This window comes from Shewanella algidipiscicola (assembly GCF_003605125.1).
GTDB classification, from domain to species: domain Bacteria; phylum Pseudomonadota; class Gammaproteobacteria; order Enterobacterales; family Shewanellaceae; genus Shewanella; species Shewanella algidipiscicola.
This window is the reverse complement of the sequence record NZ_QPQT01000019.1, coordinates 1-89,464: the sequence shown is the minus strand read 5'-3', so window position 1 is coordinate 89,464 and position 89,464 is coordinate 1. Positions and strand designations below refer to the sequence as shown.

Annotated in this window: 68 protein-coding genes and 1 other RNA gene; 32 read left to right on the top strand and 37 right to left on the bottom strand. The window is 45.1% G+C overall.

From position 1 onward, the window contains the following. Positions 1–248: 248 nt before the first annotated feature. Positions 249–429, bottom strand: a non-coding RNA gene (gene ssrS, locus DVO77_RS17525) — 6S RNA. Positions 430–482: 53 nt separating this feature from the next. Beyond that, positions 483–791: a cell division protein ZapA gene (locus DVO77_RS17520; protein WP_110457403.1), complete on the bottom strand. Its 309-nt coding sequence runs from the start codon at positions 789–791 to the stop codon at positions 483–485. A gap of 333 nt (positions 792–1,124) precedes the next feature. On the opposite strand from DVO77_RS17520, the gene DVO77_RS17515 reads away from it, so the two are divergent. The 6 genes from DVO77_RS17515 (at position 1,125) to gcvP (ending at position 9,259) form a co-directional block, all read left to right on the top strand. Then, the gene (locus tag DVO77_RS17515) at positions 1,125–1,697 is read left to right on the top strand and encodes a UPF0149 family protein (RefSeq protein ID WP_110457404.1); all 573 of its coding nucleotides are present in this window, start codon (positions 1,125–1,127) and stop codon (positions 1,695–1,697) included. Between the two features lie 62 nt (positions 1,698–1,759). Then, the gene (ubiH, locus tag DVO77_RS17510; RefSeq protein ID WP_119979213.1) at positions 1,760–2,992 is read left to right on the top strand and encodes a 2-octaprenyl-6-methoxyphenyl hydroxylase; all 1,233 of its coding nucleotides are present in this window, start codon (positions 1,760–1,762) and stop codon (positions 2,990–2,992) included. A 20-nt stretch (positions 2,993–3,012) separates the two neighbouring features. Then, positions 3,013–4,221: an FAD-dependent monooxygenase gene (locus tag DVO77_RS17505; RefSeq protein ID WP_119979212.1), complete on the top strand. Its 1,209-nt coding sequence runs from the start codon at positions 3,013–3,015 to the stop codon at positions 4,219–4,221. Positions 4,222–4,686: 465 nt separating this feature from the next. After that, positions 4,687–5,781 (top strand): glycine cleavage system aminomethyltransferase GcvT, encoded by a 1,095-nt coding sequence (gene gcvT, locus DVO77_RS17500; protein WP_119979211.1) that lies wholly within the window; start codon positions 4,687–4,689, stop codon positions 5,779–5,781. Between the two features lie 69 nt (positions 5,782–5,850). Continuing rightward, on the top strand, positions 5,851–6,240 hold the full coding sequence (gene gcvH, locus DVO77_RS17495; protein WP_110457408.1) for a glycine cleavage system protein GcvH: 390 nt from the start codon (positions 5,851–5,853) through the stop codon (positions 6,238–6,240). A 130-nt stretch (positions 6,241–6,370) separates the two neighbouring features. After that, positions 6,371–9,259 (top strand): aminomethyl-transferring glycine dehydrogenase, encoded by a 2,889-nt coding sequence (gene gcvP / locus DVO77_RS17490; RefSeq protein ID WP_119979210.1) that lies wholly within the window; start codon positions 6,371–6,373, stop codon positions 9,257–9,259. A gap of 135 nt (positions 9,260–9,394) precedes the next feature. On the opposite strand, the gene DVO77_RS17485 is transcribed toward gcvP, so the two are convergent. From DVO77_RS17485 to DVO77_RS17455, 7 genes are all read right to left on the bottom strand, one after another. Further along, positions 9,395–12,589, bottom strand: a complete 3,195-nt coding sequence (locus DVO77_RS17485; RefSeq protein WP_119979209.1) for a DEAD/DEAH box helicase — start codon at positions 12,587–12,589, stop codon at positions 9,395–9,397. After that, on the bottom strand, positions 12,589–13,437 hold the full coding sequence (locus tag DVO77_RS17480; RefSeq protein WP_119979208.1) for a hypothetical protein: 849 nt from the start codon (positions 13,435–13,437) through the stop codon (positions 12,589–12,591). The genes DVO77_RS17485 and DVO77_RS17480 overlap by 1 nt, the downstream gene beginning before the upstream one ends. Before the next feature lie 117 nt (positions 13,438–13,554). Beyond that, positions 13,555–15,750: a DEAD/DEAH box helicase gene (locus DVO77_RS17475; protein WP_119979207.1), complete on the bottom strand. Its 2,196-nt coding sequence runs from the start codon at positions 15,748–15,750 to the stop codon at positions 13,555–13,557. Next, positions 15,747–17,054, bottom strand: coding sequence for an ATP-binding protein (locus DVO77_RS17470; protein WP_119979206.1), 1,308 nt, complete (start codon positions 17,052–17,054; stop codon positions 15,747–15,749). The genes DVO77_RS17475 and DVO77_RS17470 overlap by 4 nt, the downstream gene beginning before the upstream one ends. A 3-nt stretch (positions 17,055–17,057) precedes the next feature. Continuing rightward, complete coding sequence (locus DVO77_RS17465) at positions 17,058–19,373, bottom strand: tellurite resistance TerB family protein (RefSeq protein ID WP_119979205.1); 2,316 nt, start codon at positions 19,371–19,373, stop codon at positions 17,058–17,060. Positions 19,374–19,577: 204 nt separating this feature from the next. After that, the gene (locus DVO77_RS17460) at positions 19,578–22,034 is read right to left on the bottom strand and encodes a hypothetical protein (protein ID WP_119979204.1); all 2,457 of its coding nucleotides are present in this window, start codon (positions 22,032–22,034) and stop codon (positions 19,578–19,580) included. Positions 22,035–22,037: 3 nt separating this feature from the next. Further along, the gene (locus DVO77_RS17455) at positions 22,038–25,994 is read right to left on the bottom strand and encodes a hypothetical protein (protein WP_119979203.1); all 3,957 of its coding nucleotides are present in this window, start codon (positions 25,992–25,994) and stop codon (positions 22,038–22,040) included. A 688-nt stretch (positions 25,995–26,682) separates the two neighbouring features. On the opposite strand from DVO77_RS17455, the gene DVO77_RS17450 reads away from it, so the two are divergent. The 4 genes from DVO77_RS17450 to DVO77_RS17435 all read left to right on the top strand — a co-directional run bounded on the left by DVO77_RS17450 (position 26,683) and on the right by DVO77_RS17435 (position 30,570). Beyond that, on the top strand, positions 26,683–27,456 hold the full coding sequence (locus DVO77_RS17450) for a 5'-methylthioadenosine/S-adenosylhomocysteine nucleosidase (RefSeq protein ID WP_119979202.1): 774 nt from the start codon (positions 26,683–26,685) through the stop codon (positions 27,454–27,456). Between the two features lie 123 nt (positions 27,457–27,579). Continuing rightward, positions 27,580–28,848, top strand: a complete 1,269-nt coding sequence (locus DVO77_RS17445) for a NupC/NupG family nucleoside CNT transporter (RefSeq protein ID WP_119979201.1) — start codon at positions 27,580–27,582, stop codon at positions 28,846–28,848. 356 nt (positions 28,849–29,204) lie between these two features. Further along, positions 29,205–29,669 carry a hypothetical protein gene (locus tag DVO77_RS17440; protein ID WP_119979200.1) on the top strand — a complete coding sequence of 155 codons (465 nt, stop codon included), beginning with the start codon at positions 29,205–29,207 and terminating at the stop codon, positions 29,667–29,669. A gap of 205 nt (positions 29,670–29,874) precedes the next feature. Then, positions 29,875–30,570, top strand: a complete 696-nt coding sequence (locus DVO77_RS17435; protein ID WP_119979199.1) for a sce7726 family protein — start codon at positions 29,875–29,877, stop codon at positions 30,568–30,570. Between the two features lie 21 nt (positions 30,571–30,591). Here the strand turns inward: DVO77_RS17435 and DVO77_RS17430 are convergent, their stop codons facing one another. From DVO77_RS17430 to DVO77_RS17400, 7 genes are all read right to left on the bottom strand, one after another. After that, positions 30,592–31,713, bottom strand: coding sequence for a beta family protein (locus tag DVO77_RS17430; protein WP_119979198.1), 1,122 nt, complete (start codon positions 31,711–31,713; stop codon positions 30,592–30,594). A gap of 7 nt (positions 31,714–31,720) precedes the next feature. After that, positions 31,721–32,218: an ImmA/IrrE family metallo-endopeptidase gene (locus DVO77_RS17425; protein WP_119979197.1), complete on the bottom strand. Its 498-nt coding sequence runs from the start codon at positions 32,216–32,218 to the stop codon at positions 31,721–31,723. A gap of 19 nt (positions 32,219–32,237) precedes the next feature. Next, on the bottom strand, positions 32,238–32,939 hold the full coding sequence (locus DVO77_RS17420; protein WP_119979196.1) for a hypothetical protein: 702 nt from the start codon (positions 32,937–32,939) through the stop codon (positions 32,238–32,240). Positions 32,940–33,390: 451 nt separating this feature from the next. Continuing rightward, positions 33,391–33,951: a DUF2726 domain-containing protein gene (locus tag DVO77_RS17415; RefSeq protein ID WP_119979195.1), complete on the bottom strand. Its 561-nt coding sequence runs from the start codon at positions 33,949–33,951 to the stop codon at positions 33,391–33,393. A gap of 111 nt (positions 33,952–34,062) precedes the next feature. Then, the gene (locus tag DVO77_RS17410; protein ID WP_119979194.1) at positions 34,063–34,518 is read right to left on the bottom strand and encodes a dCMP deaminase family protein; all 456 of its coding nucleotides are present in this window, start codon (positions 34,516–34,518) and stop codon (positions 34,063–34,065) included. Between the two features lie 300 nt (positions 34,519–34,818). Further along, positions 34,819–35,871, bottom strand: a complete 1,053-nt coding sequence (locus DVO77_RS17405; RefSeq protein ID WP_373317415.1) for a substrate-binding domain-containing protein — start codon at positions 35,869–35,871, stop codon at positions 34,819–34,821. 146 nt (positions 35,872–36,017) lie between these two features. Then, the gene (locus DVO77_RS17400; protein WP_119979214.1) at positions 36,018–36,407 is read right to left on the bottom strand and encodes a helix-turn-helix domain-containing protein; all 390 of its coding nucleotides are present in this window, start codon (positions 36,405–36,407) and stop codon (positions 36,018–36,020) included. An 89-nt stretch (positions 36,408–36,496) separates the two neighbouring features. Here DVO77_RS17400 and DVO77_RS17395 point away from each other — a divergent pair, with 89 nt between their 5' ends. Both DVO77_RS17395 and DVO77_RS17390 read left to right on the top strand, forming a co-directional pair. Then, entirely contained in the window at positions 36,497–36,988 is a 492-nt protein-coding gene (locus DVO77_RS17395; protein ID WP_119979192.1) for a DUF2938 family protein, read from the top strand. 659 nt (positions 36,989–37,647) lie between these two features. After that, positions 37,648–39,231, top strand: coding sequence for a methyl-accepting chemotaxis protein (locus DVO77_RS17390; protein ID WP_119979191.1), 1,584 nt, complete (start codon positions 37,648–37,650; stop codon positions 39,229–39,231). A 233-nt stretch (positions 39,232–39,464) separates the two neighbouring features. Here the strand turns inward: DVO77_RS17390 and DVO77_RS17385 are convergent, their stop codons facing one another. Both DVO77_RS17385 and DVO77_RS17380 read right to left on the bottom strand, forming a co-directional pair. After that, positions 39,465–39,728 carry a DUF3297 family protein gene (locus DVO77_RS17385; RefSeq protein WP_119979190.1) on the bottom strand — a complete coding sequence of 88 codons (264 nt, stop codon included), beginning with the start codon at positions 39,726–39,728 and terminating at the stop codon, positions 39,465–39,467. A 151-nt stretch (positions 39,729–39,879) separates the two neighbouring features. Further along, positions 39,880–40,542, bottom strand: coding sequence for a glutathione S-transferase (locus DVO77_RS17380; protein ID WP_119979189.1), 663 nt, complete (start codon positions 40,540–40,542; stop codon positions 39,880–39,882). Positions 40,543–40,669: 127 nt separating this feature from the next. Here DVO77_RS17380 and DVO77_RS17375 point away from each other — a divergent pair, with 127 nt between their 5' ends. From DVO77_RS17375 to DVO77_RS17325, 11 genes are all read left to right on the top strand, one after another. Further along, positions 40,670–42,964 (top strand): peptidase U32 family protein, encoded by a 2,295-nt coding sequence (locus DVO77_RS17375; protein WP_119979188.1) that lies wholly within the window; start codon positions 40,670–40,672, stop codon positions 42,962–42,964. Positions 42,965–43,041: 77 nt separating this feature from the next. Then, positions 43,042–43,431: a ribosome recycling factor family protein gene (locus tag DVO77_RS17370; protein WP_119979187.1), complete on the top strand. Its 390-nt coding sequence runs from the start codon at positions 43,042–43,044 to the stop codon at positions 43,429–43,431. A gap of 186 nt (positions 43,432–43,617) precedes the next feature. Further along, positions 43,618–44,856, top strand: a complete 1,239-nt coding sequence (locus DVO77_RS17365) for a cation:proton antiporter (RefSeq protein WP_110457435.1) — start codon at positions 43,618–43,620, stop codon at positions 44,854–44,856. Positions 44,857–45,183: 327 nt separating this feature from the next. Beyond that, on the top strand, positions 45,184–46,281 hold the full coding sequence (locus DVO77_RS17360) for an alkene reductase (RefSeq protein ID WP_119979186.1): 1,098 nt from the start codon (positions 45,184–45,186) through the stop codon (positions 46,279–46,281). A gap of 209 nt (positions 46,282–46,490) precedes the next feature. After that, on the top strand, positions 46,491–47,363 hold the full coding sequence (locus DVO77_RS17355; RefSeq protein WP_119979185.1) for a DMT family transporter: 873 nt from the start codon (positions 46,491–46,493) through the stop codon (positions 47,361–47,363). Positions 47,364–47,379: 16 nt separating this feature from the next. Then, positions 47,380–47,568, top strand: a complete 189-nt coding sequence (locus tag DVO77_RS17350; protein ID WP_119979184.1) for a hypothetical protein — start codon at positions 47,380–47,382, stop codon at positions 47,566–47,568. A gap of 153 nt (positions 47,569–47,721) precedes the next feature. Continuing rightward, positions 47,722–49,908, top strand: coding sequence for an OsmC domain/YcaO domain-containing protein (locus DVO77_RS17345; protein WP_119979183.1), 2,187 nt, complete (start codon positions 47,722–47,724; stop codon positions 49,906–49,908). Between the two features lie 384 nt (positions 49,909–50,292). Continuing rightward, on the top strand, positions 50,293–51,669 hold the full coding sequence (locus tag DVO77_RS17340; RefSeq protein WP_249038206.1) for a COG3014 family protein: 1,377 nt from the start codon (positions 50,293–50,295) through the stop codon (positions 51,667–51,669). Positions 51,670–51,679: 10 nt separating this feature from the next. Then, a complete protein-coding gene (gene lpoB / locus DVO77_RS17335) occupies positions 51,680–52,279 on the top strand; it encodes a penicillin-binding protein activator LpoB (RefSeq protein WP_119979181.1) in 600 nt (199 codons plus the stop codon). A 23-nt stretch (positions 52,280–52,302) separates the two neighbouring features. Continuing rightward, complete coding sequence (locus DVO77_RS17330) at positions 52,303–53,709, top strand: DUF6844 domain-containing protein (RefSeq protein ID WP_119979180.1); 1,407 nt, start codon at positions 52,303–52,305, stop codon at positions 53,707–53,709. A 1-nt stretch (position 53,710) separates the two neighbouring features. Beyond that, positions 53,711–54,835 carry a hypothetical protein gene (locus DVO77_RS17325; RefSeq protein WP_119979179.1) on the top strand — a complete coding sequence of 375 codons (1,125 nt, stop codon included), beginning with the start codon at positions 53,711–53,713 and terminating at the stop codon, positions 54,833–54,835. A 425-nt stretch (positions 54,836–55,260) separates the two neighbouring features. On the opposite strand, the gene yghU is transcribed toward DVO77_RS17325, so the two are convergent. After that, positions 55,261–56,118, bottom strand: a complete 858-nt coding sequence (yghU, locus tag DVO77_RS17320) for a glutathione-dependent disulfide-bond oxidoreductase (RefSeq protein ID WP_119979178.1) — start codon at positions 56,116–56,118, stop codon at positions 55,261–55,263. A gap of 309 nt (positions 56,119–56,427) precedes the next feature. On the opposite strand from yghU, the gene DVO77_RS17315 reads away from it, so the two are divergent. Beyond that, on the top strand, positions 56,428–56,676 hold the full coding sequence (locus DVO77_RS17315) for a hypothetical protein (protein ID WP_110457441.1): 249 nt from the start codon (positions 56,428–56,430) through the stop codon (positions 56,674–56,676). 47 nt (positions 56,677–56,723) lie between these two features. On the opposite strand, the gene DVO77_RS17310 is transcribed toward DVO77_RS17315, so the two are convergent. From DVO77_RS17310 to DVO77_RS17295, 4 genes are read right to left on the bottom strand one after another with little or no spacing between them, the layout of a single operon-like run. Next, entirely contained in the window at positions 56,724–57,818 is a 1,095-nt protein-coding gene (locus DVO77_RS17310; RefSeq protein ID WP_119979177.1) for a 5-(carboxyamino)imidazole ribonucleotide synthase, read from the bottom strand. Beyond that, positions 57,818–58,300 carry a 5-(carboxyamino)imidazole ribonucleotide mutase gene (purE, locus tag DVO77_RS17305; RefSeq protein ID WP_110457443.1) on the bottom strand — a complete coding sequence of 161 codons (483 nt, stop codon included), beginning with the start codon at positions 58,298–58,300 and terminating at the stop codon, positions 57,818–57,820. Before purE ends, DVO77_RS17310 begins: the two co-directional genes overlap by 1 nt. Positions 58,301–58,309: 9 nt before the next feature. Next, positions 58,310–59,242, bottom strand: a complete 933-nt coding sequence (locus DVO77_RS17300) for a sodium-dependent bicarbonate transport family permease (protein ID WP_110457444.1) — start codon at positions 59,240–59,242, stop codon at positions 58,310–58,312. Between the two features lies 1 nt (position 59,243). Beyond that, entirely contained in the window at positions 59,244–59,504 is a 261-nt protein-coding gene (locus tag DVO77_RS17295; protein ID WP_110457445.1) for a hypothetical protein, read from the bottom strand. A 134-nt stretch (positions 59,505–59,638) separates the two neighbouring features. Between DVO77_RS17295 and DVO77_RS17290 the strand changes: the two genes are divergently transcribed. After that, a complete protein-coding gene (locus tag DVO77_RS17290) occupies positions 59,639–60,583 on the top strand; it encodes a LysR family transcriptional regulator (RefSeq protein WP_119979176.1) in 945 nt (314 codons plus the stop codon). A 4-nt stretch (positions 60,584–60,587) separates the two neighbouring features. On the opposite strand, the gene DVO77_RS17285 is transcribed toward DVO77_RS17290, so the two are convergent. The 8 genes from DVO77_RS17285 to DVO77_RS17250 all read right to left on the bottom strand — a co-directional run bounded on the left by DVO77_RS17285 (position 60,588) and on the right by DVO77_RS17250 (position 72,399). Then, positions 60,588–60,911 (bottom strand): DUF1840 domain-containing protein, encoded by a 324-nt coding sequence (locus DVO77_RS17285; protein WP_110457447.1) that lies wholly within the window; start codon positions 60,909–60,911, stop codon positions 60,588–60,590. A gap of 183 nt (positions 60,912–61,094) precedes the next feature. Further along, positions 61,095–63,041 carry a TRAP transporter permease gene (locus DVO77_RS17280; protein WP_119979175.1) on the bottom strand — a complete coding sequence of 649 codons (1,947 nt, stop codon included), beginning with the start codon at positions 63,039–63,041 and terminating at the stop codon, positions 61,095–61,097. Between the two features lie 378 nt (positions 63,042–63,419). Continuing rightward, the gene (locus DVO77_RS17275; RefSeq protein ID WP_119979174.1) at positions 63,420–64,361 is read right to left on the bottom strand and encodes a TAXI family TRAP transporter solute-binding subunit; all 942 of its coding nucleotides are present in this window, start codon (positions 64,359–64,361) and stop codon (positions 63,420–63,422) included. Positions 64,362–64,833: 472 nt separating this feature from the next. After that, the gene (locus tag DVO77_RS17270; protein ID WP_119979173.1) at positions 64,834–66,903 is read right to left on the bottom strand and encodes a M13 family metallopeptidase; all 2,070 of its coding nucleotides are present in this window, start codon (positions 66,901–66,903) and stop codon (positions 64,834–64,836) included. Between the two features lie 149 nt (positions 66,904–67,052). After that, positions 67,053–68,792 (bottom strand): sensor domain-containing diguanylate cyclase, encoded by a 1,740-nt coding sequence (locus DVO77_RS17265; protein ID WP_119979172.1) that lies wholly within the window; start codon positions 68,790–68,792, stop codon positions 67,053–67,055. A gap of 478 nt (positions 68,793–69,270) precedes the next feature. Continuing rightward, a complete protein-coding gene (locus tag DVO77_RS17260) occupies positions 69,271–70,338 on the bottom strand; it encodes a PepSY-associated TM helix domain-containing protein (RefSeq protein WP_119979171.1) in 1,068 nt (355 codons plus the stop codon). A 348-nt stretch (positions 70,339–70,686) separates the two neighbouring features. Continuing rightward, the gene (locus tag DVO77_RS17255) at positions 70,687–71,136 is read right to left on the bottom strand and encodes a hypothetical protein (protein WP_119979170.1); all 450 of its coding nucleotides are present in this window, start codon (positions 71,134–71,136) and stop codon (positions 70,687–70,689) included. 858 nt (positions 71,137–71,994) lie between these two features. Next, on the bottom strand, positions 71,995–72,399 hold the full coding sequence (locus DVO77_RS17250) for a GreA/GreB family elongation factor (protein WP_119979169.1): 405 nt from the start codon (positions 72,397–72,399) through the stop codon (positions 71,995–71,997). A gap of 2,074 nt (positions 72,400–74,473) precedes the next feature. Between DVO77_RS17250 and DVO77_RS17245 the strand changes: the two genes are divergently transcribed. The 3 genes from DVO77_RS17245 to DVO77_RS17235 all read left to right on the top strand — a co-directional run bounded on the left by DVO77_RS17245 (position 74,474) and on the right by DVO77_RS17235 (position 77,311). Further along, on the top strand, positions 74,474–75,676 hold the full coding sequence (locus DVO77_RS17245; protein ID WP_162924217.1) for a GGDEF domain-containing protein: 1,203 nt from the start codon (positions 74,474–74,476) through the stop codon (positions 75,674–75,676). Between the two features lie 100 nt (positions 75,677–75,776). Further along, positions 75,777–76,457 carry an energy-coupling factor ABC transporter permease gene (locus tag DVO77_RS17240; protein WP_110457539.1) on the top strand — a complete coding sequence of 227 codons (681 nt, stop codon included), beginning with the start codon at positions 75,777–75,779 and terminating at the stop codon, positions 76,455–76,457. Positions 76,458–76,813: 356 nt separating this feature from the next. Continuing rightward, positions 76,814–77,311, top strand: a complete 498-nt coding sequence (locus DVO77_RS17235; RefSeq protein WP_119979167.1) for a VF530 family protein — start codon at positions 76,814–76,816, stop codon at positions 77,309–77,311. Positions 77,312–77,395: 84 nt separating this feature from the next. On the opposite strand, the gene DVO77_RS17230 is transcribed toward DVO77_RS17235, so the two are convergent. The 6 genes from DVO77_RS17230 to DVO77_RS19085 all read right to left on the bottom strand — a co-directional run bounded on the left by DVO77_RS17230 (position 77,396) and on the right by DVO77_RS19085 (position 83,745). Continuing rightward, the gene (locus tag DVO77_RS17230) at positions 77,396–78,286 is read right to left on the bottom strand and encodes a dienelactone hydrolase family protein (protein ID WP_119979166.1); all 891 of its coding nucleotides are present in this window, start codon (positions 78,284–78,286) and stop codon (positions 77,396–77,398) included. Between the two features lie 464 nt (positions 78,287–78,750). Continuing rightward, a complete protein-coding gene (gene proC, locus DVO77_RS17225; protein ID WP_249038205.1) occupies positions 78,751–79,563 on the bottom strand; it encodes a pyrroline-5-carboxylate reductase in 813 nt (270 codons plus the stop codon). Between the two features lie 143 nt (positions 79,564–79,706). Then, complete coding sequence (locus tag DVO77_RS17220) at positions 79,707–80,954, bottom strand: glutamate-5-semialdehyde dehydrogenase (RefSeq protein WP_119979164.1); 1,248 nt, start codon at positions 80,952–80,954, stop codon at positions 79,707–79,709. A gap of 2 nt (positions 80,955–80,956) precedes the next feature. Next, the gene (gene proB, locus DVO77_RS17215) at positions 80,957–82,054 is read right to left on the bottom strand and encodes a glutamate 5-kinase (protein WP_119979163.1); all 1,098 of its coding nucleotides are present in this window, start codon (positions 82,052–82,054) and stop codon (positions 80,957–80,959) included. A gap of 14 nt (positions 82,055–82,068) precedes the next feature. Next, positions 82,069–83,565: a sodium/proline symporter PutP gene (gene putP, locus DVO77_RS17210; RefSeq protein WP_119979162.1), complete on the bottom strand. Its 1,497-nt coding sequence runs from the start codon at positions 83,563–83,565 to the stop codon at positions 82,069–82,071. Positions 83,566–83,568: 3 nt separating this feature from the next. Further along, on the bottom strand, positions 83,569–83,745 hold the full coding sequence (locus tag DVO77_RS19085; RefSeq protein ID WP_162924216.1) for a hypothetical protein: 177 nt from the start codon (positions 83,743–83,745) through the stop codon (positions 83,569–83,571). A 484-nt stretch (positions 83,746–84,229) separates the two neighbouring features. Here DVO77_RS19085 and DVO77_RS17205 point away from each other — a divergent pair, with 484 nt between their 5' ends. The 4 genes from DVO77_RS17205 (at position 84,230) to DVO77_RS17185 (ending at position 89,258) form a co-directional block, all read left to right on the top strand. Next, complete coding sequence (locus DVO77_RS17205; protein WP_119979161.1) at positions 84,230–84,826, top strand: SCO family protein; 597 nt, start codon at positions 84,230–84,232, stop codon at positions 84,824–84,826. Between the two features lie 14 nt (positions 84,827–84,840). Beyond that, positions 84,841–86,343 (top strand): methyl-accepting chemotaxis protein, encoded by a 1,503-nt coding sequence (locus DVO77_RS17200; protein ID WP_119979160.1) that lies wholly within the window; start codon positions 84,841–84,843, stop codon positions 86,341–86,343. Between the two features lie 620 nt (positions 86,344–86,963). Next, entirely contained in the window at positions 86,964–88,229 is a 1,266-nt protein-coding gene (locus DVO77_RS17190) for a hypothetical protein (protein ID WP_373317409.1), read from the top strand. Between the two features lie 144 nt (positions 88,230–88,373). Then, positions 88,374–89,258 carry a mechanosensitive ion channel family protein gene (locus tag DVO77_RS17185; protein ID WP_110457461.1) on the top strand — a complete coding sequence of 295 codons (885 nt, stop codon included), beginning with the start codon at positions 88,374–88,376 and terminating at the stop codon, positions 89,256–89,258. Positions 89,259–89,464: the final 206 nt, after the last annotated feature.

The following is an 89,464-nucleotide window of genomic DNA, read 5'->3' as shown; positions in this document are numbered from 1 at the left end:
GGAGTTGTTACCTGTGTAGCCCTTGAACCCATAAGCGTTTCAAGATGGGTAATTTGCTGGTGTAAAAAAGCCACCGCAGGTTAAGGCGATGGCTTAATTATTTAAATTGCTCCCCAAGGCGTTGTTACCTGTGTAGCCCTTGAACCCATAAGCGTTTCAAGGTGGGTAATTTGCTGAGTGCCTTAGTTTGTGATGCAACAGGTGTAAAAAAGCCACCGCAGGTTAAGGCGATGGCTTAATTATTTAAATTGCTCCCCAAGGTGCCGTTACCGGTGTAGCCCTTGAACCGTAGGTTCAAGGCGGGTAAATGATTAACTCCTAAGGCTTCTCGGTTCGAGCCGAGCTTGCGCAATGTCATTAAAACATTCACCCTGAGTTTGTAAATATCGGCACAGGGACATAACCGACTCACGCACACCACAGGGAGCAAAAACGTTGTATCGATACTCAGTGAGTATCAGCTAATTAATGCATTAACTAGCTTAGTCTTCTTTAGTTGAGCGCTCAACTAGCGCACTTTCTAAGGTCGACTGTAGCAGACCAATTTTATCATCCATCTGCTTTATATAATCTTGATTTTTCTTCTGTTCTTCTAACAGTTCATAGCCGATATTCAATGCGGCCATGATGGCAATCTCTTCCCGACTCAAATTGTTGGTGCGGGTACGAAGGGTGCTTAACTGTTTTTCCAGTTTTGCCGCTACATGACGCAAAGCATCTTCTTGACCTATAGGGCAAGCGATGGAGTAGGTCCGGCCTAATAAGCTAATCTCTATAGCATGGCTACTCATTTGCTGATGTAGATCCTTTTATCGTGTTGTTGAGCGGACTATATCGGTCTGTATCTTAAAGTGCAATAACACTTGGGTGCTAATAACACTTTGTTAGATTAAATGTTGTTTAGATAACCAATCACAGGCGCCTTGTGCGATAAATGGTGCTAAATCGCGTCGTTTATGGTGAAAATCTCGCCAACAGGCCTTAGCCATTATGTCGTTTTTTTCACCATCAATAAGCAAGCTAGTTGGGCTTAATGCGTGGCATCTAGGTCACGTTTTTAATCTTGGTCGATGTGGTCAATTCTGCTAGCATGTGTACAGATAAAATATGATTGGAAATTAGTTATGGCAACGCCTCCCTCTTTAAGTATCGATAGTCTATTAGCCGAGCTCAATGGCGCTGAAATTGCTCAACATCCGGTAGAAGTTCATGGTTCGCTAGTGGGGCTTATTTGTGGCGGAGTGGGGCAAGCGAAAAGCGAATGGTTAAAGTCACTATTAGAGTTAATTAATGATGGCCAATTACCTCCGCCATCGCTGACTCAACTGCTCGAAGAGCTCTACCAAGATACTGTGGCGCGGATCACCGATGCCGACTTTGGTTTTACGCCAATGGCTCCCGAAGAGGAAGAGCCGCTTAATAAGCGGGTTGAAGCACTCTCGTTATGGGTACAAAGCTTCTTAACGGGGTTGGCGATTGTGCAGCCTAAACTCAATCGCGCCTCTAAAGATGTCAAAGAGGTGATCAATGATCTGGCCGAAATCGCCCTGGTAGAATTTGACGTGGCCGACGATGATGAGTCTGAGGCGGCCTACATAGAGCTGATGGAGTTTTCGCGCATGGCGGCACTGCTGTGCTACGCCGAATTTGGCCCACAGCCGAGTGAGATCACAGATCAAGACCCTAAAATTCATTAAGATTGCCAACAGCAAAAGTCACGGCAGGTGCCGCTAAGTATCTGCCTAAATAGAGAAACTGAATGACCGCGTCTCAGACCACAGTTGATTTTGATATCGCCATTGTTGGCGGCGCCATGGCCGGTGCCACGTTAGCCTTAGGGCTAGCCAAACTGGCGCAGGAGCTCAAGCGTCCGTTAAAGGTCGCTTTGATTGAAGCCAGCCGTCCAGGTGGTCAGCATCCCGGTTTTGACGCCCGCTCAATCGCCATAGCGCAAGGCTCTATTTTTGAGCTGACCCGATTAGGCATCTGGCCTAAATTGGCCCATTTGGGCACCCCAATCGGCAACATTCACGTGTCCGATCGTGGTCATTTCGGCATGACCACCCTCAATGCTAGCGACTTTCACTTGCCTTACTTAGGGCAGGTGGTCGAGCTAGAGCGTGTAGGCGCCGCGTTATTTGAACTCTTAGAGAAACAGCAGATTAGCCTGTATTGCCCGGCTAAATTAGTCAGCATTCGCGCCAATATCGACGCCAATTATTTGCTGCTTGATGATGGTCGCGAACTCAGCGCTAAGCTGGTGGTGGCTGCCGATGGGCTTAACTCGGTCGTCAGGCGTGATTTTGCCTTACCCCTTGAGCAAGTGGATTTCGAGCAGGTGGCGGTAGTGGCGAATATCGGCATCGACAAGCCCCATGGACAATGGGCTTATGAGCGCTTTACCGATTCAGGCCCATTAGCCTTGCTGCCTATGACCAATGTTGATGGTCAGGCTCGCATGTCTTTGGTGTGGGCACTGTCGCCCGCCATGGCACAGCAGATGTTAACTTGTTCAAAATCGACCTTCTTAGCCAGTCTACAGCAGGCCTTTGGCTATCGAGCGGGGCAGTTTATCGAGGTTGGAGAGCGCCACGCTTATCCGCTTAAGTTGTCGTCGATGCCGCGACCTATCTATCAGCGCACCCTATTTATTGGTAACGCCGCCCAAACCTTACACCCCATTGCCGGTCAAGGCTTTAACCTTGGGTTGCGTGATTTAGTCTGCGTTATCGACGCGGTGCGCGGCGCGCTATTAGCTGGGGACGATCTTGGCGGCGCCAAGCTGACCCATCATTATTTGGCCCAGCGCAGTCAAGATAGGGCATCGACCATTAACAATGTCGAGTTTTTGGTACGCGGCTTCTCCAATCAACACTGGCCGCTAGTGGCCGGACGTAATATCGGGCTGCGCCTCTTGTCGTGGTGCCCGCCGCTAAAAACGCCCATTGCCCGCCAAGCCATGGGATGGAAATCCCCTATAACTTCAGCCTAGTAGCGATAAAGGATACCCCTATGTTCAGCACTCAAACCTATGATGTAGCCATTGTTGGCGGTGGTATGGTAGGACTGGCAACTGCCATCGGTTTAGCGATGGAGTCGCTGCGGGTGGTGGTTATCGATGCCGGTGAAACCCAAGCCGTGTCGGGTGAGGCGCGTATGCGCGTCAGTGCGATTAACAAGGCCAGTCAAAGTTTACTCACTCACCTTGGTGCTTGGGCCTATGTCGATGAGGCGCGCATGGGGCCATACCAAAAAATGGCGGTGTGGGACAAAGACGGCCTAGGTAAAATTGCTTTCGACGCCCACAGTATCAGCGAGCAAACCTTAGGCTGCATCATTGAAAATGACAACATCAGCCACGCACTGGCAAGCCGTGCGGCCGAGCTTGATGAGATAACCCATCTTGAAAATCGCCGCCTCGACAAAATTGCCTTTGGCGAGCGCGAAGCATGGCTCACCTTAGACAATGGTGACAACCTGTCGGCGGCCCTCGTGATCGGTGCCGATGGGGCCAATTCTTGGGTGCGTGAACAGTGCAAAATCCCGATGACCTTCTGGGATTATGGCCACCACGCCATCGTCGCCACGGTGCGCAGCGAACTGCCTCACAATGACACCGCACGGCAGGTGTTTTTACAAGATGGTCCATTGGCCTTTTTACCCCTGTTTGAAGCTAACCTCTGCTCTATCGTCTGGTCGGTGCCGCCGACAAAGGCCCAAGCCTTACTCGACGGCGATGCGGTGCAGTTTGAGCGTAGCCTTACCGCCGCTTTCGACGGCAAGCTAGGCATGTGCAAGCTCGAAAGTGAGCCACAGGCTTTTCCACTGCGCATGCGTTATGCGCGCCACTTTGCCCGCCACCGCTTATTGCTGGCAGGCGACGCGGCCCATACCATACATCCATTGGCGGGGCAGGGGGTTAACCTTGGGTTTCTTGATGCCGCGGCCATTATCGAAACCCTGAGTGAACTGAGACGTACGGGTAAAGATTTGGGCGACTATGCCAATTTGCGCGCCCTTGAACGTTGGCGTAAAGCCGATGCGCTGGAGATGATTGCCGCAATGGAAGGCTTTAAGCGCCTCTTCGATGGGGCGAACCCAGTGAAACAGGCGCTGCGAGATTTAGGGCTTAATTTGGTTGATAACTTTTCTCCTGTGAAAACACTGTTTATGCAACAGGCGATGGGCAATAAAAGCTGTCTACCAACCCTGTGTAAATAAGCATCGCTGAAAATAAATTAGATTTACTTTTTGTTTAAATACAGTGCCTTATTGTGTTTTTATGGTGTTGTTTTTTGATGCTGTAAAAAAGCTACAATTAACGCATAAGAAAAAGTAATGCTAAATGGGGTCGGATTAGAAAAATCTCTTATATACAAAACTGTGACGCAAGGTATAATTTCGCCGCATTTTGATACCATTGACCCGTCTTAGCAGGCGACACAGTCGATGCATCATATTCGACGCAATTGATGCAAAAATTCATCTTTGCAATCACATCCTGACCCAACGTACCCTACGTTCAGGTGTGTCTATAAATAAAGCACACCTAGGTGTCGCATAGCTAAAACCACAGGTGGAAACGGGATCTTATCCGAGCCTCTCGGTGAGTCCAGTTATCAATGTATTTCAGCCATGTTGTCGCCGTCAGGTAAGACCCGAAAAGGGCATAAAGAAGAGATAATAATGGCTAATAAAACTGTACTCTTTAACAAGCACTTGGAATCTAATGCCAAGATGGTCGACTTCCACGGTTGGGAAATGCCGATTAACTACGGCTCTCAAATCGAAGAGCACCATGCTGTACGTCAAGACGCAGGTATGTTTGACGTCTCTCATATGACAGTGGTTGACGTAACCGGCACTCAAGCCTGTGAATTTCTGCGTAAACTGTTGGCAAACGACGTTGCCAAACTCACCGTACCGGGTAAAGCGCTTTACTGCGGTATGCTAGACCACAATGCTGGCCTGATCGACGACCTCATCACCTATTATCTCGACGACACCCATTACCGTATTGTGGTTAACTCTGCGACCCGTGAAAAAGACCTCGCTTGGATTGCTGAGCAAGTGAAGGGCTTTGATGTCACCATTACCGAACGTCCAGAGTTGGCGATGATTGCCGTGCAAGGCCCTAACGCCAAGGCGAAAGCTGCCAGCGTGTTTACTGCCGAGCAAAACGCCGCCGTTGAGGGGATGAAACCTTTCTTTGGGGTGCAGTCGGGGTCACTGTTTATTGCTACCACAGGTTACACTGGTGAAGCGGGCTACGAGATCATTGTGCCACAAGAGGAAGCGGGTGCATTGTGGCAAGCGCTACTGGATAACGGCGTTAAGCCATGTGGCTTAGGCGCGCGTGATACCCTGCGTTTAGAAGCGGGTATGAACTTATATGGCCTAGACATGGACGAAAGCGTTAACCCGCTCGAAGCCAACATGGCATGGACTATTGCCTGGGAGCCAAGTGATCGTGACTTTATTGGCCGCGAAGCATTAAGTGCCATCAAAGCGGCGGGTACCCATAAGCAAGTGGGCCTAGTGATGGAAGCCAAAGGGGTGATTCGCCCGGGGATGGCCGTGTTCTTTACCGACGCGAACGGCGAAGAGCAGCAAGGGGTTATCACAAGCGGTACATTCTCTCCGACCTTAGGCTATTCTATTGCCATGGCACGCTTGCCCAATTCTGTTGGCGATGTCGCAGAAGTAGAGATGCGTAAAAAGCGCGTGCCTGTTAAAGTCATAGCCCCTGGCTTTGTGCGTAACGGTAAACAAGTATTCTAATTTTTTAGCTTAACTTACACATTGTCTGATTAGTCAAAATTGAGTATTACGGAAAAAGGATTAAAAATAATGAGCAATATTCCAGCTGAACTAAAGTACGCTTCTTCACACGAATGGATCCGCAAAGAAGCAGACGGTTCTTACACTGTCGGCATCAGTGAGCACGCCCAAGAGCTGCTAGGTGACATGGTATTTGTTGAGCTACCAGAAGTGGGTGACACAGTCACCGCCGGTGAAGACTGCGCCGTGGCCGAGTCGGTTAAAGCCGCCTCTGATATCTACGCGCCAATTTCTGGCGAAGTGATTGCCGTTAACGAATCATTAGAAGATTCTCCAGAGCTCGTTAACAGCGACGCATACGGCGACGGTTGGTTCTTCCGCGTGATGCCATCTGACGAGTCTGAAGTTGACAGCCTACTTGATGCCGAAGGGTATCAAGAAGTTATCGACGAAGAGTAAGCGTCGAGCCCCTAAAGCCCCATGCCTAAACGACATGGGGTTTTTCGTTATACCGCCCTACATTAAAAATGAGACCGGTAACACCGCCCCCTACAGGCAGGATACTGGCAAATATGGAACTAGGTTTATCATGACCACAGAAACTCTCACTCAGTTAGAGCAGCACGAACTCTTTATCCGTCGCCACATCGGACCGGACAGCGCAGAACAGCAAGAGATGTTGAACTTCGTTGGTGCAGAATCTTTAGAAGATTTAACACAGCAGATCGTACCTGAGTCGATTCGTCTAGGCCGCGACCTTGCTGTTAGCCCAGCATGTGGCGAAGCCGAAGGTATGGCCGCTATTCGCGCCATTGCCGATAAAAACAAGGTGTTTAAAAGCTACATAGGTATGGGTTACCACGGCACGCTAGTGCCAAGTGTTATCCAGCGTAATGTGTTTGAAAACCCAGGTTGGTACACCGCGTACACTCCATATCAGCCAGAGATCGCTCAAGGTCGTCTAGAAGCCATCTTAAACTTCCAGCAGGTGTCGATGGACCTAACCGGTCTTGATTTAGCCTCAGCTTCATTGCTGGACGAAGCCACCGCCGCAGCCGAAGCCATGGCGCTGGCGAAACGTGTATCTAAGGCCAAGAAAGCCAATATCTTCTTTGTTGCTGATGATGTGTTTCCGCAAACCCTCGATGTGGTGAAAACCCGCGCCGAGTGTTTTGGCTTTGAAATTGTCACCGGCCCTGCCGAAGATGCCGTTAACTACGATCTGTTTGGCGCACTATTCCAATACACTAACCGTCACGGTCAAATTCGCGATTTCACTGCGCTTTTTGCTGCACTAAAAGAGAAAAAAGCGGTCGTGACCGTCGCCGCCGACATCATGTCGCTAGTGATGCTTAAATCACCAGGAACCATGGGTGCCGATGTGGTTTTTGGTAGCGCCCAGCGTTTTGGCGTGCCCATGGGCTTTGGCGGCCCACACGCCGCATTCTTCGTCTCGCGTGACGAGCACAAGCGGTCACTGCCGGGTCGTATTATTGGGGTGTCGCAAGATGCACGCGGTAACCGCGCGCTGCGTATGGCGATGCAAACCCGTGAGCAACATATTCGCCGCGAAAAAGCCAACTCAAACATCTGTACAGCACAGGTACTCTTGGCCAACATGGCTTCGTTCTACGCCGTATACCATGGCCCACAAGGGCTAAAAACGATTGCACAGCGTATCAACCGCTTAACTGATATCTTAGCCGCAGGCCTTAAAGCCAAAGGCGTCGAGCTGGTTAACAACACTTGGTTCGATACCCTGTCATTTAAGGTCGCCGACAGCGCCGCTGTGATAGCGCGTTCGGTCGCGGCAGAGCTTAACTTGCGTGTCGATAGTGATGGCATTCTTGGGGTCAGCATCTCTGAGCCTACCACTCGTGCCGATATCGCTCAGCTATTTGATGTGATTTTAGGTGAAGGTCATGGCTTAGACGTTGCTGCAATGGATGCCGACATCGTCGCCAATGGCAATAGTTCAATACCAGCTGAGTTGGTGCGCACCGACGCTATCTTGACTCATCCAACTTTTAATCGCTACCACAGCGAAACCGAGATGATGCGTTATATCAAGCGTCTCGAAAACAAAGACTTAGCCCTAAACCACTCGATGATCTCGCTAGGCTCATGCACCATGAAGCTAAACGCCGCCACCGAGATGATGCCAGTCAGTTGGGCCGAGTTTGGCAATATGCACCCATTCTGCCCACAAGACCAAGCTCAAGGTTATGACGAGTTGCTCGAGCAGTTGTCTGCATGGCTTGTTGATATCACAGGTTATGACGCCGTTTGCCTACAGCCTAACTCAGGCGCGCAGGGCGAATACGCGGGTCTATTAGCCATTAAGAAGTACCATGAATCCCGCGGCGATGCGCACCGAAATATCTGTCTTATCCCACAATCGGCTCACGGTACTAACCCAGCTTCAGCCCAGCTTGCCGGCATGAAAGTGGTGGTGACCGCGTGCGATAAGGCGGGTAACGTCGACATGGAAGACTTGAAAGCCAAAGCCGCCGAAGTGGCCGATAACCTTTCTTGCATCATGATCACCTACCCATCGACCCACGGTGTGTATGAAGAGACAGTGCGCGAGATCTGCGACGTCATTCACAGCCATGGCGGCCAAGTCTACCTAGACGGAGCTAACATGAACGCGCAAGTGGGCTTAACGACTCCTGGCTTCATCGGCGCCGATGTATCGCACCTTAACCTACATAAAACCTTCGCGATCCCACATGGCGGCGGCGGACCCGGTATGGGCCCTATTGGTGTTAAGGCTCACCTTGCGCCTTTTGTTGCGGGTCACACAGTGGTTAAACATGGCCGCGAATCAGACAACAACGGCGCAGTATCGGCTGCACCATACGGTAGCGCCAGCATTTTGCCTATCACTTGGATGTACATTAAGTTATTGGGTTTCCAAGGCTTAAGACAATCGACTCAAGTGGCACTGCTTAACGCTAACTACATGATGAAGAAGCTATCTGCCCATTATCCTGTACTGTACACAGGCCGTAATGACCGCGTGGCTCACGAATGCATCATAGATCTGCGTCCGCTTAAAGAAGCTTCTGGCGTGACCGAAATGGATATCGCTAAGCGTCTAAACGACTATGGTTTCCACGCGCCAACCATGAGCTTCCCGGTTGCAGGCACCTTAATGATTGAGCCAACGGAATCTGAGTCTAAAGTCGAGCTAGACAGATTCATCGATGCGATGATCTCAATTCGCGGCGAAATCGCTCGAGTCGAAGCTGGCGAGTGGCCAGTGGACAACAACCCACTGCACAATGCGCCGCATACCATGGCTGACATCATGGATAGCGAGTTTGACTCACGTCCTTATAGCCGTGAACTGGCGGTATTCCCAAGTGCTGCAGTTAAGGCGAACAAGTTCTGGCCAACGGTTAACCGTATCGACGATGTTTACGGCGACCGTAATCTAATGTGTTCTTGTGCACCGATTGACGATTACAAATAAAATGGCTACTTGTGATAACGACAATTGAAGTTGGAAACCACGTAATCGAAGTTGGAAACTGCAATTGAAGTTGGAAACTAACTAAGTATAGAAGGCGAACCAGAAATGGTTCGCCTTTTTTCTTATTCCTTAGATTTACTCTTTTTCTTGATTGAAGGCTTGATGGACCCCAACTCGAGATAAAATCCCTGAATTTGAAAAAGAGAATGCTAGTTTTTCAGGATAGTCATAACCCAAACGGATTGCTGTACTCAGAGCTTCAACGACTTCTGAGGATAGACCCTTTTGGCTGTCGTAAGGATTAATTTCAGTTACAATCCGTGTCACCAAGCCCATAATAAAGGAAAGGCCTCTCGGTAGAACAGTGCCGACAAGCTCCCTTGCTCTTGGGCAGGATTTTGCAGTTGCATTAACTGAATCAGGATTCCCCCCCAATGCAATCTCCACATCCTTTAGTGGCAAACCATCTAACCACGCATATATTCCCATAGATAACTCATCCAGAATTTCATCTGTGATAATGCTATTTTTATTCCGACCTGTTGAACCTAGAATTGAAGACTTTACATCAAATAGTAATAGTTCTTGAGCTTCACCATCAGCTTTTAGCCAAGCGAGTAGCCAAGTAACCCAATCACTAATCGACGTAGGTAAAGCACCTATATTTTGTGTAATCGCAGCCCTTAAACGTGAAAGTACAAGTGGTGGTAATCCGCTCTGAGAGGTCAATATTGATAGAGACTTGTCAATTCCATCACTATTTTGCTGGTTAACAAGATGTTCCAACTCAATTAGTTGAGCATCAAATCTCTGCTCTTCATTTCTCCCTCTTGAACGAAATGCTGCAAATGAAGAGTTAAGATTAAATAATGAGATTTCACCGTTTTCAGCGTCACTTAGTGTTGCTAGGCGATTAACAAGGTACATTACGTCACGATTTACAGTATTTCCAACAGATATCTCATCTAAGATGCTTGAAATTGGGTCCGATATTTCTACGCACCTATCGTCTTCAGGAATTAACGACTGCAATTTAACTACGACATCTTCGTTTAAACTTTCATCTTTTGGAAAGCAGAGAATTGGTTCTGGTATTAGCAATACGATTCCATTTGCAAGATGCCCAGCTCTACCAGCTCGTGCCGCAGCGTTCAATAATTCATGGGCCTCTAAAAGTTGTCGACTATCGTTCTCAGCACGCGTATCCCCCGCCAAAATGGCCATTTGAGCTGGCAAATTAAGACCTTGAGCTAATGTTGGAGTAGCAACAATTACCATTGCCCCATCTGCACGTTTGTACATGCGTTCAGACAAATCCCTTTCGATTCTCAGCATGGATGCATTATGTGGGACTGCGGCGCTTCCTTTTGTAAGCAATGAGTGCTTCAGCCCCCCAAGCTCTAACGCTAGAGCATCCCACCTGTGATCTTCATCTTCTGTTGAAGCAATGTTTCCTCCAAGAGCATCCGTGATACTTTTTGCTGTCGATATAGCGTGGGATTTTTGATTAACGAAGACAATTGTTTTAAGGCGACAACTTGCGCTGATTGAGGCTAATGTCGAAGCAACACTGTTTACATTAGGAGTGATAGATAATTTATTTGGATAAAGTTTTCCTTTAAGTAAAATTTTTTCCTGTGTCAGTCTTGTAAATGTACAAATTGCATTATTATTTTCTATGTCCAGCCAGTTATGTTGCAATCCCCATATCGCATAGGGATGGAGCTCCAACTCTCTAGATGATGCTACCCTAAGGTTTTTGGCTCGGTTTCCGGCTTCTTTATCAAGACGCCTTTGGACTCTAAGAGCATTTGTCGTTATCGTTTTAACTTCATCTTCTTCATAAATTACTATTCCTCTTGCCTGTCTGCTGGGCTTCCAAAGAAGATCAATACTTATACAGTTTCGGCCTGTTAACTGTTCCACCCAATTAGAAAACTCCTCACCGTTTTGCACCATCGCAGATAGAAATAGAGTATCTGCATCTGGGGCAACTCTATTAAATGCCAGCAAACAAAGCATACTATCGAGCGACCTACGTATCTTTCCTGATTGCGGGCTGAGCAAATGACATTCATCAAATACCAATAAGCCAACATCATCAAAGGATTCGGGGGAGAAGGAAAGCATTGCTAAACATCTTTCAGGTGTCATTACCTCAATTTCCGGAAGAACGGCACCAACCTGGAAGAGAAGATCAAAATCACTTGATACAGTAGAACCTAAAATATCTTGAGGGAACATCTCTTGTAGGTCGATAGTAAGTTGTTCAACAAGTGCGTGAGTTGGGGCAAGAAAAATTACTTTTTTCCCCTGCGATAAAGCACTCGCGATTTTTAATGAGGAAATAGTTGTTTTTCCGGCCCCTGTTGGTAACACCATGACAGCAGACGTTCCATTGTGATGGAAACCATCTGCTAAGGCTTTCCTGTGATTAGGCCAGATAAAAGGAAATTTTTTGGCTCGGAAGGCTATCCAATTTTGCCAAAATTCAGACCCAGCTCCTTGCGGTGGCTCCAGCTTAGTGAGCGCAGATTCATATATACCGTCATGTGCTGCCGTGAGTAGTGATGCTAGATGGGCAATACCTGGAAATGTGAATTCAACTCCGGAAGTTAGAACTTCTCTATTGATTGAAACGGCAAGGGATTTAACTTGCTCAAAACACTCCCTAGGAGATCTATTTTGAATTTCGTCTACATCAATTCTTAAGATTACTTTTGATAAATTTTCTATGCCGACGACTAAAGAGTGAGCCAATGCAATAAAAGCAGAAAATTCAAAATTACTATCCTGTGGTAACACAAAGCCGGGCCGATCATTACCTCTCTTAATAATCTCTGTTAGGCGTCCGGTCGCTAAATCAACTATATGCCAAACTAATTCGGTAATAAGCGGATGCTGTCCTTCCTTTTCGATTTTTATTTTAGACGCTGCTTCAAGGGCATCTGCATATTGCTCCGCAGCAAGAAATAGAAGGACAGCTGCAATTTCAGGTGCTAAACGATCCCTGCTGACATTTGCCTTCTCAAAGACTGCCGCCTCTAGTAGTTCCTCTCTTCTTGCAATTAATAGTTGAGCACTTGCAGCAACAAATGCAGAAGATCGTCTAATAGATGGATCTTGGTTGATAGAAACAACTAGTTCATAGGTGTCCGCAATGCGATCTAATGTCCAACCATCTTCTTGACTTGACTGTTCTTCTCCACCGAGCCTCATGGAGACAATCTGTGCATAGTGACTGGTCAAAAGCTGCGGTAGGTCCTCTGGGTCTAAATCAGGAAACTCGGGAGCCGCTCGAAGGAGTGTTGCTGTTTCTGGATCAAACATTAATCTTGCTCCACATCTAGTTGCTCTATATAAGCAATAATTTTCGTTGCCAACTTATCAAACCAATCCCTTAACTCCCCATCTATAATTAGACTCGCACCGATGCGTTGCTCCTGTGTTATATCCTTTATTTTGTCATACCCTTTGAACAATGCCTTCTGCGCTGTATCCGAATCGAAAAGTTTGGTTAACGCAAAACCTGCGCGATATCTCCTGGCCGAGTTATCAAGAACTTTACGAACCATAGACATGGCTTGCAAATTGCCAACTCCACTCAGCTGGATGAGTGTTGTTGCAGCAGCAATAAGCTCTGCATTTCTCGTATTTTCATGCCGATCTAGAAAGCCTGGGATAACATTCTCTCTGAAGAATTTTCTTGGAGTTTCGGTACATTTGTCCTCAAATATCGTTGAGTTGTAAATTTCATTACCATCTTCATTGAGTTCTATCATGAGCCCATCCAAGCCTTGGGATGTAGAGCTCGTGTGAGGGTCTTTTAGATAGCATTTTTCTCCAGAGACTTGCTTCGCAGCTATCCAAGAAATGATTTCAAAAATTAGGCCGTCTCTTTGAATTCTCGGATAGCCAGTGCGTGGTGTTTGTTTTTTCTCTTGGACTGTAAATTTTATTTTTGCTTCATTTTTAAGCTCATTGTCAGTAAATGCTGGAGCTGCTGGCAAAAGCTCATCAATAATATGGGCGGCTTGCGCTGCTTGTCCCATAACGATTATAGCGATAAGGCGAGCCAGCTGTTCTTCATTTTCTACTTTCCATTTTGACCCTATACAATCATCATCAATCGGAAAGTCTGTAATATTTAGAGCTGTGAGGTTTTCTTCAAGCGCCATTAGTACTTTCCTTATAACTTTCTAATATCATTTGGTTTAATTTCTCCTTGAAAAGGCGCGAGACTAAAACTTGCTTCGCTCATAGTTGAAATGGAAGACATTTGGTCTTGTAGCAAATCACGTTACCTTATATTTTAACCAATTCTGTGAATTGCCAATTTCAAATGCTCTGGCTCCATACCCTATGGATAGAATACTTTCCGGCAAGAACTCATCGAACTTCTCGATACGTTTTTCCTGTATTTGTTGTGCTAGTTCTGTTTCTGTTGGGAGTTCCGTTGAAGCAAGTTTGAGCAATATTGAGCGAACACTTTCTAATGACGCTTTTTCTACTTCTATGACTCCTGCATATGCGCCAGCTTCAACCCCATGTTGGATTAGCAAGGCGACAATTGTATTTACCACTTTGTCGCCAAGCCATGGGAATATATAAGTAGTATTGCCAACCTGGAGCAGTGGTTCTCTAGAGAGCTTTGCATCTTCGAAATATCGTACGCTCTCACCAAACAGTTCTCGTGCAGCTGAATCAGCGAAGTCGACTTTCTGATCCCCCACAGAAATTCTGTAGTCACCGTCTTTTAATATTTGAAACATCTCTTGCCGGACAACATCATGTATGTTCAAGCCAGCACCACCAAATTTTGGCGGCTTGCCACCTTTTGCATGTACCACATAAATAACTTTCTTTTCGCTATCTATGTCGTTTACTTTCCAACGTTTTCCACCGAAAACAATATGCTGACCTTCCAATACCAATGAATCTACAGGCAGCGTTCCGAGTGATTTTGTTCCACATACAATCCGAAACTCTTCAGGCGTTTTGAAAACAGCATAGAACGAGTAATGGCTTGTCAGCTTTTCTCCCAAAAGGCCAAGCACCAATTCACCACTTCCTAACTGAGTTATGAGTTCTGTTTTGCCCATGTGGACAAGTAGTGCTTTAAAGTTTTCAACATTAACGTTTTGAAAAGGGCCATCTTTACAGAGCAAACTAAATAATTGCTCTGCTCTAATTCCTCCCCATTGTGCAGTGACCGCAAGTACTTGATGAAGGAGTGTTGAGAAGTGATAAAGTGATGTATCAGCTGGTTCATACCATTTACTGCCGATAAGAAGTCTGATCATGGCCAGAGACTGAATAAGCTCCAGTCTCAGCTTGTCGATGACGCTAGAGTCTTTTGTCAATTCAGCTTCAGCGATGAGCATTCGCAATATTGAGGCTCCACCGCGTCTTCCTGAGCGTCCCATTCTTTGCCGTAAACTTGAAATAGAGTGGGGGGCTGTTACTTGAATTACTGAGTTTACCTTGCCGATATCAATGCCTAGTTCAAGAGTCATTGTGCAAATCGCTGTGGTTGGATAATGCTCCTGTTGTAATCGCTTTTCTAAGCTTTCTCGAAGATCTTTAGATAGCGAGCCATGGTGAGGAAAAAACTCATTCGGTACAATTTTTTCTTCACAGAAGTCAGATAATGTAGCCGCAATACTTTCTGTGCGGCTTCTACTATTTGCAAACACAAGGTGATTTCCGCCTCGACAAAATTTAAATAAATCTTGGCAGATCGTATATTCGGCATCATTGGAAGACTCAGCTTTTAAGTTAGCAGGGTTTACATACCCCTTTATCTGAACCTTCAGGGTGGAAGTCGAATGTGTATCTTTGATGATCTTGCAAGGTAAAGAGCGATTAGGGCGAAGCGATAGAGGTACTTTTTCTAACTCACCAAGCGTAGCACTCAAAGCTACTCTCGGGATTGGTGTTTCTAGTCTTCCGAGAAGGTGTTCAAGTCTATGAAGTAAAGAGAGTAAGTGATGGCCGCGCTCAGAACCAATAAAGGCATGAAACTCATCAATAACGATATATTTCAAATTAGAGAATGCAGCTTTGATCCAGCCAGAGTCTCTGATGAGTAATGACTCCAATGACTCAGGTGTTATTAACACGACACCAGACGGTGATGCTTTTAATTTCTTCTTTCGGCTCTGTGAGCTATCACCATGCCAGGGAGTAACCGGTATTTCTAACAGATCAGACAGACTTTCTAAGCGCCTATCTTGGTCATTTATAAGGGCTTTTAGAGGGCTAACGTAAAGGATCCCTACACCCGTTTCTTGAGGTGCTATAGCGCTGAGTGCAGGCAAGAAAAATGCCTCTGTCTTTCCTGCTGCGGTTGAAGCGCTGATCAGCACATCTGTCTTTTCAGACAATATAGGTTCAATAGCAAGGCATTGTATTTCCCGTAAGCCAGTCCAGCCTTGTTTGAATATCCAGCGTTGAATCCGATTGTCTAATTTTTCATGTTCATCAATCATAGTTTGAAGTCAGCAAACCCATCTTCATTGTCCTCTGTTTCGAGTTCAACATCGGAAGGCTTATCTTCATTAATTGCTACTGATGAGATTAGACTATGCCATGCAATTTGCGGGTTTTGGTCGATTACAGCGAGCATGTCTAAAAATGCTTTAATGGTGTTACGTGGCGTTCTAAAATACGCATCCCCTATAGTTTGGCTGCAATGCTGTAAGAACGCTTTGAGAGATTCGTCTGGAACCAAGTACTTCGCTTCGTCACCTTCAGCATAAACATGGCGCAAGTTTTTAAGCAAAATATACAATTCTTCAGGGGTTAAGCTAGCGAGGTGTAGCGCTGGTGACGAATAATCAATCACGCCCGCTTGTTTAGCAAAGCTGTTATCTGCCAATCTAGATTGTAGTGCTTCATAGCTATACAACCCTTTACGTGGATCTAGCAAAAACTCAGGGGTTCCGCCTAGAAGGAATCCCAAATGTTCAGCGCTTCCTTGTAAACAATCGTTTAGAATTCGGAGTATTTGTTCATAGTTAGAAGTTCTCGCTGTTGTGTTGTTCAACTTATACAGATTTACCATTTCGTCTAAGTTAACTAGAAGCCCTTGGTAGCCAGCTTGTCTGACAAATAAACTCATTAATTTCAGCGCATCATAAAAAGATGTATCTGAAATAATTGTTCGAATCCCTAGGTCATTTCGGGCATCGGTTTTAGTTGAATACTCTGCTCGTAACCATTTTATGGCGTTAGCTTTTAATATCTCATCATCTTTCTCATGACCTATCCAATAAGCCTCAATAACTTTAGCAAAATCATAACCGCCAACGAGTTCAGAAAGTGATGCTAATTTTTCATGGATAATTGAATTTATACTTTTTCCTGAAGTATCAGCTTCTCTCATTGCTTCTGTAATGAACTTTTCAACTACACTGGTTAAAGCATTACCATCAGGTTTGTTGCGAGTAGCCATGTTGCGCATTAGCTCAGAGTAAAGGTTCCTGGCTTGACCTGCCGATGCATGAATACGTCTATCAGGAGATAAGTCTGCATTGACGGTTACAAGCTTATTCTCTAGAGCAATAGCACGTACAACACTTAAAAAGAATGTTTTACCAGAACCATAATCGCCGATAATGAGCCTGAAAGCTGAACCTCCATCTGAGATCCGATCAATGTCTTGGATCAGAGCTTTTAATTCATTTACTCGACCAACTTGGATATGCTGGATTCCAATCTTAGGAGTCACACCTGACTTCAGAGATTGGATAATTGCATCCCTTTCTTTAGCTCGTATTCTTTTTGCAACCATTGTTTATCCCTTCAATTCTTCTACGATTTCTAGATCGACGTAGATATCACCATCGTCATCTAGAACTGGCGCATCGACTTTGTCATAAGCCCAGTCATTAATGGTTTCTAATGCGCCATCAACCATTATGTTTAGTTTGCTGCACAGTTCATGAACTTCTTTACGTGGCCACGACTCTTTTGCTATCAAAGTTTCAAAAAGTTCTTTGTAAGGGCTATCTAAGCCTTCTTCATTGACATCAGCGGTGGGGCTAACTTCCAGTTCAGCTTCTTCATCAACAGCAAATATACTCTCCAGCATACTCTTTGCATCGTTGGTGTCACTTTCATGCATAGCCAGAATACCTTCATCCAACTGAAAGGTACTTTTATCAATTGAAGCGTCTTTAGATGTGGCTGAGATAGGTTGTTTGCTGGAGGCAAACGCATGAATGTCACTTGTAACGAGTGATTTATCTAAGCCTAACGAGGTATATAACTTTTCAATTTGCTTAATTTCAGAAGCATCGATTTTTCCATCAGCAAGGGCGATGGAAAGCATGAATCTTTTCAAGAATTCCACCTGTGGAACGCCGAGTTTTTCAATCCTGGCTTTCAAGCCGGTATTATTTACAGGGGCATTTAGACGCCAAGTTAAATATGCATTTAACGAGTTCTTTTCAGAAGGTGAGAGTTTGTCATCGTGGTTTATCAACGTTTGTAAGGCGAGTTTCTCATGCTGATCTACAGTACCGTCTATCGTTGCGACCATTGCCCCTAACCTAATTGCTAAACTTACTTGGTTGAATGCAGAGCTTGGCTCAAAAAACTCTCCATGGCCCGGTGAGAAGAGCACAATGTTGTCATCGATTTTCAGTTTTGCATGATGAAAACGTTGGTCTGGCGCAATACCTATTTCAGCCTTAGCAGCCAAGTTAGCGACTAGTTCATTTTCTTTTTTGTTAAACGCCTTAGGGAGAGGTGTACCTGTATGAGTCCAGAAATCCTTGACTGTGGTTAGTCCTTCATTTGAACTAATTATCTGATTTGCCCAAGACTTAAATGTTTCTATGACTGGTGAATTTGCTTCGTTTGCTAGTTCTTTAGGTAATAACATTAACGCTGCAATATCACTCCTTGAGGTATCAGCTTTTCCTAAGTAACGGCTATAGCTGTTCAACTCTTCCGTACATTGTTCGGCAATTGGAATGAGCTTTTTAATTGGGCCTTTGAGAATACTTGGATCTGGTAAGTCACCCAACTCCAAATCAACCCCATGCACACCATTACTTGCCGCATGGTATGAAAGTCGCAGTTTAGTTTTATTGGGTTTTACGGAAATTCCTTCGCCAAACTTGTCAGAAAATCTAATTTGGAAAAGCTGGCTAAACTCTTCTTCACATCTACGGGCGGGGGTTTTTAGGGAATACTCGAATGTATTTTTTAGCCACTCTAAAGCTAAGGGAGCTGTTACAGGGTTTCCATTGGCTATAGTTGTTGCAAGGTTAACTTTAAATGACAATGCATTATTAGTTTCAGGTATATCTGCCAGTCTATCTTCAAGTAAGGTGGGTCTTTGCAGTGCCATTAGTTCGAGGAAATTAGCAGAGTATCCTCTGAACGAACGATTCGCGTTGAAAACGCTATTGAGACGCAACACTTCTTCAAATATTGCTATGTACTCTTCATCAGTTATTTGATTATTGGATTTGTTTTCAATGACTCTTCTCTCAAACCCGTAGAAATAGATGAAGACATAACCAATAGGTGTATTGGGGTTTGAGCGATCAGAGGCGAGCCAATCTAGGTAAGCACCTCTACAGCCTTTAGATAAAGATGCGTAAGTCGGCCAGTACCCTAAGGATTCATCAGTGTATATTTCTGAATCTACCGAGGGACTTGAAGCTGGGCGTTTATCATCCACTAGAGATGGCTCTATACCGTACCCATCTAGTGAATTCATTACTCCACCAAAGTAGAAAAAGCCTTTTGTTAACTGTCTTCCATTAACAGAAAGTTGTTCATCTTCACTTATCCATCGACCTTTTTGTTTGTTCGTTGTTTTTTCTGGCTCTCGGCCAAAGCTTGTATGAATAGTAAAAGTAGCAAAGTCATCATCATCATCGTCTAAATAAGTATGGTTAGATTTACTGGATACACTTATGCTGGAAGATCTTACAGCAATACTGGGGGATGAGGTTCTATTTTCAGGGACTTTTGCTTTTTCAGAAAAAGGTTTCGGAGTTCTTTTTGGGGAAGGTTTGTGTGCAGAAGGTTTACTGTTACCTTTAAATAATCTATAGATCAAATAAATTACAAATAACCCAATAATAAATTCCATTTTATTTCCTCTTTTTTCAAGGCTCTAAATTAGGTAATTTGTTCCTTGATTTTTATAACTTTTATATCAAATTCAAATTACTTAAGCAAAGTTTGAATGAAGCTTTACTCATAAAATGTTCTGCTAAATAACCCATTTCATTGGCTATTTAGATCTTTACCGACAGATACCGCTACAACTGTGGGTATCTGTCAGATTTTACTTTCATGTTACTAATCCTAACCCTAAAGCTTCTTCCTTGCCGTTTTGGCAATCTCTCCACCGTCTAACAAGTAGTGCCACACAAGGGTTACCAGCAAGTTGATTGGAGCGAACCCAGTCAACATCAATTAATGAGGCAAGTAGCTCAGTATTCATTTCTCCTTGGAGTGCGTGCCATTGGCGAATACTTGGTTGTCTAGTTAGTTGTAATTTAGGCGGCGCTAAGCTTCCTACAATGTAATAGCCTTGCTCAGGGTCATGCCATAACCTTTGAATGCCAGGAATGTTTCTTAACCAGGCTCGAATGTCTTGCAATGGAATACCAAATACTCTTGAGGCAACTTTGGCCCAAGAACCGCTGAGGCTTGAACTTACAATTTTTTTGGGCATTTCACCATCAGTTAACTTATTGTTCATCACACCTAACAGTGCTTTAAATGCATGTTGCTTTAGTTCTTTGTATTCAATTGATGATCGGTTTTCCTGCCATAAAGTACCTAGTGCCTCATGCCAGCATGTTTTAATATCATCAAGCTGTGCAAGTAAGGTATTTGCACTTTTCTCTGATAGCTCACCTTCTTCCTTCAATTCATTAATATGCTCTTCTAACATATCTCTTTCAGGTAACGGCCACTGTTTTAATGGCAAAGAGATATTCTGTGATTGGAGTTCTTGCAGTGTTTCTTCAAGGTGGTTCGGAAGCATATGAGGCGTATCGTACTTGGGGTCTTGGTAGTAGATAGAAACAGATTCCGCTTTATGTATAACAATGGTCTGCCTGCGAGCAAACCTAGCATACTTTTCTGCATCACTACCAAAACCTTGCATTACCACCTGTGGTTGGTAGCTGTATGGCCATTCTCTACTTAACAATGCAAACAGCTGCTTTACAGAGGTATTAAATTTACCCAATACTAAATCACAATTTTTCTCATGCTCCACTATGGTTGGATTAAAGGGGGTGAGAACTGGTCTGTCATTTAGAACTGTAAACAGGTAACCGTCGGTTATAACAACAAGCTCTTCAGTTAGAACGTCACGCTCTTCAGGAAGCATTGAGCTTAATTTGACCTGATCATCATGTAGCAAATGCTTGATACTTAATTCTTTGATGACAATTTCTAAATTGCGTTTCAGTGCCTCCATCCTGCTGTCTGTCTCAAACATAGATGGAGCATAGTTATAGTATTCGTCTTCAGGTACTAAGTATGTTTCATCACTATCTTCGTCGCTAATTTCATTAATAAGCTTGGCTTCGATGGAGTCACCGTCTAAGTCATATGGGTTTACATTGATGTGCTGGCAAGCGGCCTTAGTGCGAAGTTTAGTTGTGAGAGGGTAATGGTCTTCAATAACACCAGGATATTGATCTAAAAGAACTAAAATTGAATCAGACTTACTGAACTCAAGGCTATCAATATCTTGAGGGTCACAATTAGGTAAAAGATGAAGTTGCGTGTTAATACTTTTTTCAGATAGCGCTTGATTAAGTGGTAACAACATTTGCTCAGCCGATATGTTCTTTGAGAACCGTAGGTCGAGCACAAGAACTTTTTCTAGCAATGCTACACTAGGCATTGTATTTCGAGTTTTTGGACCTTGCTTATATTTAGTCTTGAGAGGTAATGGTCTGAGGTTTAAGATTTTAGGTTTTAGGTTAAAACCATATTCTTGGGCTTTATCAATCAATTCATCTTGAATAGGTTTAAGCAAGCATGGCCAGCTGCCCTTGAAGGCATCTGCATTAGAAAGATCAATAAATGCGCGTTGCTTTCGTTTGTTCTTATTTTTACGTATTTCTGAATACACAGGCCCGGAAGGTTTTTCACCTTTTTTAGGTATCCAGCGCACTAAAACGTTGTTCTTATCATATACCCACATAGAGTTGCGGTGTTCTGCGTTGGCTTTTGCGCTGTCTAATACACGAAGTGGTACATTCTCATGAAAGAGAACTACTTCGGTCGTATTCCTATCCCTGCGTTGTTGAGTTCTACAATCTAAACTGATTGCATTGACGCCTGTACTTTTTTTAGTGTTCCAAGTATCTATTTTAAGAAGAGGCCTACCTAATGTATGACTTCCTTTGCAATGAGTCCCAAATGCAGATACTTTGCGCATTATCAAACGTATCCAGATGGGGTTCATTTCAGCGGAGTATTGGACTTTCTCGGGGCGAATTTTTATGCCGTCTTTATTGAGAATAGCCGGTGGCTTAGTGGTTTCAGAATCCACAGCTACAAACAAGCCAAATTGCCCTTTGTAGCTGCGCATCAAATATGGGTAGTAGCGATTAGAAAGCTCTGTGTCTAAGTGTTCTTGCCACTCCTTCCATCGATATGATTTGTTCAATGGATAATGGTAAACCACTAGTTTCTTAGCTTTTTCAGCGTCGATTTCACTGTCTAAGTAAATTGTGTGAGAAAGGGGCAATTCTCTTACTATTTGATTGTTATTGCTCACCTTTTAGTCCTCTTTCTTGTTTTGTTGTTCAGAAACCAAATCCACAAAGTGGTTGAAGCCAGTGGTTACAGTATCTTTCGCATCATGACCTATGCAGCCATTAAGTACGATAATGTCCGCCTCTATAACAGACACTTGCTTTAATTGTTCGTTAAATCCTACAAGTGAAGCATCATGCTCAGTACAGACAAAGTTGAGTATGGCTAGTTTGGTTTCGAAGCCTTCCGCATTTCGAATTGCTTGTAGTTTACTAATTAATCCAAGTGGAGCTTTGTCAGGTTGAGCACCATTTATTAGCCATTCTTGGTATTGCTCATCAGTTTTATCGAGGCTGTCACTTCCCCAAAATTTTGCATCTACTCTAAAATCAGTTTTTGAGACTGTAAAATCATAAAGCTCAAGTACACTTTGGTGATTTAAGGTTGTGTGAGTGGACACGTTTTGCGAATGCAATAAAGCTCGTATTGCCTCTTCACCCAACCTCCCTTGTAAAATTCTTTGAGTGATGCGAGGGTGGAGGACATATGTCTCCTCTAATTCACAAGCTATAGGATACATTGAGGTCCTGTAGCCCTTTTTGTTGAACCAATCTATGATGGCGCTGTGTGACTGAATGTAGCTGTATAGTCTGTCTGGACGATAGGGGATACGGTTCTTACCTGGCTCACTGAAAAACTGCCATGTTTCAGGATCGTACCAGATCTCTGAGAATGAACTGCTGTGAGTTGGTTTTTCAATACAAGCCCAATCTTTTAATGGTGTATGAATGCCATAAACAAAGCTTTTTGGGTTCCAAGCATAATCTAGTTGCAGCACGGCACGCCCCAACTGTGTCCAAAGTTTGGCTATGTCGTCCGTAATTTCTGGATACTCGCGTGACTTTCGAATTGCTGGAATTAGCTTGTCATCAATAATACTGACAGCGTTTTCACCAGTCTGACTCGGCGTAAACATTGAACTGAAAAAATCGTTAGAAGATTCATCATCAATGGAAGTTAGCTTATCGAGAAGTTTTTGGTTTAAGTCACTTAATATTTGTCTATGGTTGGTATAAGAAGGCAAGGCTGTAAATTTAATTAGGTCTTGAGCCAGCTGATGCGAAACGTATATTTCAACGTCACCAATATGATCCCAAACTCGTTCCAAACGACCAACTTGTTGCTGTATGTCTGCCGCCGTGTTTTTTATGTAGTCCGAGCCCTTTTTATAAACAGAATTATTTAGCTGAGATATTTGGTAACCAGTTCCATCCATTACTGCTGAAATATATTTCCTATGCTCCTTTCTAGAAATTTCACCGTACCTGCGAAGTTTATCTAAATTTCGCATTTGATAACCCGCATGTGCCATTTTGTCTAAATTTTCATCGCTGTTATCCTGCGGTGAAAAATAGTAGTGACGAGACTCAAGTATGTATACACATGTAAGGTCCATACTTTTATCATTGGTCAGTTTAAAGTCTAAGTTGATGCCGTTGGTTGCTGAAGCCGTTTGGGTAATAATTAGAACAGGATATTCTGCATCAAATGCAGCTTGGTAAGCTTCTTTAAATCCAGGACGTTTTTGGCATTCAGCGTTTAGTAGGCAGATAGTGATGTCTTGTTCATTTACGCTAATTGGAATGAAAACATCTTTGAATAGAGCCAATAGCTTGTTTTGGTTGAATTCTTTGACAACTTTTTCGTTTGTACATAGCCACTGAATGCTGTTGCGGCTAGCTTTTGCTTCATCTTCTATTAACCATTTGCGAAAATATTTCGTTGAATTTACATAAGCGAGCTGGCCCTTATGCTTTTCTTTCGTGCCAGCTACTGCAATTACATTGATAAGTTTTAATAGTGTGCTTTCTCTATGTTCCTTTGCGCTGGTGGAAATACTGCTATCGGAGTCCTGAAAAAATTCGGGAACTAAATTAGAAAGAACGTCGATTTTCTCCTGTTGGGATAACTGGTCGTCAAAACCAGAAACAGCTACTTCTAGGTCGGTTTGTCGTAATGTTGCCTTTTTATCACTCAGGAAGGCGATCATATTATTTTGACGTTGTATATCAGCGTCTGATTGGCAGTAAGGTATAGGTCTTTTACTCCAGTCTTTTGGTTTATCTTTGAACTCATATCCTAAGTAGCTTTTCTGGATATCAGGCGTTCGGCATTCTGCAATGTAACGCAATGCAGAGTTGAGCCAACGAATATCGAAATGACCAAGGGCTCTTTCAATATACGATGTTGCAGATAAGCCAAATACTAAATTTCGACTGGCTAATGAAAGTAATAATCCTTCGGGAGTTGTCGGTAAGAAAGCTCTTCGGATCTGAATACGCAAGCGGTCTAGATCATTTTTTTGATCATTTTGCTTCAGTTGCCAATTAGTAAGTCCAAATATGTTTGCATGAGTATTGGGTAGGATATTGCTCTTTCGAAGACTGTTAAGCTCTGGCAAACTAGTTTGTGGTAAAGAGAACAATGACATGCTTGGTAAAGCGCTGCTGTAGTGAGAAGGGCGATAGTCATTAGCTGCGTCAAACAGTAAACTACTCAATTCTCTTAATAAATCTTGTTCCTCACCATCTGAAGAAGAAAAGTCTGACAGCATTAAACTAAACTGGCGTATATATTTTTCCATTAGTCGAAGGAATTTATCTATATCGATTTCGTCAGATGTCAGTTTGTCGCCGTAATGCCTTTCTTTTACTGCGAATCCATGAGAGGCTTGAGCCATCGAAAGTTGGCTGCTAGTGACCAGGTGGTCAGCTCGAAATAAATATTGAGACTTAAATGACTTTCCTTCTAGATGGTCCTCTGCTGGTATAACTAGAGCCCTGTCTTCTTTCAAATTAATGTTGTTTTCTTTCAATTCATCTTCGAGATCATCTAATAATTTGGTAAGCCTTTCTCTGATCTCGGGAACTCTGCCATCTTCGTCAAATAGCATCCTTTTAAGTAATCTTCGACCACCATCAAGTAGCTGCCCTAAGCATTCAGGCGGCTCATGTACCAGTTGAGACTGGGCAAGTAATTGCTGAAGTACATCAGATTGATAATCAAATTCATCAACAAATATAACGTGGTCTTTTAGGTCGTTACTCGATATACGTACTTTTTGTACGCCATCGTAAAAGGAAGAAAATAGTTTCTGTGTTGTCATGATTAACAGGTGTTGCTTATCATCATGCCATGCAATGCCTGGAAATATTCGGCGAACCCAGTCGTTACTTCTAAAGGCATGGAGTTTACTCTTCACTACCTCTGCTAATTTAGCGTCATCACCATATTTTTCTTTTACCTTCTTAGCTTCATTCTCAAGAAGTTTCATGTTTTTCAACAGCATAAATTCAAGTTGTGCACAAGAACGTTGTAAATCTTTTTTCATCAGGCGCGAATATTTACCTAACGGAGCTGAAGACTGAAAGCTGTTTTTCTCCAATATATTTGCTTCACGCATTATTTTACGGGCGGTTTTCTGTATGGCTGAATATCCCCATTTGTCATGGGGTAACAACCCCTTGTCATTCAAGGTTATCAAAGTATTTTGAGGATCTGGTAAATCTTGTGATTTGACATCTACTTCATGAGGAAGAGGCTTTCTTAGTAGGGCTGAGATGATGTTTTCATCCTGAGCGTAGATAATGCTTGCCGTAAGGGCGGATCCAGTAGAATCCTTGCTCTTTATGACATTAGCGTAAACGTCATGAAGAATATTCCATCTATGGGTGACAAAAATGGACTGGTGCTTTGTTGAACTTATTTGTTCGAGTGCGGGTGGTAGCCCATCGTCATTACCATGTCGGTATAGGGCACTGCTTTTGCCGCCTCCGGTAGGACCTTGTAGCATGCAGAAACCTGCGATACCGCGTCTACCTGTTTTACGAGATTTTGGGGATTGTGATCCTAAACGGAGCGCTTGGGAGAGAGTATCTTCAATAATCGCATTATAGGAACGCGCAGACACACTAGTTGTCATATTACACCTCATTCATTTCGGGTTATCGAGGGTGATTAAAAAACACTTATTAGGTGTTGTAGCAAATTGTAGTTGGCTGAAATTGCACCAACAGTGCCTAAATTACATCCAATATATCTGTTCAGCAAGTTAAAAACCTAAAAATTTTTAAAAAAGTCTTAAATTTTTTCACTTTTTTGATCCGAAAAAAGCTTCCACATTGAATCGCCACTACTTTACTAGACTATTTTTAGCCTCATTAAAATGGTGACGTTTTGATGTTTATCAACGGCGCACCTAGCTAGGCAGTAGCACTCAGTATTTGGCGCGAAAAACTCCCATATTATGAAATGAAAATCCAGAACCTATCACCAATAAGTTATCGTGATCGTGGGCCTTGGTAAGCCATTACTTTTCTTTATTGGTATTTTGTAGGATTAATTTAATACTTGGCGCCATGCATTAGATGTTATAGCGAACACTGTGTTTTGTCATTGTTGGTTTGTAAAATTAGCTTTAGCTTAATATTAAATCGATGATAATTAAATTCCTTATAAAACAAGAGTTGATATTTCGACGGTTACATTCAGTAACGCTAATTAACTATTTTTATAAAAATTCCAATAACAAGTTGCTCACACTTTGTTTCGTTGCTCCCTCTGTTAAGCATTGATAATATCCGCGCACTTTCAGCTTTGAATACATTTATATGACAAATCATGATTATACTTCCTCCCAACGTCCTATTTTGGTTCAAGGGGCGATGGACGTAGAAATTGAAACGTTGGTTGAAGCTCTCGATCAAGTGACAGTAAAAACGTTTGGGTCATGGACTTTCTGGCAAGGTCAAATTAATGGTCAATCGGTAGTGGTTTCTCGAACCGAAATCGGTTTAGCTAATGCTGCGGCGGCGACAACTTTGGCTATGGAGCATTATCAGCCAAGGCTCATCATCAACCAAGGCACAGCCGGTGGGCATGATCCTAAGTTATTTCGTGGCGATATAGTGGTTGGCATCAGTAGTTTTAACATGGGCTCTTACAAGACTGAGTACACAGAGAAAGGTCAGGGGATGCACCCAGCCAACTGGCAAAACTTTGATATGACAATGTATTTGCGCGAAAACGGCCAAGTAGTTAAACACAATCACTTTAAGGCGGACTCAGCCTTGGTTGAGCTGGCAATGTCCTTGGCTCACACCTATGACAAGGGGCAAGTGGTCACAGGTGTGATTGGTACGGGTGATGAGTGGAACCGAGAGGTAGACCGGATAAACTGGTTCCATCAACATTTTAATACGTCCATTGAAGAGATGGAGACGTCAGCAGCCGCTATGGTTGCCGAAGCCTATAAAGTCCCATTTGTCAGTATTCGTGTATTGTCTAACACCGATCAGCATGGTCAAGATTTTGAGCCTCAAACGGCCGTTGATTGCCAATGTTTTGTGCTAAATATAATTAACGCATTAAATAAATCAAATTAGCAGGCTAATTAATGTGCTATTTCAAACTGAGTTAGCACTGAGCATGTTTATAACTATTTATTTGTGGACTTTATTTGATAATAAAGTCCAGTTTTGTTTGTTTATAATTTCCGGATTAAATTAATGCAAATCTTAGTTAGTATTTTAGGCATTGTTTCACTATTGCTTGTGGCATATATTGCCTCTGAAAACCGTAAAAAAATTAATTATCGAACAGTCGGTGTAGCGTTTTTGCTGCAATTAACCTTGGGTGCATTTGTTATGTACTCATCTGTTGGTCAGTCTGTAATTTTAAATATGGCGGAGGCTGTCTCGAATGTTATTGGTTATAGTAATGAGGGCATGTCATTTATTTTCGGCGGCCTAGTCAGTGATAAAATGTATGAACTGTTTGGTTCAGGTGGTTTTGTCATTGCCTTTAGGGTACTGCCAATCATGGTGTTTTTCTCAGCGATTTCAGCTGTTCTCTATTATTTAGGGGTAATGCAGTTAGTCGTTAAATGGGTCGGAGGCGCGCTACAAAAGCTGCTAAACACCAGCAAAGCTGAATCAATGTCGGCCGGAGCTAACATCTTTTTGGGGGTAACCGAGGCGCCACTCTTAATTAAGCCTTATATTCCTCAAATGACCCGTTCTGAACTGTTTGCCGTTATGTGCGGCGGACTCGCCTCGATTGCCGGTACCATGCTGGCTGGCTATGCCCAGCTAGGTATTAAGATGGAATACCTATTGGCGGCCTCTTTTATGGCAGCTCCTGGTGGCCTACTATTTGCCAAGTTGCTGATCCCACAAACAGAAAACGTTACCGATAACGAGCTTGAGGTTACTGAAGAAGATAAGCCTCGTAATGTCATAGATGCCGCGACCTCGGGCACCATGAGTGGCTTGTCATTAGCCTTGGCGGTAGGGGCTATGCTGTTCTCATTCGTCAGTTTGGTCGCCTTGATGAACGGTATGATTGGTGGCATAGGTGGCTGGTTTGGCATTGAATCTTTAAGCCTGCAAATGATCTTAGGCTATTTGTTTGCTCCTGTTGCGTGGTTAATGGGGATACCTTGGAACGAAGCCATATTAGCGGGTTCTTTTATTGGCCAAAAAATTGTGATCAACGAATTTTTTGCTTATATCAATTTGGCTCCCTACCTGACCGGTGACACATTAGTTGCAGCTACCGGACAACCAATGTCTGAGCGCACACAAGTGATCTTGTCATTTGCGCTGTGCGGTTTTGCCAATTTTGGCACTATCGCCATCGCCATAGCAGGGATTGGTAGTCTGGTGCCTGAGCGTCGCTCTGAAATTGTCAGTCTCGGCTTAAAGGCGCTGGTCGCGGGTATTCTGTCAAATCTAATGGCTGCCACCATCGCCGGGTTATTTATGTCTCTGGTATAAGCTTCTTAGGTGCAGTAAACCCTATTTAACCTTATGACGTAGCGCCCAGCAGTCAGGTTAGTCGCAACGAACAACAACCCAGCTTAGGCTGGGTTGTTTTTTATGGACTAATTTAATGCTGCTTAGTGAACATAAAAAGCCAAAAATATGGCTGCCCTGCCTTTTTGGGTCTGTTTTTGATAGCAGCGCAGCGCGGTAATGAATCTGCCAGCTTATGCTTGGTCGGGGTTGCATCTAGGATGGTTAGCCAGCAAAATCGACGCTTATCGCCAGCGTGACCCAAGGCTAACCGCCTCTGGAAAAGTAAAATTAGCGCTAACAACAAAGGCAAAAAAGGTAAAAGGGCAAATATAAATATGCAGCAAGGATTTCCCATTACGGTAGCGGCCGACGGCCAATTTTCCAGTTCGCTTAATCCCTTGTTGACCCAGCTGGAGATGTGGTTAAATTTTCAGGCGCTAAAAGCGGATTGGTACAGTAATGAAGCGTTCATCTTGTCTTTTAACTTTACCTTGGTTCGATCGCTAGCAGAGAAAGCCGAGCATCTGACAAGCGCACAGGCGGATACACAAGCGGGCATACAGGCAGAGAGTGAAAAGGGTGAAGCAAGCCCAGCAGTCGATCTTGAAAAGCGTTGGAGAGTCGAATTGGGTTATGCCTACCAGTATGACAGCAGCAAGCTAACGACCACGGCTTTTATTGCCGTCGATGATTTGGCGCGGGGCGGCGTTGGTATCGAGCAGGGAATAAAGGCGAGACTAGTTGCAGTGGCTAATGCGGTTGCACATCAGTATGGCCTCATTGCTTTAATTGCTGCTTAGACTTGATAATACTGCCTCAGTTCGAAATTTTCGCATTGCTCGAAATAAGGAGTTTGACTGGAGTCAACTCCGCGGCTAAAACCCCAAACTTCATTGTCTTATCATCGTCAGTGACGCAATTATCGTGGGGAGGGACGTCATTTGATTTTGGCTTGTGATATAGTGCGGCTAGAGTAAGTTACTTGAAAAGAAGTTTGTTTGCCCTATGGGATTAGAGATTGATATCAAATCACTAGTGTTAAACTATTTGGTTGAAAAAAAAATAGTTGGCTTTGCTGATCTTGTTATTAATGAGTTTACTTTCGGCGGCTTTTCTCGCCGAGTGGACTTAGCATTTATAAAAAACAATGAGATGTATGGCATTGAAATAAAAAGTGAATTTGATTCGCTAACTCGTTTGGATGGTCAAGTTAAAGAATATTTAAAGGTATTCGATAAAGTAATTGTAGTCGTGGCGACCAAGCATGTATTTAATGCTATTAAGCTTTTACCAACGTCCGTCGCACTGTGGGAGTTTAATGGTGCTGAGTTGAAAGTTGTTCGTCGAGGTAAAAAGGTAAGAATCACCGACAAATCGACTTTCATAGATTTGATGAGAGTTGCTGATTTAGTAAAACTTTCTAACTTATTTGGTTTGCATTGTGAGACGAAAAATAGGCAGGAGTTGTCACGTGTTGTTGCAGGTTTGCCAACGAACAAGCTAAGAATCGCTGCTTTCGATGCTCTTTTTCGTCGTTACTCAGACGGAGTTAGACTGTTTTTCAACAATGTGGAGAACCGAAGAGTTGAGAACAAAGATTTGATCATATTGTCTCAAAGTCGAAAAGAATCAGCGAATAGAGAGCTATCAGATATTTTAGATGACCTAAATAAAAACTTACTTGAACTCTCTCTAAGCTAAGGTACTCTTATGGTTAGTTTATTAGTCTTCCCAATCTTCTTCTGTATTGAGCAAACTTAAATCACTTGTGTAATGTATTTGTTGATATAAGTGAATATTGATTCTAACTGCAGTCGATCTGTTTGGTGAAGTAATACAGTATTTGTCTTTGAGTTCTACAGTCTTTTCGATCATTTGGACCCCCCATACACGTAGAGATGAATCCCAATAATCACTATTAACAATTTCATTAGCTGCTTGCTTGTATAGAGCGTGCTTTTCTCCTTCACTAACGTTATCTGAATCTTCAAATTCTTTTCTAACATAGCGCCAATCATTCTTTAGAGGGTAGTCGATTCTTGGTGGGGGAAGTCCACCTCCTCCATTCGTTTTATTCGCTCTAGCGCTGCCACGATCCGAGTAAATTACTCTAATATCGCCACATTGTTCGCATACCGCGGTATGTAATTGTCGTTCATAAATTGGAAGTTCACCTCTGTATGAACCACTAAAGCTAGAAGGAAATGAGGAAGCCGACGTTGAAAATATTGCGCTAGGTAAAAGCGAACTTAGTTTGGATACTAATAACCCATATTGTTGACTTTGGAGGACATCACTTCGTTTGATATCTTCAAAATCTAAGATTATGAAGATTTTATTGTACTGACTAATCATCAAAGATTTAATTATGGTATTTATTTTCTCAGTACTATCTTTTTTGATTTTTATCCGTACAACGATCCCTCTACCTAATGAATATAAGGATGCAATTTGTTTGCCTATTTCTTGTAATTCATGAGTTTGCAGTGTAGGAATTGCGTTGTTAAGGTTTTCAATATATTTAACCCAATTCTCATATCCGTTTTTCGGTTCAAGCAATTTATGTACTTCTTTAAATACTTCCCTTTGAGAGTCTGGATTCGCAAGGTATTTTTTATTGTTGAAAACAAAATCGTAATCGATATCAGCAATCCATAGGCGGTTACCGATTGATTTTTCTATTCTAGATATTGTGTTTTTAAGGGTTTTAGAGCCAAGCCACCCTTTTAAGGGAAATATCGGTAATAACAGATCCTTATCCTTGTTTGGGAGCTGTTCAAGAGCGCTCATTTCTGCAGTGCTCAGAGCCAGTATTGGTGAATACTTGTAGTGTTTATCTATCATTTGCCCCTCACTCTAGACCTAGTCTTATTTTTAATGCAGTCTTTGACACTTCGAGGTTAGCTGCAATTGTTTCATATAGTTGTTCACCTTTCATTTCTGTGGAGTACTTTCCTATCAGGTCACGAACTATTTCTATAGGCATCAATATGTCAGCAGCTAGTGAATCAGCTTCTCGTTCTATTTCATTAGATAAGTGGGAGCGGTATAGCGGAGTGTCTTGAATACCATCTTTCAATAAGTGTCGATGAAGTAGGAAATGGGCGATTTCATGAGCGATAGTGTAGCGCTGACGGGCCTTGACGTCATGGCTATTAACTCGAATCGTGACAATACCATTTTCTTCTTTAATTTCACCAGCCAAATTTCCATGCAAAGTCGCTTTCTTAACAACGATACCAAAGTGTTTTGCTAATTTTCCTACAGCGATAGGAGAACTTGTATGATAAGAGGAAATCACTTTTTGTTGTTGTTCAGTGAGTGTTTTCCATTCAGTTGAGTTTGTCATGCACTTTACCTTTAAAATTTCAAAGAAGCTTTCTATCAATGTCTAACTGCTCAATACTCTGTTCATCAATGTCTAACTCATCAAGTAGTTCTTTGGCCCTTTTTTGTTCAGGATCATTTGAGTCTTTCCTTAAAATAATGTCAATTGCATCTTGCAAAGGTTCTCGTAACTTCCCGTCATTAATAAGTTTTTCCAATTCATTCTTTACAATACTGTGAATCATCTCTGTAGTTGTTTTTTCTGCTACTAACTTTGCTTCTGTTGCAGCACTGCACTTTGTTAGGTCTTTTATTTCTTTATATCCCCAAAAGGCGAAGCCTGCCAGCGCCAAACCTACGATGGTTAGTAGAACTGCCACGCACGTTATCGCTATAGCTGCCCAATCGGCATAAGTGAAGTAGTCATCTTTATTAGCAATGGTATTTAGCGAGTATTCAATTGACTGAATTTTGTCTACTAATTTAGCGATCTCATTGCTTGGTAAATTATTTGACAGTTTTTGAATTGACTTTTGTTGTGCATTTAAAGTAATACGAATACTCTCAATATCGCTTTTATATGTAGATGTTATAAGTGATTCTTTAGGTGATGGCTCAGTTACGCTATTACTTTCGTTGAGGTCTTTAGCGAAAGCTGAGACTGATAATAATGTGGCAAGTACCAAAATAGGTGTTAGCGTGATTATTTTGAGTGAATTCAGTTTTGCAAAAGTTATAGACAATGTAGAGCCTCTGTTCCTAGATAAGCAAGTGCATCAATGTGGTTAGGCAAACTTTTTAATCCTAGAAAAACTCTGCCAACTACCAGTTGTTTGAAATGTTTTAACGAGATCTAAAGGGGAGGGCATTGAGTCGTTGTTTGCTGGCGGCTTGTATTGATAAGCGCTGGGCGGTGTGACTCTTGAGCTAATGCTTCTTCCTTGATTCTTGTTGCTATACACAACTCGCATTCCGTTTGTTTTATCGACAATAACCTAATTTTATTGTGGATTCCATTACTTGTGTCAAATTTTTTGCTAAGGATTACTCATTAAAAAGAATGGCTTGTATCGCTTATCTCTCTTTGCTCTTTCTTGTGAGTTTGCCTGTTATCTAAAATGTCAGCCTTTTAAAGGCTATCTCCGGTAATCCCCCCTAATTCAACTCCGAAGTGTTGGCATCAATTGATGAATACTAACTTTCTCGGCTAGCGGTTATAAATGGGATCGCTTCTACTTCGGGTTGTGGACTTATTGTCTGAATTCGGGATCGAATGACTGTGCGAACCGTTTCAATGTGATAACTGCGTTTAGCGTCGAATCGAAGGAGAGGAAGGTCAGCGGTTTGGCAGGCGTCTTCGACCAGTTGGTCACGTTGTTGTGTTTTGGTTTGCCTGTGGCTTTTGTCATCGAGTTCTATGGCTGCGACCACGGCTAGGGTTTGTTTGTCGCACAGCACGTAGTCGAAGTGTTTGCTGCTGATTTTATTAAAAGCAATTTGCCAATGTTTGCGGGTCATGCCCTTTTCTGGCGTAAGCACATCGGCGATGCGAACCTTGCCAAGTATTCGATATTGCTCACCTACAGCTTGGTCGAGTATGCCAAGGAAGGAGCGTTCTGCTGGAGTGAATAAGACTTTTTGTTTGCGGTAGTGGTAGCTGGCATCCTTTGAAGGCTTGAGTAGTAGACTCAGCAACCGGAGAAGGAAGATCGCGACCAGTGCAATGATTAATGGGTATAGGTTACTTAGCGTCATAAAACTTCCTTGTGCTTTAAGTCCCAGGCTTGGCAACTAAAGTGAGCCAGTGCAAACGCGATATCGATTTACGCTGCCTCACATCGTATTTGTCTTACTTTTACTTTTATCTCACATCGCTGTCTGGTTTGCTGAATCTACCTGCATCCAATCGACTTGAACGCCGGCTTGCTCAAACATCTCTTGGCTGACTTTAATTTTGTCGCCCCAGCGCGACAGAAAGTCATCGCTGGGCTGTGGGCTATGCACGGCGCGCAGTCCGGTTTGGATGATTTTGGCGGCGCAGTTAGGGCAGGGGAAGTGGGTCACCCAGATCTCGCAGCTACTTAAATCGCGCTTGGCGTGGAGAATGGCGTTCTCTTCGGCGTGCAAGGTTTTAAGCAGTTTCATCTCGCGGTTATCGGTTTCGGCGCTATCAGATATGCCGTGGGGGTAGCCGTTAAAACCTAAAGAGACGATGCGATTGTTTTCGGTGATCACTGCGCCCACTTGGGTGGAGGGATCTTTACTCCAAGATGCTACGAGCTCGGCCATCTGTAAAAAACGTATCGCCCATTTTGTCATCATCGAGTTGGAGCTCCTATTTTATAGTGCTGAATGCATTAATTTATCTAGGCGCTATTCTCTATGGCGAACAGCGATAAATCAACCACCATTTAGCGCCTTAATAGCATAACCGAGTCAATAGCGAGTGGCTTTGGGTCTTGCGACTGCGACGCATTATTTGAGCTCGGTAAGCGTTATCCTGCTACCTAAACCAGTTATCTAAACAGAAAGGCTTTGAGCTAACCATTTGCTGTGGTCAGAATGAAAAAAGCGACCTGTTGGGGTCGATTTAAACTTATTGGTAGGTGGCCTGCTACGCTGCTAATTGGCCATAGCTTCCATCGGCTGGAGCTTAGCGCACGTATCATAGTTTTGCTGGGTGCAAAACCTCATTGGGGTGTAAATCATTTTGTCATATTGTTGTTTTGTGACAATTTTATGGAGAGTCAATATCGCTTTTCGTCCCATTTCATAGGGGCTTTGACCAATATTTATATGAGCCAGCTGCTCTTGTAACATGGTTAACTGGCGGGGGGCTGCGTCGGTCATAATAATGATCACCTCTTTGTTATCAATTTTATCTTTGAAGGGGGTGATCATGCTGCGATAAAGGTCGACATTATTTTGCGGCCAGCCTCCAACTGCAATAAAGGAATCGGCTTTTATTGGCTTACCTTTCATAACCGACTCCATCTGTTTAACGGCCTGTGTTAGCTGGTCAAAATTCGAAAATGGCTCGCGCACCTCAGTCCATCCACGATCGTTTTTAAGTAATAGCCCAGGAGCTGCGTCATAGCTTTTGCCCGATAGTGCCGAACGTATGCCCATAATTCTCTGATTTAAATTGGGCGAGTCTGGTCGTCCCGTTTGAATTACCAGAGTTCCACCATTGGGACGAAGTTTTTTTAACTCTTCACCTAGCGCCTTACCTAATTCAAAATTGTCGGTTCCTATGTAAGCTAAACGCAAGCTGTGATAGTTGTTTTGGGGGGAGATATCAAAATCAGAGTCATAGGTGATAATAGGGATGCCCGCTTTTTTCGCTTTTTTTAGGCTATTTTCTGCGAGAAATTTTGATTGCGTCACCGCTACCGCAATACCGTCTACCCCCTCATCGATCAGCTGTTCTATGATGCGATCTTGCATTCTTACATTGGCGACTTTTGGTCCTCGATATATGCATTCCACCCCCGCTATTTGAGCTGCAGCCTCTTTACAGCCATTGCCACTTTGATCAAAAAAAGTGCTGTAAAACTTGGGAACAACAGCAAACCTTAAGTCTTTTCCGCTCGCTGAAAATATGGGTAAGAGGGTCAATACGATAAATATTACAAGTGCTCTTGCCACACTTTCTCCTAGAACGAATAAAAACATGAATTAAACTTTAGCATTACATGTAACTCCAAATGTAACAAAGTCATTCGGTTAAAGATAGATGTCATGGCATTTGATGGACACGGTGTGAGCAATATTCTCGTTATGGCAATCATAGTCAATCGCTACACTGTTTACCCTAGGGCCTAAGGCGAACAAGGCTTAACGGATTTCATGAGTTGTTGAAATGACGGGCATTGTAAGTGATCCGATTGTGGACAGCTTGCCACGTGGTTAAGGCTGTCCCGTATTGCTTGTAATCGCTTAATTTGAACATCAATCTCTGATGCTTTTTGAGCCAGTAAATAGCGGTCTATGGATAGTTCATCAGACTCATTAAACATCGTCATTATTTCGTTTAATGATAATCCCGCCATACGCGCAAGTGAGATGAGATTCAGCTTGTTTATGATTTTTTTGGCGTATTGACGCCTAAGCCCTTTTCGACCATTTGGCTGAATTAAGCCTATTTTTTCATAATATCTCAGTGCCGATGGGGCTAATCCAGATAGGCGCGATACCTCTGCAATATCCATAAAATTTACCCTTGACTTAAAGCCGACTTCAAGTTGTAACATGCCAGCACTATATCAATTTTGCTAAAGAACACAAAGGGGGGTAAGGGATGGATGTTGGGGTTTGGTTACAAGTCATTTTAGTGGGGATCGTGGCCACTGTGGTTATGGATATATGGTCTTGGCTACAAAGGAATGTGCTGCGCATTCCCTCTCTTGACTATGGACTCATAGGGCGTTGGGTGCTCTCTATGTTTAGGGGGAAGTGGGTGCATCGACCTATCATGGTGACGCCAGCAATTAAGGGGGAAACTTGGTTAGGCTGGTTCTTGCATTACTTGATAGGTGTGGTTTTTTCTGTAGCTCATCTGTTGGTCTTTGGCATTGCTTGGCTAGCCGATCCAACGTTACTCCCGGCTTTGTTAACTGCGCTTGCAACGCTAGTGTTGCCATTTTTTGTTATTCAGCCATGCCTTGGATTTGGCATGGCAGCAAGTAAAACTCCTGCACCATGGAAAGCTCGATGGTTGAGTTTATTGACTCATAGTGTTTATGGAGTCGGGTTGTTTATTGCGGCGCAATGCTTGAGATACTACCCCTAAGTACTAGATGATGCGCTATCGAAAATAGCCACTGTGTATGTCTGACTATTACTCTGTCTTTCCAACGTTACCGAGCGCAGGTATTTATTGTATACGACAAATTCAGTTAAAAACGTATTGCATATTTGGTCATCATTAGTGGTAAATTGAAATTTGTATTGTGGAATGTAGTTAGGTGAAATTTTGATGAATAACAATATATTAGTCATCAATTAAGCGACCTTATTTGTGTATTTGCTATTGATACAGGTAAAGGTGGGAGGCTGGTATGAAGTCACTTTACGCGAAGCAATTTAGTGCCGCCACTTGATACATTGTTAGAATAATCTCGATATTTGTGATCGAGATCTCGTTCTGTGGACGTCAATGTTGGAGGCTTGTTTCTATATTGCATCAGCTTGTTTTTTTGAATAAAAAAAACAAAGGCTTATTTTTTTGTTGTTTATTTTCACTTTTAATGGTCGTAACGTAAAAAGGTATGCTTTGTAACATGTCCACACCAAGCCGCTGATATTTAAGGTTGTTGATGGTTTTTTTGTATATTATTAGGTTTGATTACTGTCATTTATGGCTGTAAAATAATCACTTTAAGTAGTTTTATTACAGCTTTTTTCGTAATCAACCTTTAACCTACCTTTATCGCACACCTTAAGGCCACTATGTTTAATAATGCTAAAACCAGCACTCTGACTGCTTTGCCCTCTCTGATCGCCAGTATTTTACTCATCATCATTGGTATTTCATCTTATCGAGGTTTTACCGATCTGGGGAGCACCAGTGATCGTTTAGTTAACAACACACAACTAGTTGAAACCTTTACTAGTATACGTTCAGAATTTTTTGAAATTCGTTTAGCGAGTCTAGTTCACAACGAGCAAGGCATTATTAAGCATCAACAGAAAATTGGTAAACTTGTCGCCAAGCTCCCAGAATTTGAGACCAGTTTTCTGGGCAATAAAGCCCGTGAAATGTTCACCTTACAGCCACAAATTGACCAATATATTCGTCTCTATCGACAAGAAGTTGCGCTTGCTAAACAGACTGAAACTGAGGCTAAACTGAGTCAGGAACGTCGTGAATTAGGCCCCAAAGTCAGTGAAAAAATTGATGAGCTTGTCTCTCTTGTGACTGTGCGTAATCATGAACTGGGGACGCAAGCTGGCAATAAGATTGATATTACCGAGCGTCTTTTATTTGGATTAATATTATTTGCCATTGTCGCTTCACTACTGAGCGCCTTCTTCATGAGTAAGCGTTTAGTGCAGATTGTTAATGAGATTAAGTTTGTGATGGAAAGGCTTGCTAATGGTGATCTTACACAAAAGACACACATTAAGGGCGACAATGAGCTTTGTTCTCTTGCGGCAAACCTAGATCGCGTTATCGATAATCTGCGTAATATTATCTCCGACATTACCCAAGCATCGGATCACATGTCAGGCCAAATTGAGCAGCTGAATGTGCAATCTAATACTAATAACGTGGCGCTCCAAACTCATGCGATTGAAACCGATCAGGTCGTGACTGCCATGACAGAGATGACTGCAACGGCGCAAAATGTGGCTGGTGATGCTGCCGCTGCGGCGCAATTTACTCAACAAGCTAATGCGCAAGCTGATAAGTCTAAAGTGGCTGTAGAGCAGGCGACCGATAGAGTCGTCGCCTTAGTTGGTGAAGTGGATTTGGCGGCGACAACCATTGGCGAAATGAATGAAAATACGCGTCAAATTGCCTCTGTGCTCAATGTGATCGGTGATATTGCTGAGCAGACGAATCTGTTGGCGTTAAATGCGGCCATCGAAGCGGCGCGTGCTGGTGAACAGGGTCGTGGTTTTGCTGTCGTCGCCGATGAAGTGCGTGCGCTTGCGGCGCGTACCCAAGCGAGTACTTCAGAGATCAATACTATGTTAGAGCGCCTACGCAGTGGGGCTGAACAGGCGGTCGCTGCGATGGAGCAAACGAAGCGCAGTTGCCAAGAGGCGGCCGATGATACCGCCCTAGTCACCGACAACCTCGATGGACTCGTTACTCACGTGTTTGATATCAATGGTCTCAGTAATCAGATTGCGACCGCTGCCGAGGAGCAAAGCGCGGTATCGGAGGAGATCAATCGTAACTTAAGTACTATTCGTGAGATGGTCGATGAACTTAACCATAGCGCCAGTGCAACCTTATCCAGCGCTACATCATTGGCGGCGACCAGAGAGCAATTGAGTGCTGTAGTGGCTAACTTTAAGTTGTAGGCATCGCTGTCGGCTAGTCGTAATGGCTTGCATCTGATGGTGAGCCATTGTTTGCCGGCATGTTTAGTGAGAACAACTCTGAACCATAGTTTGATGCGAACGGCTAGCTTAACTTTTTTATCCACTTTTAGATTTTTACTTATCGTTTCAATCCTGCGTTAAGGCAAGATTGATGATCAATAAGGCCGCATATTATGCGGCCTTATTTTTGGTTTTTACGCTTAAAATATATCTTAACGATAGAAAGCTTCAACTGTCCCTTTTACGGTCAACAATAGCGGTTGACCGCGACGGTCTAAGGATTTTGACGGGATTTTAACCCAACCTTCACTGATGCAATACTCTTCTACATCGAAACGCTCTTTACCGTTAACACGAATGCCGATGTCGTGTTCGAAGATCTCTGCCACATGGTGTGGGCTACGAGGATTAACGGAAAGGCGATCCGGTAAGGCGGGTTGTGCTGCTGGTGTGGCTGGTGTGTTAGTGTCGTTCATGGTCGTTGTCTGTAATGAATAAAACGTGCGCTATTGTAGGCAATACTGGCCCTTTGCTCAAGAAATTAACCTAGCAATATTAGGGTTAAATATATGATCCATGACGTCATAGTGATAGGGCATAGCGTTGAGGGCGCCGCGGTGGATTAGCCTAGGGGTTGAGCCGCACATCACAGCGGTTAGTTAGCCACAACTCATGCTTGGTCATCACCTTGCTGAACATGTTGCTTTGTAGATAATCAGTTAACCATTGGCGAACGTGTGGGTAGGGTGACTGCAGATACCATTGGCGCTCGACGCGGGCAAATTGGCGAATAAACGGCAGCAAGGCGATGTCGGCTAGGCTTTCTCTGTCGGCCATTAGGTATTGATGCTGGGTTAATCGTTGCTCCAGCTGGGCGATATAACCTTGGCAAGCTTCGCGGCGTTCGATGATATTGGTTTCGCTGTAACGCTTAGCGCATTTGTAGTTTTCTAGGCAGCGCTTAAACCCGGTATCAAAGCGATAGATTAAAGTTTGCATGTCAGCGAGCATCTCATCATCCCCTGTGAACAGCAGATCGTCTGGGTCATTCATGCTCAGTGCCCACAGCATCACCTCAAGGCTTTCTTCAATCACAGTGCCATTTGGGGTGATTAACACTGGCACCGTGCCCTTAGGCGATGCCGCTAACATTTCGGCGGGTTTATCACTTAATACGATATCCCGTAGCCATACCGGCTGCTGGGATTTATAAATCGCGATTCTCGCCCGCATGGCGAAGGGGCAATTTCTTAGCGAATAGATAATAGGTAAGCGACTATTTTCATTCATTTTAAACGCTATCTCTTGATCACTTATTTACGAATTTGCTAATGCTTGATCTACTTTAACCATATTCATCGGCAAAATATACGCGTACCATTCCTCCTTTTAACCTTAACTGAGACTCGCTAAAGTGATGAAACCCAAGATTGAATTATTAGCCCCAGGTGGTGATGTGCAGGCCATAAAAGCGGCCATTATTGCCGGTGCTGATGCTGTGTATTGCGGCCTAGATACCTTTAACGCCCGTAATCGCGCCGCTAATATTTCATTCGATCAACTTGTGGGGATCATCAGACTTGCCCATCAATACGATTGCCAAATTTTCTTAACTCTCAATATTGTTATCTTAGAGCAAGAATTTAAAACCTTATTTAACTTATTGAATAAGTTAGTCAACACCACCTTAGATGGGGTGATAGTGCAAGACATGGGCTTGCTTTATGTGTTGCATCACTACTTTCCGACCCTTGATATCCATGCATCGACTCAGCTAACCACCCATAATGCGGGGCAAATTCCGTTTTTAAAAAAACTCGGTGTCAGCCGAGTGAACTTATCGCGCGAGCTTAATTTACGCGAGATAACGGCGCTCGCCAAAGTCGGCCAAGAGCATGACACCTTATTAGAGGTGTTTGTGCATGGGTCATTATGCGTGGCGTTTTCGGGTTTATGTTATTCAACTTCGGCTAGCGCGGGTAACTCGGGTAACCGTGGCCGTTGCAGTCAAGCGTGTCGTGAAGAGTATGAAACTACCGAGTCGGGTCATAATTTTCCATTAAATATCAAAGACAATTCGGCATTTTTTGATTTACCCGCCTTGATCGAAGCGGGTGTGTACTCCTTTAAAGTGGAAGGGCGCATCAAAGGCGCTAGCTATGTGCATACGGTGATCGATAGTTTTCGCAAGCAGATTGACGGCTATGTGGCAACCGGCGAGCTGACTCAAGATGGCGAACGTTTATATAAGGTGTTTAACCGCGACTTTACCAATGCGTTTTTACGGGGCGATTTAAACCAGTCGATGTTTATTGATAACCCACGTGATAACTCTAACAATCACTTGGTGGATAAACTCAAAGCCGAAAAAGGCGAGTCTATCTCTGTGGTACAAATTCACTCGGCTCAGCAGCAACTGCAAGTGGATAAACAGCAGATCACCAGCTCAGTTGATGAAAAAATTGCGCATTTGAGTATCGAAAAAATCAAGCTTAGCTTGAGCTTTGCCAGTGAGCTAGATGGGCCGCTGCGGTTAACGGTTGTGACTGAGCAAAGTGATAGCCTGTTGCCCGGGCAAGCGGTTAAAACCGACAGTCAAGTCTTTACCTCTAGCAGTGTAATGATACCGAGCGAGGAGTTAAGCGTTGATAGGCAAGCGATTGAAAAGCGTTTCAAAAGCATTAATAACGCTAACTATGAACTCGTCGAGCTTGACACTCAGCAGCTAACCGATGGTTTAAGCATTCCGTTTCGTGAGATAACCACGTTAAAAAATGAGCTACTTAGCTACTTAAATGCAGGGGTTGCTATGATTGCACATGTGCAGCCGCCTAAACTTGAACACCATCCTAAAGCCGATGGGCCGCTTGGGCTGTCGATGCTTATCTGTGATGAAGCCGATGTGGCATTGGCCGATATGACCGATGGCGATATCTATTTTAAGCTGCCCGATGCTTACAAGCGTGGCTGCACCAAGTATGTCGACTTCTTGCTGCAAAACCCACGGCTTATTCCTTGGTTTCCGCCCGTGTTAATTGGCAAAGATTTTGAGGTGGCGCTGAATATTTTGCAACAAGTGAAGCCTAAGCTGATTGTCACCAACAACACTGGTATTGCGTATCATGCCGAGCAGTTGGGGATTCAATGGATTGCGGGGCCATTTTTAAATACCACCAACTCTTACGCCTTGCTGGCACTTAAGCAAGGGGCGGCCTGCAGCGGCGCCTTTATTTCTAACGAGATAAACCGGCAGCAAATTAAGCAGATAGCCAGACCGAAAGACTTTAAGCTGCTTTACAGCATTTATCATCCCATTTTGTTGATGGCTAGCCGTCAGTGTTTTTTCCAGCAGAGTGTGGGGTGTGAAAAGCCACGCATCGATAACGGTTGTATGTTGTCGTGCGATAAATCGACCAGTATTAAAAACCTCAAAGGTGACTCTTTTGCCATCGACAAGCAAAAAGCAGGTTACCCAAGCATTTATAACCAAGATCAGTTTTTAAATACCGACATCATTAACGACCTTAGTGATAAGTTTGATGGCTTTATGATTGATTTGACCAATATTGGCGCAGGCGACAGAGTCTCTCCTGACAAGGTTGAGCTCATTACACAGTTTCAAGCCCTGCTCGATGGCCAAAGTGAAGCCAGCGCGAAGCTGTCGCGCTTAGTGCCCGAGTCAACACTCCTGCAATACCAAAACGGGTTGTAAATTGAGGGGGTAACCTGATGTCGTACTTTAACCGCTCGCGTCAACGGCGCCTTTACTTGATTAACAAGTAAGCCGTTATGGATAAGCAGATCTGCATACCGCTTCCGGCGCTCATCCATCGGATTGGCAGGGAAGCGGCCAACAAGGCGCAAGCGGTTGCTAAGCAATATGGTTGCGAGCTAAAGCGTGTGCGCCGCTCCAGAAATTGGCGGTTGCGTGGCGATGCCATTGATATTCAATCGCTGGCATCGCAATTACACGTATCTGAGTGTGCTGAGTTATCTTACCTTGTGCAAAAAATTACCACAGCCTTACAGCAACACGCTGACAAGCTAGAACCTTTGCAGGTTAAGCTTGCTCGCCTTATTAAGGGCAACCCTAGCATCACCTTGAATGAGTTGATGCATCTCACCCAATGCTCTCTCACTGCAGCCAGGCGGGCGCGCTTTGACGCCGACGCTTGGTAGCTTCTGCGACGCACCACAGCGAATAGCATCCAGTCGGCATTACCCCTGTGTATATCGGCCACCCTTTGAGGGCGTGCTTGAGTCGCCCTGCATTGCTATTATGGTCATATTTAAGGCAAGCTTAATTGCCACATTTTTGTTAGCTTGGAGGCTCAGTTATCGATTGACGTTAAGGACCGGCTAGGCATGGATGAGCATATCGTTATTTTAGTTATCGCAATGATTGTCTTGTTATATGGTTATATTTCCAAGGGGTTGTCTCGCCTCAATATCTCAGGTCCCATGGTGTTTACTGGGCTGGGACTATTACTCTCGCCGTTAGGATTGCATATAACTCAGGTCGAAATCGATGCTGAATTTGTCACTGTGATCGTTGAGCTTGCCTTGGTATTAGTGCTGTTTGCCGATGCCGCCCTGCTTGACCTTAAATTGCTGCGAAGTTCATGGCAAGTTCCGGCTAGATTGCTATTTATTGGCTTGCCGATCACTGTGGTGCTCGGCACCGCTGCGGCATGGTGGATTTTCCCTGATGAACCCATGACGACATTGCTTCTATTGGCTCTACTGCTGACCCCAACCGATGCGGCGCTCGGTAAGGCCGTGGTGTCCGACCCCAAAGTTCCTAAGTGGGTTCGCTCTAGCATTAATGTGGAAAGCGGGCTCAATGATGGCATCATTTTCCCTATGTTATTGACTGTCGTGGCGCTTATCTTAAGTGATACAGAGGCTGGTCAGCAGCAACACTGGATAGTCTATGTTGCTCAGCAGATTGGTGTCGGTGCGATAGTGGGCACAGTGGTGGGTTATGCTGGCACTAAGTTATTGGTGTGGGCCGATAAGCGAAATCTGGCCGAGGCCAGTTATCAAAATTTAATTCCCATCGCTTTAGCCGTCTTGGCTTTTTATCTTGCCGAAACGCTGTCGGGTAATGGTTTTATTGCGGCCTTTTTTGCTGGCTTATATGCGGGCAATACCTACGAGAAAACTCGTAATCATATTGAAGATTTTGCCGAGAGTGAAGGGGAGCTGTTTGTGTTAATTAGTTTCTTCGTTTTTGGTCTTGCGTTCGTGCCCCTTATTCTCGCTTATATCACCTGGGAAGTGGTGCTGTATGCGCTATTGAGTTTGACCGTGCTGCGCATGGTGCCTGTGGTGCTATCCCTTATCGGCACTGAGTTAGATCTATCGACTAAGTTATTTATTGCTTGGTTTGGTCCGCGAGGCATCGCCTCTATTTTATATGTGTTGATCGTGGTGCATGAGATAGGCAGCATGCAGGGATTCGCAACCTTATATGCTGTGGTGACCGTCACTGTGCTGTTGAGTATTTTAGCCCATGGCTTGAGTGCTCAGCCTCTGGCTAACCGCTATGCGCGGCGTCATCGGCTAACGTTTCCTGAGGCATCCTCACAAGATAAAGAGTGATAGATGAGCTGAGTGAGCTCTTGTTGGCTATTTAAGTGGGCCGAATTTGGCTTATCAATAATAAATCGTAATGATTAAAATAAAAAATGATAATTATGCGGACTGGTTTTCATGGCGTAGTATGCCGCTATTCAGTGAATCGCCACACTATGCTCGGGTGTGTTATCAAGTCAGTTGGGAATATCGATGAGCAAATTATTCTCTGTCTCGACACCATGATATGGGTTAAAGCTTGATAAATTAGTAGGCTCCCTACAGGAGTAAATGCGAGCATCTTGTGTCAGTGTTCATGCCGCACATAGGATTAGCCAACAGAGGTACAGCAAGATGAAGCAGGCATTATTTCAACCTTTGCAATTAGGTCGTTACACTTTAGTTAACCGGATTGTTATGCCGCCGATGACGCGTTCGCGTGCGATCCAACCGGGCAATGAAGCTAATGACATCATGGCCACTTACTATGCCCAGCGTGCTTCGGCAGGCTTAATCGTGGCTGAAGGTACTCAAATATCAGCCATGGGCCAAGGTTATGCGTGGACTCCTGGTATCTACACTCAGGCGCAAATTGATGGCTGGAAGAAAACCACCACCGCAGTGCATGCTAAAGGTGGAGTGATTTTTGCCCAGTTATGGCATGTGGGCCGCGTCACCCATCCCGATAATATCGGCGGGGCTCAGCCCATCTCTTCATCAGCCATTAAGGCCGAAAACGTTAAAGTGTTTGTTGATAATGGTAAGGCAGAGCCGGGCTTTGTTGATGTGGTAGAGCCTCGGGCCATGACCAAAGATGACATTAAGCAGGTGATTGGCGAATACCGTCAAGCGGCGCTCAATGCCATTGAGGCAGGGTTTGATGGTATCGAGCTGCATGCGGCCAATGGCTATTTAATCAATCAGTTTATCGACTCTGGTGCCAACAATCGCACCGATGAATATGGTGGCAGTGTCGACAATCGTCTGCGCTTTTTAGCCGACGTGGTCGAGGCGGTGGTCGATGCCATTGGAGCCGATCGCGTTGGGGTACGTTTAGCGCCATTTACATCACTTAATGGCACGGTTGATGCGAATCCCGTTGAAACCTATACCGCGGCAGCGGCGTTGCTCAATCAATACAACATCGCCTATTTACACATTGCCGAGGTGGATTGGGACGATGCACCAGAAACGCCATTGTCATTTAAACAGGCGGTACGTGCAGCCTTTAAAGGAGTATTAATTTACGCCGGTAAGTATGATGCTGAAAAAGCTGAGCAAACCTTTAATGACGGTTTGGCCGATATGATAGGTTTTGGCCGCCCCTTTGTGGCCAACCCTGATCTACCTGACCGTATTAAGCATGGCTATTCATGGGCTGAGCACGATCCGGCGACCTTGTTTGGCGGGGCTGAAAAAGGCTTAACCGATTATCCTGAGTATGCTAAATAATCAGGGGACCTTGCCGTCCACTGTGACGGTAAGCGGTTACCTGCGGTGAAATAAATAGCAACCACAGCAATGGGGTTGCTATTTACGCAAATAAAGATGAACAAAATTTAGATTAAAAAACTTGCCATATCATGGTTTTAGGTGTTTCATGTCGTCGCCATTTCAGCCTTGCTATTGAGGCTGAATCTTACTTTATATGAGTCCCCATCATGCGCGGAGTGTTGTATCTATTTATCGCTACCTTGTTAGCTGCTGTTGGTTGGATAGCATCGAAAATGGTTGTGATTCATATGCCTGGAGAGCTGTTTATCGGCGCTCGCTTCTTGCTCGCCAGCCTGCTGCTATTGCCCTTTTGCTATAAAAGTGTAGTTAAACTGCACATCAAATCTTTGTTGTCCGCTGGCGGTGTCGGTATTTTTCTTGGGGTCTCACTGCAGGTTTGGGTTCACGCTGTCGCCATGAGCCACAGTTTGTCGGAAGGGGCATTTATCATGAGTTTGGCGATGATTATTGCCCCCATGGTCGCTTGGGTGTTGTTTCAAATTAAGCCCAATCGTGCCTTTTGGCTGGCTTTGCCTGTGAGTATTTGTGGCATGATGTTACTGATACTCACCAAGGGTTGGCAGGTGGATCCGAGCCAGTGGTATTTTCTATTAGCTGCGGCCTTACTTTCGGTTCATTTTGTATTAAATAAAAATATCAGCCTTAATATCAAACCATTAGATTCGATTTGTATTCAACTGTTTGTCGTTGGGATTGTTGGCTTGGTGTATGTGGCATTGACCAAAACAGTCGCCTTTGAGTTAAATGCGCAGTTACTATTTTGGTTTATGATATCGACGGTGATCGCGACATCGGTACGATACCTATTGCAAACCTTGGGGCAGTACAAGGTGACTATGGAAACGGCCGCACTGCTGATGATTTTAGAGCCGATTTGGACCATGTTGCTGAGTATTTGGATGTTAGATGAGCAGTTACAACTGCAGCAGTTTGTCGGTGGCAGCGTGATTTTTCTATCACTACTGTTATATATTAAGTTGTCTAGGTATTACGCGATCAAAGCAAGGCCAGCCCTATAGAGATAAGTGCTGCATTATGCTTGGTACTAGCCTTATTGCTGTTGGGGGTTATGTGCATAACCTTAGCGAAACGATAGAGGCCATGGGCGTTAATGGCATTATTATCAGTGCGATAGGTGTCGCCATCGGCATGGCGCTGTCGTTATCGACTAAGATGTACCTCACCTTTGTGTTAGTGAAGCGCGGATCTGAGCGCAACCTTTAACCCACGCCCCCAAGCCGCTGTATTTCCTGAGCGCTAACTCACTTAATGGGCTTTTTGGTAATTAACCCAAGACTAATGGGTTAAAAACACCGATAATTCACCTCAATGTAAGTTTTTTGGCCGCTTGGCCGCGCACGACACTGGATATATTCAATGGAAATCAAAGTTAATTTTCTCGACAATCTCAGACTTGAAGCCAAGTTTGACGATTTTACCGTTACCGCCGATCAACCGATCCGTTACAAAGGTGATGGTTCTGCCCCTAGTCCTTTTGATTATTTCTTAGCTTCATCAGCCCTTTGCGCGGCCTATTTCGTTAAGGTGTATTGTAAGGCGCGTGACATTCCCACCGACAATATTCGCCTGTCACAAAACAATATTGTGGATCCTGAAGATCGCTACAACCAAATTTTTCAAATTCAGGTTGAGCTGCCAGATGATATTTCCGACAAAGATCGCCAAGGTATCTTACGCTCTATCGAACGTTGCACCGTGAAAAAAGTGGTGCAAACCGGGCCTGAGTTCAAAATCGAAACGGTTGAGAATCTCGACGCCGATGCTAATGCCATGTTGATGGGCCAGCCCGATGGCGAAGCGAGTACCTATATTTTGGGTAAAGATCTGCCGCTTGAGCAAACCATCGCCAATATGACTGGCATGTTGGCCGATCTTGGAATGAAGATTGAAATCTCATCATGGCGCAATATCGTGCCCAATGTGTGGTCGTTGCATATTCGTGATGCCGCCTCGCCCATGTGCTTTACCAATGGTAAAGGAGCGACCAAAGAGAGCGCATTATGCTCTGCATTAGGTGAATTTATTGAGCGCCTAAACTGTAACTTTTTCTATAACGACCAGTTCTTCGGTTTGGATATTGCCAACAGCGAGTTTGTGCATTACCCCAACGAGAAATGGTTTGCGCTCACCGATGACGATGCGCTGCCTGCTGGCCTGCTCGATGACTATTGTTTAGACATTTACAATCCCGATGATGAGCTGTGTGGCTCGCATCTTATCGATACCAACTCAGGCAACATCGAGCGCGGCATCTGCAGCATCCCCTATACGCGTCGCTCCGATGGCGAGACGGTTTATTTCCCGTCGAATTTAATCGAAAACCTGTTTTTAAGTAACGGTATGAGCGCGGGTAACAACCTGCAAGAAGCCGAAGTGCAGTGCTTATCAGAGATTTTTGAGCGTGCGGTTAAGCGTCAAATTATCGAGCAAGAAATTGTGCTACCCGATGTGCCTATGCAGGTGTTAGAAAAGTACCCCAGTATCCTTGCTGGTATCAAGGGGCTTGAGGAGCAAGGCTTCCCGGTTGTAGTGAAAGATGCCTCATTAGGCGGTCAGTTCCCGGTGATGTGTGTCACCTTGATGAATCCGAAAACTGGCGGCGTATTTGCGTCATTCGGCGCGCATCCGAGTTTCGAAGTGGCCTTAGAGCGCAGCTTAACTGAGCTATTACAAGGTCGCAGCTTCGAAGGCCTTAACGATGTGCCTAAGCCGACCTTTAACAGCATGGCGGTGAGTGAGCCTGAAAACTTTGTCGAACATTTTATCGACTCGACTGGGGTGATCTCGTGGCGCTTCTTTAGCAGCAAGCATGACTTTGACTTCTGCGAGTGGGATTTCTCTGGCACCAACGAAGAGGAAGCTAAAGGGTTGTTTGGCATCTTAGCAACCTTAGGTAAAGAGGTGTACGTGGCTGAGTTTGATCAACTCGGCGCGTCGGCTTGCCGTATTTTAGTGCCAGATTACTCAGAGGTTTATCCTGTCGAAGATTTGATTTGGGATAACACCAACAAGGCGCTGGATTACCGTGAAGATATCTTAAACCTGCATACCTTGAGTGATGATGAGCTGGTTGATTTAGTCAATCGTTTTGAAGAGAGTCAGCTCGATAACTACACAGATATTCGCACCCTGATTGGCATCGTGTTCGATGAAAATACCGTGTGGGGCCAGCTCACCATTATTGAGCTTAAAATCCTTATCTATCTTGCACTCGGTGCTCATGATGAGGCGCTGGAGCTGGTGGGCGACTTCTTGCAGTTTAACGATAATACGGTTGAGCGTGGCTTGTTCTATCAAGCGGTTAATGCGGTATTGGAAGTGACCTTAGACGAAGCGTTAGCGCTGGAAGATTTCATCCATAACTTCAATAGAATGTTTGGTGAAGCCGTGATGGAGCAAGTGGTTGGCTCGGTAAACGGTGACATACGTTTCTCTGGTTTAACCCAAACGAGCATGCAGCTTGAAGGCATAGAGCCACACCTGCGATTGATTGAAAGTTATAAGAAATTGCATCAAGCCCGCAAAGCCAAAGCCGGACTCTAATCATGAGCCTACGCGACTAACTGCGTTAGCACATGTTGATACTTAACCCCAAAAAAGCGAGCCTAAGGCTCGCTTTTTTATATCAAATAGGCCGTTAATCTTGAACTGGTGGTAGTTTGTTCATAGAAAATAGAAATTATTTAACAATCCTTTTCTTTTAGGTTGGTATTTACCTTAAAAGTCGGATGTATTTTTCGTAAAAACTCGAGTATTTGTGGAGCTGGTAACAGTCTAAGTTGATTGTGAGTATTTTGTTGTAAGTTGTTACTTGTAAAGAGTTAATTGCGAGAGTATCATGCGCCGTTTGCGGCCGAGGGTAAAGTTTAACCCTCGGCCGCTTATATATTAATGGTTAATATAATAATAAACAAAAGGAATGTTGTGATGATACGTGCTCTTTCGGCTGCTATCACAGTGGCTATGCTCTCTGGCTGTGCGGGGATCGTACATAACCAATCAATGGAACAGTTCAATACCTCATTTAATTCCGGTGACTTAGTGGCGGCATCTCAGTTTTCAATGAAGGAGGCTGGTTATAATCCTGAGAATAAAAGCGTTGATAACCTATTGTGGGGACTTGAAGCCGGTGCGGTACTGAGCTATGCCGGTGAATACGAACAATCTACTATCTTACTAGATGCATCAGAGAAGATGATGAAAAGTGAAGATCAGGAAGGTGTAGTCAATGAAACCGCTGAGCTAGGTTTATCCATGTTGGGCAATGACGCCATGATGGCGTATGAGCAAACCCAATATGATGGTGTTATGGCGAATACGATTAAGGCATGGAACTTCATGTTCAAGAGCGATTTTAATGATGCTCGAGTTGAATGGAATCGTGCAGAAGAGCGTCAGCGTCGTGCTGTGGAGTATTTTGCAAAGCAAATTAAGGAGCAAAAAGAGCAGCTAGACGAAAAAGAGCAAGAAGCTGCAGAGTATGCTGATAAATCGGCTCAAAGTGATGAAACCAAGCAGTTATTAGCAAAAAACGGCGTAACTTTAGATAAGTGGCAGCCCTATGATGGCTTTGTTAATCCATATACAACCTACAGTTATGGTCTTAACTTGCTTCTTAATGGTAAGTCGGTTTCAGATTTTCAGAAGGCGAGCGATGCATTTAAGCGTGTTTACGGCATGACTAATTCTAAGTGGGTGCAAAATGACATCGAGCTTGCATTAGCGAAGAGCAAAGGTAACAGCGACAGTCTAGATGATATGGTGTGGGTTATTTTTGAAAATGGTCAATCGGCAGTAAAAGAAGAGTTTCGTGTCGATCTGCCAGTATTCTTGTTGAGTGATGATGTCTCTTATGTCGGTATGGCATTGCCTAGATTGAAAGAGCGTCAGATGGCACATGAATATATTGAAGTTGGTGGTGTTAAGACCCAAGTTATAGCAGATATTGATAAAGTTATCGGTGCTGAATTTGAGAAGTTATATCCGATGATCTTAACTCGTGAAATCTCTAGAACGGTATTAAAAACAGTCGTTCAGAAACAAGCGATGGACTCCAACCAAATCCTCGGTAACCTACTTGCTGTCACTCAAGTTGCGACAACAAATGCTGACACACGAAGCTTTACGTCATTACCTAAGCAGTTTCAAACCGCTCACTTTAAGAAAAAGGATAGCACTATTAAGGTGAAGGCTGGTAATCACCAACTGGATGTAGTGCTCGATCCTAACGCAAAACAACATATCGTACATGTAAAAGCCATTTCATCTGGGGTAGCCCCAATCGTTCGAGTTATCAATATTTAAGGGATTTATTATGTTTAAGAAAGCACTTGTTGTATCGGCAGCAGTTCTACTGATGACGGCTTGTCAAACCACTACATCATATATTGATGCTGCGGATAAAGAGTCGAATTTGGTAGCGGCTTTATCTTATGCCGACTTTAAGTCAGCGGCCGACTCTATGGCTGATGAATTGGTAATTAGCCCATTAATGAGGCATCCAGAACCAAATGGTCGTTATATCTTGTATATAAGCGATGTGACCAATGACACCATGCAACGAATTGATACCGATCAGTTAGTAAAGTCTATGCGGGTTAAGTTACTTAATTCTGGTAAGTTTCTTGTGACGACAGCATTTAGTGGTGAAGACTCGGCGACACGTGAGATGCGTCAGCTGAAAGACTCAAAAATGGTTAAGCAATCTAGTGTCAAAGGTGATAATGAAGTCTATGCGCCTGACTTTAGTTTGTCTGGAAAAATCATGCAACGTAATGCGTCACTAGATAATGGCGATACGCGTATCGAATACTATTTTCAACTTTCTATGACTAACATTCAGAATGGCTTAGCATACTGGGAAGGTGAGCGTGTGGTTGGTAAAGTCACCGACGGTGATAGTGTTTCTTGGTAAAGATAAAGTTAAAGGAATAACAGATGAACTATAAGGTATTTGTGTTAATGCTTGCGCTGAGCTTTAGCGCGTCAGCTGACCAGATGGCGACGCAGGTTGCCGATCCTGAGGTAGTGTTGCCGCCTCAATCTAGTGAAAATGTTCAACAAGCACAGAGTGATCCAGCCGATTTGGTCGATAAAGCTATTAGCGATTATATCACTGACGTAGAGGAGCGAGTGGCTAAAGCAGGCAAGGCGCACTCGGTACTATTCTTTAGTGGTAAAGCCAGCTTGAACATAAATAGTAATGATCCCGATTGGGCTATCTTTCGTGAACAGGCGATCAAAGAAGCTGTTTTAAAAGCTCGTGAAAATTACTTAACTACGCTCAATCGCGATGTGGTGCAGGAGCAGTTTCGCGAATTTTTTTCCAGCAAAGGTAAGCCCGAACCAACAGCTGCGGATTTTCAGAGCAAGGCTGGTGTAGACTCTTTATTGGATAAGGCGATTTTGTTAGCAGAAACCATGTTGGATAAGGAGCTTGTCGAACAGGGCATTGAACCCGCTTCGTTCAAGAAGGCAACTCCGCAGATTAAACGTGATTTGTTTAGAGATGCTATTGGTACCAAGACGATGACCAAAGCCTTTGGTGATCTATCGGGAATGACGGTTGAGCAGGTATATGAGTTTATTCGTGAAGATGGTACTGGGCATGTTGGTGTAGTGATGGCTTTGTCGGCGCGTAAGCGTGAGCAGATCCGCGCATTAGTTGAGTCTGGTGGCATGGTTGAGCCTAACCCCGCCAAGGCTAACCCCGAGTATGCCAATGTGAGCGCGGCGCTGGCATCGCTCTCTGAGCCATATTTAGAGATGGGTACCAAGGTATTTTATGATGACAAGGGCTACCCAATGATAGTGTCATTTGGGCAGTCAGGTGTGCGTTATAGCCCTGATTCAGACGAACGCGACCTTGAGCGAGAAGATGCTCACCAGTTTGCTCTAGATAACGCTTATGGATCGCTTGCAGCTACTTACAATATGAATGGTGATTATGTACGCGAATCGATGCAAGGATCAAATAAGACTAAGCAGCATACATTTGATTTATTAAACGATGGCTCGGTACGTAAAAACAGTGGTGCAGTGCGCAAGGAGATAATGCGTCAGTCGGAAGCTTTGTCAAAAATGACGGCGTCAGTCTCCGGATTGACTGGAGTCAATGTTCGCCATCAATGGCGTCAGAAGCATCCCATTACAGGTAAAGAGATGTCAGGGGTTGTTGTCGTGTGGCATCCGGTAGCGATTCAAAATGCTGAGTTGATGCAAAGTGGTAAGAGTGCCGCTGAGATTGAAGCTGGCATGGCGGCTAAGGATCCTAAAGCCAAAAAAGATGGCGGTCAGGTACAGGGGCGTAAGTCGGTAGATCGATTTGACCCAGAGGACTTCTAATATGCGCCAACTTGTTGTGCTATTGGTCGCTTTTATGGTCAGTAATCCTGCTTTGGCTGGTATAGAGTCCATTGAGGTTACCGCAACTGGTAACTCATCTTCCTCGGCCATTGATGCGGCGTTAATTAGCGCGGTTGAGCAAATTTCCGGTGTAACCGTAAGTAGTCAGCGCCAGTCTCTTGATGCATCATCGCGTCAATCTGGAGAGGGAACCAGCTTTCTTCGTCAGAGTTCTGGCATTAAGGATTTTGGTACTGCAGGTCGGGCGACCTATCGCATCTTATCTCAGCACTGTAATGAAGGCGAATGCGTCGTACGCTTGCTGGCTAATGTCGAAACCGATGATGATGTTGAACGCCAGAAAAAGCTTAAAGGGATGAACAAGAATCGTCGCACTATTGCGATTGAACCTTTTCAGGGGAAACTTGCTAAGGAGTTCACTCGGTCAATTGAGGCTCGCTTTGTTCAGGACCGTAAGTTCCGCGTCATTGCCGATCGCACTCAACCTGGGGTGGACTATGTTCTCAAAGGACGTGTAGTCGAGGCATCAACGGATAAGAGGGTTGTAGATAATTCTCGTAAAGTTGCACTCACGGGTGAGTATATCGAAGATGTACAAGTGAGCTATGATAGCCGAGTGGTGGTGGAGTATCAGGTGATTGATCTGGTGAATAATCAGATCAAGTGGAGCGCTAAAGTACCGACCTCATCCGGCCGCAATAATTTAGCTACCTTGCTAGATATCACCTCTCGTAAGGTCTTTGAACAGCTCAAAGGCAATATCTACCCTATCGTCTTGTTGGCCTCAGAAGATGGTACGCTAGTACTAAATTCAGGTGGCAGCACGGTTAAGGTAGGTGAGCGCTACGATGTCTTTGCTGCGGGAGAGAAGATGATTGACCCGATCACCAAAGAGAGTCTTGGATATACGGAAACCAAAGTTGCTCAGGTTAGCGTGACCAAAGTGTTAGCAAAGATGGCTTATGTTGAGCTCATCAGTGGCAAGCGTGATGGATTATCCGATTTGCCTATAGTACGTAAAGTGCCTGAGCCCGTTGCCCAACCAATGCAACAAAAAATAACTCAAGATCCTCCAGTTAAAAGAACCAGTGGAATAGTACTGTGACCTTTAGTTATAAATAAAACATTGAAGTTATAGCATTTCAAAAACCGAATTCTATTTTAGAATTCGGTTTTTTTTATCTTTGCCTCACAAACCTATGAATCGTCAACAATTAACCTAATTAATTTGAAACCTTAACTATTTTTTGTCTTTTTAACTGTTAGCAGAAACTTATGCATTCACTGAACTTCTAGGGGGAGCTAATCAGCCAAAAATTCAAGATACCTATGGTCAACTCCTGTCGTTATTTCTGGTTAGGTGAAGCGTTTTTATGAACAGGCCGAAAGCGTAATAATACTGAAGGCGATATTCCAGAAAAAAAATACCAGTCAACTTAACTGACTGGCATTAAGTTTAACGCTCAATTTTTTGGTGATATTTTTTAATTCAATGGTAATCGATTCATGGCGTAATCACGCGACGTTAGCCTAAGGACGCTGATTTAGCACTTGGTCTATATCGCTGGCGCTGTGGCGCTCATCGAGTTGCTCCCACGTTTCGCCCCATGTGCGGTTGACGATACGACCGCGCTGCACTGCGGGTCTGGCGGCGACATTGTTGGCCCAGCGAACGACATGAGTATAAGAGTCTACCGCTAAGAATTCGGCGGCATCATATAAATGGCCAAGCACTAAGTTACCGTACCAAGTCCAAATGGCCATATCGGCAATGCTGTATTCATCGCCTGCAATGTAGGTGTTGTTGGCTAACTGTTTATCTAGCACGTCTAATTGGCGTTTCACTTCCATGGTGAAGCGATTGATGGGGTACTCAAATTTTTCAGGCGCATAGGCATAGAAGTGGCCGAACCCGCCACCCAAGTAAGGCGCCGAGCCTTGTAGCCAAAATAACCAATTGAGTGTCTCAGTGCGGGCGGCGTGATCTTTAGGGATAAAGTGGCCAAATTTGTCGGCTAAATAAAGCAAGATGGCGCCCGACTCAAACACTCTTATCGGCTCATCACCCGAGTTATCGACGAGGGCAGGAATTTTCGAGTTGGGGTTGATGGCGACAAAGCCTGATGAGAATTGCTCGCCCTCGCCAATATCTATGGTGTAGGCATCGTATTCGGCGGCGCTAACACCTTTAGCCAAGAGTTCCTCCAGCATGATAGTGACTTTTTGGCCGTTAGGGGTGGCCAACGAATGCAGTTGCAAAGGATGCTTGCCTACTGGCAAGGCTTGTTGGTGTCTGGCGCCAGAATCGGGGCGATTAATACTGGCCCATTTGCCGCCGCTCTCTCTATCCATTGTCCATACTTTGGGGGGCGTATATTCCTGTGTCATGTGATTTCCTTGGTTTTACTGGCGTGATACTGGTTAATATCGGGATGTTTAATCAGAGTTAAACCCCTAAAGGTTATTTTTAGTTATAATACTTGGCTATCGATCCCAAGTATTAGTTATAAGTGGCAGATAAATGGCCGCAATAGAATCTCTGCCGCCTTAGCCAATGATGATAGTGCAATACTGAGAGTTCACATTGTCCCCCACTTTACGGTAAAGTACGCCGCTCAAAGTGATACAGATACAGACTGAACCTCAGCTCCATTTGAGCCAATGCAGGTCAGTTGTGACGATAAGAGTAGTGAATAGATGAATAATGAACACGATGTGATCGACAATTTAACCGAGTTACGCCGCTTTATTGCCGCTGTTGAGCAGGGTGGGTTAGGTTTAGAAGGGGTCGTTGGGATTGGCATGGCGACCAATAATGCCGACGGTCGTCACTTTGTGGCGGTGTTTGGCAATAACCACAAGTTATTGCTTGCCCGTTGGGTAACCCAAGAGGTGTTTGATACGGGTAAAGATATTGTCCGAAATGGCGCCCAACCACAGCATTAAGTGTGGTTGAGCGACAGCCCTAAAGCGCCGTTGTCTGACGAGTGGCGCTAACGGGACAAGCGAGCTTCAACTTGTGCGATCTGCTGCTGTAATTGCGCATGGTCGCAGGCATTAATGTTGATATGGCCCACTTTTCGTTGAGGTTGTGGCGTCTTGTTATACCAGTGCAAACTGGCATTGGTGGTAAGCGCCTCCCTTGGCGCTGCAGCTGTGCCCAGTAAATTGAGCATTGCCGTCGCGCCTTGAGCTTGCGTTGCCCCTAGCGGCAGACCGGCTATCGCCCTTAGGTGGTTTTCAAATTGACAGGTCATGGCGCCCAGCTGTGTCCAGTGGCCGCTGTTATGCACTCTAGGAGCCAGCTCGTTAACCAGTAGTTTATCTCCCACCACAAATAACTCCATGGCGAGCACGCCCACATAGGGCAGGGCGTCAAAAATCGCCCGCATATAATCTTCGGCGGTTTGTTGCATCAGAGGCGTTATCCCCTGAGCTGGGGCGATGGAGCGCACTAAGATCCCTTGATGGTGCACATTTTCGGTTAGCGGGTAAAGCTGGGTGTCGCCCGTCGTGCTGCGCACACCGATAAGCGATACTTCCCGGTCAAACGCTACCCACTGCTCTGCCAGATAGTCCGTTTGGGGTGGGCTGGCAGCGAGCTGTGTTAGTTGTCTATCATCTTTGACTAGCCACTGGTTTTTGCCGTCATAGCCGTCATGTAAGGATTTAAGCACCATGGGTAGACCAAGCTCTTTGGCGCTTTGGTTTAAGTCGATACCATAGCAAAAAGGTGCACTAGGGATCTGAAGTTGGGCTAGCAGCTGTTTTTCCTCGATACGGCTTTTGCAATGGGCAACGCTATTGACGCTCGGCGCGAAACGGCAAAATGCGGTTAAGCCGTGCAGTAAGTTGAGGTCGACCTGCTCCTTTTCTACCGTGAAAGCATCAGGCTGACCTAAGGCATCATAAAGGTCTGCAAGGTTATCACCCGCTTGCCATGGGGCAATCAGTCCTAAACCTTCTACGCAGCTTAAATCCGTATCGCTGCCAGTATCGGCCACAAAGCTAAACTTGAGCCCCAAAGGGAGCCCCGCCAGTGCCAGCATGCGGGCTAATTGACCGCAGCCAATGATGCCAATACGCATTATTCTACCTCCAAAGGCACGCTGGCAGTTTGTGAAGCTCTCCAATCGATAAGCCGCTGAGTTAAAGCGCTATCACCCAGTGCCAATATTTGCGCTGCCATCAGGCCGGCATTAAAGGCACCCGACTCGCCAATCGCTTGGGTGGCCACAGCAACCCCTTTCGGCATTTGCACGATAGACAGCAAACTGTCCATTCCTTTTAAAGATTTACTCGACACCGGCACCGCAATTACGGGCAGGTGGGTCATCGCGGCAGTCATGCCGGGTAGGTGTGCGGCGCCGCCAGCGCCAGCAATGATCACCTCTATGCCCTCTTTAGCCGCATTATGGCTAAATTCGACCAGACGCTCAGGGGTACGATGCGCCGATACCACTTGTGTGTGGTAGCTTATCTTTAGTGCATCGAGCACAGTGGTTGCATTTTTCATGGTGGGCCAATCACTTTGTGAGCCCATAATTATTGCGACTTTAGCTTGTGTCATTGCTGCCTCTTAAGTTGTTAACCAATGTGTAAATAGTGCATAAGTGGGGATACCGACCAGTACGTTGAACGGGAAGGTGATTGCTAACGAATAGGTGACCGACAGGCTATGGTCGGCCCGGGGAATGGCAACGCGCATCGCCGCAGGCACCGCAATATAAGATGCGCTGGCGCCTAAGGTGGCCAATAAGATAGCACCGCCATTGGACAGCCCTAAATAGAGCCCCAGTAAGCAGCCGATGAAACCGCCAATTAAGGGCATGGCCACGCCAAATGCCAGAATAAAGCTGCCCATCTGTTTTAGCGCCTGAATTCGACTGGCCGCCATCATCCCCATCTCTAATAAGAACAATGCCAAGACACCATGGAACAGGTCAAAGAACAGCGGCGTGATAGAGCCTATTCGGTCGGCGCCCCAGTAACCCATAACCAGCGCCCCCACAAGTAGGATTAAGCTTTGATTACAAAACACTTCATGCAGTAATACGCGCCACTTCACTTGCTGGCCTTTTTCTTGGGCAAGGGCGATACCGACGGCAATCGCAGGGATCTCCAGTAACACCACAAACAGCGGGAAATAGGCTTCATAACTGATATGTTGCGATTCTAAAAATGCCACCGCGACCGCATAGGTACCAATGCTTACCGAGCCATAATGGGCAGCAATTGAGGCGCTATCGGCGCGGTTAAGTTGGCCGATAAAGCGTAAAATGGGAAAGGCGATAAGTGGCAATATTAACCCCATTGCGATGACCCACATCGACTGGGGTAATAGTGCGCTAGAGCCATATTTGGCCAGCGCTACGCCACCTTTTAGGCCGATGGCGATTAATAAGAATAGGGTCAAAGCTTGATAGAGCGCCTTAGGAAATTGCACATTGGATTTCAATAATGTGGCTAACGCTCCTAAGATGAAAAATGCGATGGTAATGTCGAGTTGCATATTAGCTTCCGCTTAAGTCAGAGGTGAGCTTGACCTGCGTTGTTGACGCCAGAGGCTGACGTTGGCGGCGCGATGATGAGGTGAGTCGATTGAAAAGAGTGACTGCGCATAGGGTGAAAACCGCGCCAGCAGACAGAAGCAGTCCGCCACCATTGTGGCCCTGTATGTTAGCTACGCCGCCAAGTGCGCCCACACCTGTAGCAACCAGTAAACTAAATAACAGCGCGCGGTCTTGTCGTATTTGTTCAATGATCTGTTTCATCCCATCCTCGCTTGTTTGCGGCCGATTGCTATCGGTCACCAAATTTATGCGGTAATCTTGCCAAAAACAGGCTATATATAAAAATAGATATTTATTAGTTACTCTATAGATAAAAATCTATATAAAGGTCAGCCATGTCACTCAGATTACAAGCCCATTTAGGCACCCTGCGGCAGATGGAGATTTTGTTAGCGGTATATGATAGCGGCAGCGTCAGTGGCGCCGCGCAGCAATTGCACCTGACTCAGCCGACAATCTCGATGCAATTAAAAAAACTGGCCGACGTAGTCGGGCTGGCTTTGTATAACATCGTGGGCAGAAAAGTGGTGTTTACCGAAGCGGGATTAGAGGTGGTGAAAACAGCCACCGAGGTATTAGACAGTTTTTCTCGCTTAGAGATGTCGTTGTCAGACATGGGGGAGTTGAAGTCAGGAACGCTTCGCTTGGCGGTGGTGACCACCGCAAAATACTTTATTCCGCATCTGTTAGGGCCATTTTGTAAGCGTTACCCCAATATCAGCGTGCAATTAAATGTGGGTAACCGCCAACAGATCATCGAACGGCTTAAACAAGGCATTGATGATTTTTATGTCTTTAGTCATCCACCGGGCGACCTTAATACCGAGAGCATCGAATTTTTTAATAATCCACTGGTTGCCATTGCCCACGAAGAGCATCCGTTGGTGCAGCAAGCGGAGGTGTCGTTAGCCCAGTTATGTGAGGCGCCTTTTTTAATGCGTGAGAACGGTTCCGGTACCCGTTTAGCCATCGAAAACTTCATGAGCAAACAAGGCGTTAAGCTTAATGTGAAGATGACCATTGAGAGTAACGAAGCCATTAAACATTCGGTGATGTCTGGTTTAGGGGTGAGTATATTATCAGCCCATACCCTCACGTTTGGCGGCCATATGGGGCTGGCTCAGTTGCGGGTGAAATCCTTGCCTATTAACTCCAATTGGTATTTTTTATGGCTAAAGTCGAAACGGCCCTCGGCGATAGCACAGGCCTTTTTATCTCATGTACAGAATGAGGGGCGTGAAATGCTGCTAACCGAATTGGCCCGTTGCGAGCCGATTTAGGGTGTTATTCCCACATGACGTAGCTTTGCGACTCTTGCGCCGACTCGAGTAAGGCGATAAGTGGTAAGGCGCGGTGGCGTAAGCTGACTTCCGGCGCATCGTCCTCCTCTTCTTCATTATCGGCATCGAGCTGTGTGCGAGCGGCTTCATCGACAGTGGGGAGCGCCGAAATAGCCGCCGATAATTTTTGCAATGCAGCGGGGACATCGGCGGCCGCGATGGCACCGGGCACTATGGTACTGTGTCCCATCATTTGCAGTAAACGGGTAGCAACATCGCCAAACATGGTGATGTCAGAATAGTACTTGGTCTTAAATGTAACCAACATGGCTGGCCCCTTAAATGTGGCGGATGATTGATGATAGCATGTTAACTTTCAGTATGATGCCATACTTATACGCCGACCACTTAAATCGGCAATTATCACAATAAGTTTATTCTAGGTCATTATCTTAGGTTAAGGCGTTAGCGCGACAAGGCATGATGACCTTGGCGCGCTCATCAACGGCGGTTAGTGATTATCTGAACGCTTAATCACATCGCGGCTTTGCCACTGTATGGCTAGCAATACCAGTAATGCTGCGACACCAGCTATGCCTAAATTAAATGGATTAAAGAGTACCAAGGGGACAATAAACAGGGCCACCAATCGCTCTATTAGGGTCAGCCTACGCAGCATATAGCCTTCGATAGCGATAGCCAATGCGACTATGATGGTGCTGGTTTGTGCTATCGCAAATAGAAAGCCTAGCCAACTAACATCGGGATTAAGTAGGTCAGTATAAGCCATCATGATGGGGATGATAAACAGGCCACCGGCTAACTTAAAGGCTTCTACCGATGACTTCATCGGGTTGGCGTTTGCCACACCGGCACCAGCGAAGGCCGCCAGCGCGATAGGCGGTGTGACATTGGAGGTTTGTGACAGCCAAAATACAATCAGATGGGCAGTCAATAGGGGTAAGCCAAAGTCGCCCAGCATAGGCACGGCCATCACGGCAAGCACAATATATGCCGCCGTTACCGGTAGACCCATCCCCAGCACTAAGGCCACAATGCTGACCAGTCCCAGTGCTACCAACATATAGCCACCGGAAAAATCCATCACAAACTGGGTAAATTGCAAACCAATACCTGTTTGGCCGACAACGCCAACAATGATCCCCGCCGCGCCACACGCCACCGAGATAGGCAGCGCCAATAGCGCCCCGTTTTTCATGCCTGAGATAAATTTACGTAAGCCGATGCGGCTATGTTTACGCAGCCCTGCTGTTAATAAGATTGCTGCGCAGCCCGCCACGCCCACCAACAGCGGTGAATACGCCAGCATCAGCAGCACAGTGATCAGCACTAAAGGAATAAGGTGATGGGCGCCATCTTTCATGACGGTGATCACCGCTTCGGTGCGGCTTTGAGCCCGCAAGTTGAGCTTACAGGCCATCAGATGCACATAGAGCAAGGTACAGAAAAAGTACAAGATGGCAGGTGCTATCGAGGCCAACATGATGTCGCTATAAGGCACGCCAGTAAATTGCGCCATAACAAAGGCGCCAGCACCCATGATAGGAGGCATGATTTGTCCACCCGTGGAAGCTGCGGCCTCAATCCCCGCCGATTGCTCCGGGGTATACCCGAGCTTTTTCATCATGGGAATAGTGACCGAACCTGTGGTAACGGTATTGGCGATGGCCGAACCTGAAATGGAGCCTAAACCCGCCGAAGCCAGTACCGCGGCCTTTGCCGGGCCACCGCGGTATTTTCCGGCAATCGAAAAAGCCAGATCGATAAAAAACTTACCAGCGCCTGTCACCTCTAAAAAGGCGCCAAATAGCACAAAGATAAACACTGTGGTGGCGGCGATCCCTAAGGCGGAGCCGAACACGCCATTGGCGGAATAAACCTGAAACTGTATCAGCTCTTGTAATGAATAGGCCTTAGTCGCTAGCGCGCCAGGTAACATATCACCAAAAGCGCTATAACTAAGAAAGAGTAGCGCTATCAATACCATAACCGGGCCTACCGTACGGCGACATCCCTCCATCAATAATCCCAGCAAGACGCAGCCCGCGATAAGATCGGCGCTGCCTAAGCCATACAGCAGATGATCGATATCGTTGTAATCAAATATCCACAGACGGTAACCGGCAAACACGGCGGCAGCGCATAATACCAGGTCGACCACACGCCCAGAGAGGTACAGCTTGCTATAGCGATTAGCGACTAGTGGATAATGTAAAAAAATCAGCACCAACACCCAGGTGAGGTGGGTAGGGCGAAAGTAGGTGGCCGATATTGTCGAGGTTATACCTTGCCAGATCTGAAATGCCGAGAGTGCGACAGCAATGGCGAGGATCCCATAGCCAAAAAGTGTCACTATGCGCTCAAATGGCATAGGTCTATCGCTCGCAAGTGATGCGTCACTGCGATCTGCAGAGGCATTATGTTCAACTGCACTCATAAAAAATCCTTCATTAAACGAAAATGGCGGCTACGCAGTGGCGCTAGCGCGCTTCATTATGTATTAGGGCCTGTTGAGCTTTACTGGTTGAATTTTGTTCGAGACAAAAACGTTTTTAGCCGACCCCTTCGGGCAGCATGTGTTGGTCATTTCTACTGCGTTCTCAGCTTTTTATGTAGAATAACTACACCACGAAGCTTCTGCCTTGTATAAATACCCAACAATTCGCTGCAAAAACAACCTTGAAAGATCAACAGGCCTAAGCACATTTAAGGTGACAAAGGCAACTGTGTAGTTGCCTTTGTTGGTGATGCTAATGTTCTATAGATCCATTTCGCGGGGGAAACGCATCGAGCATCGGCTCAGTTGTCCTGCGCTTTACTTCGCGCTGGCGCCCTTAGCCATTGAATCGAAATATTGCTGCGCGCCAGGGTGCAGTGGCACTCCCTTTAGGTGAAACGCATTTTCAGGTGTAGTGGCTTCGGCCACTTTAACCACTTTACGTACTTCGGCCATGTTTTCGAATGCCGCTTTGGTTAAGTTAAATGCCATTTCATCGCTCATCGTGGCGCTAACAACCAATACATTCCACACACTTAATGTGGGGACTGCAGCTACCTTGTTGTAGACATTTTCAGGAATAGTGTAGCTGCTGTAGGCTGGGTATTGCGCCATGAAAGCGGCACTTTGTTCATCAGTGATAGGGATAAGATTGATATCATGGGTCAGTGCTACTTGGGTTACAGCCCCAACTCCTTGCCCGCCGACAATAAAGCCTGCGTCGATTTGGCCATTGGCCAAGGCGTTTGTGGTTTCTGAGTAGTTAAGGTAAACCGCATCGATATCTTTTTTGATATCGAGCCCCATCGACTCAAGCAATGCTGCAGAGGTCACGGCGGTTCCACTGGCTGGTGCCCCTAACGAGATACGCTTGCCTTTTAATTGGTTTAGAGAGGTAATGCCCGACTTTTTAAGACTGATGGCATGCACTAGGTTGGGATATAGCGCAAACAAGGTGTTGACCGGCATGGCGCTCTTAAATTTACCTTCGCCTTTGTAGGCATCGAGTACCACGTTGCCCATGGCGATGCCAGCAATCATATCGCCACGAACCACTTTAATGGTGTTCTCTACCGAGGCGGCGGTGACCTCTGCTTTTACATTAACATCGTCAATATGTTCAGACCATACCTTGGCTAAGGCGCCGCCTAAGGGATAGTAAATGCCACTTTGGCCGCCCGTTCCGATGGAGTAGTTCTCTGCATGAAGTGCCGTTGGCAACATAAGCAGTAGAGCGAGTGCTAAGATGCGATGAATCATAGTCGTTTCCCTTTTTCAATCAAACAGTGAATGTGACTGCAATAAAATTGTTTTAAATCTTATTGTTATATTATTTTTGTGGTTTGTTTCGTTGATGCCGACGATGGCTTAGTTATCCTTAATGCACGTAATGCTCAAGGTCGTCAACGTGAATATGCTAGGCGATATCTTTGCTTTTTTGTTGCAAGAAGCACTCTAATTAGTAATGCTTTTGGGTTTTTAGTGTTGTTGATAGTCAGTTAATACGTGATTGATGTCAAGTTACTGGGTTGTGGCTGATTAAAGTCTGTGCGGTGGCGCAGATGAGGTTAAGGTGATTTTCGCGATCTGTGAGGCGTGAATGCGGGCAAAGTTGGGCTGGTATGTAAGTTATAAAAATGCCAGTCACTATGACTGGCATTTTAGTTTAGCTGTGTGGTGAATAAGCGATATTGCTCAGCAATTGCTTAGCTTACGCTGGTCTTGCTTGGCATTACCAAATGCGCACGCGATCTTCTTCGCTGAGGTATAACGCATCGCCTGGCTGCACGTCGAACGCCTTGTACCATGCATCATGATTACGTGGCGCGAGTGCGCGATAACGACCCGGTGCGTGAGTGCCGCCGCGCAGTTGGTTGAGCATGCTCTGCTCGGTGCGCTTTTCTTTCCAGACCTGGGCCCAAGCCAAGAAGAAACGTTGATCGCCCGTGAGGCCATCGATGATCGGTGCTTCTTTGCCATTTAGGCTGAGCTTGTAAGCATGATAGGCCATGGATAAACCGCCCACATCACCGATATTTTCCCCAAGGCTGTTGCGGCCATTAACGAAGTTATCTGGGATCGGCTCGTATTGACTGTATTGCTCAGCGAGACGATCGGCTTTGGCATCAAAGGCGGCGCGGTCTTGATCTGTCCACCAGTTACGTTGAATGCCATTAGCGTCAGACTTTGAGCCTTGGTCATCGAAGCCATGTCCCATTTCGTGACCAATCACGGCGCCAATGCCGCCATAGTTAACCGCAGGATCGGCGTTAGGATCGAAAAACGGCGGTTGTAAGATGGCCGCTGGGAAGACAATTTCGTTAAACGAGCTATTGTAGTAGGCGTTAACGCGTTGTGGCGTCATGCCCCAGCGGTTACGGTCGGTTTTTTCTAGCTCTTTAGCGACGCTATCGGCTCTAAAAAACTCTCTGAGATTGGTGATGTTGCTGACTAAGTCGGTGCGACTTAGGGTTAAACCATCAAACTCTTGCCACACATCTGGATAGCCAATCTTGGGGGTGAAGGCTTTGAGTTTGGCGTGGGCGTTGACTTTGGTTTCATCACCCATCCAGTCGAGCCCATCGATGCGCTCACCTAGGGCTGTGCGAAGGTTTTCAACTAATTGGGCCATTTGCTGCTTCGATGACTCAGGGAAGTAGCGCGCCACGTACACTTTACCGATAGCAAAGCCCAGTGACTGCGTGCCAGACATCTGCTCTACAGCGCGCTTCCAACGTGGACGAGGCTCTTGTTGACCACTCAAGGTTTTGCCATAAAAATCGAAACTGGTGGCGTAAATATCTTCTGACAATAGTTCGGCATTGTTACTGATGGTGTGGAAGGTGAGGTAATCACGCCAGATAGCCAAATCTTCATTATTAATCAAGGCGATCATGGCGTTAACCGGCTCAGGCTGAGAGATATTGAGCTGCGGGACTTGGTAGCCTGTTTGGGCAAAATAGCGATCCCAGTTAAAACCTGGATACTGCTTGCTTAAGTCTTCGCGTTTAATTTGATTGAGGGTCAAGTCGCGGTTACGACGCTTCTCTCTGGGCCATTGGCCTTCGGCCATCTTGGTTTCTAACGCTAAAATCGCCTCGGCGCGCGCTTGGCCATCTTTGATGCCAGCAAAAGCCAGCATATCGGCGATATGTGCCACATACGCCTTGCGGATATTAACGAAGCGTTCGCTATCTTCTAAATAGTAAGAGCGATCGGGTAAGCCTAAGCCGCCAGCGCCAATGGACATCTCATATTGGTTGGGGTCGAGGCGATTAAACCACATTCCACCACCAATGGGTGAGGTGCTGCCGATAAGCCAAGATTGACCAAACAGGGTTGTTAAATCGTCGGTAGAATCGATAGCCGCAATGCTATCTAAGGTGGGCTGGATAGGGGTGATACCACGTTTATTGATGGTCTCAGTGTCCATATAGGCGTTATAGAAGTCGGCAATCAGTTGTTCTTCGGCGTTAAGGTTATCGCGAGCGGCGATATCATCGATGATCTCTTTGACTTGTTTCTCGCTGCGCTCGGCTAGTGCGGTAAATGCTCCATAACGTGTCTTATCGGCTGGCATCTGGTAGTTGTCGTACCAAGTGCCGCTGGCATACATAAAGAAGTCATCGCCAGGTTTAACGGCTAAATTGCGCGCGGTTAAATCGACACCAAAGCTGCCCAGTTCGGCTTGCTTGCTTGGGGTGGCGACTTCACTTTTTACATCGCTGGTATTCACATCAGATGTGCCACAGCCACTGAGAAAAGTGCTGGCCAATGCGATGGCAATTAAGGATTTTTTCATCGTTTTATATTCTTCCTTGCTGGTGGTAGCTTGTTGATTGATGTCACTTATCTTGTAAGACTGTTGAAAAAAGTCAACCGTATAATTGTTAGCAAAGTTTTAACTGGCCAATAAAATGCGTAGCTAATCGATAGGAATGAGCTTAAGGATTAGGGGAAGACTGAAGTCTTGGCACGCTTATGCTGGTACATACGCTGGTCGGCCAAGGCCAAACATTCAGATTGATTGCGACCCTCTTGTCCATGGGCGATACCATAACTAATCCCACTCATGGGCCACTTTGTCGTCAACGCCGTGTGGCACTGTTGGAGTAATGCTGCTAGCTCATCGATTAGTTGCGTGCTTGCAATAGAATCCGTGGTACTCACTAGCCAGACGAACTCATCGCCACCAGTACGAAACACTTGCCCTTGTCCGTTGAGTGTTGTGCTCATTAATCTGGCGCCATAACGCAGCAGCTCATCGCCTTGGTCGTGCCCGAGTCGATCATTAACTCTTTTGATACCATCAAAATCGATAAAAATGATGATGTAGTTTGTCGTAAGCTCCTTCAAGGCTTCACTCAGGGCGTAACGATTACCTATTTGGGTGAGAGGATCAATTCTGGCTTGATAGTAGGCCCGACTATAATCTTGTTTCTTCTGCTGTAGCCAAGCGGTTAGTGACAGTAAAATACATACACAATCGACGGCTAATGCTGCTAATACAACCAGTTCGGAGTGGCTTTGCCCTGTAATAATATGGCTATGTGAGAGCATATAATAGAGTAGTGACAGTCCGTAGACTAAATTACCTAGTAGATAATACTTCGCTCTAAAATCTTTATATACCAGCATGTTAATGCCAACGGCTATGGCGAGCGGTACCCAGAGTAAGGCAATAATGTGCGACACGGTGAAGGCAGCCGAAAAACTCAGTAGTGGCAGGGTAAGCCCAAGGAGTAAACACAAGATGGCTAGGCCATTAAACAGTGTTGCCAAGGGCTTATGTAGGCGTTCGAAATTAAACAATAGCTGTGTGAAGCGGGCTGCGGCAGCAATGGCGAAGGGAAAGATAATCATGCCCCAATAAGTGCTATTAACACTCTCAAGGTTGAGCATATCGTCGATAAAACCTGAGGCAGCGGCCCAGCCCACACCGTGTAAACCGATATAACCAGCACAGGCTAGAGTGACGCGATAATGAGTTTTGACGTACAGCATTAAGGCGATTAATGCTAATGTCAGCATTACGGCAATAGCAAGCAGTGTCACGCTATTAGTGATAAATTGCTGTTTAAAAAAGTGCGGACTGCTGCTGATATTAACCGTCAAAGGCAGCGCATAATGTTTTGCCGCTATATACAGCCAAAGCGTGCCACTCTCTTGTTGATTAAGTGTCAACTCAAATACCTGTGAATGCAGTAACATTGGATTACCTGCATCATCGAGTTGCGAAAAAGTAAACCATTGCCCCTGATTGCCTTGTGCCGATTGCCAGTAGGCTATACCCGTGTCGATAAAGTTAGCGTTGAATTTAATAAACCAGTTGTCGGCATGGGGCTGCCGATTGGTCAGTGCGATACGTCCAATATAGGCACCAGATTGATTGACCAGTGACTGCGTTATGGGACTTGAACTCTGGTATAGGTGTTCCCATTGTGTCAATGAAGTAATGGGTAAGGCCGCTTCTTGGTTGATATGGCGCCAAATATCAATGTCGGCAATTGTCGTATTGCTGAGGTGATTAAGGGCAAGCGAGGCCGCTGGATTGCTTGAGGTTAACGCGGTAGTGGTTATTTTGTTTGTGTTGTCACTTGAATGCTCAAGGGATAAAGCTGCCTCTAACTCTGAGGGTAGCGATGTCATGCTGGTTAATATGAGCAGTAACAAAATGCGCTTTAAGATCATTTATTTTATTTGTTTTTATTTAGGGCCGGTTGATCTTTTAAGGTTGTTTTTGCAGCGAATTGTTGGGTATTTCTACAAGGCAGAAGCTTTGTGGTGTAGTTATTCTACATAAAAAGCTGAGAACGCAGTAGAAATACCCAACAAACGCTGGCCGAAGGGTTCGGCTAAAAACGTTTTACTCTTTGTTAAGTGAATTTTGCTTAGCTGACTAGGCTGCAATCCACTCGCCTCGATTAACACGTTTTTGTCTCGAACAACATTCAACCAGCAAAGATCAACAGGCCCTAGTTCTAGTTAGTGATTAATCCTAGCACAGGATAGTCTGATGCAAATAAATTTTATAGTGGCGAAATTCTGCTGTTACTAGGCAGTTTGACAAGCTGGTTTTACGCGGCATTAAGCAAGCGGCGGGGATATAAAGTGACGAGGTGCGAGACAAAAGGCTCAGATAGCCACAGGCTATCTGAGCTGGGTAGCATTAATGCTGAGTATTCAGTGCATAACTGCGCTTACGTTTAAAGGTGCGACGACAAAAAGTCACTAAGCTAAACGATAAAATCAGTGTGCCGACACAGGATACTAAGGTGATCAGCACAACATAGCTCAGGGGCATATTGAGCGCATCATGCAGTGGTCTCACAAATGTCGCAATTTGACCCGAAAGTGGTCTGTCGCTGTGTTTGAGCGCAGTTTGAATGATACCTTGCTGATGATTCATACTGATTTGGTCGGCTTCACGTAACCAGACATCGTTGTGGCTATTGAAGCGTATGCTGTAGATGAGCTCGGGTGCCTTGTCATTGCGCGGCTTACTCACGGCGACTAACTGCGATTCAGGCCAAAATTGCTGCGCGGTATTCAATTGGCTGAGCCAATCACTTTGTTGGCTCATTGGATATGCTATATCCGATGATGGCACTGATTTTACAGCATCGATCCACAGCCCTTTGTAGGTAATTAAAAAGCCGCTAACACACAAAATAAATAGCGGGACAGAAATAAATAATCCCAGTTGTATATGGCTTTTTACCAAGCTGCTGGAGCGAGTGTTACGAGGAATACTCTGTTTTAGTCGAAACGACTTGCGCACACGCCACCACAGATAAATACCGACTAAGGTGATTGCGCCGCCAAGCAGTGACGCCCAAGCGTTAGTGTACTTACCTACATCACCGAGTAAAAAGTTACGATGTAACCAAAAAATAGTGCTGTAAAAGGGAATATTGGCGGAGGCGCTAACAGACAGCTCATTGAGCTGATTATCGAACGCGATAGACTTGCCACGCATCGATGCTTGAATATAGGGCTTATACTCGGTTGGAAAGCGTACCGTGGTCATTTCAGGGTAACGTTCAAATAACGACTGCAGAGCAGCGGCTTTCTGCTCAGTGGATAAGGGCATAAATGTTTGCCCTTGGTTATCGAGGCGCTTAATGATATCGACGCTGCCTAAATACACTCCTGTGGTCAATACGATTAACATGGTGATGCTGACTGCAAAACCGACCCAATTATGAAACCACTTTAATGCTGGTACTAGATTCATGTTGTTCTCGTTCTACACAGCGGCATCGCTGGTAGATTCTCCGTGACTAATTTTACGAGGCGATAATAAAAAGCAGGATTGCAGTTTATGGTTAAGCCATTATGTAAACTCAAATAATTTGTGAGAATGATAATTAGTCTCAACAATGAATTCAATTAAAGAAATGTAAAGTTGAGTGGTTTAGCTCACAAATTATAAGGGATAGGCCACAGCAGAAGGGGCATTGCGCTAATGTTGGTGGGGGCGGTGGGGGTGAGGTTTATCAACAGAGCTAAAGCGACCTGTATAATTGCTAGGCAGGTCGATATTAGGTAAGTCCTATTTTTATCCGTTATTTATGTTGTGCGTTTACTTTAGGATAATTTCGCGCATTCGATATTCACCCGTGAGGGTTCTCACTTCGGGGTACTTTGCAGAGATCTCCTCTGACATTTTTTTATCTGTCTCTGTCCATTTTTTCATAAAGGCATCGTATTTTTGCTTATTAGGTTCCAGGTCGCTTGAGTTCTCGAAGGTGACCACTAATAGCATGTTAAAATCACCGCTGGTGGGAAGGTCGCTGCCATAAATTTTCCAATCTTTAATATAACCAAGCTCTTTTTGAATTTTGGCTGCTTTCACCCAACTCTCACGCAGACCCGCCAAGTAAACATCGCTCATGTTAGGATCGATACGCACGGTAGTAATGCTCATGATCTCGCTGCCAAGTTCATAATCTTCATAGACTTCTAGCCTATCTTTGGCCATAGGCGAGCTACTGAATAAGGCACACAATAAGACAATTAATAAATTTTTCATTTCATTTGCTCCAGTGAGTAAAATATCTGAATGCTCATTTGAACCTGTGCTACATGAGCCTTAATCAGTATAGTCAAGCTCATGGTTATCGAGGCAAAGGGTTAAATCTAGTGTATTAATCAGTTAAGTCTAAGTCGACTTGATGCTTTAATGGCTGGCAGTCACTTTGATAAATTGAGTATTACTTCATTGTGGAGTGTTACAGGCAGGCGAGAGGAGGGGGGGGGGCTAATACGAATAAAAAGAGCCTAACAGTCATTGCTCAATGATCAGTTAGGCTCCGATGACTTACCTATTTAAAGAGGCGTGTGCCTCAAGCACAACTTTCATGCTTGCAGCGATAAACTAGTCGGACGACTTTTGTCGCTCGCGTTTATCTTTACGTTTCTCTTTTAATGAGCGTTGTGGCGCTTTCTTTGCCTTTTCTTTACTCATGGATATCGACTCCAACGTTTAACTCGCCATCAAATACCGCGCCGTTATTCGATTTTGATCGCTTGGGCTCAATTATTATTTCCAGCTTAAATTGAGGCGTTATACAAATTAATCCATCTTATCGTTAAGGTTAACCTCATGGGAGCGTTACAACATCTGTATCGCTTCGAATGATATTTTTGGGCGCTTACCTTAAAAGCGCTGCCATGCTGTTGAGTAAATGTCGCCCAAAAATGGGGGGTTAACGGCTTAATGATTTATCAAGTTAGATTAATCTTCACGGCCAATAAATGCCTTCAAAATAACATCTCCTTCTTCATGAGCTTGTCAGCCTAAGCCTTTTGCTCTGGGTTATCGACGTTCGCTGCCAGCCGCCACCAACAGCGAGTAATATAAGCATGGTGCCACGGAGCTGAGCATGCTTTAGGATGTAGTCGTGCGGGCTTTCTTGTTACTCGTCACCTGGGTGATCATAAAGAGTACAGGTTTGCCTAAAATATTGACTTGTGCCATCTCCCCCTTAGACAGCCCCAGTAAGCTGGCGCCTAAATCTGAAATGACAGAAAAACGTCCAGCGCAGGGTTTGTGTTTGGGCGGGTAGACCAGTTCTATTTGATATTCTTGTTGATCTTGCATATTCACAAGCTTTACTTGGTATCCGACACCTATTTTATCGCTCGCAGTATCACCTTGCAGGTTATCCAATTTAGCGATAACCCCCGCTAGCGCTGTGGGCCGTAAAGAAGCGTTAAAACTATTTTGTAAATAATAAGATTCAGTTTTTATTGTTAATATCTTAAGTATGTTTTTTAAGAATGAAAGAATCATATTTCCTCTAATATTTTAAAGGTGAATAAAGATTAATTCGAGGTGATAAGTTCGCTGACTTATATCGATATTAATGAGTTTTTTTGTAGTTATGCCGAGCGCTGCTAGCGCCCGGCTTACACTGGGAATATAAGTGAGAAGCGTGTCAGTGTGAAAAAGCTACAGCAAAAGGGATAAGCTGACTTTTTAGATAAAGATAGTGATGAAAATGCATCGGTAAACATAGTTTTTACATCTCCAGTCGCTGTTAATCGGGGTAGTGTTTATAACTTTCTAGATCGAGAATTCACTCTACATCTAGTAGTGGCCAGCCTGTCGCTCTACATTTTATGGCTGTAAGTTGGCATTTTTAATCATATTCTTGGTATTTTATACCATTATCTCATGCCGCACCTTGACCACATTCTGAATCTTGTCGTGACGGCGTGAACAGAGAAAAATAAGTACCACCTGTATTAAAGCGGGTTGTGTTTACGACAGGCTTATTTGTCACATTCAATGACTAACCGTTAAATCAACTATCGATCGCGAGTAACTTTTATTTTTATAAGCGTCACTTTAGTCAACTCAAGTCTTTAGTCAATTACTGGTGTGTTTTCAATCGGCTTATCTATACCTTATGGTAACTAAAAAAATAAAGCAAGTCTGATTTTGTATACTATGTGTATTTTATATTTTTTAAGTAATTTGTACGATAGTTTAAAATTAATGACGCAGTTTTTGAGTGTTATTAATGCTTGCCTCGATAGTAGTAGGGTATTATTTTTTTGAGACGTTTTTTGAAAAAAAATTAGCTGGATGATATTCGACAAGCATCAGTTATTAGTCTGAGCAGCTGTAGGATGGTATAAGCCCTTGGCTTGAATGTGGCATGGTAAAACTTTGGAACCCGTTCTTGAGCATTTGGTATTAGCGAATCAGTGGCTCATACCTCGTAGTGATTGCTTGATACATGCTTAAGGCTTGAGTTGATGAGACCAATTTTTGGCGTTTCCCTTAGAACTGTAACATCTAGCATTAGCTTAACTTATTCTAATGAATCACTGGTTTTTATTGCTGAGTTTAGTGCTAGTATGGAGGGGTCTTAATGCACAGGTAGGAAACTGACATCACACCAATTTTAACTAATTAAATTAATGCGTTGTATTAATAGTGTGTATTGCATATTGAGTAAGTAACATACGTTTACTTCAGGACATCAAACGCTCGTTAAAATGACTAAGCTGTGAACGGTTAGCCCTAGCTAAGATGCCCCAGTAAACACTGGAGCGAAAAATGAGTAAAGAACATAAAAGCGGTAAAGAAAACAAGAAACAACCTTTAAAATCGGCCAAAGAAAAACGCAATGATAAATTGGCAAAGAAAGCCAATAAAGGCTTGTTTGACAAGATGTAAGTAACCAAGATGGTATTAGCGTTGCGCACCTGACTCCTAGTCATTGGCAACGTTTGTAGAATAGAGGCTGGCAGATACTGCTGGCCTTTTTGTTTTTTCGCTTTGCCTCTTTGTGGCTTTCACCGCCTAAATTCGCCTTCTGTAGAGTGTTTTTACTTTGTCAAAAAGTGAATCTTTACAAAGTAAGTTATCCAGTTAGACAGTGTCTCATTTCGAATCATCGCCCATAACGAGACTTGGCTTCAGCTAATTCGGTATTACATCACTTGAGCATGTTTATGGTCGGTGTTCCTGCGCAGTGGCTGTATGTGGGTATCAAATAACCTTGCAGTACTCAATGATTAACTCGGCAGCAGTATCCAAGAGGTGAAGCGTCACGCATTAAAAATTCGGCACATTGCTTATAATGATCCGAATTTGACTCAGCTTTTATTGAGCCATTAGGCTGGCTTTTGTGTTACTGCACTATGGCATTGCAGACAGGCATTTCATTTAATAGTGTCACCAGTACTTTAGCGCCGAGTCGAAACGGTCGCTTTGGGTCAGTTGCATCGTCCAGTTTGTCTATTTTGCTGCGTTGAATTTTGTTGGGGGGGGAATTGGGCCGCACATTTTACAGGCAGGTATTAACTACTTGTCTGTACTATCTATGTTGAATATGATGATTATTGGAGAAATTTTGAGTCATTTTTATCACTCTTGCCGCTATCTGCTTGCCCCGTTATTGCTCACCGGCCTGTTATTGGGTGCCATCGATTATTTTAGTGCTCGCTGGGTAGACTGGCTCGATACCATACAGGTGATGCCCTATTGGTTACTTGCCATTGCGGCGCTGATCGCGCTGCAATTTAATCGTAGCCGCCTCAGTTATATCGCCAGCTTATTATTACTGTTTTATGCGCTAACCCAGCATGGACTGCTAAGTAGTGACACCTATCAATGGGTGTTTATTGGCGGCGGGATCATCACCGCAGTATTTTGTTTCATTAAAGACCGAGGCCTGCTCAGTATCCATACTTTGGTGCGTCTTGGCATTATTGCGGCGAGCTTGTTAGCGGCTTATTTATGGTTATCTCTACTGGAACATTATCCAGGGATGGCGCAGCAGGTGCGTGAACGCTATCTGCCTTTCTTGTCTGCCAATGGTTTAGCCACATTGCCGGTATTTCTAGCTGGTGCTGTCATGTTGGTCAAACTAATTAAAGACAGTAATTTAGTGCATACGAGTCTAGGACTTACCTTTATTGTCTGGCTGATGCATTATTACGCTGCTGATTTACAGTCGTTGGCGGTACAGCTTAATATGATCGCCGTTTTTCTATTATTAACTGTGCTGTTTGACTCGTATTTTCTGGCTTATCGCGATGAGCTTACCAGCTTACCTTCGCGCCGAGCTCTGTTTAATCTTAGTTTATCTTTAGGCAGAAAATACACAGTCGCCATGGTCGATATCGATCATTTTAAAAAGTTTAACGATACCTATGGTCATGATGTGGGTGATCAGGTACTTAAATTAGTGGCCGTTAAATTGTCGCAAGTGACTGGTGGGGGCAAGGCATTTCGTTATGGCGGTGAAGAATTTACGATTGTGTTTGCGAATAAGCAGGCTAAACAGGTTGTCGAGCATCTCGATGCGGTGCGGCAATCGATAGAAGATTACGACATTGTACTCAGAGAAACTAAGCGTAAGGCTAATCAGAATAGTAACGCCAGTAAAAATCGCAACAAAAAAGCGGTCGATAAACAGCGTATCGTCAGTGTTACCGTATCGATTGGGTTAGCCGAGCACCTTGCCGATCAAAGCTTCGAACAATGCATGAAGCAGGCCGATAAAGCCTTGTATAAGGCCAAGAAAAAAGGCCGTAACCAGGTGTGTGCTTAACGGGGCATTAAGCCATAATCAGCTGAGCAATATTGCGCTAAGGAGCTGAGTGATGACGTATCTCAGTTTATGATGGAGCCTAGCGCTGATGGGAGGGGGCATGACGGAGTTTTTGCTACAGCGGCTTAGCGATATCGATTGGCATTTGGGCGGTGCTCAGTTGTTGGCGATGTTGCTACTGCTCGTTTGGTTATGGGCGATTTGGCCCAGCACTGATATAAAGGCGCTGATCAACGATAAAGCGTTGCAATCACGGCTGTTATTAACCGCATTTGCCATTAATGGATTATGGTTACTCGACGCCAGCATTACCGATGGCATTCACCTGCATTTTTTAGGTCTAGTTACCCTAATGTTGATGTTTGGTTGGCGTATGGCCACTGTGATAGCGCTATTGCCCGTACTGTTTTTTACCACCTTTATTTTGCAGCAACCGTTTGACTTTGCATTTTATGCATTGGTTGCCATCGCCTTACCTTTGTTTCTCTGTTATGCCGTTTACAGCAAGGTGTATCAACACTTACCGCATCATCTGTTTATCTATATTTTTTGTGCCGCCTTTATCAATGGGTTGCTCTCTATGGTGTTCCATATGGGGGCTTGGTCTGCTTGGCTATGGTTAAGTGGTGATTACCCATGGGATTACTTGGTAGATAACTATCTACTCTTAATTCCTTTGTTGGGCTTTCCTGAGGCGCTACTCAACGGTATGGCTGTGACCATTATGGTGGTGTATCGCCCGCAATGGTTATATGACTACTCAGACAGACATTACTTTTAGTTGCGGCTTAAAGCCTAATATTTGCTGGGTCTGTAGGGCGATTTTTTGGTATCATGGCGGCCAAATTAACGTAGCCAACTCAGCATTGATCACGGTAAGCGGCTTGATACAAGACGTAAATTGAAATAACTAGTGATTCTAATTATATAATTTACCGTCCGTTGCAGTGTACTTTAGCCATTAAGCAAGAGCTAAACATCAATGCGATAGCTATCTTTAGCCCTTTTGATTAATGGGCGCCTGTGATTTGAGATCATGCCCGGTGGCAGGGCTCGAACACCCTAATTCACGGCTGCTTGAGCATAAGCTTGGCAGCAACTACTGTAGACACCGCAATGGCGGTCGTTGGATATTCCATGATTGAACAGCAACAAAACAACCCATTACATGGCCTAGGCTTAGAAACCATGGTGACCGAACTCGTCGATTTTTATGATTGGAAAATTTTATACGCGGCGCTGCGCTTAGAGTGTTTTAATACCAATCCTAATATGGCGGCTTGCCTTAAGTTTTTGAAAAAAACTGAGTGGGCCAGAGAGCGGGTTGAAAGCTTTTACCTGTATCGTTTTAAGCGCATGCCAAAAGGTGATGCGGCGCAGTTTGAACTCAAGCCCAGAGAGCGTGGCTTTGCCGATGGCATTGTGCCTCGTAAGCCACAAGAGTTAACGATTGAGTTAATTGAGGAAATGCGCGCTAAAGCCACTGCCGATTATGAGGCGATGAAGCAAAATAAGACGCGCCCTCAATACGGTAAAGATAAACCACGCGCTCAAGATGCCTATGCACAAAATAAGCGTTCGGGTCATAATCGCCCAGCGCCATCACAAGATCCCAGCAATCCTTGGGGTAAGTGATCGCTATCGTGGCAATAAAAAAGGCGAATGGATTACCATTCGCCTTTTTTGATCCTAGGCATAGTGCTTTAGTTAAAGCGTTCTTTAGCTGAGTTGCTGTTTAAAAAAGCTTAAGGTGCGGCTCCATGCCAGCTCGGCATTTTGTTCATCGTAACGTTGAGTCGAGTCATTATGAAAGCCGTGCTGAGTATTGGGGTAAGTAAACATCTGATAATTGGCGTTAATACGCTTTAGGTCTTGCTCATACTCAGGCCAAGTTTGATTAACCCTGTCATCGTGTTCTGCCAGTTGGATAAGTAAGGGCGCCTTGATATTGCTACGTAGCTCAGGCGTCGCTGGCGTACCATAAAAGGGCACTCCGGCGGCCAATAACTGACTGTCCACCGCCGCTAAATAATTGACCATATAGCCACCAAAACAGAAACCCACCGCACCGAGTTTTTCATTGCTTAATGGATGAGACTTTAAGAAGCGCGCCGCGGCCACAAAGTCATGCTGAATCTTATCCTTAGCTAATCTGCTTTGCATGGCTCTGCCTTCATCGTCGTTACCCGGGTACCCGCCAAGAGGAAATAGCGCATCGGGGGCAAAGGCCACGAAGCCTGCTTTGGCCAAACGCCGCGCGACATCTTTTACATAGGGGTTAAGGCCTCGGTTTTCGTGCACCACTAATACTACGGGCAGCGGCCCCGTGAGCTGCGTAGGCACGGCTAAATAGCCGCGGCCTTTGCCATGGCCGTTAGGCGAGTCAAACTCTTGGTAGCTGGCTTTAATGTCTGGGTCATTAAAGGAGACCTGCTCAGCCAAAGCATAATTGGGTAATAATGCCGAGGTGAGCAAGGTCATTGAATAACCTACAGCGACAAGGGTGGTCAGTTTTTTCATAAAGGTGCGTCTATCTATCACGCCATGGGCGTATTCGTCGTACCAATCGAAGGCTTCTTGGGGGATATGATTGAGTGGTTGCTGAGCCATTATGCTTCCTTTCCTATTTTATTAGACAATCCAGTTGATTTGATAAACAGTGGCTAACCATTAGGTTATCGACATAAGCCTAAGATCATTTATCGAGTACGTTATCGACCTAGTGTCTGTTATTAAGATAGTCGCAGCTTAGGTGGCTTTCAAACCTAGTGCATGGTCAGCGAGGCTTGAGTGGTTTAGTGGCTGACACTCAGTTTATCGGGGGGGTTGGTGTTCCGCCGCGGGAAAATGGATATTATCAGCCGTGTATAAACGGCTAGCGATAAGGGAAGCCTTGGGTCTATGGCACTGCCGTTTAACTGCCTAATAGGGGCTTAGGTAGGTTGCTTAGTCTTAGCATTATAGTCGGACTTAGGTTGGCCATCGCGTGATAGCAAAATGGCACAAGTGCGAAGCACTCGTGCCCTGTCGATTATCTTGCCACGATAAGATGAGTGGTGAGTCTGTCTCGGCGTTTAGCCCAGAGAGAGCTCTTTAGCACGATCGGCGGCAGAGTCCATCGCATTAGCGACTAATGCATCAAGCTCGCCGTGCTGAAACGCCAATATGGCTTGCTCTGTGGTGCCTTTAGGCGAGGTCACTTGGCGGCGCAGCTTGGCAAAGTCGTGTTGGCTATCCATCGCCATTGCAATGGCGCCCATGGCACTTTGCAATACGGCTTTAGTGGCTGTCGCTTGTGGTAAGCCTTGGTTAATGGCGGCTTTTTCCATCGCTTCTAAAAACAGGAAAAAGTACGCAGGTGAACTGCCAGCGGTTGCCACTATGGTCGACATCTGGCTTTCCTCTTGCAGCCAAACTGTGTCACCTACGGCGCGCATCAGGTGATCGGCGGTATCGACATCGGCTTGTTGGCTAAGCTTGGGGGCATACAGGCCGGTTAAGCCCTTACCTATGGCGGTGGGCAGATTTGGCATGGCACAGATCACCCGTTGATGATCGCCAAGCTTAGTGCTGATGGTGTTTTGTTTCACGCCTGCGGCAATCGAAATAACGAGCTTATCACCATCATGCTGTGCAATAACAGGAGCTAATTCTTCGCAGACTAGCGGCACAATAAAGGGTTTAACCGCCAAGATAATCACGTCAGCGAAAGCCGCTGCGGTACAATTGTCTTGATGCACTCGCACATTAAACTGCTCCACCATTTCGCTGCGCGTTGCCTGGGTCGGGGCGCATACCAAGATGTGTTGACTGGAGTGACCATGCTTGAGTAAACCGGCAATGATGGCTTTGGCCATATTACCGCCACCGATGAAGGCTATACGCAATTGTGGGTCTAAGGGTGAGTCGTGATTAAAGATAACGGTCTCCTTGAGGCTATGTTATTGATGTTTGTGGCTGGGATGTTGATGCGGTGATATCGGCTCGGCAATCCATCTTTAATAGGTGATCAATTGCCGAGTCGACGGGCTTAAGCGCGTATTTGCCCATCACCGCTGACTAAATATTTTTCAGTGGTCAATGACTCAATGCCCATGGGACCATAGGCATGCAGTTTGGTGGTGGCAATGCCTATCTCGGCGCCCAATCCGAGCTCGCCGCCATCAGAAAAGCGTGAAGAGGCGTTAACCATGACCACAGAAGCATCGACCGTGCGCTGAAAACGGGCGGCAGTGAGCTCATTTTGGGTGCTGATCACCTCGGTGTGGTGACTACCAAAACGTCTAATGTGGTCGATAGCCTGCTCGAAGTCATTGACTTGGCGAATGGCGATTTCAAGATCTAAGTATTCTTGACCAAAATCTTGCTCATCTATCACTTGGCACGCGTCAAAGTGTGGGCTGGCATGTTCACAGGCATTTATGGTTACCTTATGTTCTGCTAAGGCTGAGGCCACTTTAGGTAAAAACTCGGCGGCAATCTCTTTGTGAACCAGTAGGCCTTCTAAGGCGTTGCACACCCCAGTGCGCTGGGTCTTACCATTAAGCAGTAAGGCTAAGGCACTATCAAGGTCGGCATCTTTATCGACATACAGATGACAAACACCTTTAAAATGCTGAATGACAGGTATTTTACTGTTGTCGGTGACAAAGTTAATTAAGCCTTCGCCGCCTCGAGGGATAATGACATCGATATAATCGCGTTGTTGCATCAACTCTAACATCAGGGCGCGATCGGGATCGGGCACCACGGTGATCAATGCTGGCGGCAAGCCATAATGAGTCAATACCGTTTGCATAATTGAGGCGATCACCTTACTGGTTTGCAGCGCCTCTTTACCGCCACGCAGTACAACGGCATTGCCCGATTTAAAACATAAGGCTCCGGCATCGGCAGTCACGTTCGGACGCGCCTCATAGATCATGCACACCACCCCGAGTGGCACGCGCATTTTACGGATATTTAAGCCATTGGGACGCTGGCCCATGTCGCGCTCAGCACCGATAGGGTCGGGCAGTGAGGCAATGGTTTCAATGCCTTCGGCCATGGCCTCCACCCGCTCTGGGTTGAGGGTTAATCTGTCTATCATGGCGGCGCCAAGTTTGTCGGCATCGGCGTTAGCCAGATCGATCATGTTAGCGCTGAGGATCTCATAACTGTGGGCACGAATAGCGCGTGCCATATCCAATAACACGGTATTTTTTAGTTGTTCATCGAGTACCGCAAGGGTTTGTGCTGCTAACGCGGCATCTTGAGATAAGGTTTTAATTAAGCTCATATTTACTCCAATATGGCGATATTTTTGTCGGAAATAATCGCGCCGGTCTTTTGCTGGACATCATTGGCAAAGTCGCGATCTTCTTGTTCCGCAATAAAATTCAGTAGACAACTGCTGTAGTTGGATCGGGCTTTCGCCAGTTTAGTGCCATCGCCTTTGCGCACTAATACCGTATCCCCAACGGAAAAGTTACCTGTTACGGCAACTACATCGTCGCTTGTCAGCGGTGTATGTTGGTCTAAGTTTCCATCGAAATCATTTTCGACAATCAACTCTCCCTGTGCTTGCGAGGTATGGGTCATCCAGTGCAGATGTTCCTGCATTGGGTGTTCAAACGGGGTAAATAAGGTTCCCGGATTTTGCCCTTTAAGCAGCTGGGTAAAAGTGTCGCCGTCAAAGCCATTGACTATCACGGTTTCGATACCGTGAGAGATAGCCTTTTCTGCAGCTTCAATCTTGGTGCGCATGCCACCTGTACCTACGTCACTGGTGGCGCCGCCTGCCATCGAATAGATATTGTCATTGATATCGCTGACCTGTTTTATCAGCTTGGCATCGTCGTGGATGTTTGGGTTTTTGGTATACAAACCCTTTACATCAGAACAGATGATCAGCGCATCAGCGTCGGCTGCTGCGGCCACCATCGCCGAGAGGTTGTCGTTATCACCGACTTTTAACTTGTCGGTGGTCACGGCATCGTTCTCGTTGATGATAGGCAACAAGCCATGCTCCAATAAACTGAAGATGGTATTTTTAATGCTGATGTAGCGTTCACGATTTCGTAAATCGCCATGGGTCACTAACAGCTGCGCGGTGGGAAAGTCGAATAACTTGTCCCACGTTGCCATCATGTCTGCTTGCCCTGCAGCGGCCATCGCCTTTTTTACCGATACTGACGGCGTATCTATGCCGTTAAATCGATGCCAGCCAGCGGCCACCGAGCCTGATGAAACCAATACCACTTCGCATCCATTGGCGCGACAGTTGGCGATAAACTGCGCGATACCCAATAGATAGTGGCTGCTACAACCTTGTTTGTGGGGTGCAATTAAGGCACTACCCACTTTAACGACAATGCGTTTCCAGTGTAAATCTGCCATGTTGCCTCCCCTAATTACCTTTCTTCTGCTAGTACACGTCCGGCTTTATTGAATGTTTTGACCGTTTTATGACAAGGATCTTTCGAAAAGATACTCGTGATCCAGATAACTAAACTACTGACGATAAAGCCTGGGATCATTTCATACATGACACTGCTTAAGGCTTCACCATCGGCAAGCACTGGCGCATAAATCCAAAACAGTACAGTGGCCGCACCCGAAACGATACCGGCAATCGCAGCCTTGTAGGTTAAGCTTTGTTTATGCAGGCTAAACAAGATCAGTGGGCCAAAGGCTGCACCAAATCCTGCCCAAGCGTTACTGACTAGCGACAAGATGCTGTTAGAGCGATCCATGGCTAACAAGCTGGCGACAATGGCGACACCGGCGACGCCGAAGCGACCCATTTTGACCATCTCGGTTTCGGTAGCTTCTTTTTTCGACACAACACGGTAAATATCTTCCGTGAGTGAACTTGACGACACTAGTAGCTGCGATGAGATGGTACTCATAATGGCGGCTAAAATGGCGGCTAACAGGAAGCCACTGATCATTGGGTGGAACAAGATCTCTGAAAAGACAATAAAGATGGTTTCAGGATCGGTGAGTTTCAATTGAAACTTATTAGCATAAGCGATACCGATAAGGCCTGTGGCTAAGGCACCAATAATAGTGACCGTCATCCAGCTCATGCCTATTCGCTTGGCGACTTTAATATCGGCTACTGAGCGAATTGCCATAAAGCGTACGATAATATGCGGCTGACCAAAGTAGCCCAAGCCCCAAGATAGGCTAGATATCAGCGCAAGTAGGCTGACATTTTGCATCGCCTCACCAAAATGTGGGATCGACTCATAAGCAAAGTTCATCATGTTATCGGCAGTGGTAAACTCTTGATAAGCCACCACAGGCACCAAAATCAAGGCAACAAACATGATACAGCCTTGCACAAAGTCGGTCAGACTGACGGCTAAAAAGCCCCCAAGCAAGGTATATGCGACCACTACGCCTAAGGTGATGAAAAGGCCAAACTCATATTGCACATCGAAGGCCGATTCAAACAGTTTTCCGCCCGCCACTAACCCAGCTGAGGTATAGAGGGTAAAGAAAATTACGATAATGATGGCAGCAATAATACGGATATTACTGCTGGGATCATGAAATCGCTTCGCAAAAAACTCAGGGATGGTTAACGCATCGCCAGCCACTTCGGTATAAACCCTAAGCTTAGGGGCGACAATTAAGTAATTGACTAACGCACCGAGTAAGAGCCCAAGTGCAATATAGATAGTCTCAAATCCAACCAAAAACATAGCGCCTGGCAGACCCATTAGCATCCAACCGCTCATATCAGAGGCGCCAGCCGACAGGGCGGTCACCTGAGGACTGACTTTTCGACCACCGAGAATATAGCCCGATATGTCACTGGTAGAGCGTTTATAAGCGAATAATCCGATGCTGAGCATGGCAATAAAATAGATCGCCAGCGATACATAAGTGAGGTAATGCATGGATTATTGACCTCCTAACGCTTTGTTATTTTGAATCCCCTTGGGTTTCAACATGACAAAGAGATAGGTGCTTAAAATTGCAATCAAACACATCAACTCGATCCCCTCCTTTATTGTGGTTTTCGTAGAATGAAAAATGGTGGTAATGAGATTTTCTTCCGCTGCATTGTCTGACGACATTGTGCCCTCCTGAGCATGAATCCTGTTGGGTAATGATCACTAACTGCACGCTAAATAGTTAGAGTGCTAATAGTTAGTGGTCTAACTATCTTAACACTATTAAAGTTAAAATTTCTAGTTGTTAGCTAATTTTTCAGCAGTTTGGACTCATTTTATGAGATAGATATTGTTTGAATGGTAATTAATTATAGGTATGTTTATCGCGAAGTATTATCGCTTGTCTTGGCTGTGTTTATCGGTATTCGCGCTATAGGACGCTCGTGGCTAGCTTGTATTAAACTTATTGAATTGGAAGAGAAAGTTAATTAAGAAAACGCGTCACTTTGCTTCACTCAGAATCGATTTTTGTTTGCGCTTCATATAATATTGCGCGCTGTTCAATTGGCAGCTTTACGGGCCGTTATGGCATCGTCCTTACGGTTATTGCGCCGAAGCCGATGTTTATCCTACTTCTATCTTATTTAGGGATATCGATTTTTTAGTTATGGCGTTAAGACGACAACCACTCATTGCAATAATATTGATCAGCGTAGCGCTAGTGATAGTGCCGCTGGTGCTTTATATGGCGCAGCGCATCACCGGCGGTTATGGCTTGCAATCTCAAGCCCAGTCGATTGATTTTCGTTGGCAAGCTGTCGACGGGGATTGGCACGATTTTAGTGATTGGCACGACGGGCCGACTTACCTGTTTATGGGGTTTTTAAGCTGCTCGGACATCTGTCCACTGCGCATTGGTCAGTTGATGCAGTTGGATACCTGGTTAGCCGAGCAAGAAGGGGCATATGACAAATCGGTGCGGTTTTTATTTATCACCATCGACCCAGATACCGATACCCCAAGTATCCGTGAGCAGTTAATCGATCAACGCTCGACTCGCTTCGTCAGTGCCCGCATGCAACAAGCGGATCTGGATAAGCTACAATCGATATTAAGAGAGAAGATAACCACACAATCAGGGCTGCTCAACCATGTTGGCAACCTTTATTTAGTTTCAGAAAATGGCACCCTTGCGCGTATTTATACCCAGTGGCAACTGTCGACACAAAAGATGTTAGCCGACCTTACTCCCCTATTAAAATGATAAGAGCACATCATATGAATAGCACTCCTCACCAAGTCGAGCTTACCCAGAGAAATGATCTGTATATTTTCCGTATCTTACTGGCACAGATCCCCATTTTATTTTTAAGTGGTTTCGTTGGGGCTCAATTAACCCTGATTGCCAGTATCAGTGCAGTGGCAATATTGTTATTGGTATTACTGTCCTATCAGCTGCTTAAAGGCACCCATTTGTTTGGCATAGTGGCCGCGGTGTTGATGATGACGGTATCGGCTGCACTTATTCAGACCCAGATGGGGATGATTGAGATGCATTTTCATATTTTTGCCTCTATGGCAGTATTTTTAATATATCAGCGTTGGCAACCGCTGCTGGCGGCCTTATTGACCGTCGCTGTGCATCATGTGCTGTTTACTGCAATCCAGTTGCAGCAAGGCAGTTTTATGTCGATACCTATCATGATCTTTGCTGGCGAGTGTAACTGGATGATCACCTTCGTCCATGCCGTATTTGCTTTGGCAGAAACCAGCATTTTGATGTTGATCGCTTCATTTATGCGCCGCGAGTCGCTAGCCAATCAACGCATTGCCATGGCTATCGAGTCTATTTCGCACAACAAAGATCTTACGGTGCGTTTAGCATCAGACAGCAGCGCCGAATCGGCTTTTAACTCCATGTTAGATCAGTTGTCGCAGCTATTTGCCGATTATCGCGACATAGCTCAGCAGATGAGTGTCACCACCGACGAGCTAAACGCTAACAGTGATAAGACCCTGCAGGAAGTCGGCCATTATAATGAACAAGCCAAAACCATCTCCTATACCACCCAAGATGTGATTGCGCGCATTAATGAGGTGGTGGCCAACAGTCAGTTATCTGCCGAGCAAGCCAAATCCGCCGCCGACTTGAGCATTGCTGACCGACAAACTGCTCTGGATGTGATGAAAGATATGCGCTTGTTAGAGGCCAATACCACCGAAATTAGAGGCTCCCTAACTGAGTTGACCACTGATGTGAGTGCGATCACCAGTTTGCTACAAGGGATCCGCAGTATTTCTGAGCAAACCAATTTACTGGCGCTCAACGCCGCCATTGAAGCCGCCCGCGCGGGCGAGTCGGGCCGTGGTTTTGCCGTGGTAGCTGACGAGGTGCGGGCTCTCGCACAGCGCACCAGTCAGTCGACCGATGAGATCTCCGCCGTGCTCGACCGACTTAACCTGTCGATGGTAAAAACGGTTGAGTCGATGGATTTAGGCCAAAAACGGACCTTAGAAAATGTTGAGCATACTCAGCGTATTGCCGAAGGATTAGGCGTGCGGTCTGAGCAGATTGGTGAGGTGGCCCAGCTTAGCTCGCGGGTTGCCGATGAAACACGTTCACAGTCGCATGTGCTGGGTAATGTCGGCCATGATATTTTGCAAAATGCCGAGGCCATTAGCCAACTGGCGCTGCAGGTTCAATCTCTGTCTGAAGCCTCTTTAGCGATTCAAGATATTGCTAAAACCTACCAAGTGAAGGCGGCCATCTATAAGGTGTAGCGCCTTGAACCAAGCTAGAGGTTTTAGCGAGTGTTTAGCCGCCATGAAACGGTAAGCCCATTCAATGTGCTTGCCGTTTTTACCTTAAATATTGGCAGCCACAAGGGCCAACTTATTTTATGAGGGTTTAGCCAGCTCACGTTTTGCTAAGTCATTGTTTGCTAAAATACCGCGTGACTTTTTTCGGGTGCTTAGGGCCTGTTGATCTTTTAAGGTTGTTTTTGCAGCGAATTGCTGGGTATTTATACAAGGCAGAAGCTTTGTAGTGTAGTTATTCTACATAAAAAGCTGAGAACGCAGTAAAAACACCCAACAAACGCTGCCCGAAGGGGGTCGGCTAAAAACGTTTTACTCTTTGTTAAGTGAATTTTGCTTAGATGACTAGGCTGCAATCCACTCGCCTCGATTAAAACGTTTTTGTCTCGAACAAAATTCAACCAGCAAAGATCAACAGGCCCTAGTTGTGTCACTTTTATTCATAGTTTTTGGTTAATGTTCTCGCCAAATTGATTGGCGACTTGCCTCATTATCAGACTCTTTTTAGTTGGCTGTAGTTAAGCGGATTTGGCAAGGTGATTAGCCATTCATCAAACATTGCAGCGCCGCCATAGTCAGAGGATATCATGCAGTTAGCTCCCATTGAGCGCGTGAAAAGCGCTTTTGTTGCTGGGATTTGGGCGACACTTGTCAGCATTGCGATTGGATTTGGATTTAAAGTTTGGTTAGCGCAATGGGTGGTTAAAGCCGATCTGGCGTTGTACCACACTGTGGTTGATATTATTTCGCTGTCGTTAATTTTGATGACAGGTTTTCGCGCCTCTATGGTGGTGAGCTACTCGCAAACCCAAAACGATAAAGATATTACTAACCTATTTCGATACAGCTTGATAGTGATGGTACTGCTGACTTGGGGAGTGGTGCTGCCCTATATTAAGCATAAGTTGCATATCGATGTAGCCTATTTTCATCTGGTGGGTATTATTTTGGGGATGGGCCTTAAGGTCTATTTTACCAATCAAATTGCCATGTATCGTATGTACAACATTTCAAATAAGGTCACCTGGTTAGAACCCTTAGGGCAGGTGGTGGCGTTTATGATCTGTTACTACCTGCTGCGCCAGAGCGCCATCGCCTCGCTGTTTTACAGCTTAATGCTGTCATCACTAGCGGTGGCTGGCTACATGTTTGTGAGGCGTCGCAAACTCATCGCCACCACACCGTTAGGGTCGGTAAGCATGACTCCCAGTTTGAAAAACTTTATGCAAAAAAGTTTTACCTCGGCGCTGGAGGCCGGCGCTAGCCTGTTTATGATCTACATTACCGTACTGCTTACCATCGGCCACTTTAGTGTCGATGAGTTAGGCGACTTTCAGGTAGTGGTTCGGCCTGTGATCGCTTATTTAACCTTGTTGTTTGTGTTTCCTATTTATCGATTTGTGTTACCCGAATTGGCGGTGTGTGTGCGCCAGCAGCAAGTTGAACAAGTTCGCCTGATCAAGCGCTGGGTGTATAAGGTGTCGATACTGGTCTCGCTGAGCTTTTTCTTGTCGATGCTGCTATGTGGCCAATGGTTGGTCGATACGCTGTTTCCGGCATCCTATAGCAAGGCCGCCCCGGTATTGATGCACTTTTCGATGTTTTTTATTTTTATGATGCTCAATGGCTATCAGTTGGCCTATATCAAGGCGCGCGGGTTGTTTTTACACAGTTTATTTATTCGAATCAGCGGCATATTAGCCTTGATTGGCAGTTACTACGGCTACACCCGTTTAACCGACAATGTGGTGGCGGTGATCCTCGCGCTGGGCAGTGGTTACCTAGTGATGTTTATCTTATCGACCGTGATTGAACATAAGGTGATTAAACCCTTAATAGCAGCCCCCTAATTACGGCATCATTCGCGCCATAAGCCTGCGGTAAGTGCTATGAAAGCAAGGCGCTAACCAATTAGCTATCAGCCTGATTTGAAACACCAGCTTCAAATCAGGCTGTTATACTCAAGTATCCGTTACCATTACTTGGATGCACCGATGAGCTGGCAAAGTATTAACGAGTTACTCTCTTTTGTGTTATTTACCTATGACGGTTCGCCCATTACCGTTTCGCAGGTATTACAGGTGCCACTACTGCTGCTGTTAGCCTGGTTTGTGGTGACTCGTATTGGTAAATTGATCCGGCGGTCATTGTTATCGCGTAAGGTCGCACCCGATGCGGTGCATCTGTTTTCGCGCATCTATTTGGTGGTGGCCATTGCGGTCATCTTAGTCACCAGTCTCGAGATCCTGAATATCCCCATCAAAGCCTTTGCCTTTGTCTCTGGTGCCGTTGCCATTGGTGTGGGGTTCGGAGCGCAAAATATCATTAATAACTTTATCAGCGGCTGGATTTTAATGTGGGAGCGGCCGATCCGTATCGGTGATTTTTTAGAGATAGGTGAAACCAAAGGGGTGGTGGAGAGTATTAACACTCGCTCAACGCTTATCCGCCGTAGCGACGGGGTACATATGTTAGTGCCCAATAGTCACTTACTGGAAAACACGGTCACCAATTGGACCTTAATCGACAACAATGCCCGCTCGACCGTGCGGGTCGGAGTTTCTTATGGCGTCGATGTGACGCTAGTGGCGCGCTTGATTAAGCAGGCTCTCGATGAACGTGATGATATTTTAAAGTCTCCAGCGCCCATTGCCATATTTGAAGATTTTGGTGATAACGCGTTAATTTTCGATGGTATATTTTGGTTGTGTGCTAATTCTGAAGCCGATATTCGTAAGATCCGCAGCGACATCCGTTTTCGAATTTACCAACTGTTTGACGAACATGAGATTGTCATTGCCTATCCGCAGCGGGATATTCACCTCGATGGCGTCATTAGCTTGCAACGCTCGGCAGTTGTTGCACAGACTCATGAGTAGGTTTTGCGTGGTTATCTAAGCGACTCCCTACTAGGTTTCATTCTGGGTATTAAAAGCTAAATTGTTTTTGGACAAAAGTGTGTTGGCCTTCGAATGAAGGTGTTGGCATTTTTGTGGTTTAACATTTGGCTGAATTAGTGTTGGTAGAGTGTCTTTGAAATTTGTATCTTCACTGTTATCAATCGCCTGTCCGGCAGGGAGTGTGC

Coding starts and splice junctions, on each gene's coding strand:
- DVO77_RS17520 (WP_110457403.1), bottom strand. CDS start 791: ATGAGTAGCCATGCTATAGAGATTAGCTTATTAGGCCGGACCTACTCC.
- DVO77_RS17515 (WP_110457404.1), top strand. CDS start 1,125: ATGGCAACGCCTCCCTCTTTAAGTATCGATAGTCTATTAGCCGAGCTC.
- ubiH (WP_119979213.1), top strand. CDS start 1,760: ATGACCGCGTCTCAGACCACAGTTGATTTTGATATCGCCATTGTTGGC.
- DVO77_RS17505 (WP_119979212.1), top strand. CDS start 3,013: ATGTTCAGCACTCAAACCTATGATGTAGCCATTGTTGGCGGTGGTATG.
- gcvT (WP_119979211.1), top strand. CDS start 4,687: ATGGCTAATAAAACTGTACTCTTTAACAAGCACTTGGAATCTAATGCC.
- gcvH (WP_110457408.1), top strand. CDS start 5,851: ATGAGCAATATTCCAGCTGAACTAAAGTACGCTTCTTCACACGAATGG.
- gcvP (WP_119979210.1), top strand. CDS start 6,371: ATGACCACAGAAACTCTCACTCAGTTAGAGCAGCACGAACTCTTTATC.
- DVO77_RS17485 (WP_119979209.1), bottom strand. CDS start 12,589: ATGTTTGATCCAGAAACAGCAACACTCCTTCGAGCGGCTCCCGAGTTT.
- DVO77_RS17480 (WP_119979208.1), bottom strand. CDS start 13,437: ATGGCGCTTGAAGAAAACCTCACAGCTCTAAATATTACAGACTTTCCG.
- DVO77_RS17475 (WP_119979207.1), bottom strand. CDS start 15,750: ATGATTGATGAACATGAAAAATTAGACAATCGGATTCAACGCTGGATA.
- DVO77_RS17470 (WP_119979206.1), bottom strand. CDS start 17,054: ATGGTTGCAAAAAGAATACGAGCTAAAGAAAGGGATGCAATTATCCAA.
- DVO77_RS17465 (WP_119979205.1), bottom strand. CDS start 19,373: ATGGAATTTATTATTGGGTTATTTGTAATTTATTTGATCTATAGATTA.
- DVO77_RS17455 (WP_119979203.1), bottom strand. CDS start 25,994: ATGACAACTAGTGTGTCTGCGCGTTCCTATAATGCGATTATTGAAGAT.
- DVO77_RS17450 (WP_119979202.1), top strand. CDS start 26,683: ATGACAAATCATGATTATACTTCCTCCCAACGTCCTATTTTGGTTCAA.
- DVO77_RS17445 (WP_119979201.1), top strand. CDS start 27,580: ATGCAAATCTTAGTTAGTATTTTAGGCATTGTTTCACTATTGCTTGTG.
- DVO77_RS17440 (WP_119979200.1), top strand. CDS start 29,205: ATGCAGCAAGGATTTCCCATTACGGTAGCGGCCGACGGCCAATTTTCC.
- DVO77_RS17435 (WP_119979199.1), top strand. CDS start 29,875: ATGGGATTAGAGATTGATATCAAATCACTAGTGTTAAACTATTTGGTT.
- DVO77_RS17430 (WP_119979198.1), bottom strand. CDS start 31,713: ATGATAGATAAACACTACAAGTATTCACCAATACTGGCTCTGAGCACT.
- DVO77_RS17425 (WP_119979197.1), bottom strand. CDS start 32,218: ATGACAAACTCAACTGAATGGAAAACACTCACTGAACAACAACAAAAA.
- DVO77_RS17415 (WP_119979195.1), bottom strand. CDS start 33,951: ATGACGCTAAGTAACCTATACCCATTAATCATTGCACTGGTCGCGATC.
- DVO77_RS17410 (WP_119979194.1), bottom strand. CDS start 34,518: ATGATGACAAAATGGGCGATACGTTTTTTACAGATGGCCGAGCTCGTA.
- DVO77_RS17405 (WP_373317415.1), bottom strand. CDS start 35,871: ATGTTTTTATTCGTTCTAGGAGAAAGTGTGGCAAGAGCACTTGTAATA.
- DVO77_RS17400 (WP_119979214.1), bottom strand. CDS start 36,407: ATGGATATTGCAGAGGTATCGCGCCTATCTGGATTAGCCCCATCGGCA.
- DVO77_RS17395 (WP_119979192.1), top strand. CDS start 36,497: ATGGATGTTGGGGTTTGGTTACAAGTCATTTTAGTGGGGATCGTGGCC.
- DVO77_RS17390 (WP_119979191.1), top strand. CDS start 37,648: ATGTTTAATAATGCTAAAACCAGCACTCTGACTGCTTTGCCCTCTCTG.
- DVO77_RS17385 (WP_119979190.1), bottom strand. CDS start 39,728: ATGAACGACACTAACACACCAGCCACACCAGCAGCACAACCCGCCTTA.
- DVO77_RS17380 (WP_119979189.1), bottom strand. CDS start 40,542: ATGAATGAAAATAGTCGCTTACCTATTATCTATTCGCTAAGAAATTGC.
- DVO77_RS17375 (WP_119979188.1), top strand. CDS start 40,670: ATGAAACCCAAGATTGAATTATTAGCCCCAGGTGGTGATGTGCAGGCC.
- DVO77_RS17370 (WP_119979187.1), top strand. CDS start 43,042: ATGGATAAGCAGATCTGCATACCGCTTCCGGCGCTCATCCATCGGATT.
- DVO77_RS17365 (WP_110457435.1), top strand. CDS start 43,618: ATGGATGAGCATATCGTTATTTTAGTTATCGCAATGATTGTCTTGTTA.
- DVO77_RS17360 (WP_119979186.1), top strand. CDS start 45,184: ATGAAGCAGGCATTATTTCAACCTTTGCAATTAGGTCGTTACACTTTA.
- DVO77_RS17355 (WP_119979185.1), top strand. CDS start 46,491: ATGCGCGGAGTGTTGTATCTATTTATCGCTACCTTGTTAGCTGCTGTT.
- DVO77_RS17350 (WP_119979184.1), top strand. CDS start 47,380: ATGCTTGGTACTAGCCTTATTGCTGTTGGGGGTTATGTGCATAACCTT.
- DVO77_RS17345 (WP_119979183.1), top strand. CDS start 47,722: ATGGAAATCAAAGTTAATTTTCTCGACAATCTCAGACTTGAAGCCAAG.
- DVO77_RS17340 (WP_249038206.1), top strand. CDS start 50,293: ATGATACGTGCTCTTTCGGCTGCTATCACAGTGGCTATGCTCTCTGGC.
- lpoB (WP_119979181.1), top strand. CDS start 51,680: ATGTTTAAGAAAGCACTTGTTGTATCGGCAGCAGTTCTACTGATGACG.
- DVO77_RS17330 (WP_119979180.1), top strand. CDS start 52,303: ATGAACTATAAGGTATTTGTGTTAATGCTTGCGCTGAGCTTTAGCGCG.
- DVO77_RS17325 (WP_119979179.1), top strand. CDS start 53,711: ATGCGCCAACTTGTTGTGCTATTGGTCGCTTTTATGGTCAGTAATCCT.
- yghU (WP_119979178.1), bottom strand. CDS start 56,118: ATGACACAGGAATATACGCCCCCCAAAGTATGGACAATGGATAGAGAG.
- DVO77_RS17315 (WP_110457441.1), top strand. CDS start 56,428: ATGAATAATGAACACGATGTGATCGACAATTTAACCGAGTTACGCCGC.
- DVO77_RS17310 (WP_119979177.1), bottom strand. CDS start 57,818: ATGCGTATTGGCATCATTGGCTGCGGTCAATTAGCCCGCATGCTGGCA.
- purE (WP_110457443.1), bottom strand. CDS start 58,300: ATGACACAAGCTAAAGTCGCAATAATTATGGGCTCACAAAGTGATTGG.
- DVO77_RS17300 (WP_110457444.1), bottom strand. CDS start 59,242: ATGCAACTCGACATTACCATCGCATTTTTCATCTTAGGAGCGTTAGCC.
- DVO77_RS17295 (WP_110457445.1), bottom strand. CDS start 59,504: ATGAAACAGATCATTGAACAAATACGACAAGACCGCGCGCTGTTATTT.
- DVO77_RS17290 (WP_119979176.1), top strand. CDS start 59,639: ATGTCACTCAGATTACAAGCCCATTTAGGCACCCTGCGGCAGATGGAG.
- DVO77_RS17285 (WP_110457447.1), bottom strand. CDS start 60,911: ATGTTGGTTACATTTAAGACCAAGTACTATTCTGACATCACCATGTTT.
- DVO77_RS17280 (WP_119979175.1), bottom strand. CDS start 63,041: ATGAGTGCAGTTGAACATAATGCCTCTGCAGATCGCAGTGACGCATCA.
- DVO77_RS17275 (WP_119979174.1), bottom strand. CDS start 64,361: ATGATTCATCGCATCTTAGCACTCGCTCTACTGCTTATGTTGCCAACG.
- DVO77_RS17270 (WP_119979173.1), bottom strand. CDS start 66,903: ATGAAAAAATCCTTAATTGCCATCGCATTGGCCAGCACTTTTCTCAGT.
- DVO77_RS17265 (WP_119979172.1), bottom strand. CDS start 68,792: ATGATCTTAAAGCGCATTTTGTTACTGCTCATATTAACCAGCATGACA.
- DVO77_RS17260 (WP_119979171.1), bottom strand. CDS start 70,338: ATGAATCTAGTACCAGCATTAAAGTGGTTTCATAATTGGGTCGGTTTT.
- DVO77_RS17255 (WP_119979170.1), bottom strand. CDS start 71,136: ATGAAAAATTTATTAATTGTCTTATTGTGTGCCTTATTCAGTAGCTCG.
- DVO77_RS17250 (WP_119979169.1), bottom strand. CDS start 72,399: ATGATTCTTTCATTCTTAAAAAACATACTTAAGATATTAACAATAAAA.
- DVO77_RS17240 (WP_110457539.1), top strand. CDS start 75,777: ATGACGGAGTTTTTGCTACAGCGGCTTAGCGATATCGATTGGCATTTG.
- DVO77_RS17235 (WP_119979167.1), top strand. CDS start 76,814: ATGATTGAACAGCAACAAAACAACCCATTACATGGCCTAGGCTTAGAA.
- DVO77_RS17230 (WP_119979166.1), bottom strand. CDS start 78,286: ATGGCTCAGCAACCACTCAATCATATCCCCCAAGAAGCCTTCGATTGG.
- DVO77_RS17220 (WP_119979164.1), bottom strand. CDS start 80,954: ATGAGCTTAATTAAAACCTTATCTCAAGATGCCGCGTTAGCAGCACAA.
- proB (WP_119979163.1), bottom strand. CDS start 82,054: ATGGCAGATTTACACTGGAAACGCATTGTCGTTAAAGTGGGTAGTGCC.
- putP (WP_119979162.1), bottom strand. CDS start 83,565: ATGCATTACCTCACTTATGTATCGCTGGCGATCTATTTTATTGCCATG.
- DVO77_RS19085 (WP_162924216.1), bottom strand. CDS start 83,745: ATGTCGTCAGACAATGCAGCGGAAGAAAATCTCATTACCACCATTTTT.
- DVO77_RS17205 (WP_119979161.1), top strand. CDS start 84,230: ATGGCGTTAAGACGACAACCACTCATTGCAATAATATTGATCAGCGTA.
- DVO77_RS17200 (WP_119979160.1), top strand. CDS start 84,841: ATGAATAGCACTCCTCACCAAGTCGAGCTTACCCAGAGAAATGATCTG.
- DVO77_RS17185 (WP_110457461.1), top strand. CDS start 88,374: ATGAGCTGGCAAAGTATTAACGAGTTACTCTCTTTTGTGTTATTTACC.